Here is a 115,343-nt window from a genome sequence, read left to right as displayed (position 1 = left end):
TTAACGAGAGGAACGATCCTACTGATATCTCCTTACTGGTTATACATTGCATCAGCCTGCCTCCGAGTGAATTCGGCACGCCGTATATTGACCAACTCTTCTGCAACCAACTCGACCCGGAAAAACATCCCTATTTCAGGGATATTTATCAGATGACGGTGTCTTCGCATTTATTGATCAGGCGTACAGGCGAAATCGTGCAATATGTGCCTTTCGATAAACGTGCCTGGCATGCTGGAAAATCGGAATATGAAGGGCGGGAGCAATGCAATGACTTTTCCATCGGCATAGAACTTGAAGGCACTGAATTGATTGAATATACAGAAGCGCAGTATCTGCAACTCGCGGCAGTAATTCGCCTATTGCTTGCGACCTACCCTCAATTATCGGCTGATCGTATTACAGGGCATAGTGATATCGCGTCCGGACGGAAAACCGACCCGGGCGCATCGTTTAATTGGCAAAAGCTGTTCAGTTTATTGAATGCCTGAAGTTCCGGCGATGGCAAACATTCTATGCATAATCGGCATGTCTGGACTGCCCGAAGCCGAATGATTCGGCAAGCATCAGGATCACGCCCAGCGTAATGGCGGAATCGGCGATATTAAATGCCGGCCAATGCCAAGAGTTATAATATACATCGAGAAAATCGATAACATAACCATACAGCAATCGGTCAATCAGGTTACCGATTGCGCCACCCAAGACCAGCGCCAACGCTACAGCCAGCAAGGTCTCATGTTTTTTCAGCCTGGACAGCCAAACTGTGATGCCCACGCTGATCACCAAAGCCAGCCCAGCAAAAAACCAGCGCTGCCAGCCGCCTGCCTCGCTCAAGAAGCTGAAAGCGGCGCCGGGATTATGCACATAAGTCAGATTAAAATACGGCATGACCGGGATGGACTCGTAAAGCCGCATTGAATTATCTACGGCAAGCTTGCTGCCTTGATCCAAAATTATTGCCAATAATGACAACCATAACCATTTCAACATAGTATTCACGCAAACTGTCGGTTTTCGCCGGAGCCCGCCACATTTTCGACGCAGCGGCCACAAAGCTCAGGATGATCGGCATGCGCCCCCACATCCTGGCGTTGATGCCAGCAGCGCACGCATTTTTTATGCCCGGACACGGCAACCTTTAACTTGACGCCGTCAATCTCGGTTTGAATCGCATCGTCAGGGCAATCCTGATCGGTCATTACCGTGGCATTCGAGGTGATAAGGACAAAACGTAATTCATCGGCCAAGCTATTTAAAGCGTCTAAGTACACCGCATTGCAATACAGCTCGACCTCGGCATTCAGCGAAGCGCCTATCTCGCCTCGACTCCGGCTCTTCTCCAGCTCCTTGCTGACCGCAGTTCGGACACTCATGACTTTCTGCCAGAATTCACGATTCATAGCGGCCTCTTCATCCAGTTTAAACAAGCCTTGATACCAGGTTTCGAGGAATACCGACTCGCTGCGTTGACCGGGTATATAACTCCAGATTTCATCAGCTGTATAGCTGATGATCGGCGCCAGCCAACGAGTCAGAGCCTCCAACACGTGATACATGGCCGTCTGAGCCGAACGCCTGGCCAGACATTCTTCCTTAGCCGTATATTGGCGGTCTTTAATGATATCCAGATAAAAACCACTTAGATCGATCACGCAAAAATGATGTACTTTCTGGAAAATAGGCTGAAACTGATAGCTTTCGTAAGCGGCTTTAACCTCTTCCTGAAGCGCATAGGCTCTATCCACGATCCAACGGTCCAAAGCCAGCAAATCCTTTGCCTCGACCAAATGCTGAACTGGATCGAAGCCATCCAGATTTGACAGCAAATATCTGGCCGTGTTTCTCAAGCGCCGATAGCCGTCCGAGGTCCGGTTAAGAATTTCATCGGAAACGGACATTTCGCCACGATAATCGGTCGATGCTACCCATAAGCGCAAGACGTCGGCGCCCAGTTCTTTCATGACTGACTGCGGCGCGACCACATTACCCCTAGACTTGGACATTTTTTTGCCTTCCGCGTCCACAGTAAAACCATGGGTCAAGACGGCTTTATAAGGTGCAGCATCATTCATGGCTGTCGAGGCCAATAAGGACGACTGAAACCATCCGCGATGCTGATCGGAGCCTTCCAGATACAGATCAGCCGGAAAGGCCAGCTGCTGACGTTTATCGAGAACACAGGCATGCGTGACGCCGGAATCGAACCAGACATCCAGCGTATCGGTCATCTTATCGTATAAAGAGGCTTCCCCACCCAGCAGCTCTTCTTTCTCCAGTTCAAACCAGGCTTCTATGCCTTTTTGCTCGATGCGCTGGGCCACCTGCTCGATCAGTTCAGGCGTGCGCGGATGCAATTCACCGGTTTCCTTATGGACAAAAAAGGCGATCGGCACACCCCAGGTACGCTGACGCGAAATACACCAGTCAGGTCGATTTTCCATCATACTTTCAATACGCGCCTGCCCCCATTCCGGAATCCAGGCTACCCGCTTGACTTCATTCAGCGCCTGCTCGCGTAACCCGTTTTTATCCATCGAGATAAACCACTGCGGCGTGGCCCGAAAAATAATCGGTGTTTTATGGCGCCAGCAATGCGGATAACTATGCAGAATGGCTTCCTGATGCACCAGTTTGCCTCGTTCTTCGAGCACAGCCAGCACATGGTCATTGGCACTGAAGACATGCTCGCCGGCAAACAGTTCTGTATTGGGCAGGAAAATGCCGTCATTGCCGACCGGATTATCGACCGGCAAGCCGTATTTCAGACCGACGATATAGTCGTCCTGTCCATGTCCGGGCGCGGTGTGCACGGCGCCGGTACCTGCATCGGTCGTGACATGATCGCCGAGGATAATCGGTACCTGACGGTCATAAAAAGGATGCCGCAATAACTGGTTTTCCAGTGCCGCACCTTTGCAATAGGCAATGACATGGTAATTCTCGATGTCATAGCGCAGCATTGCATCCTTAAGCAGGACTTCCGCTATGACCAGGCGCTCTTTGTTGCCATCCTTCTCGCACTGAACCACGGCATATTCAAGGTCGGGATTCAAAGCGACGCCCTGATTGGCCGGCAGCGTCCAGGGAGTCGTGGTCCAGATGACAACTGACAAAGGCCCGGCGCCATCATGCTCGGGAACATGATGGCAACTCGCCATAAACGCATCTTCATCAATGACTTGAAAGCGCACATCGATGGCCGGTGAATGTTTGTCTTCGTACTCAACTTCCGCTTCGGCCAGCGCCGATCCGCAATCGGTGCACCAGTGCACAGGTTTGGCACCTTTACTCAAATGACCTTTCGCGCTGATTTTTCCTAATGAACGTACGATATCGGCTTCAAACGCATAATCCATTGTTAAATACGGATTATCCCAATCGCCCAGAACTCCGAGTCGGACAAAAGCTTCTTTCTGAATGTTGACCTGCTTGCCTGCGTACTCTCGGCAGGCCTTGCGAAAAACAGCGGGCGACACTTTGACACCGGCCTTTCCGACTTTCTTTTCCACCATCAATTCGATGGGTAAACCGTGACAATCCCAGCCCGGCACATATGGGGCATCAAAGCCGCTCAACATTTTCGATTTGATAATGATATCTTTCAGGACTTTATTGACTGCATGACCGATATGAATTTCACCATTGGCATAAGGAGGCCCATCATGCAGAACGAATTTTGGGCGCCCGGCAGACTGCTCCCTGATTTTGCGATACAGGCCGGCCTCATTCCATTTCTTTAACCGTTCCGGCTCACGTTGCGCCAGATTGGCCTTCATCGGGAAAGCAGTTTTAGGTAAATTCAGTGTTTTTTTGTAGTCCATCGTCATACGTTTCTTAAATCAGCAAAAATCTTTTTAGTATCAGCCACATCTTTTACGATCTGAGCCTTAAGTTCATCCAGTGACCGGAAACGCATCTCATCCCTGATCTTTCGCTTGAAATGCACTTCCACGTAACGCCCGTAAATTTCTTTATCAAAGTCAAACAAATGTGTTTCCAGTATCACTTTTGACCCGCCATCGACCGTGGGTCGCGTCCCGACATTCGCCACTCCCTCGAATTCCTGGCCATCTATGCCAGTCATGGTTACAGCATAGACGCCGACAACCGGAGTATTTTTTCTAAACATACGTATATTGGCGGTCGGATAACCGATCGTCCTGCCTCGCTTATCGCCGTGCGCGACCCGTCCGCATACGGAATAACAGCGGCCCAGCAGTTTCTCGGCTTCGGCCAGGTCGCCGGCACCCAGCGCGTCCCTGATCAGCGTGCTGCTGACACGCAGACCGTCCACATAATAAGACCCGGTATCTTCAACTTCAAAACCGAACGCCTGACCTTTGTCCTTAAGCATGGCAAAGTTACCGCGTCGGGCTTTGCCGAAATGAAAATCATCCCCGACAACCAGATGTTTAACATTCAGTTTTTTTATTAATATATCCAAAATGAACTGTTCGGCGTCCCAATTGGCAATGTGTTGATTAAAGCGCAATATCAGTAAATCATCAACGGGCAGCTTTAAAAACTGAATCACTTTCTCCCGCAAGCGCATCAATCGAGATGGTGCATTTTTTCCCAGAAAATATTCCAGCGGCTGCGGCTCGAAAATCATAACAATGACCGGCAAGCCGAGCGCCTTGCCACGCGCTGCCAGCTTATCAATCACGGCCCTGTGGCCTAAATGCAAGCCGTCAAAATTCCCGATAGTCAACACACAACCGTTTTCCAACGGTTCCAAATGAGACAGGCCTCTAATTAAACGCATGGATGTGACAAATCAAAATTCTTTATTCTATCACGTGTAATATCATGTGAACTCAAAACATAAATCAGGCAAAATAAATGAATCCGACAATAAAAGCCTACCGATTCAGCAAAGCACTATTGGATTGCGTTACGGTCATGCCGACTGACCAAATGCTTGAACCTTAAACCAGTCAGGACCAATGTCAACGCATAAATTGCACACCCTATCACGATCCATACCAGCAGATTAATGATTCTATCCATGGAGCCCCACTGCCCCCACTGACTGACATCGACAAAATAATCCAGGCCTGCCGCCATCACTGCGCTTGCCAACAATGTCCTGGCAAAAAATAATACCCAGCCCTCGGCCGGCTGATAGACCTTATCTTTCAACAGTTTGCCAAGCAACAGAAACGCATTTAAAAACGCGCTTAATGAGGTCGCCAAAGCGATTCCTGCATGCGCCATAGGAAACATCAGCGCAGCGTTTAAAAGCATATTGGCGCCAATGGCATATAATCCGTACCGAACCGGCGTTTTCATGTCTTGCCGGGAGGTAAAGCCGGGCGCAAGCACTTTAATCAGAATAAATCCCAACAATCCGGCCGAATAAGCCATGAGACTCTGCCCGGCCAAATGCACATCATCGGCGCCAAACTCCTTATACTGAAACAGTGTCGATAGGATCGGCTCGGCCAGCATCAGCAGCCCAACCATGGCCGGCATGCCGATCAATAAAACCAGGCGCAAGCCCCAATCCAGCGAATTTGAAAAGGCCGTTGTATCGTCAGCCGCATGATCTCTCGACAAGTTCGGCAAAATGACGGTAGCCACTGCGACTCCGAAAATACCCAGCGGAAACTCCACCAGACGGTCCGAATAATATAGCCAAGAGACGCTACCGGCACTCAAAAACGAGGCCATCAACGTATCCAGCAGCAAATTGATCTGCGTGGCTGAAACCCCGAGGATCGCCGGCAGCATGAACCCCATCATGCGTTTGACGCCGGCATCATTAAAATCAAACCTCAGCCGGGGAACCAGCCCTAAACGCATCAAGGCCGGCATCTGGAACAACAATTGCACCACGCCTGCTATAAAGACTCCCCAGGCCAACGCGATAACCGGCTCGGCCATCATGGGCGCCAGCCAGATTGCAGCGGCAATCATGCAAATATTCAGCAAAGCCGGCGTCAGGGCAGGGATGGCAAACTTGCCGTGCGCGTTCAAGACGCTGCCCGCAAATGCCACCGACGAGATAAAAAACAGATAGGGGAAAGTAATCCGCAGCATTTGTACGGCCAGTTCATACTGAGACCCTTTCCAGATAAAACCGGGGGCAAACAAGGTAATGAGCACAGGCGCGGCAATCATACCGAGAATCGTGACCAGCATTAAAACCAGCGCCAAGGTTCCGGCCGTTCTGTCGACAAACTGCTTTAGCGCTTCCTGACTGCCTTGCTCCCTGCTTTCTGACAACGCCGGAATAAAAGCCTGTGCAAAAGCCCCTTCAGTAAACAGACGCCGCAGAAAATTCGGAATTTTAAATGCGATAAAGAACGCATCAGTTGCCAGATCAACGCCGAAAAGCCGTGCTATCAACATGTCCCGGACAAATCCCAGCAAACGAGAAATCATGGTCATGCTGCCTACTATGGCGGTTGATTTGAAAAGCTGCCTGCTCAACGCTGCTCCTTCTAACTAATGCATTAATTTTTTTGACAATAATAACATTTAAAAAGATAATATGCGGTCTTATTAACTCACATAGCAAAAATCGAGAAATTATGGCTAATACAGCACAAGCTAAAAAGCGTGCGCGACAAGCGGAAAAAAGCCGTATTCGCAACGCAGGACAACGCAGCAACTTACGCACATTCGTAAAAAAAGTTATTGCCGCAGTTAACGCGGGCGACAAAGAAAAAGCGCAAGCCGCCTTCAAGACTGTTGTGCCCATTATCGATTCAGCAGTAAACAAAGGCCTTATCCACAAAAATAAAGCCTCTCGCAGCAAAAGCAGACTGAATTCAAAAGTAAAATCTATTGCTTAATCCGCTTTAGTCTTACTCATAAAAAAGGCCGAACCCGATAACGAGTTACGGCCTTTTTATTTGCCTCTTCTACATCAACACCATATTATCGCGGTGTATCATTTCCGAGTCATCCGCATAGCCCAGAATACTTTCAAATTCGGAACTGCTCTTGCCTGCGATCAGCTCCGCATCGGCCCTGCCATAATTAATAAGCCCTCGAGCGATTTCCTGGCCGCTTTCAGCCACGCATGAGACCAGCTCGCCGCGTTCAAACCGACCCGATACCGATTTAACGCCGACAGCCAACAGGCTTTTGCCGTCACTTTTCAAGACCCTGACCGCACCGTCATCAAGAACCAATTTCCCTTTGACCTGCAACTGCCCGGCAAGCCAGCGCTTTCTGGCCACCAAGGGCTCTATATCCGGCAATAAATGCGTCCCCAGATCAGCCCCGGCAATCACTGCCGTAATCACCTCCTCAACAGCACCTGCCGCAATCACGGTGGCAGCTCCCGACCTGGACGCCAGGCGCGCCGCCCGAACCTTAGTATACATGCCGCCTCGACCCAGTCCACTACGACTTTCACCAGCCACTATATCCAACCGATTGTCATTGACACTAATCTCGGAGATCAACTCGGCATCAGGATACAGACCCGGATCAGCCGTAAACAGCCCTCGCTGATCCGTCAGAATGATCAGCAGATCGGCCTCCACCAGATTCGCCACCAAGGCACCCAGCGTATCATTATCGCCAAAGCGAATCTCTTCAGTCGCGACCGTGTCATTTTCATTAATGACGGGCACCACACCCATCTTTATCAGCGTCAACAAAGTGCTTCTGGCATTCAAATAACGCTGCCGGTCCGATAAATCATCATGCGTCAACAATACCTGTGCCGCATGCAGCCCGTGCTGCTGAAAATTATCATCAAAAACGCGCACCAGCCCCATCTGGCCCACCGATGCCGCCGCCTGCAATTCATGCAATGTCTTGGGTCTTACTTTCCAGCCCAGCCGGCACATGCCTTCCGCCACCGAACCCGAGGAAACCAGCAACACTTCAATTGACTGCCGCCTTAATGCAGCCATTTGCCCGACCCAAGCTGCGATAGCCGGCTTATTAAGCCCTCGACCGCCATCCGTCAACAAGGAACTACCTATCTTTACGACAATTCGTTTGGCTTTTGCAAAATCAGTCCTGCTCACTCTCTTTCCGCCGCCGCTGTTCCAAAAATTCCATGATGGCAAACATTAACTCTCTAGTGCCATCCCCGTTAATTGCCGAGATCATGAAGACCGGCCCCGACCAGCCGAGCTCGCCAACAATAGCTTGGCAATGCTCATCCACTTCCTCATCAAGCAATCTATCTACTTTATTGAGCACCAGCCAACGCGGCTTATTAGCCAAATCATCGCTCCATTTCTCAACTTCTCGGATAATTTTGCGCGCCGCCTCAACCGGTGAGTCCGCGCTCTCATAAGGCTCAACATCAACCAGATGCAACAGCAAGCCGGTACGCGACAAATGCTTGAGAAACTGCAGCCCTAGCCCCGCGCCTTCCGCCGCACCCTCTATAACGCCCGGAATGTCGGCAATAACAAAACTGCGCAGGTCGTCAATCCTGACCACGCCCAGGTTAGGATGCAGCGTAGTGAATGGATAATCGGCGACCTTAGGTCTGGCTGACGAAACCGCACGTATCAGACTGGACTTGCCCGCATTAGGCATCCCAAGCAAACCGACATCGGCAATCAGCGTCAATTCCAAATGCAGCCTGCGATGCTCGCCTTCGGTGCCCTTACTGGCATACTGCGGCGCCCGGTTAATACTGCTTTTAAAACGGGTATTGCCCAGACCGTGAAAACCACCTTTGGCCACCAGCAACACCTGACCGACTTCAGTCAGATCCCCCATCTCCTCGCCTGTTTCCGCATCGGAGACGCGCGTGCCCAAAGGCACCTGCACAAAGCAATCCTCGCCTTTTTTACCGGTGCAATTGCGAGCCATGCCATTTTGCCCTCGCTCCGCCCTATGCACCGAGTGATAGCGAAAATCAACCAGGGTGTTTACATTTTCAGCTGCAACCAGATAGACACTACCACCATCACCGCCATCGCCACCGTCAGGACCACCCAACGGCACGTATTTCTCGCGACGAAAACCGACTTTACCGTTACCGCCGTCACCCGCCTCTACGCGAATTTCCGCCTCATCAACAAATTTCATAAATCACGCCGCCGCATTTAAAGCTTACCGATAAAAACAAAAAAAGCCCCACTATTAACGAGCGGAGCTTTCTTTAGACAACCACACTACCGCCATAAGCGGTTCGTAAGTTTTATGCAGCAACTATACTGACAAATTTACGGCCTTTAGGACCTTTAACCTGAAAAACCACTTTACCGTCAGCTGTTGCAAACAAAGTATGATCTTTTCCGCAACCGACATTGTCACCCGCGTGAAAATGTGTTCCACGTTGACGAACAATAATATTTCCCGCTGTCACAACTTGACCGCCGAAACGTTTAACACCCAATCTTTTCGCATTAGAGTCGCGTCCGTTACGCGTACTACCGCCCGCTTTTTTATGAGCCATCTGTAACCCCTATTATTAAGCAGAAATGCCAGTGATCTGGACTTCTGTATAGTACTGACGATGCCCCATGTGTTTCATATGGTGCTTACGTCTTCTGAATTTAATAATTTTGACCTTTTTATGCCGACCTTGAGACAGAACAGTCGCAGTCACCTTGCCGCCCTCAATGAAAGGCAGACCAACTTTAACATCACCGCCTGACTGAACCATCAGCACTTTATCGAATTCAATGCTGTCGCCTGTTCCAAGCTCAAGTTTTTCTATTTTTAAGGTCGTACCTTCTTCTACTCGGTACTGTTTACCACCTGTTTGAATTACCGCATACATCTGCGCAAGCTCCATCAAGCATTAATCTGTTTAAAGTGAACAGATAATTTTATTTTTAAAACTAAGTCAAGTCAAATTTAAATCAACCGACCCCTAATATCCTCGAATAAAATAACACAAGAAGGCTATTGACACCACTATAGTTTATTCAATAGCATGGGCGATTAACTTCTTATTAAGTTATAATAGCTTAACGGCTTTGTATTTCATAGCTATCATCATGAAAAATAACCTAATCCTAGACACGCAGCATTAATAATGGCATCACAATCCACATCGAACGCATCAGCGCCCATTGATTTTAATTCGATCAAGAATTTAACCATCTCTGAAGCCAAGGCGGTCGACCAGCTCATCATTAACGAGTTAAGTTCCGATGTTGTTCTGATCAATCAGGTGGGCCATTATATTATCGGCAACGGCGGCAAAAGACTGCGCCCTATGCTGCTGCTGCTTGCCGCCAAGGCTCTGGGCGGCGCTAATAACAATCACCTGGTGCTCGCTGCTGTCATTGAATTCATCCATACCGCGACATTGCTGCACGATGACGTGGTTGACGATTCGGACCGCAGACGCGGCAAAGAGTCGGCCAATGCGGTCTGGGGCAATGCCGCCAGCGTCCTGGTCGGCGATTACCTCTACTCCAGCGCATTTGAAATGATGGTGCGCACGGGTAACATGCGCGTTATGGAAATTTTGTCCAAAACGACAACAGCCATTGCCGAAGGCGAGGTTCTACAGCTTCTGAACTGTAACAATCCCGAAACCACCGAAGAAAAATATCTCGAAGTCATCTCCAGAAAAACAGCCATCCTGTTCAGCGCCGCAACCCGATTGGGCGCCGTTATCTCCAATGCTTCCGAAAAAGTGGAAGAAGGTCTGGCAAAATACGGCCAGCATCTCGGCATCGCTTTCCAGCTTATCGACGATGCGCTGGATTACAAGGCCAATCAGGAGGAGTTAGGCAAGAACCTCGGCGACGACCTGGCCGAAGGCAAACCGACCTTACCGTTGATTTACGCCATTCAGCACGGCAATGACAGTGAAGCCGGCATCGTGATCGATGCGGTCAAGAACGGCAATCGCGATGCCTTCAGTGAAGTCTATGCCGTCGTAAAGCGCACTAAAGCGATTGACTATACCGAACTGCGCGCCGATGAAGAAGCGCAGAAAGCGATCGATGCCTTAAGCGTTCTGCCCGATTCGGACTACAAAGACGCACTGATTCTGTTGGCGAAATTTTCAGTTCAGCGCAATTATTGATATTTGCAGAAAATCGCTGGGCTGTGCTTGGTTTTTAAGCGCAGCATTAAACGCTTGGGCATTCCCAGCTGTTGCTGGTGATATTTGAAAGGCAGCTTACCCATTAATTCAGCCGGGAATTCCAAGACAACAGAATCATCACTCGTTTTCGCAAACGGCAAGACATAATCCTCCAGGCTCGCTGGCCGCATCATCGTTATGACTCGGATTTGAATTTATCAGCCAATCCGGTGATACGCTCAACCCGCCGCCCGACCGCAGCGGCAAACACGGCTTCATCAGCTATCAGCCTGACGGCTTTCCTGGCCCGAGTTATGGCCGTATAAAGCAATTCCTTTGTCAGCACCGGATTAACCACATCAGGCAAAGCGATCAGCACTTCCTCGAATTCAGAACCCTGGCTTTTGTGTATCGTCATCGCATACACGGTCTCGCAATGCGGCACGCGCGCGGGCAGATATTTTTTAACACTGCCATCGGCACGCTGAAAGAACACCATCAGTTTTCCGCCCTGCTCCTTATCGGGCAGGCAAATGCCGATATCGCCGTTATAAAGCTGCAAGGCCGGGTTATTTTGCGTGACCATGACCGGCCGTCCGATATACCAGAGCCCGGATACACTGATCAGCTTTTGCGCGACGAGTTTTTGCTCGACCAGATGATTGATCTCGGCGACGCTGTTTTTGCCATGCCGGTTGGCACATAGCACCTGAAAGCGACTGAAAGCGCGATAAATCTCGTCAAAGGACGCGGAAGTCTTGATCAGCCGCAAATAATCGGCCTGCTGCCCGGCCACATAATCGATCGGGTCCTGGTCCAGCAGCGTTATGTTCTGATCTCCACCCTGCAGCACCTGCCAGGCGATATCAGCCTGTTGCTGGTTGACTGCAACCGCCAGCCTCTTAATGCTTTCGTCAAACCGGTGCGATTTCTTCAGTTCCAGCGTACAGTCCGGCAGAATTGCCGTTAAATCAGCCAGCACGGCGCCCGATTCGACCGAAGCCAGCTGATCCTTATCGCCGAGCAAAATCAGACCGGCGCCGGGTTTTAAGGCATCGACCAGCTTGCTCATCAGCGCCAGATCGACCATGGACGCCTCATCAACCACGACCAGATCATGAACCAGCGGCTTGTCGGCATGATGGCGAAAATACGGAGACGGCGGCCTGGCGCCCAGCAATCGATGCAGCGTTGTCACCGATTCAGGGATACGCTGCCTGACAGACTCGTCACACGGCAGCGACGCTTTGTTATTGCCTATTGATTCCTGCAGACGCATGGCCGCCTTGCCGGTCGGCGCCGCCAGGGCGATATGCAGTGATTCCTCAGACAACTCCTGCATCAAGGCCAGAATCCTGACTACGGTCGTCGTCTTGCCCGTGCCGGGCCCGCCGGTAATAATGCTGAACCTCCGGGTAAGCGCCATTTTGGCGGCGGCGCGTTGCCAGTCGACCTCATCGGACAGCGCCGGAAAATAACGATCCAGCGCAGCATCAAGGCCTTCTACAGCAGGCTTTGTCTGCGCCATCGCCTTGATCTGTTTTGCCAAGCGGCTTTCATAATCCCAGTAGCGGTGCAGATACAGGCGGTTCTGCTCAAGCACCAGAGGCAACGGCCCGACAGATTGACCTGGCACGGCAGCCAGTCCCGAAGCCAGCACCAACGCGCAGTCTTTTTCTGCCAATTGCATACAGCTGTGCCCTTGGCTTTGCTCATGCGACAATTGCATAACCAGGCTTTCAAACAGCAGTTTTTCCTCGGCATTGAGTTTGCAACGCTGTCCCAGGAAGCGGGCGAAAGCAACGTCCAGCCGGCTAAAGGTTATTTCCTGATCCTGCATCTTATCCTCCAAACAACGCGGCCAATGCTTCGACTCTGGCCAGTTCCGGCCGGTCCTGATAAATCCCGCTCATGGCCAGCTCTGGCTGCATACCGCGCACGAACAAATAGCGCACGCCGCCGAATTGGCGTTCGTAACGGTAATCCGGCAGGCGTTTTTGCAGATAGCGATGCAGCACCACGGTATAAATCCAGTATTGCAGACCGTAATTATGCTCGCGCATGGCCTGGCCCAGGGCTTCATTCGTATAATCGGCGAGACTGTTGGTCTTATAGTCCATGACGTAGTAGCGGCCGCCATATTCGCAGATCAGATCGATAAAGCCGGTCAGATAACCGCACATCTGCTTGCCGTTCAAAGGCTGAAAGGCCGGCGTATCCAGTAGAATCTTATTAATCTGGCTGACATCGATCAGCCGCATCGATAGATAAAACGGCATCTCTTTCAGGCAATGGCTTTCTTTCAGGTTCATCAGGCGGAAAGATGCGTCCGTATCGGACAGCGTCGTCGTGACAACGGCTTGCAACAGTTCGTCAATAAGCTCCGGCGTCTCCAGTCTGAGGCCATAACGCTGGCAGGCCTGATTGCGCAATTTCGAGATATCCTTGCGACGGGCCAGATCGTTAAACGCCACGTTTTCCAGTAATGCGTGCACGACATTTCCGGTATGCGCGCCGCGCGGCAACGCCAGCCTGTCTTTTTCGGGTTCCGGCTGCAGCGTTTCGCCGGCCTTGTCTTCGGGTAGCTCGGGCGCATCGTGCAGGCTTAAGCTGGATAAGGCCGTGTAACTGCTCATTTGCCAGTGCGTATATAACGACCTTTTCCGTTTTTTGGCCAGCAAATCGCACGGCGCAAACCGTTGCTGATAACTGCCGATCGTTGCGCACGGCAGCTCCAGCAGCCGATACTCGAACGCGCTTGATTGGCATAACGCCTCGAATGTTGCCTGCTGAGCGGCAAAATCGGCATCGGCCAGATTCAGCAGCCAGGCCATGGCCGAATCATTGGCGGCCTTCTCGGTCCTGACATCGGCCCAGGCGATATAACAGCGCGATCTGGCCCGCGTCACGGCCACATAAAACACGCGCAAATCCTCGGCCAGCTCTTCGGCCAGTGCCAGCGTCTTGCGGCGTTCGAAATCCTTCGATCCCAGATCGACAATCACCCGGCCGTTGTCATGACATTTGATCAGACGTTTTTCGCTGTTCAGCCGGCCGCTGCGCTGCCACAGGTACGGGCAGAAAATGACCGAATATTCCAGACCTTTAGAGCGATGCATCGTAATGATCTTGACCGCCTCCTCGTCGCTTTCGAGCCGCAACTGCTGGTCATCGGCGCTGCTTTTGTCCTGCTCGGCTTTGGTAATGACCGCTTGCAGCCAATCCAGGGTTTTATTGATGCCCAGATGCTCGTCAACGGCGGCCTGCTGCACCAGTTCGATCAAATGATGCAGATTGGTCAGGCGCCTTTCGGCCATGACCGTGATGGATAGATGCGTCCGGATGGCCTCCTGCGCCAGCAAGTGCTGCATCATGACCATCAACCCCTTTTGCTGCCAGTCCTGGTAATAGCCCAGAAACCGTGCCATGTGTGCATCCAGCTCCGTTTCGCTATTGACCAGTTCATAAAGCGTCCGGCCATCCAGGCCGAACCAGCTCAGGGCCAGTGCCTGCTTGAGCAGGCTCATTTCGCCCGGCTGCGCCACGGCCTGCAATAGCACATATAAATCCCGGGCTTCCTGCGAGGCGAAGACGGATTCGGTGCTGTTCAATACCGACGGCACGCCTGCACTGCGCAGTGCCGCCTGATAGTCGCGGGCCTGCGTATTGGTCCGCACCAGAATCGCGATATCCCTGGGTTCGAGCTTGCCTGCAACGACATCGTCATTGATCTTTCTAGCCAGCGTGTAATCGCTACTCAGCAATTGCAGAATTTCATTGACGACCGCGTTTCTGATCTCGTCAGCCGCCTTGCCGGCAGTCCAGTGGCCTGACTTGGCATCGCTTTGCGGCAATTGCCATAACACCATTGGCGCGAGCGCGCGGTCGGCCTGATACAACGTCCGTTCAGCCGCCGGCACGGCCGCCTCGACTGCCTTAAACGCCAGATCTTCGAGCAGAAATGCCTGCTCGCGCCTGAATAACGTATTCACGGCATCGACCAATTCGGGGTGCGAGCGCCAGTTTTTGCCCAGTGTAAATTGATGATGGGCCTGCTTTTGCGCCGCCAGATAGGAATAAATATCGGCGCCACGGAATTTGTAAATCGCCTGCTTGGGATCGCCGATCAGATACAGGTAATGATCGGGCGATGCGAACAGCGATGAGAAAATAAACCACTGGCTCTGGTCGGTATCCTGGAATTCATCGATCAACGCGACTTTAAAACGCTGCCGGAGTTCGGCAATCAGCAATTCGCCTTTATCACCGTGCAGGGCTTCCGACAGACGCGTGATCAGGTCGTCGAACGACATAACATTCATCTGGCGCAAGCGCTTGTCCAGCTCCAGGTGCAAGGTTTCCAGCAGGGTTCGGCGCAAGGTCAGGGTAATGACGCCTTGCGCCTCGATCAGCGCATCGAAAGGCGTCGTGTCGATCGCCAGATCGGCCAGATAACCGGCCTTTTTATCGCCTCTTAGCCTACGGCCGTCCAGCCCCTCCATGATTCCGTCGTTGGTCAGCACCGCCAGGGTCTCGGCACTGGGCAACTGCGCCGTCCTGCCGTGCAGCCAATCACCGAGCGCCTGAATATGTTGCCCAAAGCTATCGCAATAACTCGATTTGAACTTGCCGTCGGCAAAGCTGTTCGTCAGAGATTCAACACAAGCGCCCAGCGCGTCCCCGGCTGAAACCGCCAACCGCTTCAATTCGGCCAATTGGCTATCCAGACAAGTGCCTGACGGATAAACATCGACATGGGCCAGAATGAAATCGACGCTGGCCAGCAGATCATGCGGCGTTTTATAGTCCGCGGTCAGCACCGAAACTTCCCAGGCCGAACGGTTATAAATCTGCCGGCGCCAGAAGTCGTCCGCGCAGGCTTGCTTGATGTCGGCCAGGTCGCTGGTCAACTCGGCATCGAACAGCTGTCCGCTTTCCAGCGCATGCTCTCTTAAAATACGCTGACAAAAACCGTGAATCGTGAAGATACCGGACTGATCGATATTCAGCAGCGCCAGCTCCAGGCGCTGCCTGATCTGCTCGGGCTCTATATCAAGACTGCCCAGCCATGCGACCACATTGCTGTCCACGTCATCGAGACGTCCGTCCATAATCCGTTTGGCTTCGGCCAGCCTGGCCCGGACACGGGATTTGAGCTCCTCGGTCGCAGCCTTCGTAAAAGTCACGACCAGCAGTTCCTCAATCTTCAGGTCCTGTTCGACGACAAAGCGCAACACCAGCATGGCGATAGCATAGGTCTTGCCGGTCCCGGCGCTGGCTTCGATCAGATTGACGCCTTGGAGCAGTTCGGTTTGCACCGGATTGAAATCACGCATTTTCATTATCCTGAATAATCAATGGCCATGCGTTGCCGCCCATATATCCTGCAGCAGCGACTGACATTGCCGCTCGAACGCCTCGCCCAGCACCCGGGCCATGTCGTCGGCATTATGATAAAGCCGCCTGAGCTCCGGCTCATACGGCTGTTCGACGGCTCTGGCCAACTGCTCCATCGCCGTATCGAGCGCCGACTTGCTCGCGCGGCTGCTGGTATTCAGCTTATGTGCCTGCCTGACATAGGCCAGGGCCGGCTCGACAAAAAATGCATCGGGCTGCTGCTGGCCTAGCCGGTAGATTTCTATCAGCTCGGGCAGGTATTCGGGCTGGCAATGCCCGGGCAGAAACAGCAGGTCTTCATCGGTGCTGAGCAGGCAGGTCGCCTGCGGCTCCAGGCGGTTGATGATCAGATGATGCAGCCAGGCGTTGATGAAATCCTTGCCTTTCAGATCGGCATAGCGATAGAACAGGCTGCCGTTTTGATAGCGGTTGCCCAGCTTGCCGATCAGGCGATAGTGGCCGACTTTGATGTCGACGGGCAGATCGTCCAACGCCGGACCCAACTTTTTCTGCTCGATGCGCTCGACGAATTCCCTGATCACTTTCTGCTGTCGCTCAAACTCGAGCTCGCCCGGGCTGCCGGCCAGCCAGCGCCCCTGAGCCTGCAGTCTTTTCAGCGACGCGGAAGCGCCGCTTAACTGCTGCTGTATCCAGTCATGATGGATGGCATAGCCGTCCAGCTTGTCGATCTCAAAAGGCTCACGCTCTTCGGCCTTCGCTTCTATGCCGCCGAAACGCAGGTCCAATTGTCTTCGCAGGAAATAGCGTTGCGGATGCTGAAAGAAGGAAAACAGTTCGCTGAGTTCGATCACTTCATCAACTTCGGTCGTGATCGTGCCCTGCCACCATAATTGCGGCTCCTGTCTGGTCGCCGACAAGGCCTTGGCCGTCGCGCAGTCGGCTGCCGAAAAGCTGAACAGGTCCGATGCGCCGTCGAAATAGCGCGGGCTAAAAGGCTGCAAGGGATGTCTCGTCACCAGCCCGGACAGCCCGTAACTGTCCTCAAGCACGTCGAGCAACTCGCTGATGATGACGGACGGCGGAATAACATCGTTCTGGCTGATCGATTGGCCGATATAGGTCATGATCAGCCGCTGGCGCGCCGACAGCAGGATTTCCAGGAATTGGTAGCGGTCATCGGCCCGGCGCGAGCGATCGCCTTTGCGAAAATGTTGAGGTTGGCTGAGCAGATCGAAGGTCGGAGCGCGGTCGACTTTGGGAAATTCGCCGTCATTCATGCCCAGCAGCGCAATGACCTTGAAAGGAATCGAGCGCATCGGCAGCATCGAGCAGAACGTCAACTGGCCGCGCAAAAAGCCGTGCGAGGATTTGCGCTCGGAAATCGTGCCTTCCAGCCAGCTGATGATGACTTGCAGCTCGACATCGTCATTATGGACCGCCGCCACGTCGGCCGATAATTCGACCAGCAGCTCGTTAAGCTGTTGGCGCTCAACCGGATCGGCGCCCTCCAGCAACTGATCGGCGTAATAATAAAGCTGTGCGCTCCAGGCTTTCAGCGTTTTGGCCTGTTTCAGTTCCGTGCAGGCCTGAAACGCCAGCTGCATGAATTCACACAGGCCGCCCAATGCCTGTGCCGATGAACCTTCGATATCGCAGTAAGGCAATACGTCATCGATAAAATCGTCGTCGCTGCCGACCGCATAACCCATCAGCAACCGGTCCAGCGCCGCCTGCCAAGTATTCCCGCCCAGCTCGGGCAGCCCCAGCTCCTGTCTGTGTTTGGCCGACTTGCCCCAGCGCACTTCCGTGGCGCGCACCCAATGTTTGATCAGTTCCAGATCGGTTTCGGACAATCCAAAGCCTGGATAAACCACCGGCTGTTCCAGCAAGTCCAGTACGCTTTGCCAGCCGAAACGGCTCTGGCTCAAACTCAGGAAGCGAATAAAGGCCTCCAGCGCATTGTTGCTCACGCGCAGGCTGCGGTCGGCGATGGCATGCTGAATATCGTCGAACACGGCCGCGATAAACGGCTCATAGGCTTGAATATCGGGCGCCATGACCACGATATCGCGCAGTTCCAGCGCCGGGTCCTGTTCCAGCGCCTGCAGCAGCTCGTTTTTCAGGACTTCGACTTCGCGCATACGCGAATGGCAGGCATGGATGCTGATCGAATCATCTTTCTGAAGCGTTGCCCGTTTCTCCAGCGCATTATTCAGGATATCGTTTTGCAACTGCTGCAGATTATTATGCGCCTCGCTGAGCTCAAAACTTTCCGGTTCGAAATCAAACTGCATCTGTTCCAGAATCATTTCCTGGAACTCGCGGCCCTGCTGACCCAGCGTCGACAGTAACGGATGCCCGGTAAATGTTTCCAGCTCGACACGCTGGCGTCTGCTTTCGATATCGGCCCAGAACACTTGCGCCGGATTCAGCAGGAAAAAATGTACATCGCAATGCCTGGACAGCGCCTGCAAATAGCTCAGGAACAAAGGCGGCATGGTATTGACCCCGAACACGGACACGCGCTCGGGCACAGCATCGCCGAAAGCGCCTGCCTCGGCGTTGTTCAACCGCTCGATTACATCCAGCCATAACGAGCCACGGTGCCTGATGCCGGTCTGCTCGGTCACGAGCAGCCAGAGTGCCCGCTGCCAGCGCTCGGTTTCGGACTGATACAGCAGTTGCCCCTGGTGCCAGAGCGCCAGCATGTCGGGCCGCATCATCTGGTACTGGTCGAAAATCTGCGCCAGTTGCTGTGCCAGCTGATAGCGTTTGACGGCGATATTCTCTCCGGTCAGATACTGCCTTAATGCCTTGAATTCATGCCCGTAAGTCTCATCGTCCAATCGTCGCAGCAGGGCTTCAAACCGCCAGAGCATGACGTTCCGCTCGAAAACCGCATCGCTGAGTGACAGGTTGATCTTTTGCGCCAGCGTACTGAAAAAACGGTTCGGAAACAGAAACTCGTAATTGGCCCAGACCTTGAATTCAGTCGCTAGCTGCTGTGACAGCCAACGTTCCATGCCCTGGCTTTGAATCAGGAAAACTTCCTTGGTAAAAGGCGATGACAACGGCGCGTTTTCGATCACGGCGGTCAGATGCGCTACCAGATTCTCGGTTTTATTGGAGCTGTGCAGGATGAACATGAGGATTTTTGCAAGTCACGGACCCCAAGCATTATACACAGACTGAGCAATATCCTGACTGTAAAACCGCACTACCATCGACGTAATCGAACCGTGATCTTTTTGTAGCGCAAGGTTTGATGCTGCGTGCCCACATTGACATTCGCCTGTTTGACTTATCAGTCAGGCCGGAAGCCGGCACGAGCCTACGCGCCGCAATCCTGTGCCGGCTCATCATGCCGGTTTACGGAAATCGGCTGTGGCGACAACCGGCGAGGAGGAGTGAAGCTAATTTTATTTTTTGTTCTGTGGAGCGACTGAAACTCGCTCCACATTCCATTTTTGTCCTGGAGCCGGGCTAATCTTTCAAATTGACCAGGCCCTCGACCAGAAGAAGCACTTTCTGTTGAATGATGCGCGTATTTTCAGGCCCCATGCGCAGCATTTGCTTATGCACGGGACTTGCATTCTCCAGCTTGCTATCGGCGAATTTGTAGAGTACCCCAGGCTGTACCAGCGGAACGGGCGCGTCTATGACCGGCGCCGACAGGATTTCCGCCCCGGCTTTGGCCAGAATGTCTTCCAGCTTGTATTCATCAGGATAGCCGAACTCGGCAAAGACCTGTACGAACAACGGTCTGAATTTCCTGTAAACAGCCAGCGTCGCTTCGACATCCAGAGCGTTGATCGCCGCCGCCAGCTTGTCATAGCGCTGATAGCTTTGCCGGGCCATGAACAGATTCTCATCGGCCGCAAACCGCTGGCTCGGCTTAAGAAAGCGCATATGTTTCTCAAGCCGCTGCCCCTGAGAGAAATCGTTGGCGATCGTGACATATTTTCTGATCAGCTGGTCGGTCTTGAGCCATTCGGCAAGCCCCGGCGAAACCCTGATCATTTCCTCGCGTATTTGTCCGTCGCTATTGGCGAGATCCGGCAGGATAAAGCCTTTTTCCTGCTGGGACTCTTCGGTGATATCCGGCACGATGTCCGCATCGGGTGCCGCCATATCGGTATCCGCTGGAGCCGGCGCCTTTTGCGTTTGTGCCGCGTTGTCGGAAATCGGCGGCAGTTCCAACGGTTGCGTTTGCGTCTGCGGCTCAGTCAGATCGGAAGGTTGTTGCTGCTTGAAATAAAGCCAGCCCATGCCGGCCATCATGAGCAAAACAGGCACCAGCCAGACCAGGATGCCGCTGGATTTTTTACGCTTGGTTTCTTCGTATCGCCCCATGTTTAAGACCTTTTTTCAGTTGTGGGTTAGAATAACTTTAAATATTTTTTAAAGTGCCTAAGAAGTCAGAATCGTGTATCAGCAATACTTTCATTTCAATGAATTACCGTTTTCGATAGCGCCTGATCCGCATTTCATGTATATGAGCGCGCGCCATCAGGAAGGCTTGGCGCATCTGCTTTACGGCATCAATATGGGCGGCGGTTTTGTTGCCCTGACCGGCGAAGTCGGCACCGGCAAGACCACGTTGTGCCGCTGCCTGTTGCAGCAGTTGCCGGCCAATATCGATATCGCCTTGATCTTAAACCCAAAACTCAACGCCGTCGAATTATTGGCCACGATCTGTGACGAACTGAGCATTGGTTATGACAGAAACCAGCAAACGCTGAAAAACTTCATCGACAAGATAAATCAATACCTGCTTACGGCCTATGCCAACGGCAGGCGCACCGTGCTGCTGATCGATGAAGCCCAGAATCTGAGCCTGGAAGTGCTGGAACAAATCCGGCTGCTGACCAATCTGGAAACCAGCAAGACCAAACTGCTGCAAATCATTCTGGTCGGGCAGCCGGAACTGAAGCAAATACTGAACCGGAAGGGCTTGCGCCAGCTCAATCAACGCATTACGGCCCGTTATCATTTGCTGCCGCTGTCGCTTGATGAAACACGGGCCTATATTCATCATCGCCTGACCGTTTGCAACGGCAATCCGGGGCTTTTTAAGGAACGCGCCGTTCGCAAAATTTATCAATTTTCCTCGGGCATTCCCAGACTCATCAATATTCTCTGCGATCGCGCCCTGCTCGGTGCCTACGCGACCAATGCCCATACCATTTCACCTGACATTATCACGCGTGCGGCCCGGGAAACGCTGGCGCTGGACAGCCCCGGTCGCCGCGCCAGCGCAGCGATAGCACTGATGGTTTTCAGCAGTATCGCCATGGGCGTTTATTTTTTCAGCCAGCAGCAACCCGCAGGCCATCAAGTCAAGCTCATATTGTCGGGCCAGTTCCCGGCGCCGGATTCAAACCCGGCCATAAAAAGTCCGCAACCGGCGCCCAAACCTGAACCTGTAGCGCTAAAAGCCGAAGTGAAGACTTTTAAAGCCTGGCTTGACGATCCGTCGCTGTCGCTGAACGCCGCCATGATTCAGGCACTCAAAGCCTGGAAAAAAGCCGCGCCGGCCGATAACCGGGCCGACTGCAACTACATGAAAACGGTAGACCTTCACTGCCTGTTCGATAAGGCCAACTGGAAGGATGTACTGGAGCTGGACCGCCCTGCTATCCTGGAGTTTTCATTAGCCAACGAGAAAAAACGCTATGCGCTGCTGACCGGCATCCGCAAGGGGCAACCCGTCATCCGCTTCAATGAAGATTTAACGTTTCCGCTGGCCGATGTGCTGAGTTTGTGGGACGGCTATTATCTGATGCTTTGGCAGCCGCCGCGCCCGGATATGACGGAAATCGTCCCGCGGCAAACATCGACCAATGTGCTCTGGCTGCGCCAGCAGTTAAGTGCTATAACGGGCGCCGGCACCAGCGTCAACGAGCCGCTGTTCTTTGATGAGGCGCTTAAAGCGCAGGTGATTAATTTTCAGCGCCGGCATCATTTAATGGCTGACGGCATAGCGGGCGCCCGCACTTTGATTCACCTGGACAACAACACTGGCGCCGGAGACTCGCCACACTTGGAAATCACGGATTAATATGTCTTATATCTTGAATGCACTGCGTAAATCAGAGCGGGAACGGCAAGCCGTCGAGCCCGATACGGTAACGACCAGAATTCTTGTTTCTCAGCCGCCACAACATCAGCGCTCCAGCAAACTGATCGCCGCGCTGATCATCAGCAACCTGATTATTGTGGCCTATTTCCTCTGGTTTACGCAGAAAACTCAACCTGTCGCCCTACTACCCCCAGCTGACACGCAGCCTGCCGCGCCCATAGCTAAGCCAACGATAACACCGCCGGCTGAAGCAATGCCGCCCAAGTCCGAGATCCGGCCGCCAGAGCCGAAAGCGCCATCCATTGCCGAGATCATCGAAACCAGAACTGCGGCGGCCCCTCAGCCTCCGGTCAAACCGGCTGTCGTACAGAAACCGCTCACCGAACCCGTTAAACCGGCAATCGCGCCGCCGCGGCCGGCCCCGCAAAAAGCCGCACCGGTCAAAATCGCGGCCAATAAACCGGAGCCTAAAGCTGAACCGTTGCCTATAAAGCAAATCGAGCCCGCCATTGCTGCTATCACAGAGCCGGCCCCGGTTTCACCGCCCGCAAAACACGACCTGCCTTTTTTGAATGAGCTGCCTGCCGAATTTCGCCGTACGGTGCCCCAATTGCCGATCAATGTCTTTGTCTATTCGCCCGTGCCTGCCGAACGTTTTGTCATGATCGACATGGTCAAATACACCCCCGGCCAGCGCATCAAAGACCAACTGGACCTCAAGGAGATACGGCCCGACAGTCTCATCGTCAGTTACAACAATCGCCTGTTCAAAATCAAGCGTCCCTAAAGTTTCACGCCTATTTAGGCGCGCCTCCTGTTTGCCACCCGGCAATGCATGCTACAAGGTGCGAAGTCATTCGCACCTGAACTTCCCCATCTCAAGCTTTAGTAAAACTTTTCAGACGAAGCCCTGCTAAAGCATTGTCACAAAATCTTAAACAAACCTTCATTTCCTTGTCACAAAAGAGTTTTAGTCTTTGTCCTGAAGGCAGGAACTAATCCAAAAGGAAGATCCGCGATTTCGTAACTCTGCGCCAGATCGCGGCCGACTTTTGCAAACGCCGAGAGGACAAGAAAATGAAACTGCTCTATTCGATACATAAGTACGATGTGTTCATGCTCATCTGGCTGATTAATGTCAGGATGCACGGCTCATTGGCCAAGTTCAGCCGATACATGTCAAGGACCGGCGATGGCCCGCTGTATCTGTTGGTCGCTGTTTTACTGTATTGGCAACAAGGCATTGAAAGCCCTTTGCTCCAGGCTATTTTGCTGGGCTTTCTGATCGAAAGGCCGATCTATTTTATAGTAAAAAACAGCCTCAAACGGAACCGTCCGGCTGCGGCATTACAAAACTTCCATAGCGTCATCACGCCATCCGATCAATTCAGCTTTCCATCCGGCCATACCTCCGCCGCCTTCATGATGGCGACACTGATCAGCTATTTTTTTCCCGCTTTAATGATTCCGCTTTATTGCTGGGCAGCGCTGGTCGGTTTCTCGCGTGTCGTGCTGGGTGTTCATTTCCCGACCGACACCCTGGTCGGCGTCATATTGGGCATCAGTACGGCACTTTTTAGTCTGGGACAAATTATTCCATGAGGATTTTCTACGGCGTACAGGGCACCGGTAACGGCCATATCACTCGTGCGCGCGTCATGGCGAAAGAACTCTATGCCGCCGGCATGGACGTTACCTTTCAGTTTACCGGCCGTCCTGCCGAGAAATATTTCGACATGGCGATATTCAACGACTACCGGTTGCGTACTGGCCTGACCTTTAATACCGACAAAGGCCAGGTCAATTACCTGAAAACCGCCAGAGATGCCAAACCGCTGACTTTCATCAAAGATGTCAGCTCGCTGGATTTAAGCGCTTACGATCTGGTGATCAGCGATTTTGAACCGGTTACGGCCTGGGCGGCAAAAAAGCAGAACAAGACCGTTTTAGGCATCGGTCATCAATATGCGTTTAACCACAAAATCCCCAAGGCGGGTACCAATCCTGTCGCTAAAAAAGTTATGAAATACTTTGCGCCGGCGGATATCGGCATCGGCTTGCATTGGCACCATTTCGACCAGCCGATTCTGCCGCCTATCATCGATACGGCAAAAACACCCGCGAACAGCATCAAAAATAAAATCATTGTCTATCTGCCTTTTGAGGACCAAAACGAAGTCATCAGGCTTTTGTCGCCTTTCACCCGGTTTAATTTTCACGTCTATGCGCCGGAAACGGTGCCGTCTGAGTTCAGCCACATCATCTGCCAGCCGCTCTCCCGCGACGGTTTTCAGAAAAATTTACAGGATTGCGCCGGCATTATCAGCAATGCCGGCTTTGAGCTCGCCAGTGAATCGCTGCATTTGGGCAAAAAAATTCTGGCAAAACCGCTGCACGCGCAAATGGAGCAAATCTCCAATGCCGCCGCATTGCAGCAACTGGGTTACGGGTATGTCATGAACGATATGGACCCGGCGGTGATCGAACGCTGGCTGCATGATGACCATGCCGTCCAGGTCGCTTATCCCAATACCGCCAGGATACTGGTTCAATGGATTCAGGACGGCATGCCGGAAATGAATAAGGATTTTGTCGATGCGGTCTGGAACAACGTGAAAGTTCTACAGACCCGGTTGGGATAAATTCCGCCTGTTTTCAATCCCTCTGGCCTGGTTATTTAACGATCAGGCTGTTATTGACCATTCTGACGCCGCCTACGGCTCTCGCCCGCTCAACCGCCTTGTTGGCGGCATCAACGGAATCGACAAAACCGCTCAGCTGTACGACGCCCTTGAATGTCTTCACGTTAATATCCAGCACTTTCAGGCTCGAATCATTAAATATGGCCGTCTTTACTTTGGTCGTCAGCACGGCGTCATCAAGATATTCGCCGGTGCTTTCATGACGCTTGCTGCCCGCGCAGGCAGCAAGCGATACCGCCAACAATGCAACTGATAAAAAACGTATTATCAAACTGAATTTATTCATCATATATTTTATAGCGCCGATAAATAGACATAGGTTTAAAAAACAATTATAACCCGTGTTAAATTAAGATATTATTTTACATAACTGAAAAATATCGTTTGGCTGCGCCCCCGATATTAGCCCGCCGCTCCAGCGTTTCATTTCCATGCCGTATTTTTCAGGTTGAGCCGGAAATTTTAACCAGGCTTACTGTCTTTGTTAGAAGCAGTTTTAATCAAAGTAAGCTTTTTACAATCGCAATAAACTGTTTTTTAACCATGGAATCCCCGGACAAACGCCATTCCGAGCAATTTCTACAGGAGCGCCTGCAGAAAGTCATCACCTTGCTGGAAAAACAGCAACTGGAAGAGTCGCTGGTGCAAAGAGGCCCCACAGCCCGGCAGGCGCTGGTCGAAATCGTTCTGCACAAGCAGCAGCAGAGCCGTTTGCAGGAAGAATTCGCCCGGCTGCACCCTGCCGATATCGCCTATATTCTTGAATCACTGCCGCTGGATCAGCGCCGCATAGCCTGGAACGCCATCAGAACCGATATTGACGGACAGGTGCTGCTCGAAGTCTCCGATGCGGTGCGGCAAACGCTGATTGCAGGCATGGGCCCCGAAGAGCTGGCCACCGTCGCAGGCAAGCTGGACAGCGACGAGATCGCGGACCTGGCGGCCGACCTGCCTCAAAACGCCATGCAGCGAATTCTGAAATCCCTCAACCGCAAAAAACGCAGGGATCTGAATGCGGTTCTGGCCTGCCGGGAAGACCAGGTTGGCTCGCGCATGGATTTCGGTACGATCAAGATCCGGGACGATCTGACCTTAGAAGCCATAGCCGACTATATCCGCAAACGCGGCAAGCTGCCCGGCCATACCGACAAGCTGTTCGTCGTTGACTCCAGCAACAAAATAAAAGGCATTTTGCCGCTGCAGCAGCTATTGACCCATCCCCCCGACCAGCAAGTCGCGGAAGTCATGGTGACCGATTTTATCGCCTTTCCGGTTGCTCAGAATCTTACTGAAGCCGCTCGGGCTTTCGAGCGCTATGACCTTATTTCGGCGCCAGTCGTCGACGATAGCGGCAGGCTTCTGGGCCGGCTCTGCATCGACAGCATCGTCGATTTCATCCGCGAGGAAACGGACGAAGATCTGCTGATTCAGGCCGGCGTCGAGGAAGAGGAGGATTTGTTTTCCAGCGTCTGGAAGAGCGCCAAAAACCGCTGGGGCTGGCTATTGTTCAACATCACCACAGCCTTTGCCGCGACGCGCATTATCGGCATTTTCGAGGACACGATCCTGCATTTGGTGGCGCTGGCCTCGCTGATGCCGATTATCGCCTCGACGGGCGGCAATACCGGCAACCAGACCAGCATGCTGATCATCCGCTCGCTGGCGCTGGGGCAGATTACCCGGGCCAATGTCCGCCGCCTGATCACGAAGGAGCTTAGCCTTGCCGTCCTGAACGGCATCCTGTTAGGCAGCCTGGTCGGCGGGCTGGTCTGGCTGCTTTATCAGGACAGGGACCTTGCCCTGGTCATGGCCATCGCCATGTTCATCAACCTGCAAGTCGCGGTCTTCGTGGGCCTCGGCATCCCTTTGCTGCGCCACAAGTTCGATAAGGACCCCGCCGTCGGCACCAGCGTCATGCTCACCTTTATCACCGATGCCATGGGGTTTTTTATTTTTCTGGGATTGGCCAGCGTGTTTTTGCTACCGTCATAATAGATAGCTAAATACCCCGATATCCCGAAGTAATCGGATAGCGCCTGTCGCGGCCGAACGCTCTGGGCGTGATCCGGATGCAGGGCGGCGACTGCCGGCGTTTGTACTCGTTTCTGTCGACCGGGCGAGAGATCAAGAAAAATTTGATATCATTACAAAAACACTTGATTTTTTATCGCATCGGTATTGAATACTTGGATATCATTGGTATTTTCCATAGCCGCTTGGATACTGAAAAAAAGACTAAATTAAAAATAACAAAGAAGATGTAAAGAAAGGGGTAGGTCTAACATTCCAGCATATTTGAATGTTAAAGCCATCACCTTTCTCTTCGCTGCTATGATGACTTGAAAAATTGTATGTTTCGATAAAACAGTCAACTCACAATAGCTGAATGATAAATACCCTCAAGCCAATTAGTTAAAGCAGAATCAACTAGCTTGTGCTTGGCAATATACCCCGCTAACACGCCACGTTCAGACTCTAGTTTAACTTTACCTGAGAAAAGCAAATCATCTATTCGATACATTATTCTTTTGCCATCCAGCAGTCGACTTAATCTATGCCATCGCTTGATATGATCTTGTTCGTTTTCAACAAAATTTTTAATTTTTATCTGCTCTGACTCTATAACATCACTCTGTGCTTGCAATTTGTTTTTTACTGCTTGCTTTAGGTCATCACCCAATTTATCACGCAAAACTTGTTCACCAGCTTGTGCAATACAGTTTTTAGCGGGTATAGTTGATAAAAGGGTAACAGCCACCATCTCATCTTCGCGATCGAACAACAACTTAGCAATATCAGTTGCCGAAGTCGTAGCATCAAGCCGTTTGTCTGCAACCAATGATGCTAAAGCCTGAGGATGAAGTAAATAATTCTCTAATTCCCAGCGATGCAATACAAAAATGGTCTCACCGTATGGTTTTCGGGATGAAAAAACCTCATCATCAATTTCCCACCACAATGAATCCTGAAAATCAGGATCTTTCAAGAGAGTATCCCTATCTACTACCCCAAAAGCTGTTATTTTTGAGTTTTTAACTTTTTGTCGAACCAACTCGCAACCACCATTGGCGCGTGTATCTGAAACCGATTCAAAACTAAGTTTGTCATTAAATCGTGAGAACCACTTTTCTTTAAAAATAAATTGGTCATCCGTGGACTCCAGATAAATTTTAATTCCATCCGTATATTCCTCAACAATCGATTCTTTACCTATGGCTTTAAAACTGCCTTTATTCGTCATCGTCATTAAACATTCCCTCTTTAATCAAATGTCCGCCTTTTATTAAGCCTTCTTCATCAATATCCAAATTTTCAACAAATGTTTCTAGTATCTCGGTCGAGTGAGTGGTTGCTATCACGGTAAAGTTTGCATTCTCATTGGCTGCCAATGCTTTTAAGGCATTAAACAATCGGTACTGCCAGCGGATATGCAAATGCACATCGAATTCATCAATGAGCAAAATGGTATTTTTGGTCTGATGAGCACCGATACGCAAAAATAATTGCATCAGATTTTTTTCACCACTACTTAAACGGTCAAGACGGTGTTCATTCGGCTCGTTGTCACCCGTGCGCACAATTGCTTCCAACGTAGGGCGATGCACATCTTTTAAAAATTTGCTGGTTCCTTCAAAAACCTGTTTATTTATAAAATCACGGGCTTTTTCAAAACGTCCGTCATCCAACCATTTCAGCCAAACCAAAAGATTATCCAGAGAATAATTCCATGTTTCATTATGCGCTGAAAAACAATGCACGGGGTTATAACCCCAATATTGTGGCTGAGTAATTGAACGTGGCTGATCTAATTCCCCAGAAGAGCTAATCTGCGGTATGTCACGATAAGCGGAAAAATTAAGTGTAGTCGGGTAAGAAAAAGCGCTTTCCCCAAAACTATTGGGCGAACTACCCAAACTGGATTGCAAAGCAACCAATAAATCAGCAATAAAATCATCTGTTTTATGGGTAGATAAGGGTTTTAATGGCAGACCGCTTTGTCGTCCTGTAAAGCCCATGCGATACCAATTGCTTGTACCATGAACTTGCAATTGTTCATCACTCCATACTTTCAGTGACAAATCACTGCTTAAATGACCGCCCAGAATAGATAAAACAATATTATGATCTTGCCCTTGCCAATACACGCGGAGTTTTACATCAAGCTGGGCGCGCCCTTCACCCTTGTCTAAATCTTCCAAACCGTATTGTTTAGGCTCGGATTGCCCCAGCAAGCCAAGTAAGCAGGACATGGTATCTAAAACCGTTGTTTTGCCTGAACCATTCTTCGATACCATCAAGAAAAAATTGCAAGGCCGATGATCTTTATCGGTGAAATCAATTTCGTAGGGCTCATCCTGAAAAGGGCCGATACGATCCAAAATTAAATACAGCGGACAAAATTCATAGATTAACAAGTCGTTTGCCATTTGCGGCTCCTTTTATAAATTACGCAGGCATAACTTAATATCATCTTGCGAAATGTAAGCCCCATGTACACGAATAGCATTCGTTGATACCTGAGGAATTTTGACCAGCATATCACCGGAACCTAATAATTGTTCCGCACCCATTTCATCCAAAATAATCCGAGATTCAGTGTTTTTTTGTACGCGTAAGGCAATTCTGCTGGGTATATTGGTTCGTAACAAACCACTGAATGTCACCGAATCAGGCCGCTGTGTCGCTAGAATCAAATGAATACCTGTTGAACGCGCTTTTTGGGCAAGGCGAACCAGCGGTGTTTCCAATTCACGGGATTGCATCATTAAGTCAGCCAGCTCTTCAATGACCACAACAATACGCGGTAATTGCAATTTGCGCTGTTGCAATGCCTCGGTCAAATTGCTAACACCTGCTTCCCGTAACAATTGATTCCGGCGTTCCATTTCATCAACCAATTGATCCAAAAGCTCCATCACATCAGTAATCAGGTGAACTACACCTTTACTATATAAATGCGGAATTTTTTCATATTGCGCCAGTTCGACTTGTTTCGGATCAATCAGGGCTAACTGTAAGGAATCTTTTGATTGCGTCCATAACAAGGATAATAACAACGCATGTAAACAGACGCTCTTACCGCTGCCGGTCGTACCCGCAATTAATAAATGCGGCGCATCAACTAAATCAAAGGAAAAATCGTTGCCTAAGACATCTTCGCCCAACCAAACCGCCAACCGGCTATTGCCCTTTTCCTGTTCCGCCCATTGAGGCAATCGGCTTGCATCAATAGCCTTCCAGCGTTGCCGCTGACGAGGAATATCCATACCAACAACCTTAGGTTCACTCGTAGCATGAATAAAAACACCTTCCTGCTGCAAACCCAAACGAAACGCCAATTTTTCCAAGCCTCTCTTTAATTGATCCAAATGTTGAATATTGGGCAAATGCAGAAAATACCGGTCAATTCTCGGCCCTTGAATTTTTTCTTTGATTTCCGCAGCAACACCGATTTCCTGCAAAGCATCAACCAAGGTATTTTCTACTGCGTTTAGTTCGGGTTGCTCTGGATTGAGGTCTAAACCGGCAAATAACTCTTCTTGTAAATAAGTAATAAAATCATGACTGCGATTCCAACTGGTTCGGATTTCATACAAGCCTCTACGAATATGTCTTTGCAATCGGGTACGGTATAGCTTTATATCGGCAAATAAATCTTCATTGTGATAAACGCTGAGCAATGCGCAAATGGCGTCATCGAAATCGCGAATGCCGTTAAAATCCTCTGTCAAAGAGCGTTGAAAATTTTCCAGTAAAGAGCGTCGAAAAGTTTCCAGTCGTGTTGTAGGGTTATCGGCCTTCAGCCGCCTTTTTTCGCTGCTTGAACCGATAGGAATCATTACCTGTTTCCAGAATATCGCAGTGATGAGTAATTCGATCCAACAGGGCCGTGGTCATCTTGGCATCACCGAACACCTGCACCCATTCGGCGAAGTTCAGATTAGTGGTGATGATCAGCGAGGTTTTCTCGTACAGCTGACTGATCAGATGAAACAGCAAAGCGCCACCCGATGCCGGGAACGGCAGATAGCCCAGTTCATCGAGAATGACTGCATCACTATGCGTTAACCGCTTGGCCAGAGTGCCGGCCTTGCCCAACTGCTTTTCCTTGTCCAGTTGATTGACCAGATCGACAGCGTTGTAAAAACGCACGCGTTTGCCCTGGTGAATGGCTGCTACGCCCAGGGCGGTCGCCAGATGGGTTTTACCGGTGCCGGTTCCGCCCACCAGTATCAGGTTGGTGACCTGCTCCATGAAGCCGGCCGTTGCCAACTGCTCAATCCGCGCTTGCTCCAAAGGCGTTTCCTGCCAATCAAAGCTCATCAGATCACGGTGATGAGGAAAGCGCGCGGCTTTAAGCTGATAACTTAGGCTGCGGGCCTGTCGGTCAGCCTGTTCCGCTTCAATCAGGCGATCCAGCCAAACTTCCGGCATGACGGGCTTTTGCTGACCACTGTATTCGGCTTGCCACTCGCTCCAGGCCGCAGCCATGCCATAGAGATGAAGATCCTTTAGGCGCATTGCACGATCAATGGACATGGCGTGAACTCCGCAAGGTATCGTAGCGGCTGCAATCAGCTACCGGCTCCAGGGCCAATGTCGGCGTGGATGGCGATGTGTCAGTCAACGGTTTAGGCCTAGCTGCATCAGTTAACCGGCGCATTTCATTGAGCACAATCGCGGCGCTGATGATCCCGGTTTGCAAGGTCAGGTCGCACGCCACTTCCAGTGTCTCCAGGCCATCATCGCCTAATGACCTGGCCATCAGCAACAGATCGACAAACGCGCGATCACCTTGGTCTTGTTTGAGAATGCGGTCCCGGACCACTTTAACCGGTGCCGGCAGATCCCAGGCCTGAAACGGCGCACCATGCCGCAGTGCTCCCGGCTTTTTCTCTAATACCGGCAGGTAATGCCAGGGATCACAGACCAGCTGATCACGGCCAAAACGACGGATATGTTCGGCAATGACCTGACCTTCGGCCACCAGGCGCACACGATCGGCCGTTAAGCGCACTGACACCACCGCATTAGCCCATTGGGCCGGCACGCTGTAGCGATTACGGTCAATACGTATCAGGCACAACTGTGAGACCCGCCGTACCTCTTCCACGTAGCCATCAAAGCTGGCCTTGACTGGCATTAACAGCGGCTGTTCTTCGGCAAAGCAATCGGCGATAGTGCGTGAAGGTTGTTCGGGATGGGGCCGTCCCGCCAATTCCCGACAGCGTAGCGCCAGCCAGGCATTCAGGCTGGTAAAATCGGCGAATTTGGCCAAGGGCGTAAACAGCCACTCCCGGATATTACCCACCTGATTTTCCACTTGGCCTTTTTCCCAGCCCGATGCCGGCGTGCAGGCCACCGGCTCAAACAGATAGTGATTGGCCAAGGCCAGAAAACGGCGATTAAAGCGACGCTCCTTGCCGACAAAGATCGCGTCAACAACAGCCTTCAGATTATCGTAGATCATGCGTTTTGGTACGCCACCGAAGTAAGCGAACGCCTGGCGGTGTGCATCCAGCACCATCTCCTGGGTTTCTCGCGGATAGGCGACCACGAACATCTGCCGGCTGTAGGCCAGGCGAAAGTGAGCCACTTTAATGGTCTGCGTCACACCGCCGAGCTCGACGGTTTCCTGGCTCCAATCAAACTGGCAGGTCTCGCCCGCCGGAAAGGCTAACGGTACAAAGGCTTGTTTGACGGCGGGACTGCTGACTTGCTGTTTCTTCCAACGCCTTACATGGCGTTGTACGGCCGTATAAGAGCCGCGGTACCCCTCAACCTGGAGACACTCATACAGTCGGCGGGCAGTCCGTCTCTGTTTACGCGGCAAAACCGCTTCCTGCTCCAACCAGGTGTCCAGTTGGTCATGGAATGAGCCCAGCTTGGGATAAGGCTGATGTTGGCGCTGATAAACCGGCGCTTCAAGCGTCTTGAGATGCTTGCGGATGGTGGGGCGGGAGAGCTTAAAGGTCTTCGCCAGAGAACTGATGCTTTCTTTACCTACATGATGACGCCGTCTGAGTTCGGCAATAAGGTCCATTTCTAACACTCCAGGATGCTCCGGTCAAAAACCGGTCATTAAATAACCTGGGGTGGAAACTTTTCAACGCTCTTTTCCCCAGGGCCCTGGAAAGTTTTGCACGCTTTTTAACACGCAATACCGTATATTTGGGTGCTTTAGATACGCATAATCCGTATTGAAGTACCTGATCGATAATTAGCTCATCGGCTTTACTGGTAAAAATATCCGACATTAGATCGTCCTTTCAATAATCTCTGTTTGCGTTCCATGCGGATTCGACAAATGAAACTCTTTATAGATGTAGGGCTTCAACAGCGCACGTTTGCGTTCATCCAATTCCGAATCGGTGGGTAATAAAATGACTTGTCGGCCGATTTTTGGATAATATTTCAGTAATAAATTGTCTTGATGCTGCCGGTCGATACGGCCCATCGGCGTATCGATGATCAGCGGTAATTCTCTAGCCGATATTTCTTTTAATCCCCAGAACAAAGCAGTAATAGATAGCTGTTTCATTCCTGCTGAAACCGAACTCATGCCAATCTTGTTTTGTTGTGCATCCAGATAAGTGATTTCAAAATGCTCATTGATTTTTACCTGCGCTATCAAACTGTTCGAATCCAATAACTGCTTTAAATGCCGGTTATAGCTTTCCTCCAATTCCGCTCTCTTTTGCCGTTTTAATCGCTCTTTGACTTCATTTAATGCGCTACGCAAACGCTCGGCAAATTTCAATTGGCGTTCGCTATCGTCCGCCTGATTGACCGTGTTTTCCCGGCGACTAATTTCTTTCTCTATTTTGGTAAGCTCAATGCCAATAATGAGCTGCTGCTTTTCATGGTCACGAAGCTTATCTTTCAGCGTCAATAGATTATCTTTGTAGCGTTCTTCTTCATCCGACAAACGGGCATGCTCTGCTCTTTGTTTGTTCGACATATCGCCGGCATCTTTTAATTGATATTCCAATCGCGTTATTTCTTGAGCTAACTCATAAGCATTTTTCAGGCTTTTTTGCAGGTTTTGATGGGGCTTATGGACACCTTGATAACTGGATAACAAACTGGATAACGACCTAACGCGGTTACCGTCTATATTGAATAAAGCGTCATTATTCTCTGGAAGATCAAGATATTCCAATGCTCGGATAATACGTTGTTGATAGAACGCTACCTGTGGATTTTCTAGCCTTGGACTTGAATAAGGCGGCTTGGTAAAAATTTCTGATAGTTCCTGTTTCAGGCTGTTAAGAATTTCTGGTGGTATTCTTTGTTCCTGAGCACTTAGTATTTCAGTTGTTTTCAGCGCTTTTTCAACCAAGCCAGGCGTTAATTTTAAAAATGCGTCACGCTGGAAAGCCTCACTGATTTCCGCCATGTGTTGTTGGCGCAGTTCTTCCTTAAGCTTAATCTGCGCTTTAATATTGATTTCGCTCTCTTGATCCGGGGAGCCTCGCAATATCTTCAAGTGACGGGCAATTTTATTCAAATGATCTTCTGTTTCTTCAATCTCAGCTTGGTACAGGAGCTTTTGTTGAGCAATGATCGCTAAGTCGCTTTCCTTGCTTCGCCGTAAAGTCTCCTGACGGGTTAATTCCTTCCTTTGTTCAGAACTCATTGCGTTGCGGCGCCAATCTCTAACTAATTCCCTGAGCCTTTCTTGAATATTTTCCAAAGGCCGGATATTTAATAACTGCTCCATCTTGGCAATCACTTCGTTATCGTTTGCTTCCGCTAACGATTGAACTTCTTCACCATCAAAAAAGAAAAAAGGAATATAAGATCGGGGAAAACTCCGTTCCAAATAGTCTTCCGCGTCTTTTCCCAATAGAACACCTAGCGCGGGCGTTGAAACAATGACTTCTTCCTGATACTCATTCCTTCCATAATCGATTAACCATTTTCTCTCCGCACTGACTTCGCCGTCGTCGGATTCCCAAATAGCTTGTACGCCGCATGACAAAACACTTCCGCCGGTTAGCCTGGCTTGTTGATTCAGAATTCCCCACCATTCGTTTTCTATGCCGCAGACATACTGTCTACGCGTTGGAATACGGCTGCGTTGAACGGTCCGACGTATATCCTCATTCACACCCGAGAATAATATTTTTACGCTATTGAGGAAACTGGTTTTTCCATCGCCATTACGCCCTTGAATAATTACGATATTTCTCTCTGCGTCATCGGGTGGCCTTAAATCAAAGGAACAGGAACCGTGATACGAAAACAGATTGTTAATTGTCAATGACTTGAAATACATTTACTGCAACGCGTCCTGCTGTCGATGGTCTGTAATAATCTTGGCAAGCGATTCTTTTAATGCTGTTTTAGCACCCTGAACTTCGGGATTTGGATAGCTTTCAATTAAATGGGTTATCTGGGAAATAACATTAGCGGGTATTTCATATTCTTCTGATAGTTCATACAGGTTACGCTCTATAAATTGACTAATTGTTTCACTACTCATGCTGCTGCGCTTCCTTTCGGTTTACGATTATATTTATAGGCGATTCTTAATGCAGAGTACATAACATCAAATTCCTCAGTCCAAATATCCTGAATATGAAGCAACTCCTGATTGCTGATCAGCTGTCTGCCCACTTTCTTCTCAACGTTTAATAGCTCTTCAAGAATCATTTTTCTGGCCTCGGAATTAAAAGGCCCCAGTCCAGGCTGATCATTGCGTCTGTATTGGTTTCTTAATTCTTCTTTGCCATGCTGGTCTTTTAACCATATCCGAAAGTCATATAAGGGCTCCATCCATTCATCCCCGGTTTCAATAAACCCTTTCATCGATTTATCTTCTTTTACAACTGTACATGTCCAACAACCAAAGCGGCTTCCTCCGCAAGAAGGCGTATCTAAGTCGGTAATCACCGGACATTCGCCACTATTCGCCTGCCGATAGAGTTCCAACATCCTATCGTGATCGAAATTCCATGGCGCAGGATTATGAGTAAATAAATATTCCCAGACCTCGTCGGTTGTCCAATGCATAATCGGCTGCAATACCAAGGCGTTAGGGATCTCAGTATGCTGGTTAAGTCCTCTGCTGTTGTATTGACGGTTTTCAATCTGTCGGGAGCGGTTGCTGCTTTCAGCTTTACGTGTGCCGATCAGCAAAATAACGCTGCCATGCTCCGATGTAATCTCATCGATCACTTTTCTAACCGGCCTGATTTTTAACTTAGTCGTACACCAGCGAAACCAGCGGTTTGGCGGTGGATAGCCTTTGCCGATAATCAAAGACCAAAAACTGTCTTCGATTTCCGGTTTGACCAGATGCACTGTCAAGTCCAGGCTGGAGGTTCGAGCGTGCTGCTCAAGTTGCATCAGGCTATTCTGTAAATATTCCTCAATGTTCGGAGCTTCAACTCGAGTATCCGAAGAAATAATATGAACGGGTTTTTGCTGTTCCGGCGTTAATGACAGCAGCATTCCATAAACGAGCTGTAAAACCAGCGTTGAATCTTTTCCCCCTGAATAAGCGACTACCCAAGGACGGTTATCCGCAAGAAAATTCTCTCTTAGAATAGCTCTTGTATCGCTTAAATAAGCATCAGCGAGTATTTCTTGGTCCATTACTATTGTTTTATTCATATGGCTAAACGATTAAATTTAATTACTTTTTTAGAGCTTCATTTACTATATTCTATCAATATTAACTCAGAAAAACTCTAATCCTTTAGGTTAACCAAAGATTCAACCAGCCAGTGAAACCAAGATAAATTAATAATCAGAGACAAAGGGATACTTCGACGGAAAATGAGTAATAATGCCATATAACGCCAAGCGTTCGGATTTGACGTAACGATTCCCAACTAAACGGTCCAGGCGTTTGATTTTATGCTTAATAAACTCAGGCCCTGAAACCACCCGATCCACTGCTGCAATTGGCTAAAGGATGCACCGGTTAGGCAAGCTCTGACCACGTCCATGAGCACATTGAGCCGGGCGTTTGAAGATTAGGGAGATTATTATAAGAAGGAAGCGCAATTTTGATGATCGCCATAAGACTCTTCCGCTAAACTTTTCTGGAAGAAAATCTTATTCTAGCCCCACTTAGATTTTGATTGAATAAAAAATCACTAAATAGCATATTGTTTTATAAAGATATTTTATGGTAATACCTCAGTGCCTTCCCCTTATTTATGCAAACCGTCAGTAACAGCTAGAGAGTGTAAACGTGTTATCACAATCCAAACCTGACAAGGCGTTGTGTTAATAAGGTTTCCATATCCCGTCGCCCGTCCAGAATGGCGTGAACAATGGTGGTTTCCGGTAACTGTTCGTAGATAATACGATAAGGTTTGACGATGACTTGCCGATATTGCCGGATGCCCAACGTCAATAATTCCTTGGGAATACTGCCGCGCTCAGTAAAGTCCGCAAGGCTGTTTACGGCGACTTCCAGGCGATCTATGATTTTTGCCGCTGTCTTGTCATCCACTTCAACCAGGTAATAATCATTGATATCCAGTAAATCAAGCAATGCCGGCTCGGAAATGACGACCGGACGTTTCATTTCAAACCGCGTCGTTGTCTAAGTTGCGAGAAAGCCTCGGCGCTTGTTACCGTTTTACCATTGCTAACCGCTTGCTGGCTTTGCGCCAATATTTTCAGCAACGCCAACGTTTCCAAGGTTTGCTCATAATCGGCTACCGACTGAATCACCATGGCGGCTTCGCCGTTTTGGGTGATAACCATCGGCTGATGGGTAGTCTTTAAATTTTCAATGACGTCAGCCGCGTTAGCTTTAAGGTAGCTGATCGGTTTGATGTTTTCGGAAAGTTTCATGATGTTTTCCTGTGAGAAGACTTAATTCGGTCTAAATTAAGTCGATATTATAGACATTAAACCAACAGTAAACCAGTATTCAAGCCTCTCACAGCAGAAATAACACTTCATCAGATTGCGTTTTTTGTTAATCCTGGCTGATGCCATGTCCTTTTCCTATCCGGTAGAAAACTAATCCTTTTCAACCGAAAAAACACACGTTTTTATGCTCCTGTTTTCAAACTATGACGACAACCAGTCTTTCTGCGTATGGATAGTGACGATCGCTGACATACGACTGAGTCGGTTATGCGTTACCTTGAATTGCCGTGCCAAGCGATTTGACACACTTGGTTTGCATACCTGGAATTCGTGGTTTCTTTGTTATGCATTTGATTTTTAAACCCCACGATATCCCGAAGTGATCGGATAGCGCCTATCGCGGCCGAACGCTCTGGGCGTGATTCGGATGCAGGGCGGCGACTGTCGGCGTTTGTACTCGTTTCTGTCGACCAGGCGGATGGCTCTCTCGACATCCTCGCGCCGGAAACCGGCCGCGATAATCTCTTCAGCCGACTGATCCTGTTCCACATATCGCTCCAGTATCGGGTCCAGCACGTTATACGGCGGCAGGGAATCTTCATCGAGTTGATCGGGCGCCAGTTCGGCCGACGGCGGCCGGGTGAGCACGCGCTCGGGAATCACATTGGACAGCGAATTGCGATAGTGCGCCAGCTCATAGACCAGCAGTTTCGGCACATCCTTGATCGGCGCAAAGCCGCCGGCCATATCGCCGTATAAAGTCGCATAACCCACGCTCATTTCGCTTTTATTACCGGTCGTCAGCAGCAGTTTGCCCGACTTGTTGGACATCGCCATCAGAATCACGCCGCGGCAGCGCGCCTGGATATTCTCTTCGGTCGTGTCCTTGGCCGTGCCGGCGAACACACCGGCCAGCATGTCCGTGAAGGCGCTGACGGCCGGTTCTATCGGTATCGTATGGTATTTGACGCCCAGAGCCTGGGCTTCCAGAACCGCATCCTCGATACTCATGGGCTGCGTATAGCGCGACGGCATCAGCACGGCTTCCACTTTGTCAGCCCCCAGCGCATCGACGGCCAAAGCCAGCACCAGCGCCGAATCGATGCCGCCGGACAGCCCCAGAATGGCGCCCTGAAAGCCGTTCTTTGCGACATAATCCCTGATGCCCAGCACCAGAGCCCGGTATTCGCTGGAGACCTCGCTATACAGCGGCGCGCAGGTGCTTTTCAGCGGCCTGTTGCCTTCAAACTCGACGACGCTGACCTGCTCGCTGAATTCCTCGGCCCTGAACACGACTTCGCCATCACGGTCGACAACAAACGAGGCACCGTCGAAGATCAGCTCATCCTGTCCGCCGACCTGGTTGACATAAACCAACGGCAGCTGCAGCGCTTTGACCTGATTGACGACGATGTCTTCGCGCTCATGTATTTTGCCGGCATGGAACGGCGAGGCATTCAAGGTCAGGATCAGCTCGGCGCCGGCCTGCTTGTTCCTGGCTATGATGCCGGTCTGCCAGATGTCCTCGCAGATCGTGAGGCCGATTACAGTGCCTTTTAAAGTAAACAAAGAGGTCTCATCGCCCTCATAGAAATAGCGTTTTTCATCGAACACACCGTAGTTAGGCAGGGCATTCTTTCTGTAGCGAGCCAGCACGGCGCCATCGCGCAGCACGGCCGCACTGTTGTAAAGCTTGCCCTGATAGTTGTCGGGAAAGCCCAGCACGATATCGATGCCGGTCACCTGCGCGGCGATGTGTTCGACGGCCCGTGACGCATGCGCGATAAAATCCGGCCGCAGCAGCAGATCCTCGGGCGGATAGCCGGTCACGGACAGCTCGGGAAAGACGATCAGGTCGGCCTGCAACCGGTCCCGGGCATGAATGGCCGTATCGATAATTTTGGCGGCATTGGCATCAATACCGCCGACCAATAAGTTGACTTGAGCAAGCACTATTTTTAGAGACATGTATGGATTTAAGAATAATTGATGTTGAATGTTTGACTGCAAAGACGGCAAAGAAATCTGTGGTAAGGTACAGACCTACAGATTGATCATAGCAAATCCTTATTCGGAAACGGCACCGCTTTCTGGCTTAATCGCCTGATGCACCGGTACACGCTTTTGGAGTGCGACCAAAAACAGTGCCGCTCCACCGGCGGCCAGCAGATGCTTGAGGGAATGCCCGCTCAAAAAGCGCAGGTGTTCGTAGATGACGACATCGCCCGTTTCCGCCAGCTTGGCGGCAGCATAGATACCGATAATGCCCCATAGATAACCGTTGCCGGAAAGCCGGGGCTGGCAGAAAACCAGCATGACCGGAATCAGGAACATGGGCAGGAACTGAACCAGGGCATAAAACCGCAAGTCGCCGTGCCCTTGTTGCTCGCTCCAATGCCAATAGACAACCGATGCCATACCGATCAGGACCAGCGGATAAAGCAGCCGCCTGCCCCATGTTATTGACAGGTATTCACCGACTATGGCCGAGAACAGCGCCATAAAGGCTATCGTCATCGGTAGTCGATCCCAGATCAGCGTCCCGTTGTCAGGATCTAAATGATAATAGCCTGATCCCAAGCCGACCAGGAATACGCCGATAAAAAATATCAGATAGGCCGGGCGTAATTGCGGCATGCCGCCACCAAGCCGATTGGCCATGACCCGCCTTATGCCCATCAAACCGACGATCAAAAAAGGCAGATTGGTCATGACATTCCAGAAGTTGGAAACCCCCAGCATCTGCTTCTGATCGCCAAAATAATGATAATTAAGGTCCTGCGGTATCTTCGGCACTAGGAGTCTGTCGGACTTATCAGCATTTAAATCTCATCAGTTGTAAAATAGTGATGAGTTCAATCATTTTACCGCCATGATTTCTGATGAGTCGCTTTATTCAGTTTGATCGTAACCAACAGTATTTGCTTCCGCCGTCCGTGGACGAATGGTTGCCGGAAGACCACCTGGCACGCTTTATCGTCGAAGTGATCGATCAGCTCGATCTATCAAAACTGACAGGCCATTATTCTGGACGGGGTTCAGCGGCTTATCATCCGGCACTGCTGTTGGCCCTGCTGATCTATGGTTATGCGACCGGCACGTTCTCCAGTCGCAAGATCGAGCGGGCAACCTACGATTCAGTGGCGTTTCGGTTCATTGCTGCCAATCATCATCCCGATCATGACNCCCTGGCTCATTTCCGCAAGACCTTTCTGGTGGAGTTGGAGGACTTGTTCGTACAAGTGCTGACACTGGCGCAGACGATGAAACTCGTCAAGCTGGGACAGATTTCGCTGGATGGTACCAAAATCAAGGCCAATGCCTCGAAGCACAAGGCCTTGTCCCATGGCCACATCGAAAAGCTGGAAGCGCAATTGCGTGAGGAAGTGCAGGCCCTGCTGAAAAAGGCAGCGGACGTTGATCAGGAAGAATTGGCCGACGGTATCGATTTGCCGGCGGAAGTCGCGCGTCGGGAAGATCGCTTGAAAGCCTTGGCGGAAGCCAAGGCCAAGATTGCCGAACGGGTTAAAGAACGGGACGAACAAGCCCAAAAAGACCACCAGGAGAGACTGGCTGACCGGGAGCGCCAGCGCCAGGCGGGCAAAAAACCCCGAGGCCAGGAGCCCAAGGCGCCCGAAACCGGCCCCCAAGCTAAGGACCAGATCAACCTGACCGACGAAGCATCGCGGATCATGCCGAGCAAGGACGGCTTCGTGCAGGGCTACAATGCCCAGGCGGCCGTCGATGTTGACAGCCTGCTGGTGGTTGCCGCCACGCTCAGCCAGCATACCAACGACAAGCGGCAAGTCGAGCCGATGCTGAAAGCGCTGAACGCCTTGCCGGACAGCCTCGGCAAGCCGGAAATGCTGCTGGCCGACAACGGCTACTTCAGCAAAGACAACATCCAGGCCTGTGTGGAGCAAAAAATTACACCCCTCATCGCGCTGGGCCGGGAAGCCCATCATCTGCCATTGGCGGAACGCCTGACGCCGGATGCACCGGAACCTGAAAGCGATGACCCGCTGGTCAAAATGGCCTGGAAACTCAAAACCCAGAGTGGCCGCACGCTTTATGGTAAACGCAAAAGCACGGTCGAGCCGGTATTTGGGATCATCAAACAGGTACTGGGCTTCCGCCAATTCTCGCTGAGAGGTCTTGATGCGGTAGCTGGTGAGTGGAAACTGGTGACTATGGCCTTCAATTTAAAGCGAATGCATGTGCTGGCGGCCGGATAACGGAAAAATAACCCGAAATAGCTCTTGGTTGGGCAGAACCGAAGACTCAATGCCGCCAATAATCCATATCGGTCAAATAAGAATCATAATACTGAACCCTGTCCGACAGACTCCTAGCGTGAAAACCGCAATGGAAACCACAATCGTGAACAGCACGATAAAGTTTCGGACTGACTGATTCATAAGCTATCCTGACGATATCGCATACCGTTTTGTCAATCGACCATCCGGTGCTATTGGAAACAGCCCTGCATCGCCACGCCGATATCGGCCGGCGAATTGACGACTTCAATGCCGGCGGCTTTAAGCGCGGCGATCTTGCCTGCCGCCGTTCCTTTGCCGCCCGTGATGATCGCGCCGGCATGGCCCATGCGCTTGCCGGGCGGCGCCGTCTGCCCGGCGATATAAGACACGACCGGCTTGGTGACATGCGCCTTGATATAGTCGGCCGCATCTTCTTCCTCGCCGCCGCCGATTTCCCCGACCATGACGATGCCACGGGTCTGCTCGTCCTGCTGAAACCGGCTGAGCACGTCGATAAAGTTCATGCCGTGAATAGGATCGCCGCCGATGCCGACACAGGTGCTCTGTCCCAGCCCCTGTTTGGTCGTCTGGTTGACGGCCTCATAGGTCAGGGTGCCGGAGCGCGAGACGATGCCGATGGCGCCCGGCAGATGGATATGGCCCGGCATGATGCCGATCTTGCATTGTCCCGGCGTAATGACGCCGGGACAATTCGGCCCGATCAGCAAGGCATCGGTGCCGGCCATGGCGGCCTTGACGCGCAGCATATGCAAAACGGGAATGCCCTCCGTGATGCAGACGATGATTCTGATGCCGGCATCGACAGCTTCTAGAATGGCGTCGGCCGCGTAAAAAGGCGGCACATAGATCATGGTCGCGTCGGCGCCGGTTTGCCTGACCGCATCCTCGACGGTATCGAAAACCGGCAGTCCCAGATGGGTATCGCCGCCGCGACCCGGCGTCACGCCGCCGACCAGCTGCGTGCCGTACGCCAGCGTCTGTTCGGAATGAAACGTGCCTTGCTTGCCGGTAAAGCCCTGGCAAATCACTTTGGTGTGCTGGTCAATCAAAATGCTCATGCGACCTCCGCTAAGGCGACAACTTGCGCTGCGGCAGTCGCCAGATCTGTTTCTGCAATCAAATTCAGGCCGGAATCAGCCAATAGCTGGCGCCCCGCTTCGGCATTGGTCCCTTCCAGCCGGACCACGACCGGCACCGTCACGTGCACTTCCTTGACGGCCGCCAGAATGCCGCGCGCAATAATGTCGCACTGCACGATGCCGCCGAAGATGTTGATCAATACGGCTTTCACCTTGTCATCGGACAGTATCAGCTTGAACGCTTCGGCGACTTTTTCGGGTGTCGTGCCGCCGCCGACGTCGAGAAAATTGGCCGGTGCGCCGCCGTTCAGCTTCACGAGGTCCATGGTCGCCATGGCGAGGCCTGCGCCATTGACCATACAGCCGATATTGCCGTTCAGCGTAATGTAATTGAGCCCGTATTGCAGCGCCTTGTTTTCTTTCTGGTCTTCCTGACCCGGGTCGCGCATGTCCAGAATATCGGGGTGCGCGGCGACGGCGTTGTCATCGAAATTAATCTTGGCATCCAGCGCCAGCAGCTGGCCTTGCTCGGTCAGTATCAGGGGATTGATTTCAATCTGGCTGGCGTCTTTGGCCAGCAGCAGCTGATACATGCCGCGCATGATCGCTTCCAACGCCTTGACCTGTTCGCCGGCCAGATCAAGGGCAAAGGCGATTTTCCGGCACTGATAGCTTTGCAGGCCCGCTGCCGGATGGATTTGTAGCGAGATGATCCGTTCCGGCGTTTCTCTGGCGACGGCCTCGATATCCATGCCGCCGGCCGCCGAAGCGATAAACAGAATTCGGCTGCTGACGCGGTCGACCAGCACGCTCAGATAGAACTCGCTCTTGATCGGATAGATTTTCTCTATGAGCAGCTTCTCGACCGGCAAACCAGCGCTATCGGTCTGCGCGGTCACCAGGCGCTTGCCCAGCATATCGCGGCTGAAATCCAGGACTTCCTGGTGACTATGCGCCAGCCTGACGCCGCCCGCCTTGCCGCGGCCGCCCGCATGAACCTGCGCCTTGACGACCCAGCCGCTGCCGCCCAGTTCCCTGACAACCTGCCCGGCGTGCTCGGGCGTATCGGCCTGATGCCCCTCCGGGACGGCAATGCCATAATCCCTAAATAACCTTTTTGCCTGGTATTCATGAATATTCATCTATCGCTCCTGATCTGACCGGCAACGGCCGGAGAGTTTTTCTCAAGCCTTTGCGTCGATGCTATCGATTGTTCGTTTCAATCCGATCCCGCCAGTAAAACCGGGGAATTCTGCTATTCTAACCAAGTCCCTGCAAAACGCCATTGTTAAAGCCGCATATGTCAGAAAATACGCCTGAGACCATATTTCCTTGCCCGTTCTCCAAAGGCTACGGCATTCCCGCCGGACAAGCCTGGCTGCTGCTGAAGATTTTTCTGACTTACCGTTTTATTCTGGCCAGCTTATTTATCGTGTTATTTCAGGGTCAGATGGGGCCTTCTTCGCTCGGATCATACGACAGCCAACTCTACAATTACAGCAGCCAAAGCTATTTGATACTGTCCGTCATATCTGGCATCTGCATAGCCTGGCGGCTGACCGGCTACACGCTGCAAGCCCAATTGCTCATTTTCACCGACATCGTCATTCTCACGCTGCTGATGCATGCCTGCGGCGGCATTAACAGCGGCATAGGCATATTGCTCGCCGTCTCCATCGCCTATGGCGGGATGCTAATTGGCGGACGCTGCGCGATGTTTTTCGCCGCTATCGCCAGCTTGGCCGTTCTGTCCGAACAGATCTATGCCGACCAGGTCGAGCATTTTGAAAAAATATCCTACATGCATGCCGGCATGCTGGGTGCTTCATTCTTCACAATTGCCCTGCTGTCCTATGTGCTGGCTACACGCAGCGAACAAACAGTGCTGCTTGCTCATCAACAAAAACAGACCATCACGCAACTGGAAGAACTGAACCATTACATTATTCAACATCTGCAATCGGGCATCATCATCACCAACAAAAAACAGGCTATTCAGATGGTGAATGAAGCGGCCTTGCGGCTGGCCAACCTGCCGGCCATGCCGGCCACGCTGGCCGATATTTCGGAACAGTTATGGCTGGATTTTCAGATCTGGCTCAACGAGCCCGAACAGGCTGTTGCGCAACTGCAACTTGCGAACCTGTCCGAAATTCATATCCGTTTCATGCCGCTGCCGACTCAGCAGGAATGCCTGTACCTGATCACATTGGAAGACATTGCGCTTCATAATCAACGCCTGCAACAAAGCAAACTGGCGTCCCTGGGCCGGCTCACGGCCAGCATCGCCCATGAAATACGCAATCCATTAAGCGCCATCAGCCATGCCGGACAATTATTGTCGGAAAACCCTCAGTTATCGGCCCAGGATAAACGCCTGACTGAAATCATTCAGGCCCACTCCTGCCGCGTTAACCGCATCATTGAAGACATCCTGCAGCTTTCCAGAAGAAACGCGTCGAGACGGGAAAAAATCCAGCTGAACGCCTGGCTGACCGACTACCTGAATAATTTCATGCTTGATCAGGCTGTGGATGCCGGTACTTTCAGACTCTCTATAAGCACGGAGCCTTTATATGCCCTGATAGACCCCGGTCACTTAAAGCAGATTCTGGACAACCTGTGCCAGAATGCCCTCCGCTACGGCAAGCCGGAGCTGGGAATGATCACGCTGCGGGCCCGCGCCAGCGAGCAGATGCCATGCATAGAAGTCATCGACAACGGCTCCGGCCTGACTCCTGAACAGATCTGTCACCTTTTTGAACCCTTTTTCACGACTTCGCACAGCGGGACCGGCCTGGGCCTTTATATCTCGCGGGAATTAGCCGAACTCAATCAGGCAAAATTGAGCTATTATTTAACGGATAAAAACCGGAGTTGCTTCAAGCTCTGCCTGCCCGATGCGGAAAATAAATTAATTGAAATATGAGAAAACCACTGACATTGATCGTCGATGATGAACCCGATATCCGTGAATTACTGGAAATCACCCTTAATCGCATGGATATTCAAACGTACTGTGCCGAAAATATAGGAAAAGCAAAAGCTTTTCTTCAACAGCACTCATTCGATCTTTGCCTGACCGATATGAAACTGCCCGATGGCAATGGTCTGGATCTGGTGGATTACATACAGTCGAGTCCCGCCCCGATGCCGGTCGCCGTTATTACCGCGCACGGCAATATGGATACGGCGATTCTGGCCATGAAAAAAGGCGCTTTTGATTTTGTCTCGAAACCGGTTGATTTATCAGTCCTCAGACAAATAGTGAGCAGCGCCCTGAAGCCTTCCAACGCGATATTTCCCGCCAAAGACAGGCGAACCCGACATATACTGCTGGGCGAATCTCCCGTCATGCGCGGCATCCGAGGCAAAATAACCAAACTGGCTCTCAGCCAGGCTCCGGTTTATATCAGCGGTGAATCCGGATCGGGCAAGGAATTGGTCGCCCGGCTCATTCATCAGCAAAGCTCGCGCAGCGATAAACCTTTTGTTGCCATAAACTGCGGCGCCATTCCCCACGAATTGATGGAAAGCGAATTCTTCGGCCATAAAAAAGGCAGTTTTACCGGTGCGGTCACCGATAAAAAAGGCCTGTTCCAGGCCGCCGAAGGCGGCACTTTATTTCTTGATGAAATCGCGGAGCTGCCTCAATCCCTGCAGGTAAAGCTGCTGCGCGCCATTCAGGAAAAAAGAATCCGTCCTGTTGGCGAGCATCAGGAAATCCCCGTCGACGTCCGCCTGCTCAGTGCCACCTATCGCAACCTGGCCGATATGGTCCAGGCCGGCACGTTCAGGCAGGACTTGTATTACCGCATCAATGTGATCGACCTGTATGTGCCGCCTCTGCGGGAGCGCGCCACGGATATACCCGATCTCACCGACCATATATTGACGAAGCTGACGCAAGCCAGCGGCCTGAGCAAACCGACAGTGTCAGCCCCGGCACTATCGGCACTGCAACAATATCATTTCCCCGGCAATGTGCGTGAGCTTGAGAACATCCTGGAACGGGCCCTGGCCTTGTATGACGGCAAAAGCATTGAAATAGATGACCTGAACCTGCCGGTAGGCGCGCAGGTTATCGCCGACTCGCCGGCCTATGATCCGGGTCAGGGATCACTGGAAGATTATCTGGAGCAGATTGAAAGAAAGGCGATCATCATAGCCCTGGAAGAAAACAAATGGAACAAGACGGCCGCCGCCAAACAGCTGGGGCTGTCTTTTCGGTCCTTACGCTATCGCCTGAAGAAGCTGGATCTGGACAATTAACCGGCAACTGAATCACTGCCGGTTAGTCCCGGCAACGTTAAGCCCGATATTTATCCATGGCTTCAAGTTTTACCATAGCTTCTTTTATTTTCGCTTCGGCAGCAGCATCCAGTTCGTTATTCTTGTAGATCTTTTCCAGCAAGCCTTCCGCTACCAGTGCTTCTTTTACCCAGCGCTTGGTAAAGCGGTAATTGCTATGGGCCGAAACGACTTCTCCCGTAGCCGGATTGCGCAGTTCGCCTTTGCCCGCCGCTGACGTTGGCGCAGGTGTCGCTGGAGCTGTTTTTCTAGCGGCTGCCGCCGGTCTGGCTGCGGCCCTTCTCGTCGCTGGCGCTTCTTTCTGGGGCGCCGCCTCGATCTGTGGCTGTACTGCTGCCACTTCCTGCTTTTCAGGTTTTACCTGTGGTATTGTTGATTTGGTCGTAGCTCGCTGATCGTTTACAACCACATAAACAACATAAGCCACAAAAATAACAGTCAGTACAAACAATCCTTCAGCCATAACACCTCTCCACCTCTTAAATTAATTTTTATTATTATTGCCCTGAAATCAGCGCAGCCGGTAGGCGGGCAAACCAAACCGCCAGATCTGGAATATACCAGAAGCCGGCGAGCAGGGTAAATACTAAATACGCATAAATGAGGGCTTTGTGCCGTTTATCGCTAAGGCTGAACAACTTGCCAGCAGGCTTGTGCTTTTGCCAGCCTCGGCAAATCCTCACGCAAGCCCATGGCGTAATGGTTAAAGTGCGCTTTCACGATGGCTGTATGGTTAATCCAGTTCATGCCGGCCGAACGCAGGCTGATAAAGGACGGCGACGACACGCCATAGGTCTTGTTGAGCACATCCATGCTCGCCATCATCATCAGATTATCACCTTTACGCCAGCGCTCGTAGCGGCGCAAATACCCGGAACCGGACAAAGACCGCCGCTGCTGTTTGGCGTCAATCACCAACTCGGCAATCGCTGCCGCATCCAGCAGGCCGGCATTCGCACCTTGCCCAGCCAGCGGATGCATGGCATGGGCCGCATCGCCAATCAACGCGAGATGCCGATCGGTATAACGGTTGGCATATTGAAATCGTAAAGGAACCGCAGCTCTGGGGCCTACTGCCAGCATTTTACCCAGAATGCCGCCTGAGGCCTGCTCCAAAGCCTGGAGAAAATCGTTATCGTTCAGGGCCAGATAGCTTTTTGCCGTTTTTGTACTCAAGGTCCAGACAATTGAACTTTGACCGTTGTCCAGAGGCAGAAAAGCCAACGGCCCTTCTTCCAGAAACCGCTGCCATGCCGTCGCCTGATGGCTCTTTTCGGTCGTGACCGTAGCGACCAGACCATCCTGATCGTAGTCCCAACCGGTCACGTCTATGCCGGCCATTTTTCTCAAGGCCGATTCGCGCCCGTCGGCCGCAATCACCAGATCGGCTTCAAGGCGGCGGCCGCCTTCCAACCTGATCAGCCGGCCATTATCGGTCAGCTGCATGTCAGCGACTTTGGCCGGCGTTATGCAATGGGCCGAAGGCAGTGTATCAAGCACATCCCATAAGGCCGCGACCGTCACCCGGTTTTCGACCAGATGGCCCAGTTCGCTGAACTCGGTATCGGCGCAGTCAAAATGCAATTCACCGTCGCCACGCGCATCCCATACGCGCATGTCGCGGTAGGCGCATACCCCGCGCCGTACCATGCCCGGCCAGGCGCCGAGCATTTCCAGAATATTTTGCGAGGCTTTCGTCAACGCCGAAACGCGGTTATCGATCGGTTCCTTCGGCCATTGTCTTTCCGGGTTATGCCTGTCCAGCAGCGCCACATTAATACCGCCGTGCGCCAAGGCACAGGCCGCTGCCGCGCCCACCATGCCGCCGCCAACGACGATCACTTCATAGCGTTCAGTCATGATTATCTCCTGCGACCCAGCCGCGGCATGCGGCCGGCAAGCCCCATTGCCTGCCGCGCCAGCAGCGCCTTGGCGGCCGGGATATGATCGAGCAATGTCAAGCCGATGTTTCTGATCAGGGCCGGCGCCAGCCAATCATTGGAAAAAATCCGCACGACATTGTCGGTAAAGCCGACAACAAGGTCGTGGTCTTTCTGTCTGGCCTTGGCATAGCGATTTAAGAAATCGGCCGCCCCGATGTCCTGGATGTCCCCATGTTGCTGGATCAGCATTTCGGCCAGAACGACAACATCGCGCAATCCTAGGTTAAACCCTTGCCCCGCCACCGGATGCAGTTGATGTGCGGCATTGCCGATAATAACCGCCCGTCCTGAAACCATTTTTTCCGCACGTATCAGCGACAACGGGAAAGCCCGCCTGGGAGCAGCTAAGGCAAGCTCGCCCAATCTGTAGCCGAAACAGTCCTGAAGCTCGCTCAGAAAGTCTTTCTCGCTGCCCGCCATCAGCGCCTTCGCATCTTCATCAGTTCGCGTCCAGACCACAGCGCACTCATTATTGCCGACAGGCAACAGCGCGAGCGGCCCTGAAGCCGTAAAACGCTCATACGCGGTATTATTATGCGGAACAGATGTTTTGACCATAGTGACCAGTGCCGTCTGCCCATACTCGGTGACTTTCTGGCTGATGTCCAACAGCTTGCGCACCGATGACGAACCGCCATCGGCGCCTATCAGCAATTTAGCCGACAGGCTGAACGACTCATCCCCGTGCTTCAAGCTGACATGAATCGCATTATCGCCCGACATCAAACCGACAACGCGGGCCGGACAAATCAGCTCAATATTGGCCTCACTGGCAAGCCGGGCCACATGCGTTTCAATATCGCGCGCCGAAATAACATAGCCCAGCGCATCGACATTTTCCTTTTGCGCAGACAACCGCGCTTTGCCGAAATGGCCGCGATCCGAAATATGAATCGTTTTTATCGCGGTGGCCGCTTGGCGTATGCCCTGCCAGATACCCAACGCTTCCAGCATTTTTACCGTGCCGTCAGCCAAAGCCAGTGCTCTATCACCGGACGGGGAGGCATACAGTTGTTCGCGCGTATTCGCTTCGACTATGGCCATGCGCAGGCCGGTGTCTTTCAAGGCTAGTGCCAGGCAGCTGCCGGCCAGACCTCCGCCCGCAATGAGTAAATCGTAATCCTGCTGCATCAGACCGCCTGCATCAATGCTTCAATTTCTGCTATGGTTTTGGGCACGCCGGCCGTCAAAATCTCGTGTCCCTGCGCCGTAACCACTAGATCGTCCTCGATCCGGATGCCTATGCCGCGCCATTTCTCGTCGACGGTTTCGCAGTTTTCCGGTATGTACAAGCCCGGCTCTATAGTCAGCACCATGCCCGGCTCCAGCAGCCGCCATTCCTTGTCGACCTTGTAGTCACCCACATCATGCACGTCCATGCCCAGCCAATGGCCTATCCTGTGCATATAGAACTGCTTGTACTTTTCGTTCTTGATCAGCGTGGGCACACGGCCTTTCAGCAATCCAAGAGACACAAGTCCTTTCGTCAGCACCTCAACCGATGCCTCGTGCGCCAGATGCCACGGCACGCCCGGTTTGATCTGCTCGATGGCAGCCGCCTGCGCATCGAGAACCAGTTGGTAAAGCTGTTTCTGCGGCTCGCTGAAGCGTCCCGAGACCGGGAACGTGCGCGTAATGTCAGCCGCATAATGATCGCACTCGGCGCCGGCATCGATGAGCAGTAAATCGCCGCTTCTTAATTTGTCTGCATTTTCGGTATAGTGCAGCACGCAAGCATTTTTGCCGCCGGCAACGATGGAGGGATAGGCCACCGCGCGCAGGCCACCCTGTATGAAATGATAAATGAGTTCGGCTTCTATCTGATATTCATACAGACCCGGTTTGCATTTCTGCATGGCTTTGACATGAGCATGAGCGGATACTTCAGCCGCACGGCGCATCAGTTTAAGCTCTTCGGGACTTTTGAACAGGCGCATCTCATGCAGGATATGCTCCAGCGAAACCAATTCACCCGGCGCTGTAACTCCGGTTCTTGACTGGCTGCGGATATGGTTGATCCATTCCAGCAACCGATGATCCAGGTCCGAATCCCGGCCCATCGGATAGAAAACCTTGCCCTTGTCTTCAAGCATGCCCGGCAAGATCTCATCCAGATCATCGATAGGGAAAGAGTCATCGGCCTCATAATGTTGGGTAGCGCCTTCAAGCCCGGCATGGGCGCCTTCCCACAAGGCTTTGGTCTCGTCGAATTCGCGGCAGAACAGAATATATTCGCCTTGCTCGCGGCCGGGTATAAAGACAGCCAGCGACTCGGGTTCGTTAAAACCGGTCAAATAATAAAAATCGCTGTCCTGCCGGAACGGATAATCGACATCGCGGTTACGCGTTCGAACCGCTGCGCTGCCTATCAACGCGATATTACCCTTGCCGATTCGCTGCATTAATTGCTTACGTCTTTTTTTGAATTCGCTTTGTTTCATTTGATTGTTTCGCCGCCTAATGAACAGTGCCGTCGGTGTTGATGTCCAACTCATCCCGCAGTAATAAAACGGCGGATCTTAGATACTCGGTAACTTCCATAAAAGCACTTTCATCTTCCTCGCCTTCGGCCTCTTCATCCAGTTTGGTAAATTCCGTAATGTCTTTCAATATTTCAGCGGCATCGCCGGGCCAGCCTGATGCGGTATACACAGAACCAATGCCAAACAAAAACCCCTGGCACCAACTGCTTAATGCCTTAACCCGCTCATCCAGGGAGACGTCGTCGTCAGGCAGGAACAGGTCAAATTCAAATGCTTCACTGGCTAGCAATTTCCTGGTCTGCTCGAACAATTTCACCAGCGTCGCCTGGTCTTCATCGCTCAAATCGGCATCGTCTTTAAAAAGTTCCTTCAACCAGTGATCGCTCTCAGCCTGACCATTGACGCACAGCATACCTGCCGCCATGCCGTGAGCCTCGGCCGCGGAAACATCCGCATTGTTGCGCTCTAATATTGTATTGATTATCTGGTAAACCATGATTCCCACATAATAATTTCACTACCGCTAAAAAAAAAATACCGCTTATGCTACCATTGATCCCCGACTTGGATAATATTTGTTCATCTTGGCTCTCGGATAACTGACTATGAGCAATATTAGAACATATCGCCGATAATCCTTACTAAAAACACACGGCTGATTATTTGCAATAATGTAGTTAACTACCATGACGAATTCAGAAATAACTCAATCCTTAGAATTAAAAGAGCTCGAAGAGAAACTGGACAAACTTATCGAGCAATATAATTCGGTAAAAAACGAAAACAGCTCTCTTAAAACCAAGCAAGAATCCCTGGTCCGGGAAAAAGCCAAACTGCTTGAAAAAACCACCTTGGCCAGAACCCGGGTTGAAGCCATGATTACTCGTCTGAAAGCAATGGAGCAAGGTTCATGAAAAAAAATCCCCAACCGGTATCGCTTACCATCATGGGCAAAGACTATAAGATTGCCTGTGATCCTGACGAGAAGAACGACCTGATCGATTCCGCTCAGGAACTTGACAAGAAAATGCGTAAAATCAGGGATTCCGGACGAGTCAGCGGCGCAGACAGAATCGCTGTCATGGCAGCGCTTAACCTGGCCCATGAATTGCGTGTGATGAAAAACCAGAATGCCATGCTGACTCAGAGCCTCAATGAAAGCCTGGCTAATATGAGTCATAAAATAGAAAACGTTTTAGAAAATCCTGAAACACGGTAAAATATTGGCCTGCATCTCCTGCAGCGTTCGAGGGTGTACTGGGTGTTTCCTGAACCTATTTTTACCCCGGGGGCAGATTACGGTGATGGTGTGCATGCCCGTTCTATACGGGAAGCCTGATTTACCGATCACGTCCCCACTTGAACCGTTGGTTCAAGGACGAAAGTGCATTACGGCGCAGGCGGGAGATGCTCCTTTCTTATAAAAAATTCCCATGAACTACTGGCTAATGAAATCCGAACCGGATACGTTCGGCATTGATGACCTGTGCAACAAACCCGACCGGACCGAGCATTGGGACGGCGTGCGTAATTATCAGGCCAGAAATATGATGCGCGATGAGATGAAAGTCGGCGATCAAGTATTCTTCTATCATTCCAACTGCGATGTGCCGGGTATCGTCGGCATTATGGAAGTGGTTCGCGAAGGCTATCCGGACTTTACCGCTTTCGATCCCGATGACAAACATTTTGACCCTAAAAGCGATCCGGCCCAGCCTCGCTGGTTCATGGTTGACGTCAGGCATGTTAAAACACTGTCGCGCACCATTACCCTCCATGAATTAAAGCAAAAGGAAGAACTGGCCGATCTTGCGCTGGTAAGACGCGGCAATCGCTTATCGATTATGCCGGTCTCCAAACAGCAATGGGATTTTATACGCTCGCTGGAATAATCAGCACTGATGATAGGACGGCCAACCGGCCGCCCACAGTATGGCTATACCTCGGTAACGGCGTCAGTAGATTGCTTGTTCTTTACTTCGCTGCCACCCGAAAACAGGCAATAAGCCGGATTTTCAGTTTCCTCCTGATAGGCAAACCCCAGCGCATCCAGGCATTGCTGAAATTCCTTGCGCTCTGCATTCGGCATTTGCACGCCCATCAGCACTTTGCCGAACGCGGCGCCATGATTGCGATAATGGAACAGGCTGATATTCCAGCGGCCGCCCAGTGCCGTCAGAAAGTTTAATAGCGCGCCGGGCCTTTCCGGAAACTCCAGGCTGTAAACAACCTCATTCAGTTCACGCGGCGCATGACCTCCCACCATATAGCGCACATGCTCTTTAGCCAGATCATTAGTGGTCATGTCGGTGATTGAAAATCCCTGATCCTGTAATTGCAGGATTAAATCGGCCCGATCCGATTCAAGCCCGCTGCTGGAGATGCCGACAAAAACCTGCGCCAGCTTGGGATCGAAATAGCGGTAATTGAACTCGGTAATGCTGCGCCCGCCCAGCATGCTGCAAAACCGTAAAAAGCTGCCCGGCGTTTCAGGAATACTGACGGCCAGCAGGATTTCGCGGTGCTCGCCGACCTGTGCACGCTCGGCCACATAGCGCAGCCGGTCGAAATTCATATTGGCGCCGCTGTCGATGGCGACCAGCGTTTGCCCTGTTATCTGTTCGCGCTCGACATATTTCTTCAGGCCGGCAATGCCTAAAGCGCCGGCCGGTTCGGCAACCGAGCGCGTATCGTCAAAGATATCCTTGATCGCGGCGCAGATCTCATCGGTATTGACGGTAACGACTTCATCAACATAACTTTGCGCCAGACGGAAAGGCTCTTCACCGACCTGCTTGACCGCCACGCCGTCGGCAAACAGGCCGACCTGTTTAATGGTGATTCTTCGCTTCGCTTTCAGGGCCCGATTCAGGCAATCGGCGTCGTCTGGTTCCACGCCGATGATCTTTATCTCGGGGCGCACGAATTTGACATAAGCCGCGACACCGGCAATCAAGCCGCCGCCACCGACAGGCACAAAGATCGCATCCAGATCGCCGGCCTGTTGCCGGAGGATTTCCATAGCCACGGTGCCCTGCCCGGCGATGACATCGGGATCGTCATAGGGATGGATGAATACCATGTCTTTTTGTTCGGCCAACTCCCTGGCATGCGTATAAGCCTCGTCAAAAGAATCACCGAACAGCACAGTCTTGGCGCCTCTGGCTTTCACGGACTGGACTTTAATTTCAGGCGTGGTTTTCGGCATCACGATCAAAGCCTTGATGCCCAGTCTTTTTGCCGCCAGGGCAACGCCCTGGGCGTGATTGCCGGCTGAGGCGGCGATCACGCCGTGCGCCCTTTCCTGCTCACTCAACATGGACATTTTGTTGTAGGCGCCGCGCAACTTAAACGAAAACACCGGTTGCAAGTCTTCGCGCTTCAAATAGACGTTATTGCCCAGGCGCTCCGACAGAGAGGATGCAAAATCCAAAGGGGTTTCTATGGCGACATCGTAAACTTTGGCGCGTAATATTTTTTCTATGTATTTTATCGACATGTTTAAAAATGGGCTGAATGTCTTCGGTATTCCGGATATTATCCCACACTATCCGCTTAAGATGCTCTGGCTATAGCCTGATTGCAGGCTATAGCCATCAAGCCGCTACTCTACCACTGTAGCTTTTACCGATGTATCCTCGTAAATACCGGTTAATTTGCGCCTGAATTCATCAGTGATCAATCGGCCATCCTGCTTGCTTGCGACGACGCGGGGCGTAATCAGCACAACCAGTTCCGTCTTGATTTTTTCTTTCGTGGTACCGCCGAATAAAGGCCCTATTAAAGGCAGCTTGTGTAAAAAAGGAATCCCGTCTCTATTATAGGTATCGTTCTCATCGATCAGACCACCCAACACAACCGTTTCTCCGCTTTGCACCGCTACATTACTGGTAATTTCCCGGGTTTGTATCGTAGGTGAATCGATATTACTGTCCGTCGTCCTCTGCGGCCTTTCGACACTTTGCTCGATATCCATAATCACGAGACCGCTCGCGTTGACCCTGGGCTTAACCTTCAACTTAACACCGGTTTTGCGCTGTTGAATGGCGCTGGTTTGCACAAGACCGCTTTGGTCGAAAGATTGGCCTGAAGTGGGAAGCGTAGATGACTGAGACGTTCTTAACGGTATTTCATCACCGACCTGTATCGAGGCTTCCTGATTATTCAGCACCATCAATGACGGTGAAGAAATCACATTGAGCTGATTATCGTTGGCGGATGCATTTAGCACGGCGCGTATGTCGCCCGAATCACTGAGAAACGCATAGCCAAAGCCGCCTGTTACCGCACCTGCGGCAATATCCCTGAACGATGTTCCGTCCGACTGCTGTAACGGTCCATTTAATCGGCTCCCGCTCGTGTTGTTGCTGGTAGCGACATGCTCGCCGCCCACATTATGATGACTTAAAAACCATTGAATGCCGTACCTTAATCTGTCAGTCAGGTTGACCGAAACTATCGTCGCATCGATCAATACCTGCAATGGCAAGACATCAAGCTGATTGATAACAGTGCGAATCTTTTCATATTCCTGCGGCGTTGCGACAACAACGATCGAATTATTGATTTCGTCGGCGATAATTCTCACTTCACTGCTCACGTCGGCAACCCCACCGCCTTCCGATCCCGCAGGCCTGTTAAACGCCGGTTTTGGCGCTTCTTTATCCTGCTGCTTATTGGTGATTTCAGCGGCCTTACGTCCTGGCGCCACCTTCGCGCCTTTCTCTCTCTTTGTTGAAACACCGGTAAAAATTTCATTCAGCGTCGCGGCCAATTCCACGGCATCGACATTCTGGACCTTGTAGACATTTACACCGCCGCCGGTGGCCGTAGTCGACCGGTCCAGCCTCAGTATCCAGCTTTCAATATCTCTTAAATAGGAGGACTGGTGCGTAATGGCCAGAATGGCATTCAGTCGTTCAATTTCTATAAACCGGAAAAAGCTGCCCTCATCTTTTTCAGTTTTATTAAACACCGCATCCAGCTCTTCAATAACTTGTTCCGGCGTAGCATGCACTAATGGAAAAATACCGAATGAACGTCCTCTCAAGACATCGATATCGAAAGTAGCGACCATATCCATGATGCGCGCCAGCTCATCGGCCGTTCCGGAAACGACCAACAGATTGCGCATGGCATCGACTTGCAGGATGGTTTTTTCCTGCACCAGCGGCTTAATCACTTCGGCGATATCCTGGACAGCGACATTTCTGATCGGTATGACCTTCACCTGATAACCGGCGGCGCCCGCTCTTGAAAAGTCGGTACTGTATAACGCCTCTGCCGCGGGCTCGATATGATAAACACGGCCATCCTTGACCAGCGCCGCATTATTCATGCGCAACAACATTTCCAGAGTCGGTAGTAATTCTTCTTTTGTGAGAGCCTGTGTAGTCTGTAGCGTCACCTTGCCGGCAACTTTGGGGCTTAATACATAGTTCTCTCCGAGTATGTCGCTCAAGATCACTTTCGCCACTTCGCCCAAATCGGCCTCATCAAAGTTCAGGCTATACGCGCCTTCGCCCCGTGCCTTGCCTCTACTGGGTTGCATTGTCGAACCCGACACAAACCTGTCAGTTGCGGGATAGAGCTCCGCAGCCGGCCGTACTTTTTCGCTAGCGTGCGGCTTGTTTTGCAAGTTTTTAAAAACAGCCTCTTCCCGTTCATCCAGCTGCTCCGGAGGCACTGGCGGCAGAGGCCGCTTGACGGCCAGATCCGGCCCCATAAGTTCGCAGCTTGACAGCGAAAGCCCCAAAACAATAGCCCAGGAAGTTGTTTTTATTTTTTTTAGGTTATTCTTCATCTTCGCTATTTCCTGACGTGTCTGCTTGGGGCGTCTCTGCTTTAGGCGTAAATGCATTGGGTATGCTTTTTTTCTTGGTGGGTAATTCTTTTAATTTAGGTTTTCTTAGCATGAGTTCTTTCTGATGACTTCCTTGCTTGAGTATGACTTTGTCTTTATGAATCTCGGCCAGTGTCCAGCCACTGATATCATCCCCCTCAGTTATTTTAAGATATTTTTTTTCAGTGGCTGGCGCTCTTTCACGGCTGAACAAGGCTGATAACTGCTCGTCCTTCGTATAGACGCCCGTTAACTGCCATTCAAATGTGCCGGAACCTCCTACAGCAGCGGCTTCTTCAATATCGACCGTCTCGACAGGTCTTCGGCCTTTAATAAATAAAGGTCGGGTAACCAGATCGGTATATTTCTCTTCGGGTTGTTTCGTCAGCGCCAGGCTTGGCAAGCCGTCTACTTTATAGGGTTGGGTTTCAACGGATGTAATCGCTTTCTGCAATTGTTTTCTGGCATGCTTCGCATACAACCACTCGGCGGTAATAATCAACAGTAAGACGATGCAAACGGAGGCCAATAATTTAATTAATTTAACGTTCATCCTGGTGGTATTCTCATGAAACTGACGGCCTGGAAATTCACATTCAATTCATTACTCGATTCAATCTGACGAGTTTTTCTGTTTCTTATGCCCCGCACCGGCCTTATATCGATCTGATCGACGATGATCAGCGGTACCGACGTTTCCATTTTGTACAATACCGCGCGCAGCTCATCAATAGTACCGGTCATCCTGACTTTGACCATAATGCGACTGAAGCCGTCCTTATTGCTGACGGGAAGCGCCTGCGTACTGGTCAACTGCCCGCCCGCATCGACAATCGCCCTCTTGATGAACTCCTGTACATCCGCGGACGCCAAAGCACCGGTCCCTTGAGTATTAAAATAACCTTGCGACAAATGCTGGGCTTTTATTTTGTCCATACCTTCAGTGACAGCCTCTTTTCTGGCCAAAATCCGCTGATACTTCTGGAGTTTAAAAACCAGCGCATTCTTGGTTTCATGCAATTCCATGCCCTTGCTGACAATAGGCGTAATGACAACGACGCTAAAAATGACTATAACAGCCACCAGGAGGCCAACCGCAATCCAGCGTTGGGTTTTATTATACGTCGCCATTGATGCCTCCTGCTTTGGTCACGTCGACGGTGATCTGGAACCGTTCAAGCCCGCTGATCTTGTCTTGGGTAACCGGCGATACAAACCGGACATTATCAAACAATGGAGACGCCTCCAGAACGGCAATCAAAGCGGAAGCGGACGGCGATTCGCCTTGTATCTGCAGATGCCCATCCGAATACTGGGCATAGGTCAGCCAGGTGTCGTCCTTTATTAAAGTGCTTAACGCATTTAACATGACAACGACCGATGGTGCCGAACTTTTGACGTTAACCAGCCCGCGTGACTCCTCCACCAACGCATCGATTTCCGACTGCAGAGCATCGATTGTGCGCGCCTCTTTTTCAATGCCGTCGAGCTGTTTGCTTAGTGCATTGACTGCCCGATATTCAAACCAAACTGGCAGAGCTATAACAGCTATCAGCAATACAAATACCGAGCCGACCAAGGCCCAATGAACCAACGCGGCGTTTTTGCTGGTTTTCTCCCTGAATTGATCCGGCAGCAAGTTGTAATAGTCATAGTCTTGTTCAAGGTCGTTGGGGGCGCCCTCATAATCGGCAAATTTTGGCGACAGGCCCAGCGCTGTTATATCGTCATAGAGTGCGTCAAGAATTTCGCGTGGTGTCAACACCAGCATGACACTGATTTGTCCGGGCTCATGGGCATCCGCCAGCGGCTTAACGGCGAAATAGACCTGTTCCGGTTTGAATGGTGTGTAACGATCCAGCTCATAGGAAACAACCTGAGCCAGATTTTCCTTTGCCGCCAGCGGCAGGGCCAGCTCTTTTTGAACAGCATCCTGCCGGGTCAACCTGAGGACTACATCAGCCTTGGCAAATCTTTCATCTTTGGCTAGCAGAGCTTTAACGTCAGCTATGTCTGATTCATTTCGCTCCAGCGTTGCTATCGGCTCTACCTTTCCGTTGAGAATATAAACTATTTCCAGATGGTTGTTGTCTGGTCTAATCAGAATAACGCCCTGCTTCTCATTAACGAGTAGCTTGATTTTCTCCGGCACCAGGAAGCTAAGTTCTCGCGCCCACCAGCGAAAAAACTTCTTGAAATCCAGTTCAATTGTCGAATTGAGGTTCAGCATATTCTGTCACTAAAAATTCGCTCATTTCATCAGTAAATAATGAGTCATTGCCTGTATAGTTGCGTTGCCATTTCAAAATCTGAAACGGCGAGGATTGTTGACCCAGGGATTGTTGACCAAAAAGTTGTTGGCCAAAGGATTGCTGGTCACTTTCCGATCTTTTTATTATCGCATTTATTATAGCGGTTGAGCCGTCATCAAGCAGCGCTTCGGAAATAATTGTCACCGCCCCGCTATCTGCGGCTGGAGTTGAACTCTGACCCGTCTCGCCAAAAGGAGACGACTCATTAAAAGGCGATCCCGACTTTAAGGCATTGGCCGAACGCTCGCGTCTGGCTTGCATATATTCATCCTTTACCGCTTCGTCGAGGTCCGGCATTACCTGCAAAACCTCTGGAGATGCCAGTTGCAGATTGACCGTCGGCTCTCCCGAATAAACGGTGATTAAATCCTGTAACCACTCATAAATGCTCTCGTTCATGCCCAGCACCAACTGCAATTCCTCAATAGACTGAAAAGGCTTGTTTCGGGGCTGATAGCCTAAACCGGCGTCCTGATATTCTTTTTTTTCCGCTCCATCTATGCGCACCAGATCATCGTCATCGCGCCAGTCGAGAATGGCATTGACTAGCCCAGTCATCTGCTGTTCTCCATCACTGGGCGCCTGGCTTATCAGCGCCTGTAACAAAACCTCATCGGCCTTGTTCAGATCTATTTTGCCGGTTTCTGATAAAAGCCGTATGCGCACCCTGGCATTCGCATAGTCTATTTGATAAACACTGCTGTCTGCTCGCCAACGCTTGGCTGCATCGGGAATCAGCATCATCATTTCCGCCATCGCAATCCCTGATTCCGCGACAGCCATAGCCTGTGCATTGTTCTTTACGCCTTCAATAATGGAAGCTTCCCTGCGCATGGTCAGCGCAAAACTGCCAGCCATGATAGTCAACAGACTTAATATCCACAACACGAGAACCAGAGCAAATCCCTTTTGCCTCGCCTGCTTCCTGACGCGTATCACTCTGTTGCCTCTGAATCCTCTGTTACGATGTCCGAACCACCGCTAACCCTAAGTTCGATAACCATATCCGGCCAGAAGACTTCATCTTCCCGTTCAATCTGAATTTTTACCAAACGCGGCAGGACATCCTTATTGAGCCACTCATCCTGCCATCGGCTCTCGCCGGTATCCTGATCCGGACCAAAATAAGACAAGGCGAAATGACTCACATGTTTTATCAGAACAGCATCCTCTTTTTGCCATTCCTCGCCTTCGACAACCGGAAAAAACGGCGTCAACGTCACTTTAATTTCGGCGCCGTCGTTACTGCTCCCTCGTGGCCCTTCATCCTGCACTTCCAGGGAAAACAACTGCATGCCGGCCCGACCGGCGCTGGCAGGAAATACGGAAACAAATTGCAAGGACTGCGCATCGCCTTGAAAGGAAAGCTTGCTCTCTCCTTCCGTAAAGTCATCCTGTAAAGATTCATCTTCCGTAAAATCATTCTTTAAAGGCTTGGCGGCCGATAAATGCTGTTGGAAAAAATTATAAACGACGGCCATTTCATTGACTTCGGCGATTTTCTTTTCGCCCATTTCCCAGCTTTGAGCACAAATTTTAAGACTGCCAAACAGTAACACAACCATGACACTTAACAAAGTCATTGCAATAAGAACCTCGATCAGCGTAAACCCGCGCGCCGAGTTACGAGGCGAATGGCAAGAAAAAACGCTCTTTTGCCTCCGGCTTATCATAAGGTTTTATTAACAAGTCTCAGGGTGGTTAATTCAACCCGCCGATCGCTCGCCTGGTCATCTCCCCAGGTCACCATGACATAAACCTTGAAAAGCAGTACCGCTGACGTTGCCGGATCGAAATTTTCAATCGACGGCGTAAACGGGCTCACCGAAACCAGCCAATGGTATCTTTCGTTTTCGACCCCCGACGTTTCTCCTTGCTGCAACGGTGTTTCCACGCCTGTTTGAGCCATTAGCGATTCGGCGATTTGCACTGCTGTCGTGTATTCCTCGGCCACAGACGCCGTATTGACGCCGGCAGAAAATATCTTAAGCAAAATACCTAGCGAAAGCGCCAGTATTGAAAACGCAATCAGGATTTCCAGTAAGGAAAAGCCCCGTTGTTTATTCATTCGCACCTTCGCCGGCATCTTCAAGCTCGACCTGACCGGTTAGCCAATTGATATCGATGCGCCATGCGGAACTACCCCGTTCCAGCGTAACTCTTCCGCCTGTCGATGAACCGTCGGCAAAAAAACGTATGTTGCCCTGACCTTCGCCGCTTAGCTCGTCTTGTGCCGTAACCAATGTAATATCAATGGGCTCGGGAATCGTGTAAACCTTATCCCGGCTGCTTACCTGATAGCTGTTATCACTAAGGTCAAGGGTAACGGTAGTCTGTTGATGGGAAAGCAAAGCCTGTCCTCTTGCATAACGCAACGCCGAAACAATATCTCTTGCCGCAGCGCGTAGCTGTATCGACTCACGCCCTGATGACAAATTAAACGCGACAATTGAAAAGCCCAGAATGATGACAAAAAGCACAACCATCAGCTCCAGCAGCGTAAATCCTTGACTCCGGGATAAAGGACAAGGCGCAGGGCACAAGTTAGCTGCTCTTTTTAAACTGAACCCTGAGCCTTGAGCCTTGTGTATCATTCCCAGCTGGCGATATCCTGATCTTCGCCTTCACCGCCTTCTTTACCGTCTGCGCCCAGCGTAAACAGATCAAATTTTCCGTGTTCGCCCGGAGACACATAGTGATATTCCTGCTGCCATGGGTCCAGCGGCATTTTGGCTTTTTGCAGATAAGGGCCGTTCCAGCGTTTTGCGCTGTCAGGTGATTCGACGAGCGCTTTCAAGCCCTGCTCGGTTGTCGGATAAACGCCCAGATCCAGTTTATACATGTCCAGCGCTGCGGACAGATCTTCAACTTGAACACGGGCCGCTTTGGTTTTGGATTCGCCCATGTGTTTCATGACTTGAGGCCCGACTATTCCGGCCAACAAGGCGATAATGCCCAGTACGACCAATAATTCAAGCAAGGTAAAGCCAGTCTCTGTACGTTTTCTATATTGTTTCATCGTAAAAATTTTTCCATTAAAAAGCTAAATCATTAACACTCAAAATAGCCAGCAGAATCGACACGATAATACCCGCGATCATAACGCCCAAGGTGATTATCAAAGCTGGCTCAAGCAATGCCAGCATACGCTGTATCGCTATTCTAAGCTGTTTATCATAGATAGTTGCCACACGCAGGAGCATTTCTTCCAGACGCCCTGTTTCTTCGCCCATTTTTATCATCTGCATGGCCATTTTGGGCAATACGCCTTTTTCCATCAAAGCGTCGGACATATTCCTGCCCTGCTTTAACTGTTCCTCGGCATCGGCGCAAACCTCAGCCAAAGCCAGGTTATCGACGGTTTCACGCGCTATCGCCAAAGCAGTCAGTATTGAAACACCATTGCCTAATAAAGTTCCCAAAGTACGGCTGATGTTGGCAGTTTCCTTATTCAGGATAATACTGCCAAATAGAGGCATGGCCAGAAAGCGCCTGTCCCATGTTTTTTTGGTAACAGGATCGGCCAGTTGAAAATTCATATAGCCGTACACGACAACAACAATGAGCGCCAGCATCCACCAGTAGCTTTGCAGCCACTCCGCCAGACCGACCACGATCTGGGTCGGAACCGGCAAATCCTTGCCGGCGCTTTCAAACATCTCGGTAAATTGCGGCACGACGAACGTCAGCATCACGAACAACGACGCCAATGACATCACCAACAATATTACCGGATAGATCAACGCGGTGCTGATCGTATCCTTCAATTCGCGCGAGCGCTCCAGATAATCCGACAATCGCGTCAACACTTCACCCAGGCTGCCGCCCGCCTCGCCGGCGCGAATCATATTGATATAGAACTTGCTGAAGACCCCAGCCTGCTTCTCCAGCGCATCGGCCAGGGAAGAACCGCCTTTCACTCTTTCCAGGACCCGTCCTATCAGTTTGCTCAGGCGCTCGTTGTCAGCCGTCAAGTCCATCAATACCGACAGCGACCGGTCCAGCGGCAAACCGGATTCCAGCAAGGTCGCCAGTTCTCCGGTCAACAAGCCGATCTCTTTTTGAGACAGGCGCGACTGTTTGGCGCCCAGACTGAATCCGAGAAACGACCTGGCGGTGGCCGGCGCCACGCGGATCGGTATGTAACCTTCCGATTGCAGGGCCGCAATCAGGCCCTGTTCGTCAGCGGCATCGCGAACACCTTCCTCAGTCTCGCCAAGGCTGTTGATTGCTTTATAAGAAAATAAAGCCATATCAGCCTTCCGTTGTTACGCGCATCACTTCCGCCAGAGTCGTGATGCCTTGTACGGCCTTTTGCAATCCGTCATCGCTCATCGTGACCATGCCTTGTTCGATGGCCAGTTTCTGAATGGCACCGGCCTCTTCATGCGCCATGATCATTTTACGGATCGGATCGGTCATCAGCAGAAATTCGATAATGGCCAGACGCCCGCGATAACCAAGCCCGCCGCAGGCCGAACAGCCTACCGGTTTGTACAAAACGATATCGCCTTCAGGCACGAAACGCCGCAAATGCTTGTCCTCGACAACAAGAGGCGACGCGACATAAGGTTCCTTACATTCGGGGCACAGCTTTCTGACCAGCCGTTGCGCCAATATGCCGTTCACGGTGGAACTGAGCAAATATTCCTCCAGCCCCATATCCAGCAAGCGCGTTATACCGCCGGCGGCATCGTTAGTGTGCAAGGTCGACAACACCAAATGCCCGGTCAGCGCCGATTGCACGGCGATTTTCGCCGTCTCCAGGTCACGCATCTCGCCGATCATGATGACATCGGGGTCCTGCCGGACGATGGAACGCAACGCCGAGGCGAAAGTCAGGCCGATCTGCGGTTTGGCCTGAATCTGGTTGATGCCCTCCAACTGATATTCCACCGGGTCTTCGACTGTAATGATCTTGCGCTCGGACGTATTCAGCAACTTTAAAGCTGCATACAACGAGGTCGATTTACCGCTACCGGTCGGACCGGTAATCAGGATAATGCCGTGCGGCTGCGCCAGAACATCGATAAACTGTTGAGAATGGTGCCCGGAAAAGCCCAGTGACTCGAAATCGAACACAGTGCTTTCCTTGTCGAGCAAACGGATCACGACGCTTTCGCCGTACATAGTCGGTATCGTCGATACCCGCAGGTCCAGCTCCTTGCCGAGCATTTGCACTTTGATGCGCCCATCCTGAGGCAGTCGGCGTTCGGCAATGTTCAGCTTGGCCATGATCTTGATACGTGAAATGACGGCGGCTGTCGATTTTACGGGCGGCGCATTGATGTCCTGCAGCACACCGTCAATGCGCAGTCTGACTTTCAGAGTTTGCTCGAACGGTTCGATATGTATATCCGACGCGCGCATTTCGATGGCGCGCTGCATGATCAGGTTGACCATTTTGATGACCGGCGCTTCACTGGCCAGGTCTTTCAAATGCTCCAGATCCTCCTCGCCGGCCTCCTCGAACTGGAGGTTATCGACAATCCTGTCCATCTGCGACCGGCCTTCGCCGTATTGGATTTCAAGCGCTGCATCGATTTCCGACAGCAGGCCTACCTTGGGGATAACATCTTTGCCGGTCGCCAGCTTCAGTGCATCAATCACAAACCGGTCTTCAGGATCCATCATGGTAACGGTGATCGTGTCGTCGCTGTTAGCAATGCCGATCACGTGGTTCTGCTTTAAAAACCGCAAAGAGATGCTTTCGGGCAATTGCATCTCTAGCGGATATTGATCGGCCATAACCTTCTCGAACCGACCTGATTCGACAAAGGCATCAGCTACATCCAGTTCCGAACACAAGCCCAACTTAACCAGCAGTTGCGGGAGATTTTCCGAGATTGCCGTTTTTTTTATCCGCTCAACTTTGTTCAGCTCCGCGGCCGACAATTTTTCCCTGGCCTGTAATGTTTTCAATAAATCATGGTATGCGGTTGCTTGCTCTGTCATATAAAATCCATGTGCCGGCTATCCCGCCCGTTTCTGCGAGAATAAAGCCTTGCTATTAACTAAACCTAGCCCCTCTGATAGGTTTTCTTATAAACCAATTGTGACCCGGTTTTCAACCTTTAGTTCCACATTTAAACTAGTATTTCTGTGCCTGACTCACAGGCTCAATATAGCTCTGGCCTGACTGATAATCTCATGCTCGCTGATCTCCCTGATCGAATAATCCTGTTTGTTCAGTTTATAAGGATTAACTACTGATGCCGATTTGACCACCTTGTTAATATCGGTCTGATAAACCCGGCTGACCGGCGTCGGACCGAAAACCGTGATGGATGGCCTGTTCAAGGCCCAGGCCATATGCGTCGGGCCTGTATCATTGCCGATCAACAGGTCGGCCTTGGCTATCAATGCTTTGAGACTGTTCAAATCCAGCTTCGGCATGACGCTGATATAACGCGACTGCGCGGCCATCGAATCGGCGATATGTTTCTCCTGCTCACTGCCCCAGATCACAAGGCAGTTCTGCCGCATCGCCTCGGCTATCTTTACAAATTTGTCGGCCGGATAGTTTCGGCTTTCCCAGGTTGAGCCGATGACCAGCACGATATTGAGCCGGTCTTGCCGCAAGTAATTATAGATGCTTTGATCTTCGTGGCTGAAAAACAAAAACGGTTTTTTGGCAAGGATTTGTTCCCTGCCGATGCGGATGCCTAAGGGTTCCGACAGCACCGCTGCATTCCTGTCGATGGTATTGCCATCGTAGGCGCAGGCTACTTTAACATCATAAAGCCAAGAGGCGGCTTTTTCCCTGATCGAATCAGCATCGAAGCCGGCGATGCGTTTGCCCAGGAGCCTGGCCGTGACCGCCGATTTGATCAGCCCCTGCGCGTCAATGACCAGATCGTAATTATTTCCAGCATAACCACGAATTACTTCAAGCTGCTTAAAAACGGCCATCTTGTTGATTTTTAACGATTTCAGATTGACCGTCAGAACATTGTCGAGATCGGGATTATCCTTCAATATGCCGGCAAAGCGCTCTTCCACAATCCAGTCTATCCGGCTGTCAGGCAAGGCGGCCTTGATGAATTGCAGCGCTACCATGGCATGCACGATATCACCCAGCGCGGACAGTTTGACAATGGCAATTCTCACAGTCCGGCCTGCTCAGTCCGCTGCAATCAAATCAAGCACCTGATCGGGCCGGATTTCAGTCAGACAGCGCATATGCCCCAACGGACAATCGCGCTTGAAGCAGGGCGCGCAGTCGAGATTCAATGAGATGACCCGTGCTTTTTCATTAAGCGGCGGCGTAAAGCCGGGGTCCGAGGAGCCGTATAGTGCGATTATTTTCTTGTCGAGCGCGGCGGCCACATGCATCAGGCCAGAATCATTAGTCACGACAGTATTGGCCAGCGACAGCAAGTCGACCGCTTCCGCCAGCGACGTACGCCCGCTGAAATCACTGCATAATCGCCCGGTTTCGTGATTGATAGTTTCCGCAGCGTCTTTGTCCTTGTCGGAACCGAACAGCCAAACCTGCCAGCCTTGAGCGATTTTTTGCCGTGCTACTTCGGCATAATAACCGGCCGGCCAGCGCTTGGCAGGACCGTATTCGGCGCCGGGGCACAAAGCCAGGACTTTTCCCGACGGCACCAAGTTGAATTTTTCGATAACGCGCTGCTGCCTATCCGGTTCAATCGTGATGCGCGGCACCGGATACGCGGGCGGCAAGGGCGCCGTTTTCGGCAGACCCAGCGCCACAAACCGCTGAACAGTCATGGTCAGCAATTTTTTATCGAGTTTGCGGGTATCATTGAGCAATCCCCAGCGGCATTCTCCAATATAACCGGTGCGCACGGGGATGTCGGCAAAGAAAGGGATCAAAGCCGACTTCCAGGCATTGGGCAAAAGAATAGTTTGATCATAACCCGCTGAACGCAACTGTCTGCCCAACTGTATGCGCTTCATTAAGCCGAATTGCCCGCGTTTCAGCGGCATGGCAATGGCTGTTGTCACTTCAGGCATGCGGTCCAGCAGTGAAAATGTCCAGGCTGGCGCCAGCACATCGATTTGACAGTGCGGGTCAGCCTGTTTCAGTGTGATAAACAGGCTTTGCGCCATGACCATGTCGCCGACCCATGACGGGCCGACGACCAGGATTTTCAAAGCACTATTTTCAAGCAACGGGGGTCAACCACTCGGCATGATCATCCCGGCGACCGTGTACATAGTCAAAATACAGAGACTGGAGTTTCTCTGTAATCGGACCGCGGCTACCGCCACCGATAATCCGTCCGTCCAGTTCCCTGATCGGCGTGACTTCGGCGGCCGAACCGGTAAAGAAAGCTTCATCGGCCACATAGATTTCATCGCGGGTAATGCGTTTTTCGATCAGCTCCAGGCCTTGTTCCCTGGCGATCGTGATGATCGTATCGCGGGTAATGCCTTCCAGCGCCGAGGTGGTTTCCGGTGTATAGATCTTGCCGTTGCGCACGATGAACAGGTTTTCGGCGCTGCCTTCGGCCGCATAGCCTTCATGGTCCAGCAGCAAAGCTTCATCATAGCCGGTAGCCAGCGCTTCCTGCAGTGCCAGAATGGAATTGATGTAATTGCCGTTGGCTTTGGCTTTGCACATGGTGCTGTTGATATGGTTTTTGGCATAGGAAGACGTGCGGATGCGGATGCCTTTTTCTATACTCTCCGCGCCCAGATAGGCGCCCCACGACCAGGCCGCGACCATGACATGGACTTTCAGGTTATCGGCCCGAAGTCCCATGCCTTCCGAGCCGAAAAAGCACATGCTGCGGATATAAGCGCTGTCCAGATTGTTTTTGGCAACCGCATCGCGGTGCGCCTGATTAAGTTCATCCTTGCTATAAGGCATTTTCATGTTCATGACATGCGCCGAACGGAATAAACGATCCGTATGCTCCGCCATTCTGAATATCGCCGTGCCTTTTTCCGTCTGATAGGCTCTCAGCCCTTCAAATACGCCCAAGCCGTAATGCAAGGTATGCGTCAACACATGGACTTTAGCTTCCCGCCATTCAACCCATTGCCCATCCAGCCAAATAACGCCGTCTCTATCGTCCATCGTCATTGTTTATTCTCCACCATTTAGTGTTTGTAATTGCTTAAGTCTTATTCCATAAAATCGTGCCATATCTGTTCGACCTGAGCCTTCATTCCGGCAATTTCAGTTTCATCGATAACGGCACGATCGCCCTGTAAAACCAGTTTATGACCATAATCACGATATGCGCAGTAGATGGCTTTAAGCGTTTCCGCCTGGCCTTCAGATATAAAACCCTGTGCCTGCAAACCGTCCAGCAGCCTGACATTATCAGTATAGGTAGTCAATGCGACGTTTTTCGACGCCTGATCTAAAACGCCGAATTGTACTATAAACTCAATATCCGCAATACCGCCTTTGCTTTGTTTTAAGTCAAACTTGTCCGCTTCGGCCGAAACCAGTGCGGCGCGCATCTTTTCGCGCATTTCGCGAACTTCCTTTTTCAGCAGATCGGAATCGCGCGGCAGACTCAGGATTCGGCGCCTGATGGCTTCATAGTGCTCTTTCAGCCGCAGGTCGCCGGCTATGAAGCGCCCTCTGACCAACGCCTGATGCTCCCAGGTCCAGGCCTGGTTTCTTAAATAATCTTCATAAGCATTAATGTGACTGACCAGAAGCCCGGAATTACCGCTGGGCCGCAGGCGCATATCAACCTCGTAAAGCACACCCGACAACAGTTTGGTATCGAGTATGTGCCGGACTTTCAGCCCCAGGCGTCCGTAAAACTGCGTGCATGGAATCGGCTTCGGACCTTCGGTCAGAGCATTGCCGTCTTCGCAATCATACAAGAACACCATGTCCAGATCGGAGCCATAACCAAGCTCAATACCGCCCAGTTTCCCGAAACCGAGCACGGCAAAGCCGATCGCCTCGTTATTGCTGCAGGGAGGATAGCCATGTTTTTCGGTCAGCATCAGCCAGGCGCGCTCGACAACATGCTCGACGATGCTTTCGGCGATATAGGTCAGATAATCGCTGACCACCATCAGCGGAATAACGCCCATGATATCGGCCGCTGCGACTCTGAGCACATTCAGCTGCTTGAATTGCCGCAGCACGATCATCAACTGTTCCAGGTCCTGAATCTCGATTTGCGCCAGCAGAACCTTCAATTGTGCATCAAGATCGGCTTTTTTCAGCGGCTCAAATAACGAGTGTGTATCAAGCAACTCATCAAATAAAATCGGATAAAGCGCCAGATAATCGCAGATCCAGGGGCTGGCTGATGACAGACGAACCAATTGAGACAACGCACCCGGATTTTCAGCCAGTAGCGACAAATAAACAGTTCTACCGGCAACAGCTTCAAATAACTTAAGAATGCGCTTTAAGGTTTCATCGGGGTTATCGACCCGCAGCATGGCTTCTATCAATTGCGGCATCAAGCGATCAAGGACGCTGGCGCCCTTGGCGGTCAGTTTTCTGACGGCCAGCGAATTTTTAAATGCCTTGATGGCAACCAGTATCTCTTCGGTCCGTTCAAAACCGTACGCTTTCAAACTGGCCGCCAATTCAGCATCATCGGAGGTACAGTTCCAGATTTTCTGACTGTGACTGTTGACATCAGACTGTTTCGACAGCGAGAAGACCAGCTCAAACACGCAATGCACCTGAGTTCTGACTTGATCCAGCTCGGCCTTAAAAGTGGGCCAGTCGGGATAATCCAGCGAATAGGCCAATATTTCCCGCACAACCGGATAGACAGGCAAATCATGCGTTTGCCGGTCCTGGTACTCTTGGATATGGTTTTCCACCCGGCGCAGAAAGCGGTAGGATTCCGTTAATTGCTCGGCATCCTTTTTTGTCAGCAGTTCCAGTTCGCCGAGCCGCTGCAGAACGTCCAGAATGCCGCGCTTTTGCAGCGACCGCTCATTGCCGCCGCGAATCAACTGAAAAGCCTGGCCAATGAATTCTATTTCGCGTATGCCGCCCGGACCCAGCTTGATATTTTCCATGCGATCCTTGCGTTTTAGCTCCTGCATAATCTGCAGCTTTAACGAGCGCAATTCCCCGAAAGCGCCGTAATCGAGATAACGCCGGTATACGAACGGCTTCAGCATGGCGATCAGTTGCGCGCCGGTTTTAAAGTCGCCAGCGACCTGACGGACTTTGATCATGGCGTAGCGCTCCCATTCCCGGGCCTGGGTCTGATAATAGTTCTCCATGCCATCGAAATTCATAATGACGGGACCGCTGTCGCCATAGGGCCTTAACCGGATATCCGTCCTGAATACAAAGCCGTTCACAGTCATTTCATCGAGCACCTTGATCAAACTCCGGCACAGACGGGCAAAGAACTCGCCGTAGGTGGTCTCTTTTCGGTCCGCCAGGACGCCGTCTTCGGCATAGGCGAAAATCAGGTCGATATCGGAGGAATAATTCAGTTCGTAAGCGCCCAGCTTGCCCATGCCCAGCACGATCAATTGCTGCGGACTGCCATCAGCCAGCACAGGCGTGCCGCGCAAATCGCAGGCTTTCTGATAAAGAAAATCCAGCGCATATTGAATACAGGAATCGGCCAGGAACGACAATTCAAGCAGCGTTTCATTCAGATCGGCCCATCCAGCCAAATCGCGCCAAGCAATTCTGACCATTTCCCGCTGCCGGAAACGGCGCAATTCAGACATCAACGAGGCTTCGGAATCAACCGCCAGCGCTGCCATTCGGCTATGGTAGCCCTTCTCGTCATAGGCGATGAACAAGTCTCCGGAATTCACCAGGTCGATGATGATTTCCGGGCAGCGCGTACAGCTTTCCGCGATAAAACAACTCGAGTTCCAGACCTTGACCAACGACCCCATGAATTCCGGCGTTGCCTTAAAGCTTAAATCCAGCTCGGAAAGCCGTTCGCACCATGCCTTCAGGGATGACTTTACGTTAGCTTTTAGCGCTTCGGGTAATGCTTCAAGTTCAGATTCAAGATTATTGATAAACGACATGCTCGACCCACAGACCTGGAAAAACCACATGATAACCAATCCGTGGACGGATGCAGAAGATGTATTTGACTGAAATGTCCTGAAAAATATTCAAAACACATGCAAAGCATGACTATGATTGCCAGTGAATTAAGGAAGTTGCCTGGCTTGAAAGAAACGTTATCGGCATCTTCAACCAATGCGCCTGTCATGCGGCGCACCGGAGAATAACCTCTCTTAGTCTCTTGCTTTTAAGATGACGCTAAGCCTGCTTGATTTCGCGTCAGAAATAACGGGACTATGAGCCTGATGAAAGAAAATCAAAAGTCATCGGCACTCTGACATTGAGCTTAACATCCTGCGCGTCGTCTGTCGTGCCTATCCCGAGTGACAGGTTAAGAGTCGTTTTGGGTGAGTACTTGAAAGAATAACCAACCAATAATTGACCTATATCCAGTTCGCTGTCATCCATCTCAAAACCATCAAGTTCAGATTTGAAAACATGTTTATGCGAGTAACCCAAGCTGAAAGATGATCGCTCATTCAAGCCAAACCCCATGCCGAAGCTCAAACCGATCGCATCGCCTGGGTCAAAGTCCCCAACATTCTCATTCGTTTCGGCATTATAATTGTAACTAAGATTGCCGAAAAAGACGGCCGGATCGGTTGGATATAATGCCGTAATACTAGGTTGGAAGCTGAAATAACCTGTGCCTGTCGGCAATTCGGTTGGAAATTGTGCTCCCGGCACGCCTTGAGCCAACGCATATTCCACATCAAACGGACTTTTTCCAGTCGGTACCGTTGCCACCACATTGCCGACAAGAATCGGCCAGCCGCCAGAGCCTCCGCTAAGCTGATAGCGGGCAGCAAATTCCAGATCGCCTATGTCATTACCGGAAGCATTAAAAGTTTCATCAACGCCCGCGCCAATACTGACTGCACGTGAACGCTGAGTATCTTCGCGGTAGACATAAGGTGCTTTGAACTCCAGCTCAAGGCGATCCGTGACTCCATATCGAGCGCCCAAACTACCGATAAAATTATGGCGTTTAATTTGTCGAATATCGATAAGTCCAACAGCAATGGCGGGAATGAAGGTGAATGCATCGAGAAAAACCCGGTTGTTATCGATATAAGAATAATCCAATGAAGGCTCGAAAACGAAATTCCCTTTTCTAGTTAATACGCCACCGACAGTCTCACTCAAACGGGGTATCTCCGGCGGCCTTGCCTTTTCTTTTGTTTGCGGAGGCGCCTCACCAACGGGCTTCGCGGGGAGCGGATTGGGCATTCCATTATTTCTTTGCGCGACGGCTGTCACTATAGGCGGCCTGGATGCCTTATTGACTGGCGCTGGCTTAATTTCAGCTGTCGGACCTGATCTTGACAAAGAATCAATACGCGCCTTTAGTATCTGGAGTTCTTTACCCTGCTCAGCAATGATGCGCCGCTGTTTCTCGAATTCTTTTTGTTGTTCTAAAAAGAGTTTCCGGTATTGCTCAATGGAGCTTTCCTGTTGCTCTATGGTTTTGGCAAAAGCCTCGCTGCTGGACAGCACGCATGAGCTGATAATAAATCCGTTAAGAACCCCCACGAGAGAAAGCCCGACACCCCCAACTTTATCTAGCTTCATTTATTTTATTTCCATTTTTTTACTGATAAGAATAAATAACAGCTCTTCCATGATTTAATGCACTTCTAACCACTTCAAGCACAATGAAGCTGCAATGGGTAGTTAATATAGAAGAACTGCTTGACTTAACTACGGCTGGAATGAGTTCCTTTGGAGATCTGCCTTAACGTTTATATATAAAACATTATGCGAATTCTGAAATCCGGCAATTAGTAGTTATTGTTATAAAAAACTTTATTTTCCACTTTTATATTTCATTACCGTTTTCCGAACAATAAGTGGCATTACCTAAGTAAAACTACTTATTAGCTCGTGATAACTAGAGTTAATTCGCTCTCATAAGGAAAATTTTCCGACTGGGCAAGGATTAATATGAAAATTTCAATTCCTTAGGAATAACCACAAAATAACTTCGATATATTGCCCCCTTCTTCCGTCGGGATGCCCACAAGGAAGCAGGCAGTAGAGCGCCAAAAGCAGGCGCTTTAGGCGATGCAGGGAGCCATTGCTGAGGAATTGGGTTAAGGAGATATAATGCTGAAGTTATTTCGTGCGCGATCTTTAATATACATACTCAGTAAATTAAACTCAGCGCCGTGCAATTACTGAAAAGTAGGCTGCACAAAATTACGAAAAGTATTTGCGGCGATAGCCTGGCTGAGATTTCTCAAATTCCCTAAATCGATGTTAATTGTAGTAAGAGTCTTGATGGCCTGATTGTCCAGATTATTCTGAATCACAGAACTCAACCCTGAACCAGCCCACTCTGATGCTATGTTTTGTGAACCGTTCTGAAAAAATGTCGCATTATTCGGTAATTTAAAAGTAGAGGAAACAGTTTCCACGCCATTCAAATAAATTGTTTTTTCCATACTAAAATCAATGGTCATGCCATTTGGCAAAGCGAAGCCGCCGCGCAGTTGCGCCAGATCAGCATTCGATGCAACCTCCCAATTACCAGGAGAGTTGTCCGCCTCCGTTGATAAATCATCCGCTAGAGCTTGATAAGTGAAGCCAACCAATAGCCAAACTGCAACATACGGGAGTTTTCGGCAAAGATTTAATAGATAGCCTTTCATCAAATACTCCTAAACAAGTCGTTAAAAGTCCCAACGTCCCGGCTGCAACAGATTGAACTCCCCTAAACTGGATCGATCGACAGCCGTACCCAATGGCACCTTACTTCGAAGCGCCCATTCTTCCTGATCCTGAAAATGCGCATCCTCACTCTGTTTATTACGGATTAAAAAGAGAATACGCTTACCCCACATTTCCTCAAACTCATCCCGAGGGATCGTTTTCAAGCCTACGGCAGGATCTCCAACCAGAACATCCTGCTCATTGAGCCCTTTTATGATCACAAAATGCAGGTAGCCCTTATTGTTGATGATGGTAATTGCCGGGGCTTTGGCTGCAATCAACTGGTCCAAATTGATTTTGTACCCATCAGCCTGATAGCCCCGTCTCTCCAGATAAAATTTCATATCCAACAACGAAAATCCCTTCTTCTGTATCAACTGCTGATTGCCGTTTTTATACATGTCATTAAATACGCTTTGCTCATCAACAATATCGTCATAATGGTAGGTCAATAAACTCGCTAAAGTTGCCGAGCCGCAGCTAAAATCATACTGCTGTTTGTAGATAGTCTTGAATCGGCGTTCTACAAAACTTTTCACCGGAATATTGTAATTTCCGGCTCCAGCAATACCGTTAAAATCTATAGAACCGGCATAACTACTCAGCGCGGGCAACATAAAAAAAACACATATAATGATCAACCGTTTCATACCGCTTCCTACGCAACAAAAAGTCTTAAGGCATGATCGTGACATTCACGATAGTCGCATCCTGAATAAGAACATTGTTGCCTGTATTTTGAATAACCGAAACCATGCCGGCGGCGTCAGTAAATGCACCATGGTCAATAATATTAAAACCAGTGACGTTATTATTGGCATCGCCGCTTAATGTAGCTCGCACATTCATGTTGTTGAGCGTCATATAATCCACGCCTTCCTTTCCACGCTCATCATCCAGCTCATCCAACAGTGCGATTTCGGTCTGTGAAAAAACTAGCCCATTCTTGTCTTCAGCAGAATCAGCTATCGCTGCCTGGCTTGAGGCCATTACGACAAGGAGAGTCAACAAACCAGCCTTTAAAATCGTGTCCATCATATTCTCCTGATTCCGTTATTTTCACTGTGTCAGAAAAAGCCGGTGAGCAATCATTCACTCACCGGCAAACTCCATCAGCTGAAGTTAAGCTACAGCTTGTATAACTTGCTTTATTATTTAGTGTCGACGTTTACGTTGCCTTGGAAGGACACTTGCTGTTGAAGCAGCGCACCGGCAGCATAGTTTTGTTGGTTCTGCATAATACCGGCTGAACCATTGAATGAGTCTGCTACAAAGTTGCCGCCTGTAAGAGTGCCAAGCAGGGCTAATGCAGTTGAATCGCCTGCACCTATGCCTGAAACTTCACCGTCCAACTGTGATTGATTAACCTTAACGTCTTTGCCGGCATAAACTGCTACTGCACCGTCGTCTGCGTTAACATCGATACGGGTAACGTTAGCGTATGTGCCAGTATTTACCGCAAGACCATCGTCTTTTGCTTCAACTTCGGTTTTGGTATTGTAAGCATCCTTGCCAGCAACAGCCGCTTGAGCGCCGTCATCTGCGTCAGCAAAAGTTTTGCTCTTATCGGTCTTTTCGATGTATACAGATTTATCGGTGTAGCTGTTATCGGATTTATCGGTGTAACTCTTATCGGTCTTCTCGATGTATACAGATTTATCGGTGTAACTATTATCGGATTTATCGGTGTAACTATTATCGGATTTATCGGTGTAGCTGTTATCGGATTTATCGACGAAACTGTTATCAGATTTATCAACGTATGCAGTGTTATAGCTATCTTTAGTTTTGGTTGAATAATCGCTGTTGTTGCTGGCATCAACAGCTAATAGACCGCCTTCTGCGTCTGCCCATGCGCTTGAAACAGAGCCCAAAACCAGCAGAATGCCTGCAGTTAAGATTTTTTTATTGAATTGTTTCATGTCATTACTCCGTATGAGATAGAAGATCATCAGATTTTTCTGATGTAGTGGATAAGCTAGAAAGACCTGATACCGCATCGGCAAAGACACTAGCTCAATCTCGACTGTAGTTTCAGTCAAACTAACCTTAAATTTCCATAGAACCAATATGAAAAAACACTTAAATCTAAAGAAATACTTAAAAATATAGAGTCAAAAATCAGCAAGATGCTAGCAATTAGAGACTTTTCTTGCAGTTAAGATTTTTTTATTGGGTAGGTTCACAAACAACTCCATGTGAGATAAAAGATCATCAGATTTTCTCTGATGCACTTGGATCAGCCAGAAAAACCGGATACCGCATTGGCGAAGTCACCAGCTCAATCTCGACTGTAGTTTCAGTCAAGCTAACCTTAAATTTCCATAGAAGCATTCTCAAAAAATGCTTAAAATCTGAAGAAATACTTAAGAACCCATAAAAGATATGATTGTTGTTTTTGATACTGGAAACAGGGACTTTTGCGCAAACCGAATGTCTTGGATTCACCCGATAGTTTTAAAAATCGAGCAAAATCAACTAGCCTTAAAAATGAGCGGCTAACGAAATTTGTTATTCATCTTACGGCTAATTTATTTTTATTCGTTACCTAAAAGACATGCGCGCAAACAACGCCATGCTTATGTGCAAATTAGAATAAGCGCTTTTATCGTTATTATGATTATGTGTTGAGGGCGATATAACCCAGGGGAGCTTTTGTGACCTCAAATTGCCAACCATCTTCAATTTGCGGACAGACTGCTAAGCATTAAATTGATTATTTCGTGAAGATAGGAACATATAAGAAGTCGAACAAACTCTTAGAGCGGATAATTTTATATCGATGACTTCTGGTTGGAGCCCGGCCTATTGATCGTTTGCCGGATTGAACGCATTTGCCAGCGCTAATGAATCTATTTCGTTGCCGAGCCTGTCTCTCGAGCAATTATAATGCTCGATCACAGGCTAATGTTTATCCCGAACTCAGGCTGCCAATGGATAATCTTACCGGTAGCACACGCTATGCTCGTATAATTTTACTTTTCAACAGGTTTTTCCTATTGGGTCGCAGGAGCAACGACTGGCCATGCGACCAAATTGTCATATTTCTCTTCCGGGGCTTTTAGTTCAGTAGACACATCCAGCCTGTACCCGAAGCCCTTGACAGTCAGAATCCACTGCGGGTTATCAGGGTCTTTTTCAATCTTCTTGCGCAACAGGTGCATGTATTGATAAAGATCTGACTTTGTTGCACGGTTATTTCCGGGCCAGAGATGCTGAATAATTTCTTCGGCCATAAGCACACGATCAACATCCCTGGACAACAGTTCGAACAATTCAAATTCCTTGCGGGTAAGGTCGATATTTTTCCCATACAAAGAAACGGTTTTAAAACGTCGATCAATTTGAAAAGGACCGACTATGCCATGTTCGCCACTTCCATTTTTCGGCGTCGACTCGTATTGCATCGGATCTAACGGATGTCCTGAGGTATCATTTTTATCCCGACGAGAAGCCCTTCGATCCATCGTGGAACGCCTTTCCTGCCCCCTTCTTTCGGTATGCACATGAGCATGCTGAAGGAATTTCTTCAGCAGATATCCATCCAGTTGCTCAACAATAAGTGACTCATCAAAAAAAGCCTCTATCCATGAGTCTGGTTTGCCGTCAAATGCATCACTATAGTCTTTATTGCCTAATGCGCATACCGGTATCTGGCGAGTAATGCTCATTCCTTGCAATACTTGCCAGTCGTCTTTTTTCAACGAATCGACTGCCCAATTCATATCCAGAATAATCAAATCCAGAGAAGTATTAAATACATCCCTATTGATTGTTATAGGATCAGCCAGTTCAAGAAAAGTAAACTGCTGCGCATGGCAATAGCCTTTTAATAAGCCACGATAATAATGATCCGTACTGATAAACAAAATTTGAAGATTTGCATTCATATTTAATCTCACGTTTCGTTAAAGCCACTTCACTATCTTTAGTTCAGACGCTTATGGAAAAGACAAATAAGTCTTTCATTCTTCACTACTAAGTTTCAAATAACAACGCAAAAAAAGAGATGCTTATACATGAACCCGGCACTTGCAAGACTCTAAATTCGCTATAGTCTAATTAATTTAGTTGCCAGGGAATCATTAACAAATTTATACGAAAATAAAATCGACATGCCAATTCAGATAATATTCTGATTTCAGTCATAACTATCTATACCTAATACTAACTATATCTATGCTAAATTTGCACTTAACCGAATTCAGTTGGGAATTCTTGTCTGTAACTATCATAGCTGAATCTTATCAATAAAATAATCAGTAGTATTGCTTAGTTATGCCCAACATTTTTAACATTAGAAAACCGCCATAAGCACACATAATTATTAATATTTCTAGGCCAATAAAGATTTCTAATTGTAAATGTTGGGGCAGTGCTTGAGCTATGAAACCTAATTTTAAACTTACAAAGATACAGAATTTTTACGGACAGAAAATAGGCTTTGACCTCAAGTAAAAAATGAGATTTCGATTATTTATTTTGATGCTGTCAGCATTAATTTTAATTAATGCCGCAGGCAAAAAATTCTATAAATTTCAAGATGAGTAAGGTACGTGGCATCTTGCCGATGAGCCGCCAAAAACCAGGCAACAGGTAACTGTCAGGCAGATGGAGGTGGCAAGCAGCGGGTCTGGCTGTTGAAGGCCGAACGGCAGCCCTTTAGCACGATACATGGCCATGGAAAGCTATTTGCCACCGATTGCGCCTGATGCCTCGTTTCAAATTTCCCGGGCTTTTGGCGGCAGTTTCAGACATACCAATGAGCAGGACAAATATGCTGTAGATATCACCATGCCGATAGGCACGCCTGTTTATGCGGCCAGAGCCGGATTGGCCATGGAAGTCGACAATGATTTTTAAAGGTGGGATTGGCGAAACCTATGGCTCAAAAACCAATAGCATCAAGATTTTGCACGATGATGGCTCCATGGCGATTTATGCCCATCTGGAAAAAGATAGAGCTCAGGTCTATCCGGGCTTGAAAGTAGCTGCCGGGCAATTGATCGGTTATTCCGGCAACACCGGTTTGACTTCCGGTCCCCATTTGCATTTCGCCATACAGATTAATAAAGGCATAACGCTGGTTTCCGTGACTTTTGCCTTTTTGAACAGCATGGGGCAAGCCGAAGAACCCTCCGCTGAAATCAGGCTTAAAGGCGTTGCGGCATCCATGGCGGACAAGTAACCTGATGACGAAGAGCGGCCCGCTAAGCCGTCCTTGCGCTTTTTACGCCTTAACGCGTACCAAACACAACAATCGTTTTGCCGTGCGCGCTAATCAGCCCTTTATCCTCCAGTTCTTTTAACACGCGTCCGGCCATCTCTCTTGAACAACCAACGATACGGCTAATCTCCTGGCGGGTAATGTGTAACTGCATGCCATCGGGATGCGTAATCGCATCGGGCTCCTTGCAAAGATCCAGCAGAGTTCGGGCTATCCGCCCTTCCACATCCATGAAGGCTAAATCGCAAAATTTACGATTGGCGACTAGCAACCGGCCTGATAATTGCTCGCCTAACATGAAAAGTAAATCAGGCGCATGCTCGAGTAATTCTTTTTTTAAAGCCTGGCGAAAGCGATCATAGCCTATTTCGGCCAGGCGGCACTCGCTACGCGTTTTAATAGTGACCTTCCTCGTTTCTACACCCTTAAAAACCCCAATCTCTCCTATAAATTCATTTTTGTTGAGATATGCCAGAATCAGTTCATGTCCATCGTCATCTTCCACGCAGACACTGACCGATCCTTCCACTATATAATAAAGCCTGTCCCCCGCATCTCCTGGTCTGATAATGGTAGCTTTAGCCTGATACTTTTTTTTGTGGCAAAGATTTAAAAACTGCTCCAATGCCTTTTTATTGGAGTTTTCTTGGGAAATTAGTGTCATATTATAAACTCATTCAGTATCCATGTTATATGTACGCCCTTAATAACAGTGCAGGATTTTAACAAAAAAATCAACATTGAAGCTCTGTCAATTGCATATTATATGCTACCCTATGCCACATTTTTTAACCGGGGAAAAAAATGCAAGCGACAGTCAAATGGGTTGACGGAGTCATGTTCGTCGGCGAAAGCGGCAGTGGCCATGCTGTAGTAATGGATGGTCCGCCCGATCACGGCGGGCGCAATATGGGCATACGGCCCATGGAAATGATCCTGCTGGGGGTGGGCGGTTGCTCATCATTTGATGTGGTGCAGATTTTGCAAAAAGGCAAAAATGACATTATTGATTGCGTGGCGGAAATTTCTGCCGAACGGGTCGATGCCATACCTAGCGTGTTCAGCAAAATTCATATGCATTTCATTATAAAAGGCCGTGGTTTAAAGGCATCCGCAGTCGAGCGGGCAGTCAAGCTGTCTGCAGAGAAATATTGTTCCGCATCAATCATGCTGAGCAAGGCAGAGGTGGAAATCACCCATGATTTTGAAGTTATCGAGGTTTAACGATTTTGAAAAAGTTGCAATTACAAGGCTTTAACAATCTAACGAAGTCCCTAAGTTTCAATATATACGATGTATGTTATGCACCCGCTGGACAGCAGCAGGCTTATATTGAGTATATTGATGAAGCCTATAATGCCGATAGACTGACGCAAATCCTTAAAGACGTCGCTGAAATCATTGGTGCTCAAATCCTCAATATTGCCCATCAGGACTATGAGCCGCAAGGTGCCAGTGTAACGATGCTGATCTCGGAAGGCGATGCCCCGCCACCACCCAGCATGAACAGCCAGTCACCCGGTCCGTTGCCGGACACGGTATTGGCTCATCTGGACAAAAGCCATATCACGGTGCACACGTATCCCGAAAGCCACCCGGACAACGGCATCAGTACGTTCCGCGCCGATATTGATGTGGCAACCTGCGGCCAGATCTCGCCGTTGAAAGCGCTCAATTACCTGATCCACAGCTTCGAGTCGGATATTGTGATCATGGACTATAAAGTACGTGGCTTTACCCGCGATATTTCCGGCAAAAAACACTATATCGACCACAATATCACGTCGATCCAGAACTATATCGCGAAAGACACACTGGAAAGCTATCAGATGATAGATGTGAACGTCTATCAGGAAAATATTTTCCACACCAAGATGATGCTGAAGGAAACCGAGCTGGAAAATTACTTATTTGAAAAAGAAAGCAATTTATCGGACGATCAAAAAGAAGAGATCCAGGAAAAACTGCAAAAAGAGATGTTCGAAATCTTTTACGGCCATAATTTCCAGCGCAACTACGAAGAAATCAAGCCATAAGCTTGTCTGTTGACAAAGGCGATCGCCCGGTCGGTCGCCTTTGTCCCGTCATAGCCCCACCCTACAGCCTATCATCATGTTTCATGCGTTTAATTAACCGCCATTGGAACTAATCCCTGCCAGCCCCGCTCATAAGTAAGAAATAACGGACAGTGATCGATATGTTCGATCATTATTACCAAAGTTAAAGTATAGTTTTTTCCTAAGCAACAGGTTAATGCGCTGTGACAGATATAGACCGCGTTTAACGCAGAATCCGTATCGCCTGATGAATTATTCATGTTTTCGCGCGTTTCTCGCCTCAATAATGTCATAGTATTCGTCCGGTTTCGGCCGATACAAGAACATGCCCAACGCCGACAGACCGGTAAATATATACAGTGTATTGAAATCATCGCCCAATATAAACATGATGAAACCGAAAATTCCCACACTTTCAATCAACACCATTGACACCGTAACGGTCAGCAGATAACGGCTTTTGCTCGGCGTATCGCCGGGCATGGTTTGATTCAGCCGCAGTTGAATGTGCCGTATCAGATTTGTCAACGGAAAAGCGACAATGGCGATGGCATATAAAATCGTTCTGATCAGTTCCCGTTGGTTTTGCGGCAAAGGCTGTTGTAACTGCTCCCCGAAGAGATGACACACAACAACATAAGCCACCAGCATGACAAGCATCATGACGACTACCATCCAAGGCAGGATAAGATCGGATTTTGATTGTTCGCGTTCAACTCGGCCCAGCATTTTGTTTCCCGATTAGGTCAATAAATAGCAACTATGATAGCAAACCCTATTACATAGGCTTACATTTGTATCTTACATAAGCTTACGTTTCTAAAAAAATGCTATAGTCCATATATGTAATTTTTCCCGGGTAAGCCCGCTGTAATGAAAACATTATTAAACTATAAAATCCTCGATAAACTGGGCGAAAGCATGCATGCCGACGTGTTTAAAGTGCATGCCCTGGATGATCAGGACAAACTGCTGGCCTTAAAAAAAATCAAGCCGCAGTTTTGCAGCGAGGATGCGGCCTCCTACATACGCCAGCAGATCAGCCAGCTCAGCGAACTTGAACTGCCTCGCAGCATTATTCCCGACCTCTACCATCCCTCTATCGATACCCTATGCCTGATACAGCCGTATATCGAGGCCCAGCCACTGAGCCGCTGGCTGGAAACCCAGACGGCTCCCGATTTGACGACAACGCTTAACATCATCATTGCCATCGCCGAGCAACTGGATGTCATCCACAAGGCGGGGCATATCCACAAGAGCCTGAAGCCCACGAACATATTGATCGAACCGGAAACGCTGGCCGTCCAGATTATCGATGATATCAGGGTGCTGGATATTAACCAGCTCAGCCATTTTATCTATGAAGATCATTTTCGCGCACAGACGCTGCCTTATTTATCGCCGGAACAAACCGGCAGAATCAAGCATTCGGTCAATTATACGACCGATCTGTACTCGCTGGGCATGATGTTCTTTGAATGCCTGACCGGCAAACCGCCTTTTTTATTCGACGACCCGATTGTCATCATTCATTCGCATCTTGCCGAAATACCGGCACTTGTAAACGAGATAAATCCGGCCATGCCCGAAATCATCGGCAGAATCGTTGCCCTGCTATTGGAAAAAGCGCCCGAAAAACGTTATCAGACCGCGGCCGGCTTGATCGTGGATCTGAAATACTGTTTACAAGGGCTGCAACAAGACCGAAACATCAACAGTTTCATCCTGAAGCAGAAGGATTACAGCAATCGCATTACGATTCCGTCGTTAATGGTCGGCCGTGAGAAGCAAAAAAAGCAATTGCTGGACGAGTACAACAAAGTCTGCGCCGGCGTGTTTCGTTCATCGCTGATTTCAGGCTTATCCGGAATCGGCAAAACACGACTGATTCAGGAACTACAATTGCCGATTGTCGCCCATGCCGGCTATTTCACGTCGGGCAAGTTCGACCAGTTCAAAAAGCACATCCCTTACAGCACGCTGATCCAGGCTTTCAGTCATCTGATAAAAACTTTCCTGACCGAGGACAGGGACCGTATCGCTTACTGGCGTCAGCGCATCAGTGAGCAACTGGGGGATAACGGCCGACTGATCACCGATCTGATTCCGGAACTGCATCTGATTATCGGCCCCCAGCCGGAAGTGCCGGACCTGCCGCCGATTGAAGCGCGCAACCGGTTCAATGACACGGCCGAAAAATTCCTGGCCAGCCTGATCTCGAAAGAACATCCTTTAACGCTGTTTATCGATGACTTGCAGTGGTGTGACGGCGCCACGTTCGATTTGCTGGAGCGTATTTTCGACAATGCCCCGGATTATCCGTATTTGTTCTGGATAGGCGCCTATCGGCACAATGAAGTCGACAGCAGTCATCGGCTGATGCGCCTGATAAACAAAATCAAGCAGGCGCGCCGACCGCTGCAGGAAATCCGACTGGAAGCGCTAGGACTTAACGAGGTCAACCAGATGACCGCGTATATTCTGAATACCTATCCGTCCAGAACCAAGGACTTATCAAAAATCATTTATCAGACCTCGGCCGGCAATCCCTTGTTCGTCAATGAAAGCCTGCGTTGGCTGCATACGTACAAGCATTTGCACCTGACTGAAAACGGCATCTGGACATGGGATGACGAGCAACTGCGTCATACCGCCATCCCCGAATCGGCACTGGACCTATTCAAGGACAAAATTGCCAAGCTGCCGGAACGCGTTCGTGAATTACTGAGCATTGCCGCCAGCCTCGGCGCGCGGTTTGATGCATCCGATCTGGCGCTGACGACGGCCGTGACACTGCCAGTCCTTTATCATGCACTGACGCCGGCATTCAACAGCAATATTTTGCTCCGGGAAAAAGATCAGCTGCTGTTTTTTCACGATCAGGTTCAGGCGGCGGCCGCCAGCTTTCTCGATGCCGACAAGAAACAGCGCATACACCGGCAGATAGCCAAAGCGCTCATCAGCGCCATTCCCGAAGACGCCGACCTTGAGGCCCTGCCCAATCTGTTCGCCATCGTCGAACACCTGGCTAACGGACGAGAGCCCGATCAAAGCACCGACAGCCGCATTGAAGAGGCGAAGTTCAATTACTACGCCGGCATCGCAGCCATGAGGGCGCTGGCGATGGACAATGCCAACTATTTTTTCCATCAAAGCAAAAATCTGTTCCTTGAAGAAAGTTGGGATACCGATTATGCGTGTTTGTTTTCGCTGCACAAATACCTGGCCAGGACGGAAATGGCTTTGGGCAACCAGCCGGAATCGGAGCAGATCCTTAACACATTGATCAGTCGGGCCAAAAGCGATATCGACCGCATCGACTGCTTATACGAACAGACGACCGGCCTGTCCTCGATGGGCAAATTCGAACAGGCCATCGCCCTGGGCAATCGCGGTCTGGCCTATTTCAACCGCGCTATTCCCGAAAATGATGACTTGGCCCTGGAGCGTGCGACTGCAATTATGAAGCAGATCCATCAGCGCGATACGGATATCTGGCAGAAAATCCTCGATATTGAACCCAGCAGCGATAGAGCTACTCAAATTGAAACCGGCATCTACAGCGAACTGATTCCCGATTACTATCTGGCTGACATGGTGCCGCAGCTTTATTTATCGGCTATTCAATCGACGCAGAACTGTCTGGCCGGCGGCGTCGATGAATCGGTCATTTACGGTTTCTCGATGGTGGGTTTGTATCTGCAGCGTCAAAGCCAGTATGAGCTGTCCTTCCGCTATGAAGATCTGGGGCTGGCCCTGGCGCACCGCTATCCTGACACATTTGGCGCAACAAAAGGTATTAACGGCATTTTATGGACCAACATGCATAATCGCAGCGATTCGGCTTATATTATCGAGCAGTGCCAGAAAAACATTCACCGCGGTAAAAACTGCGGCGATTTATACAACGCCGGCTTGTCCTACGGCCCGTATATATGGCATTTAATCCACCAGGGCGCCCACTTGCGGCAGGTCATCGAAGTGGCCGAGGAATGCATCCATTTTTCCAACCGGTTCAATTTATCCCTGTCCCTGGGACTGGCCGAAAGCGCGCTGGCCGGCTGGGCGGATATGATGAATACGGGGCGAACGCCATACAGTGAACAGGTTATAACCGCCAAACTCAATAAATGGGAGGCCGATAAACACGTTGTCTCGATAGGCGGCTACTACTCACTGAAAGGCATCAGCAGCCATTACCTGGGCAATTACGAACAAGCGGCTGACTACCTGCATCAGGCGGAACCTTACTTGCGCGGCTTGAGCGACAACATCCTCAATCGCCTGTGGTATGTATTTCGGTATGTGAACGGGCTCAGACTTCATAAGGACATCCCGGGCGACGAACAAGAGACGCTAGACTTCTGCCTGGAACAGGTGCAAACCTGGGCCTCGCTCGGGCCGATTTTAAAGCCCTACCTAACCTTTATGCTGATGGAACAGGCCAATCATGCCGACGATTTCAGCGAAACACGCCGCCACTGCCTCGATGCAATCGACCTGAGCAAATCGCAGCATTTCACCTTGCTGGAAGGCTTCCTGAATGAGCGACTGGGTCAGATATTGGTGGAATCCCAGCATAGTTATGCCAATTACTATCTAACCCGGGCGGCTGGCCACTATCATGACTGCGGCGCGGAAATTAAAGTTAAGCAACTGATCGATAACTATGCCATCACCTTGCAGCGTGATGACACTATGTCCGCCGATACGTCGCTGGCGCAGATGCTCGATGTCAATTACCTGCTGCTGGCGACGCGTACTATTACGCAGCAGCAGGATCTGAACGGCTTGCTAAGCGCCTTATTGCAATCGATCATGGAGCGGCTCGGCGCCAAAACCGGCTATCTGCTCATCGCCGAACCGCAAGAAGACCTGACCGTATTGGCTAAAGGCATTAAGCATGGCTTCGTCGACGTGCAACTTCGGGGCGACCCGAACCTGAGCACCGATACCTTAAGCATGGCCATCGTCAATTATGTCTTTCGTACCGCTGAAATGCTGGTTTTCGACAATGCCGGCAGTGAAGGTGATTTCATAGCCGACAACACGGTTCAACACCAGCACCTTAAATCGATACTGTGCGCGCCGTTATTGAAGCAACAGCAGGTCCTGGGCGTCCTGTTCCTGGAAAACAACCTGATTACCTCCGCCTTCACGCCCGAGCAAATCGAGCTGACTCGTTTATTGACCGCGCAAGCAGCGATAGCGCTGGAAAATACCTTATTAATTGAGGAAATGAAGCGCAGCCAGGCGCAGATACAATCCCTGAACGCGGAACTGGAACAGCGCGTTGAAGAACGCACGGCCTCCCTGAACAGTGTCAACGAAGAGTTAAAGCATTTTGCCTACGTTGTATCCCATGACCTGAAAGCGCCGTTGCGAGCCATCAATCAGCTATCGGGCTGGATTTGCGAGGATTATGCCGACGCCTTTGACGAGGAAGGCCGCGAGCAAATGGCCTTGCTGCGCGACCGGGCCAGACGCATGCACGACATGATCGACGGCATCCTGCAATATTCCAGGGTCGGCCGGATTGCGGAACCCGAGGAGCGAATCGATTGTTCGCAATTGCTGGCGGATGTGATCAGCCTGATCGCTCCGCCCGAGCACATAGAAGTGCATATTCAGGCCGATTTGCCGGTCATCATTGGTGAAAGACTGAGACTTTTTCAGGTTTTTCAAAACCTGCTGGATAATGCCATCAAATATAACGATAAGGATAAAGGCATTATCTCAGTCACCTGCATGGAACAAGGCCATTATTGGCAATTTTCGGTGTCCGACAATGGTCCCGGCATCGATAAAAAGTACCAGGAAAAAATATTCCAATTATTTCAAACTTTAAAGCCCAAAGACCAGTCAGAAAGCACAGGCATCGGTTTAAGCCTGATAGAGAAAATCGTAACAACGTGGGGCGGCAGAATCTGGCTGGAGTCGGAAGTAGGGAAAGGAAGCTCGTTTATTTTCACCATACCTAAAAGATAAAGAATATGAATAGCATTCAACCCATCTTGCTAGTCGAGGATGATCAGGTCGACATCATGACTGTGAAACGCGGCTTAAAAAAACTCGGCGTAGTCAATAAACTGATTACGGTCAATAATGGTGAAGAAGCCCTGCATTACCTGGAAAACTCGGAAGATGTACTGCCCTGCATGATCCTGCTAGACATCAATATGCCCAAGATGAACGGCCATGAATGCTTGAAGCAACTGAAAAATCATCCCGCCTTCAAAAACATTCCCGTGGTCATGTTGACTTCCTCGCTGGAACAACAGGATGTCAACCAGAGCTTTGAACTTGGTATTTCAGGTTATATATTGAAACCTGTTGAGTACGATCAGTTCATTGATGCCATCCAGGTGTTACGCTCATACTGGACAATAAAGAAATAACTGTCATGACGGACATAAAACTGTTATTAGTCGAAGATGACCTGACCGACCAGATGAGTTTCGAGCGCTTTGTCAAACGTGAGCATCTGCCTTACATTTATGACATTGCCGGCTCCGTGGAAGAAGCCATTGAGGCCCTGCAAAAAAACGACTATGAAATCATCCTGGCCGATCATGGCCTGGGAGACGGCACGGCCTTCGACCTGTTTGCCTTTATCCCCGACACGGCCTCGGTCATTTTCGTGACCGGCAGCGGCGGTGAGGATATTGCCGTCAGGGCGCTCAAGATGGGAGCGGCCGATTATCTGACCAAGGATCTTGGCGGCCAGTACCTGAAGTTAATACCGGTTACCATCAATCATGTTTTAAAAGCCAAGGCGGCTGAAAGAGAACTGGATGATTACCGCAACCGGCTTGAAAACCTGATTTCGGAACGCACGACCAAATTACGCCAGGAAATCGGCGAGCGCCAGCAGGCTGAAGAACAATTAAGACGGGAAAAAGAACGCGCGCTGATTACGTTAAAATCCATAGGCGACGCCGTTATCACCACCTCCAAAAACGGCATTATCGAATTCCTGAACCCGGTTGCCGAAAAGCTGACCGGCTGGCGCATGGCTGAAGCCAGAGGGCGGGTCATCGACGAAGTCTTCAATATCTATAATGACATCACCCGAAAACCGCTTCCCAATCCGGTCTTTCGCGTTCTGGCCACCCATGAAACCGAACACGTCAGCCATGACACGCTGTTGATCAACCGCTACGGCATTGAATATTCGATCCAGGATTCCGCCGCCCCGATTCATGACAAGGACCGCCAGCTACAAGGCGTGGTCCTCGTGTTCAGCGATGTGACGGCATCACGCCGCCTGTCGAAAGAACTCGCCTACCAGGCCGCGCACGATCCTTTGACAGGCCTCGTGAACCGCCGCGAATTTGAAGTCAGGCTCAACCGTGTTCTAAAGGCGAGAAATCACGGCGAAGGCGATTTTGCCTTCTGTTATCTGGATCTGGATCAGTTCAAAATCATCAATGATACCTGCGGCCATACCGCCGGTGATGAACTGTTAAAGCAGGTCACGACCCTGCTGCAACACGAGGTCAGAATACGCGATACACTGGCAAGACTGGGTGGCGATGAGTTCGGCATCCTGATGGAGCATTGCACGATTGAACAGGGCGAGCGCCTGGCCAACTCACTGCGCGAAATTATCGCCAATTATCGATTCAGCTGGGAACGCCAAAGCTTTCGCATCGGCGTCAGCATCGGTTTAATCGCCATCGACAACGAATTCCACTCGCTCAACGACCTGCTCATGATCGCCGATGCCTGCTGCTATGCCGCCAAGGATGCAGGTCGCAACCGCGTTTACGTATACCAGAAAAACGCCGAGGAAATCCTGCAACGCTCCGGGCAAATGCATTGGATCGCCAAACTCAATGAAGCCCTCGATAAGGACCATTTCCGGATTTACAAACACCACATCAAAAGCATCCACGAACAGGAAGGCGAGCATTACGAAATCCTGGTCAGAATAGAAGACAATAACACCTTGATCCCGCCCGGGGCGTTTATCCCGGCCGCCGAACGCTATGGCCTGATGCCGAAAATCGATCAGTATATTATCGCGAAGACGTTTGCCTGGCTTGCCGACAATCCCGGCCAACTGGCTCAACTGTCGCTGTGCACGATCAACCTGTCCGGGCATACCCTGGGCAGTGAAGGTATTTTGGCTTCCATCACGCGGCAGCTGGACTATTACGCCTTGCCGCCCCATAAGTTCTGCTTTGAGATCACCGAAACAGCAGCGATTTCCAATCTGAATATGGCAACCACCTTTATTACCACGTTAAAGGAAAGCGGCTGTCAGTTTGCGCTGGATGATTTCGGCAGCGGCCTGTCTTCATTTGCCTACTTGAAAAACCTGCCGGTCGATTATTTGAAGATTGACGGCATATTCGTCCAGGATATCTGCAACGACGAAATCGACCTGGCCATGGTTAAGTCCATCAATGAGATCGGCCATCTGATGGGCAAGAAAACAATCGCCGAGTTTGTCGAAAACAAGGGCGTTTATGACAAAATCGTGGCCTTGGGCATTGATTTCGCCCAAGGGTACTGGATCAGCCAGCCCGTCCCGCTGGAGACGCCGTATACTGCCGAGCCTTATATTGACAACTCTATTGACGCGTCCTATACGCGCGAATCAGCGCCATAAATGCCAGGAAATCGTAGAGTCCGTGAATGATGATCGGCGTCAACAGGTTTCTGTCGCCACCGTAATCGAGGGTCCAGCCCAGATAAAGCCCCACCAGTGCCGCCATCAGCGCATAAAGCGGCGTCACGGCATGCACCAACCCGAAAATAATGTTGCTGCCGATCAGTCCTATTGTCATGCCCCACGATGACTCTATCCAGGGCTGAATGACGCCGCGGAACAGAATCTCCTCGGATACACCGGCAATCGCCGCCAACATAAACACATCGGACCAGTGGTAGCGATTCAAACCGGGGCCCAGCGTATCAATCAGCAGCCTTCTGATATGCGCCAAGGAGTCTATCTGCAACTGTTCCAACGCCCCAAACACAATAAACAACGGCGCGGTTCCCAACACGCCGTAAGCGATTGCGGCTTCGGAAAAGCGCAGATTTTCGAAAGGATTGATACCGGCAATCCAGCCCAGAACGACCGCGACCACGATCAGCGACGCTTCAAAATAACAGGCCTGTTTGAAAAAAGTATCGGGATTGAAAGAGGTTTTAGCCATCGGTGCGATTAAAAATTAAGGTTAAGGCATTCTAAACAAAAATGGTTAAAATAGCTGCCCTGATTCATTATCGTTTAATGCCATGCACTGTTTCATCTATAAAAGCCTCAAAAAAGAAGACCTTTATTTATATATCGATAAAAAAGACGATTTTTCAAAAGTGCCGGAAATGCTGTTCAACAGCTTCGGCAAAATAGCCTTTGTCATGGATCTCGAATTAACGCCGGAACGCAAACTGGCCAGAGAAGATGCCGGCAAAATTATCGCCAGACTAAAGGAAAAAGGTTTCTTTGTGCAAATGCCGCCGACCAAGATACCGGCGCCATTGAAAGTTCAGTAAGCGTATAGAACCACGAAAAACACAGAGAACACGAAGCCTGTAGGGTACTCATCGCGTACCTTTTTGAGGCTTGATTTGCTGCTGAAGTTCTGTAGGGTATGCATCGCATACCTTTTAAAATTTGTCGACTTGCAACAACCCTGAAAAGGTACGCAATGCGTACCCTACTTCGTGTCCTTCGTGGTCAATAATTAAGCTGATGGGTATGGGATTATGCCCAAAACCAACAGCAATCTTAAGTTTTCGGCAACGTAACGCCAGTCTGTCCCTGATACTTGCCGCCTCTGTCTTTGTAAGAGGTTTCACACACTTCATCGCTGCCGATGAACAGCATTTGCGCGACGCCTTCATTAGCGTAAATTTTGGCGGGCAGCGGCGTGGTGTTGGAAAACTCCAGCGTCACATGCCCTTCCCACTCCGGCTCCAGCGGCGTGACGTTGACGATAATGCCACAGCGCGCATAGGTCGACTTGCCCAGACAAATCGTCAAAACATCGCGAGGAATACGGAAATATTCGACCGTGCGCGCTAACGCAAACGAATTCGGCGGGATGATGCAGACATCGGACTTCACATCGACGAAGCTGTTCGAATCGAAGTCTTTCGGATCGACGATAGCCGAATTAATATTTGTGAAAATCTTGAATTCATCAGAACACCGGACATCATAGCCGTAACTGGATGTGCCGTAGGAAATGACGCGCCCCTGCCCCGCATTTCTGACCTGACCGCTTTCAAACGGCTCGATCATGCCGTGCTCTTCCGCCATGCGGCGTATCCACTTGTCCGACTTAATACTCATGAACTACTAAATACCTGGTTGATTTAAAAAGACTAATTTTCACACAGACAGATAGCCGGGCGCAAGGCGGGAACAACCGGCCAGCGGCCAACGCCAAGCCAGTTCAATTGTAGGGTACGCATTGCGTACCTTTCCAGAGCCGCGATGAGCCGAGGAAATTTGAAAGGTATGCGATGCCCTATAGGGCATAAATGCATAGCCTACAGAACTGGAAAGACTCTTTCATCAGGAAGAACACGAAGTTCACTAAGAAACAATATAAATCTTCGTAACCTTCGTGGTTAACCTGTCGAATTTAGGCTCAAGTATTCTGCACGACAATGTTAGGAAACTTACCGCTGAAATCCTTGGCTTTCAGCGCCAGCTTGGCCGCGGCCTTGCGGGCGATTTCCCTGTAGATCTGCGCCGGACGCCCGTCGGGATCGGCCGCGACCGTTGGCCGACCGCAGTCGGCGAACTGGCGGATAGTGATATCCAGCGGCAGCGAGCCCAGAAAATCAACCCGGTTTCTCTCGGCCATGGCCGCGCCGCCGCCCTCGCCGAAAATAGCTTCTTCATGGCCGCAGTTGCTGCAAATATGCAGGCTCATGTTTTCAACGATCCCCAGCACCGGCACATTGACTTTTTCGAACATGCCGAGGCCGCGCTGAGCGTCGATCAAAGCGATATCCTGCGGCGTCGTGACGATGATTGCGCCGCTGACCGGAATCTGCTGCGCCAGGGTCAACTGGATATCGCCGGTGCCGGGCGGCAGATCGATAATCAGATAATCGAGGTTAGACCAATTAGTATCCTTCAGCAATTGTTGCAGGGCATTGGTCACCATCGGACCGCGCCAGATCATCGGCTGGTCGGCGTCAACCAGATAGCCGATGGAATTGGTCTGCACGCCGTAAGAAACCTTTGGCATCATGGTCTTGCCGTCCTCGCTGGCCGGAGAGCCGGACAGCCCCAGCATGGTCGGAATGCTAGGACCGTAAATGTCGGCATCGAGAATGCCGACCTGCGCGCCTTCAGCCGCCAGCGCCAATGCCAGATTGACCGCGGTCGTGGATTTGCCGACCCCGCCTTTGCCCGAAGCCACGGCAATGATATTTTTGACATTGGGCAACGGCTTCAATGCCTGCTGCACGGCATGCGAGATGATTTTTACCGAGACATCGACTGTTACATTGCCTATGCCGTCCAGCGCTTTCAGGTGCTGCTCGACGCCAGTCTTCAGCTCGTCGATATAACTTTTGGCAGGATACCCCAGTTCGAGTTTAACGCTGACGTTGGCCCCCTCTATCGTGATCGCCTTAACTGTTTTTGCAGAAACCAGATCAGCGCCATTATTCGGATCGATAAACGTGCTCAGCAGTTTTTCTACATCAGCCTTTTCGATGCTTGACATACTATGCTCCATGTTAGGTAAGGTAAGAATTCGAGCAAATAACCAAGTAATTTACTCTGGAATAGAAGGCATTTTACCGCTTTTCTCCTATAATGCACATTTTAGCGTCTCGTTATTCGGTAGCGGCGCTATTTTATGCCATAATACACGGTTCGTTTTGTCTTCGTACTGCTTGATATTTATATTATGTCGGATAGAAAAATTCTCGTCACCAGCGCTTTACCCTACGCCAACGGCCCTATTCATCTTGGACATCTGGTTGAATACATTCAAACGGATATCTGGGTACGTTTTCAGAAACAACGCGGCAATCAATGCTATTACGTTTGCGCGGACGATACGCATGGCACGCCGATCATGCTGAAAGCCGATCGTGAAGGCATCACGCCGGAAGCGCTGATCGCCCAGGTCGGCAAGGAACATCTGGCTGACTTTACCGAATTCGGCGTCGCTTTCGATAATTACCACAGCACCCATTCCGACGAGAACAAAACCTTTTCATCGCTGATCTACACGCGCCTTCGCGACGGCGGCCACATCAGCTCGCGCACGATCACGCAGGCGTACGACCCGGTCAAGAACATGTTCCTGCCCGACCGCTTCATCAAAGGCGAATGCCCTAAATGCGGCGCGCCCGATCAATACGGCGATAGTTGCGAGGCCTGCGGCGCAACCTATTCGCCGACCGAATTGAAAAACGCCGTTTCCGCCGTTTCGGGCGAAAAACCGATTGAAAAGGATTCCGTTCATTACTTTTTCAACCTCGGTGATTTCGCCGGAATGCTTCGGCACTGGACCAAATCAGGGCATTTGCAGCCGGAAGTCGCCAACAAGCTCGACGAGTGGCTGGAAGCCGGCCTGCAGCAATGGGATATTTCGCGCGATGCGCCGTATTTCGGCTTCGAGATTCCGGACGCGCCGGGCAAGTATTTTTACGTCTGGCTCGATGCGCCTATCGGCTACATGGCCAGCTTCAAAAACCTGTGCGAGAAGCAGGATATCGATTTCGATGCCTTCTGGAGCAAGGACAGCGATGCCGAGCTGTACCATTTCATCGGCAAGGACATCATTTACTTCCATGCCCTGTTCTGGCCGGCCATGCTGAGCGGCGCCGGCTTCAGAACGCCCAGCGCCATTTTCGCGCACGGCTTCCTGACCGTGAACGGCGAAAAAATGTCCAAGTCGCGCGGCACGTTCATCAAGGCCAGAACCTATCTGGATCATCTGAATCCCGAATACCTGCGCTATTATTTCGCTGCCAAGCTGAGCGCCGGCGTTGACGATATCGACCTGAACTTCGACGATTTCAGCCAGCGCGTGAATTCCGACCTGGTCGGCAAGGTCGTCAACATCGCCAGCCGCTGCAGCGGTTTCATCAAGAAACGCTTCGACAACAGACTGTCCGCGCACTGCTCGGAACCGGCCTTGTTCGCCGAATTCGTCAAAGCCCATGCGCCAATAGCCGAGTTTTACGAAACGCGTGAATTCGCCAAGGCCATGCGCGAAATCATGGCATTAGCCGACAAAGCCAACCAGTACATCGACGAGAAAAAGCCCTGGCTGATCGCCAAGGAAGAAGGCAAGGACGCCGAACTGCACGACGTCTGCTCGATGGGCCTCAACCTGTTCCGCCTGCTGGCGGCCTATCTGAAACCGGTCATTCCGGCGCTGGCAACCGAAGCCGAGCAGTTCCTGAACATCGCCTCGCAAGCCTGGCCGGTGACCGGTGTACAGCCGTTGACAGACCATGTCATTAACGACTTCAAACCGCTCATGACGCGTGTTGAGGCCGATAAAATCGCCGCCATCATAGAGGACTCCAAAGAGAATCTGGAAAAAACTGCCGAGGCGCCCAAAGCTAAAGCACATACTTGCGAACCGATCGCCGACACCATCGAGTTCGACGATTTCGCCAAACTGGACCTTCGCATTGCACGCATTGTCAAAGCCGACCATGTCGAAGGGGCCGAGAAACTGCTGCAATTGACCGTCGATATCGGCGATGAAACGCGCAATATCTTTGCCGGCATCAAGTCGGCTTATGCGCCGGAAGACCTGGAAGGCAAATTGACGGTCGTGGTCGCCAATCTGGCTCCGCGCAAAATGCGTTTCGGCGTCTCGGAAGGCATGGTGCTGGCGGCAGGCCCCGGCGGCAAAGACATATGGGTACTGCACCCTGACGCAGGCGCAAAGCCGGGCATGCGCGTTAAGTAATTTAGTAGTAGAGAGTTAGATATGTTTTGTTACCACTGTCAGGAAGCCAAAAAAAACGTTGCCTGTGATTCGGCCGGCATCTGCGGCAAGAAAGAGGATGTGGCCAGTCTCCAGGACTTACTGGTGTATGCGCTGAAGGGCTTGTCGTTTTATGCGCACAAGGCGGGGCAGCTGGGCATACGCGATGCCAAAACCGATCGGTTCACGGCTCGGGCACTGTATGCCACTGTAACCAACGTCAACTTCGATCCGGCCGTTTTCGTGTCCCTGATACAGGAAACCATTCAGCGCAGAAACCATCTGCGCCATCAGTTTATTGCCGCGTTTGAAGAAAAGAACGACGCCCCTTTTAGCGAGTCTGTGCCCGAAGAAGCGATCTGGCAGTATACGGACGTTTCGGAAGCGGCTTTCGTGGCACAAGGTGAAGCTGTCGGCGTCATGCAGATCTCCGCACTGGATACTGACTGTCATGCCCTGCGTGAATTGCTGGTGTATGGCCTGAAAGGCCTGGCGTCATTGATCGAACATGCCGAAGTGCTGGATTTTGCCAATGAAGAACTGTATGCCTTCATGCACGAAGCACTGGCTTTCAGCCTGAAAGCCGACAGTTCCCTCGATGAAATCATGGCCATGAACTTGAAATGCGGCGAACTCGGCATGACCGCTTTCGCACTGCTCGATCAGGCCAATACCGCGCGCTTCGGCGATCCGGTCCCGACCAAGGTCTATCTCGACAGCTGGGAAAAACCGGGCATCCTCGTTTCGGGCCACGATCTGCGCGATATCGAAGACCTGCTGGAACAGACCGCCGGCACCGGCGTCGACGTTTACACGCACGGCGAGGCCATTGCCGCGCACGCCTATCCGGCCCTGAAAAAATACTTCAATCTGGCCGGCAATTTCGGCGATGCCTGGCAGGAACAACGGACCGATTTCCAGAAATTCAACGGTCCGATACTGATCACCACCAACAGCATTCAGCAGCAGAAAGACAAGTACAAAGACAAGATTTACACGACCGGCATGGTAGGCTGGCCCGATGTGCCGCATATCGCCGACCGCAAGCCCGGCCAGCGCAAGGATTTCAGCGCGCTGATCGAACAGGCCAAACAATGCGAGCCGCCCAGCCAGCTCAGCGACAACACGACTACGCTCGGCTATGCGCACCAATCGCTGCAAAGCTATCTGGAACAGATTGCGGCAGGCATCAAAGACGGCTCTATTCGCCGCCTGGTCGTTATGGCTGGCGCCGACGGCCGCCACAAGGAGCGCCGGTACTATACGCAGGTCGCCGAGGCCCTGCCTCCAGACACGCTGATCCTGACGGCGGGCGATACCAAATACCGCTTCAACACACTGGCTCTCGGCGACATCAACGGCATTCCGCGCTTGCTGGACGCCGGCCAAAGCAATGACTTCTACTCACTGATCGCGTTCCTGAAAGAGCTGCAGCAGGCCCTGGGCCTTGCCGGTCTCAACGAACTGCCGGTGTCTTTCAATATCGCCTGGTATGAACAGAAAACCATCCTCATGACGCTGGCGCTGCTGGCGCTGAACGTTAAAAACGTGCGCCTGGGCCCTACCCTGCCGCCGTTTTTCACAGCCAAGATCAAGGACAGGCTGGCCGGGCAATTTGCGCTGAAAGGCATAGACAAGGCCGAAAACGATGTCGCGGCGATGGTGGCAGGCAACTGAACAAAACTGTGATTGAGCAAATAAACGCTTTACTGCCGCAAACCCAATGCGGCCAATGCGGCTTCAAAGGCTGTAAGCCTTACGCCGAGACCATCGCTAATGGCATGGCCGACATCAATCAATGCCCGCCCGGCGGCGACGAAGGCATCATCGAGATCGCGCGTCTGCTGGGCGTACCGGCCAAGCCGCTCAATACGCAGTTCGGCCAGCACAAGCCCAAACAGGTCGCGTTCATTATCGAAGACGACTGTATCGGCTGCACAAAATGCATCGCGGCTTGCCCTGTCGATGCGATTTTGGGCGCGGCAAAATTCATGCATACGGTCATCGCCTCGGAATGCACGGGCTGTGAGCTTTGCATCGCACCCTGCCCGGTCGACTGCATCGTCATGAACGTTGTAGAGCCTCAACCTACGCCGGCACAAAAATCCGCGCAGGCGCAACGGGCCATGCACCGCTATGAGGCGCGCAGCCTGCGCCAGCAACAGGAAGAAGCGGAAAAAGCCGAACGCGCACGCAAGAAAAAAGAAGCCTTGCTCAAACTGAAATCGATCAAGCCATGAACGCTGAAAAACGCCGCGCCATCTTTGACCGTCTGGCAGCGGCCATTCCCGAGCCCAAGACCGAGCTTCAATACACGACGACTTTTGAGCTGTTGATCGCGGTTGTGCTGTCGGCCCAGGCGACCGATAAAGGCGTCAACAAAGCCACCACCAAGCTGTTCCCCGTCGCCAGTACGCCTGAGGCGATCCTGGCGCTGGGCCTGGAAGGTCTGACGGACTATATCAAGACCATCAACTTTTACAGGGGCAAAGCGGCCAATATCATGACCCTTTGCCGGCAATTGCTCGAGCGGCATGCAGGCCAGGTGCCGCAAACGCGAGAAGAACTCGAGGCCCTGGCCGGTGTCGGCAGGAAAACAGCCAATGTCATGCTGAACACAGCATTCGGCCAGCACGTGATTGCTGTCGACACCCACATCTTCCGCGTCGCCAACCGCACCGGCATCGCGCCCGGCGAGAACGTGCGGGAAGTGGAGCAAAAGCTCGAAAAATGGGTGCCCAGGCAGCACAAAAAAGATGCCCATCATTTACTGATACTGCATGGCCGTTACACCTGCATTGCCAGAAAACCGCTCTGCCCGAACTGTGTCATTAAAGATCTGTGCGAATATCCAAATAAAACAACCGAGTTAGCTAAAAACTCAGTGGCAGGAACTTGATTAAGCCTGTATAGTCTTTAGATGCTCAATATTTGGACAAGCAGATATTCATCATTTGTTCAGTTGTGTTTGATATCATAAGTCGTACTCAATACTTATGAGTCACTGTTTTTAATACTCGGGAGTCAATATGAAAAAAATTAACAAAACACCTTTCGCGGCGGCTATGGGGACCGCATTCCTGTCTACTTTGGCGGTAACAGCGGCCCATGCGGAAGCCAACCCTTTCGCCATGACCGACATGAACAGCGGTTACATGCAAGTGGCTGCAGCTGACACTGCCAAATCAGGCATGAAAGAAGGCTCATGCGGCGAAGGCAAATGCGGCGGCGCCATGAAAGCGGCGCCCAAAACCGTGGAAGGCGCTTGCGCCGGCAACAAACCTGCCGCGAAATCAGTCGATAAAGCGGCAGAAGGCAAATGCGGCGAAGGCATGTGCGGCGCCATGATGGAAGGCGGCAAAATGAAAAAAGGCATGGAAGGCATGTGCGGCGCCATGATGAAGGGTAAAGAAGGCGCTTGCGGCGCCATGCAAAAAGGCACGGACACTAAAGGTGCAGGCCAGGAAAAAGTCAGCCCTAAAAACGCAGCCGGCGAATAAGCCTTAAGGCAGGTACAGCCTGTCCTGACTGCAAAAAGAGGGCATGACCGTCATGCCCTCCCGCTTTAATCCAAAATACAGGTGTTCTTATGGACACAACCCTAAATCTCGTGCACGGTGCCGGTCTGGGCCTGCGTCGGTCTTTTTTAACTGAAATCGTCGAAAATCCACCCAAAGAAGTCGATTTTTACGAAGTCGCACCGGAAAACTGGATCACGATAGGCGGCAAACTGGGCAAGCAGTTTCGGGCCATGACCGAACGCTTTGACTTTGTTTGCCACGGCTTGTCCTTATCGATAGGCAGCACCGATCCGCTCGACGAAAAATTCGTGCGTGACGTCAAAAACTTCATGGCCGAACACCAGATCAAATTCTACAGCGAGCACTTGAGCTACTGCAGCAACGAAGGCCATCTGTATGACCTGATGCCCATGCCGTTCACATCGGAGGCCGTCTCGCATGTCGCGGCGCGCATCAGGCGCGTCCAGGACATTCTGGAGCAAAAAATCGCTATCGAGAACATCTCCTATTACGCCGCGCCGGGCCAGGAAATGGCCGAAATAGACTTCTTCAACGCCGTCATTGCAGAAGCTGACTGCGACGTCTTGATCGATATCAACAACATTTACGTGAACAGCGTCAACCACGGTTATGACGCCGAGGCGTTCCTGAAAGCCATTCCGGCCGATCGGATCGCCTACGCGCATATTGCCGGGCACTATGTGGAAGCCGAGGATTTCCTGGTCGACACGCACGGCGCCGATATCATCGACCCGGTCTGGAAACTGCTGGGCAAGGCCTATGAGCTTTACGGCGTATTCCCGACTCTGCTGGAACGGGATTTCAATATCCCTTCCTTGGCGGAACTGGTGCAGGAAGTCCGCACCATTCGGACGATACAAAACGCTTGGGAAAATCAGCATGAAAAACAGTCAGCCTGAAATCGCCAACCGCGTCGATTTTAAAGCCAGGCAGTTGGAGTTTGCGTCCTATATCAGAGACCCTGAAAACAATCCCGCGCCGGCCGACGTCAAGGCCCAGCGTATGGCCATGTATCGCGAGTTGTTCTTCAACAATGTGGAAAGCTTTCTGTCCAGCAGTTTTCCGGTCCTGCGCAGTATTCTCGATGACAAGCAGTGGTTCGGGCTGGCTCAGGATTTCTTTGCCAGCCACCGCTGTCAATCCCCCTATTTTTCAGAAATTCCGGAAGAATTCCTCGATTACCTGCAGAACGAACGCGACAATCCCGACGATTTGCCTTTTCTGCTCGAACTGGCTCATTACGAATGGGTGGAAACGGCGCTGGCGATCGCCAAAATGGACGTGATCGCCAATAGCCGCGACGACATCGACAATCTGCCGAACGAGCGCATCGCCCTGTCGCCGCTGGCCTGGCCGCTGGCTTATCAATATCCGGTCCAGCAGCTATCGCCCGACTTCCTGCCGGCTGTGGCGCCGGAACAGCCGACTTTCCTGATCGTCTACCGCAATATCGATGATGAGGTTCATTTTTCCCAGATCACGGGGATCACTTACCGGCTGCTGCAACTGATTCAGGAAAATGAGGGGCTGACGGCTGAGGATTACTTAAGACAAGTGGCGCAGGAAGCCAATCATCCCGATCCGGCTCTGATCATGGAAGGCGGTCTGGCAATATTGAAGGAATGGGCCGAAAAAACGATTATTACGATAATCGCTTAAATTTAAAGTAGTAAGGCTGATTGATTAACCACGAAGGTCGTTCGTGACCTTCGCGGTAAAAATTCTTTATCTTTAACTGTTACATAGCATTAGCTAATCAACTTATGGGAGCGAAGAAACCCGCCCCCACAATCCCGGTTTTTACGGTTTCTTGCCAAACAACTGTGGGCCTTTAGGCTGGGCTTTCTCCTGCAGGCAGTGATAAGCCGCACTTTCATACTTGATCACTAAAGACTGCGTGTTTTTATGCTCGGTAATAAATTTCTCGGCTTCATCGGCCGTCAGGTCTTTCATCAGGAAAGTCGCGATACACATACAGGCATCTTCGAGCCGTTTCTTGTCGTATTCTTTATTGACAGAGCTTTTCAGTTCCCTGGCCACGCATTGATCCGCAAACTGATGTTCGAACGTATGTTTTTGAACATCGGTCACAACCGCGTCATGCGAATGATCGAAAGGATTATGCACAGCGGTGCTGGCCGGCTTCTGCTCCTCCTTGTCATCCGAACAACCTGTCACTGACACCGCCAGAACAGTGCCTATCATGGCCGCCAAAAAAAGATTTTTTGTAAAGGTAAACGTTTTCATAAATTTGGGTCGTAATAGTTGAAATTTTAATCGGCTATACAGGCAATCCGAGAACCTAAAGGCTGGTGGCTATAAACCCTAAACTTTATCATTTTATGCCGCCTGGTTCTACTGATCATCCGTTAAATCGGTGCGCTTTAGCTAATGCCCAGGCAGATGCCGCCAAATGTTATCGCGCCTCCGGCCAAACGCGTCACTTTCTCCATGCTCAGTTTCGGCAAGGCGATACCCACGACCAGGCCGGCCGCGTGCAGCAACGCTGTCGCCAGCACAAAGCCCAGACTGTAGGAAACCGCATCGGTAACCGACGGCATCTCGGCGCCATGCGCATAGCCGTGGCATAATGCAAAGACACCGACCATGCCCGCGCTGAGCGCCAGAGGCATCTCGAAAGCGCCGGCAATCAACGCCCCCAAAACCAGCACCGACATCAGGATGCCCTGCTCAATATAAGGCATGGCCATGCCTGAAAAGCCGAGCATGCCGCCAGCCACCATCATGACCACAAACGCGCCGGGCATGGCCCATAGCGCCCGCCCGCCGCGTTGCGCGGCCCACAGGCCAACGGCAACCATGGCAAGCACATGGTCGGCGCCGCCCACGGGATGACTGAAACCGGAAACAACCCCCATCATTTCATGATTACCCGTATGCGCCCAGGCGGAAACCGGCATAAGAAGGCACGGTGTCACGACAAATAACGATATGACTGATTTTTTCATGACTTTTTCCTCTCTCGTAAGCGGCAGTTTTTATATTTAAAGTCCATCCCGAAACATTCTATCAGCCGCCCAGTCGCATGCCAGATAAAAAATATTTGTTTAAGCTCGCTAGCGAACATACTGTGAATAGTCGGTGCGTAAGATAGCCAGGAAGAAAAACGATCAGGAGAACGACATGATCACGACCAAGAAAGACGACCAGCCCAATAAAGACACCCCCCCAAAATGCGCCCACCCCGGCTGCCACTGTCCGGCGCGGCCGGGCGAGAAATACTGCAGCGACTTTTGCGAAAACATCGTCGGCGAGGATATCTGCACCTGCGGGCATGCCGAATGCAAAACCCATACAGAGGCCAGGACATGAAAGAAAACGTCAGCGATTTTTTATTGCGCCGTTTGTCCGAATGGGGCGTCAAACGCATCTTCGGCTATCCCGGCGACGGCATTAACGGCGTGTTCGGGGCGCTGAACCGGGCTTCGGACTGGATGGATTTTATCCAGGTGCGGCACGAAGAGACCGCCGCCTTCATGGCCTGCGCGCACGCCAAATTCACTGGCGAAGTCGGCATCTGCGTCGCTACCTCGGGTCCCGGCGCGATTCATCTGCTGAACGGGTTGTATGACGCCAAGCTCGATCATCAGCCCGTGGTCGCGATCGTCGGCCAGCAGAAGCGCACCGCCCTGGGCGCCAATTACCAGCAGGAAGTCGACCTCGTGTCGTTGTTCAAGGATGTCGCGCATGAATATGTGCATATGGTGTCGACGCCGGCGCAGATACGCCACATGGTCGACCGCGCCATGCGCATCGCCCAGTCGGAACGCAGCGTCTGCTGCCTCATCATTCCTAACGACATCCAGGAAATGGACGCCGAAAAGCCGCCGCGCGAGCATGGCACCGTCTATTCGGGCATCGGCTATCAGGCCCCGCGCACCGTGCCGCAAGCCGAGGAATTGCAGCATGCCGCCGACATCCTGAACGCCGGCGAAAAAGTCGCGATGCTGGTCGGCGCCGGCGCGCTGCACGCCACGGCCGAGATCATCGAGGTGGCCGACCTGCTCGGGGCCGGCATTGCCAAGGCGCTGCTGGGCAAGGCCGCCGTGCCCGATGACATCCCTTATGTGACCGGCTCCATCGGCCTGTTGGGCACCCGGCCCAGCTACGAGATGATGACCGACTGCGACACGCTGCTGATGGTCGGGTCGAGTTTCCCCTATTCCGAATTCCTGCCCGAGGAAGGCCAGGCGCGCGGCGTGCAGATCGACATCAACGGCCGCATGCTCAGCATCCGCTACCCGATGGAAGTGAATCTGGTCGGCGACAGTGCCGAAACGCTCAGATTGCTGATTCCGCTGCTGCACAGGAAAGAAGACCGAAGCTGGCGCAACCGCATCGAAAAAAATGTTGAGGAATGGTGGGAAACGCTGGAGGATCGGGCCATGGAATCGGCTAATCCGATCAATCCGCAACGCGTCTTTTCAGAACTGTCGCCGCGCCTGCCCGATCATTGCATACTGACCTGCGACTCGGGTTCCGTCACGAACTGGTACGCGCGCAACCTGAAAATCCGGCGCGGCATGATGGCCTCGCTGTCGGGAGGACTTGCGACCATGGGCGGCGGCGTGCCTTATGCGATGGCGGCCAAATTCGCTCATCCCGATCGCGTGACCGTCGCGCTGGTCGGCGACGGCGCCATGCAAATGCTGGGCATGAACGAACTGATCACGATCGGCAAATACTGGCAGCGCTGGAGCGACCCGCGCCTGATCGTGATGGTCCTGAACAACCGCGACCTGAACCAGGTGACATGGGAACAGCGCGCCATGGTCGGCGATCCCAAGTTCGAAGCCTCCCAGGACCTGCCCGATTTCCCCTACGCGCGCCTGGCCGAGTTGATTGGCCTGATGGGCATACGCGTCGACCAGCCGGAACAACTGGCCGATGCCTGGGAGCGCGCGCTCAGCGCCGATCGCCCGGTCGTGCTGGAAGCCTATGCCGATCCCGACGTGCCGCCCCTGCCGCCGCATATCACCTTCAAGCAGGCTAAAGCTTATGCCTCGGCAATTCTGCAGGGCGATCCGGATTCGGCCGGTATCCTGAGCGCCTCCGTGAAGCAGATTCTGAATTAAATGAGCGGCCGTTGAGTGGAGGGAATGAATCATGTAGGGCACGTATCGCATACCCTCTTCTGAAACGCTCATAATCGGTGCATGTTTATCACCCAGCCGGAACGCGAGGACCGAGTTATGGTCTTAAAACACAGATTGATGGCTTTAACAACGGAGTGATAAACATGAACAATCTTCCAGGTCAGCCGCGCCGTTTTGCACAAAGACGACTGAAGCACCGAACCTGAGCCGCGCGCCCAGCCATGAGCATCGCCCTGCCAGAAGAGGAAATCGCGCCGCTCAACTATTTCCTGCACAGCTATGGCCCGGCCTCAACGCCGACGCTGCATCTGGGCTGGGTGTTTGCATCGATTGTGGCCATGGTTTTTCTTATCGTTGCAGCACTCCTGATCGCGGCGCTTGTGCATAAACGCCAGCCGGACACCGGCAAGATTGATAATGACGATAACGGGCTGCGGTGGATTTATATCGGCACCGGCATCTCGACCTTCCTATTGTTCGGCATGGCCGTCTACGCCCTGCTCACGTTAAACGCAATAACCAAGCCGCCGCAGCCTCCGGCGCTGACTCTGACCATTACCGGTTACGACTGGTGGTGGAAGGTCGAGTATGAACATGATGACCCGAGGCTCAATTTTGTAACGGCCAATGAAATACACATCCCGGTCGGCGTGCCCGTCCTGGTCAAGCTGAAAAGCGCCGATGTCATACACGCCTTCTGGGTCCCCGTGCTGGCCGGCAAAACGCAGATGATTCCGGGCCTGATCAACCGGCAATGGCTACAGGCCGACATCCCAGGCATCTACCGCGGCGAATGCACGCAGTACTGCGGGCTTCAGCATGCGCACATGGCATTGGAAGTGGTTGCGCAAAGTCCCGCCGAATTCCGGCAGTGGCAAGCCGCTCAACGCAAACCAGCTGTTCTGTCATCTGCAAGCGATATCGATGCCGGCAGGAAAACATTTATGGATCATTGTTCGGGTTGCCATTCGATACGCGGCACCGAGGCCGTGGGCGCTCATGCGCCCGATCTGACGCACCTGAAATCGCGCCGCCTGATTGCGGGCGGAACGTTCGTCAATACGCCAGAGCAACAGAAACAATGGATCGCCCATGCCCAGGAACTCAAGCCGGGAGCACGCATGCCCAGCATGGTCTTGTCGCCGGCCGAGATGGCCTCGCTGTCGGCCTTTTTATCGACACTTGATTAAGGATGCACGCCATGACAGATAGCGCCGACAGCTCCCTCATCCGCGTACCCGAGGTGGGCTGCGCCCCGCGCGGATCGGACGCCGAAATACGCCTGGCCAGTTTATGGGAAACGCCGCCCGGCTGGCGCGGCTGGCTGTCGACGGTGGATCATAAAACCATCGGCCTGCGTTATCTGGTCACGGCCTTCCTGTTTTTGCTGCTGGGCGGCATCGAGGCGCTAATCATGCGCCTGCAACTGGCGCGCCCGGACCAGACACTGCTGACGCCGGAGCAGTACAGTCAGCTGTTCACGATGCACGGCGTGACGATGATTTTTCTGTACGCGCTGCCGGTATTGTCGGGCTTTTCCAATTATTTATGGCCGCTGATGCTCGGCTCGCGGGACATGGCGTTCCCGCGCCTCAACGCGTTATCGTACTGGCTGTTCCTGTTCGCGGGCCTCTTCCTGTACGCCAGCTTTCCGCTGGGTCAGGCACCGAACGACGGCTGGTTCAATTACGTGCCGCTGACGGATCGCCTGTACAACACCGGCCCCAACATCGATGTCTACGCGCTGGGCATGGTGCTGCTGGGCATCTCGACGACGGTCGGCTCGATCAATTTCATCGTCACGCTGTTCCGCATGCGCACGCCCGGCATGTCGATCGACCGCGTGCCGATCCTGGTCTGGGGCACGCTGACGGCGTCGGTCGCCAATGTGTTCGCCATTCCCGTCGTCAGTCTGGCCTTTTTTATGCTCTGGCTGGACCGGCAATTCGGCACGCACTTCTTCGATGTCGTGAACGGCGGCAAGCCGCTGCTGTGGCAGCACCTGTTCTGGATGTTCGGGCATCCGTGGGTTTACGCGGTCGTGCTGCCGGCCATGGGCATCGTGTCGGACGCGCTGCCCACGTTCTGCCGCCGACCGCTGGTCGGTTACGCCCCTGTCGCCCTATCCACGATGGCGACCATGCTGCTCGGTTTCGGGGTCTGGATTCATCACATGTTCGCCACGGGCCTGCCGTCGCTGGCGCTGTCGTTCTTCGGCGCGACCAGCATGGTCATCTCGATCCCCAGCGCCGTCGCCGTGTTCGCATGGATCGCGACGATTTGGCTGGGCCGCCCGGTTTTCAATACGCCATTCCTGTTTTTCGCCGGTTTCGTGCTGCTGTTCGTGATAGGCGGACTCTCAGGCGTTATGGTTGCGGCCGTGCCGCTGGATTTTCAGCTCAACGAGACCTATTTCGTGGTCGCGCACTTGCATTACGTCCTGCTCGGCATCAATGTGTTCCCGGTCGTGGGCGGCATCTATTACTGGTTTCCCAAATTCTTCGGCCGCATGATGAGCGAAACGCTGGGGAAATGGAGTTTCTGGGTCATGTTCATCGGCTTTAATGCAGGCTTCTTCCCGATGCACATCGCCGGCCTGCTGGGCATGCCCCGGCGCATCTATACCTATGCGCCCAACATGGGCTGGAATACGGTCAATCTGATCACATCGGTAGGCGCGTTCGTGTTCGCCGCCGGCCTGCTGCTGTTTCTGGTCAACGTCGTCGTCAGTCTGAGGCGCGGCGCCCTGGCGGCGGAAAATCCCTGGGCCGCGCCGACGCTGGAGTGGGCCACGCCTTCGCCGCCGCCGGCTTACAATTTCGCGGTCATTCCCATCATTGCCAGCCGCCATCCTTTATGGGAAGACTGGGTGGACGAAGGCTACGGCCGCTCCAGTCTCGAAACCGGCTATCTGCTCATGGAAGGGCGCGAAACGCTGGGCACGACGCCGCTCGACGCCAGGCCGGACGTCATTCTGAAAATGCCTGACGATTCCTATGCGCCGTTCTTTCTCGGGCTGTTCAGCAGTCTGGTTTTTGCCGGCATGCTGCTGCATGCCTGGGATTTTACCGGCCTGATGGTGATGGCATCCAGCCTGTCGCTGATTGCCTGGTTGTGGCCGAGCAAGGCGCTGGCGCAGCGCGTGCCCGCCATTAAAACCGACAAAGGAGTCGCCCATGTCTGAGGTGATGCAACTGGACCGGCCGCTGCCGGTCGGCAGTGAAGGCAAACGCGCCGGCGGCTGGTGGGGACTGCTGGCCCTGATCGTGACCGAGGGCGCGCTGTTCGGGTATCTGCTGTTTTCCTACTTCTATCTGGCCTCGCAGACACAGCAGCACTGGCCGCCGGAAGGCCTGCCGCCTTTGGGCATAGCCAGCCTGAACACGGTAATCCTGCTGGCCAGCAGCGGTTTTGTCTGGGCCAGCGAGCGCTGCATCCGGCGCAGGCAATTGCAGTGGAGCCTGGCATCGATGGCCGTAGCTATCCTGCTGGGTGCCGGCTTTGTGCTGATTCAGTTCAGGGAATGGAGTCATAAGTCCTACGACATGACCACAAACCTGTATGATTCGCTGTACTTCACGATCACGGGCTTTCACCTGCTGCATGTCGCCGTCGGGCTGGTGATCCTGCTGCTGTTGCTGCTCTGGACCGCGCTCGGCTATTTTGATGACCGGCGTTATGCCGCTGTCACGATTGGCGGCGTTTACTGGCATTTCGTCGACGTGGTCTGGCTGTTCGTCTTTACCACGCTGTACCTGACGCCCTACCTTTTTTAGGAGATGCCATGTTCGCCGACGCTAATCCCTCAGCCTCATTCAAACGACCTGACCGGGTAAGCGCTCCGCGTCTGCTAGTGGCGCTGTTCGGCGCACCGGCCGCCTGGATAGCGCAGCTGTCGTTGAGCGAGCCGCTGGCCGCCCATGCCTGCTTTCCCCAGCAAGCGCCGCTGCCCGAGCCGCTCTGGCAGGGATTGCCAATCATGCTGGTCGTGATCAGCGGCGTTTGCCTGGCAGTAGCCCTGCTCTCGGGATTCATGGCCTGGACCTTGTGCCGACAAACACATGCGCCATTATTGGAAGAGCGTGACGATCGAACCCAATTTTTGGCAAAATTGAGCGCCATGTCGAGCTTCATCTTCACCATGGCGGTACTGTTCACGGCTTGCGCAGTCTTGCTGGTGTCGCCATGCAGCCCTTGGCTTTGAACCCCATGGCATGGCGCATCGTAAGAATCACGACCGGTATCTGTGCTGCACTGTTATCGGCCCTTGCCATGGCACAAACCGACATGGCCATCAGCCGGGGCGCTTACCTGGCCCGGGCAGGGGATTGCGTGGCCTGCCATACGGCAGGAACGGAAGGCGCGCCTTTTGCCGGCGGCCTGCCGATCAACTCGCCTTTCGGGATCATCTATTCGACGAACATCACGCCGGACCCTGAAACCGGTATCGGCCGCTACACGCTGGAGGATTTCAGCCGCGCGCTCAGGGACGGCATCGCCATGGGTGGCAAGCGCCTGTATCCGGCCATGCCCTATGCTTCGTTCACAGCCATATCGGACGATGATATCCGCGCCCTGTACGACTATTTCATGAAAGAGGTGAAGCCGGTCAAACATCGACCGCCCGAAACCCGGCTTCCTTTTCCGTTCAATCAGCGCTGGACGCTGTTGCTCTGGGATGCGCTCTTCGTCAACCACGAGCGCTATCAACCGAGCCCGGACCGCGATGCAGAATGGAACCGGGGCGCGTATCTGGTACAGTCCCTGGGGCATTGCGGCGCCTGCCACACGCCGCGCGGCCTGGCCTTTCAGGAAAAAGGTTACACGGAAGCTTCTCCGGACTATTTGACCGGCGCGGTCGTCGATAACTGGTTTGCCGCCAATCTGACCGGCGCGCCGGCTTCAGGGCTGGGCCGGTTCCCGGAAAAAGCCATTGCTGACTTTCTGGGAACCGGCCACAGCGATGTGGGCGTGGTTTTCGGCAACATGGTGGAGGTGATTGAGAACAGCACGAAGTATTTGCGCAAGCAGGATCTCAAGGCTATCGCCCACTATCTGAAGTCTTTGCCGCCCCGGAGCGAAAAAGCTTCCTACGAGCCCGATGCGCCGGCCGTGGGCATAGAACTGTCGGCGATCGTAACCGGCGAAATCGAGCGGCCGGGCGTCGGCATTTATCAGTCGTTCTGCGCCAAATGCCATAAGGCGACCGGTGAAGGTGAAGCGCGCAAATTTCCGAGGCTGGCCGGCAATCCGTCCGTGCTTGCTCGAAACCCTACGTCGCTGATCCACCTGACGCTGGAAGGCGGCGAGATCACGCAGACTCAAAAAAGGTCGAAATCCGAAAAAATGCCCAGCTTTGCCCAAAAACTATCCGACCTTGAAATCGCCGAAGTCCTGAGCTTTATCCGCAATAGCTGGGGTAATGTCGCGTCGACCGTCACGGCGCGCGAGGTTTCGTCGTTGCGCGAGGCGTTGAGGCTTAAGCCTGCGCATGTTTCCGAAACCAGCGCAGACCGCACCAGCCGCCGGCGAGCAGATAAGGCAGGCCGCCCGGCACCCACATGATCAGGCCGGCCAGTTGCTGGTCCTGAAGATCGAGCATGTCGCCGTATAAAGGCGTCTGCGCGAAAGTCAGCAGCGCGCCGAGCATGCCCGTGTGCATGAATGTGATCAGCAGGGCCGGCAAGGCCGCTGCGCTATGTCGAGCCAATACCGACCACCAGAATATGGCGGCACCCAGGGCGAAGCCGGCATGTTCGACGAAATGCCATCCGGGATTGGCCAACGCCAGGTTATAAAACTTTGGCGCATGCCAGAACCAGATCACGGCGCCCTGCAAGCCACCTGCCCAGATCGGGTAACGGCTTAAATGCAAAAGCGGCCTGTCCGCCCCATTGCCGCCAGCCATTGCGGCAATGGCCGCGCCAGCGCATAGAACGGAGCGATCACGGCCATAATCAACAGATGCTGGATCATGTGCGCGGCCGAGCCGCTTCCGAGCCAGGGCGCCAACGGCCCGAACGTGATCAAGGCCGCCACCAGACCGGCTCCGTGAAATGCCAGCCATCGTCCTGCCGTGGGTCGCACGCGCCGGGCTCCGATGCAATAGATTAACCAGAGAGCAACCAGCAACAGCCCGCTGAATATTACCGGTAATCGTGCTCTACTTGTTTCTTCAATCAGCCCGTGCGCCTGAGCCGGTCCAATCTGCATAAACATGCCGATTATCGGCAGCCAACCCCGCCGGCAGATCATTTTTAGAATACGTGACAGCGAAAACCAGCGCATGATTCTCCCTTTTCAATTACTGAAGCCAATTCATCAGTTTTAAAACCGAACATGTTTATATCAGCGGCCGCTATCAACATAATACAGGCAAAAAAGCGGGTCTGTGCGGCAGCATACGCATCTTGATCACGCTCCCCCTTCCAATCCCAGCCAAGTTCCCCTATCCTTTACGTCACTGAAAATTAACCTTGAAACTAAAGAAATTATGACTGAAGCAGCTGTTTTATTTTCCGATGCCAAACGTGTCATTCCGGGCGGCGTGAATTCACCGGTCCGCTCTTTCAGCGGCGTAGGCGGCACGCCCGTTTTCATCGACCATGCCAGTGGCGCTTATATTTACGACAGCCAGGGCAACCGTTATATCGATTACGTCGGCTCATGGGGCCCCATGATTCTGGGCCATGCCCATCCTGAAGTGATTGCGGCAGTCAAGGCTGCCGCCGAAAAGGGCCTGAGCTTCGGCGCACCGACCGAAATCGAAACAATTATGGCCCAGCGCGTGACCGAGCTGGTGCCATCCATCGATCTGGTCAGAATGGTCAGCTCCGGCACCGAAGCGACCATGAGTGCGATCCGGCTGGCGCGCGGCTATACCGGCCGTGACAAGATCGTCAAATTCGAAGGCTGCTATCACGGCCATTCCGACTCCCTGCTGGTCAAGGCCGGCTCCGGCGCATTGACGCTGGGCGTGCCGAGCTCGCCGGGCGTGCCGGCCGCCTTCGCCGAAAACACTGTTACTCTAGCTTATAACGACAGCGAGGCGGTCAAAGCGCTGTTTGCCGACATCGGCGAGCAGATCGCCTGCATTATCGTCGAGCCGGTCGCCGGCAACATGAACTGTATTCCGCCAGTGCCGGGCTTTCTGGAAACCTTGCGTCAGGTCTGCGATCAGTACGGCAGCGTGCTGATTTTCGATGAAGTCATGACCGGCTTTAGGGTCGGCCTGCATGGCGCGCAAGGCCTGTATAACATTACCCCCGATCTGACGACGCTGGGCAAGGTCATAGGCGGCGGCATGCCGGTCGGCGCTTTCGGCGGCAAGCGGAAAATCATGGAATGCCTGGCCCCGCTGGGCCCTGTCTACCAGGCCGGCACGCTGTCCGGCAATCCGGTCGCGATGGCCGCCGGTTTGAAGACGCTGGAATTGATTGCGCGCCCCGGCTTCTTTGAAGATCTGACGGCAAAAACCGAAAAACTGACGGCAGGCATGAAGCAGCGCGCCCAAGAGGCCGGCATTGCGCTGACCACCAATGCCGTCGGCGGCATGTTCGGGCTGTTTTTCACCGAAGCCGAACAGGTAACGAGCTTTGCCCAGGCCATGCAATGCGACCAGAACCTGTTCAAACGCTTCTTCCATGCCATGCTGGAACAAGGCGTTTATCTGGCCCCGTCTGCCTTTGAAGCGGGTTTCGTTTCCGCCGCGCACACCGATGAAGACCTGAACCAGACGCTCGATACCGCCGAGGCCATCTTCAAGCGTTTATAAACAAAAATATAATGAATGGTATAAGCTCGCGATTCGTGTTCATAATAATATTCGCTGAAGACGAACGCGGCGCTATCATCCCATTCTTGAAATCCGAGATGTAATATGGATTTGCTCAATAGCATGCCCGCCTGGGCATCTGCCTTAATCGGCGCCTTGACGGGTGCATTACTGATGCACCTGTTCAATGGCCGCAATAAAGCGCTTATTAGGCGGCTGTCGACCGATCTGGCTGTCGCTGAAGAAAAATTAAAGCAGTTGCCAGCCCGCGAAGCCGAATTAAAACAGTATCAGCAGTTCCTGATTCAAGCCCAAACCCAAAATGCCCAATTGCAAGCACGCATGGACGAACAGGCCAAGCATGCGGCCGAGAAACTGACGCTACTACAGGATGCCGAAATCCGGCTGAAAACCCAGTTTGAGAACCTGGCCGGCAAGATCTTCGACGAACGCAGCCGGCAGTTTACCGAACACAACAAAGCCAGCCTAGATCACATCGTGACGCCGCTGCGCGAGCAGCTGGGCGAGTTCAAGCAGCGCATCGAAACGGTTTACGATAATGAAAACAAGGACCGCATTTCCCTGCGCGAAGAAATCGTCTCGTTGCGGCGCGACACGGCGCAGATGAATCAGGAGGCCCTGAACCTGACGCGCGCCCTGAAAGGCGACAAGAAAGCCCAGGGCAACTGGGGCGAGATGATACTGGAAAAGGTGCTGGAGCAATCGGGGCTGCGCAAGGGCATCGAGTACGAGACCCAAGGCGCGTTCAGAGACGAGGACAACCGGCTGTTCAAGCCCGATGTCATCATCCGCCTGCCTGAGGGCAAGGACATCATCATCGACTCCAAGGTGTCGCTGCTGGCCTATGAACGCTACTGTTCCAGCGAAGACGACCAGGACAGGACGCAGGCTTTGAAGCAGCACACGGAAGCCGTGCGCGAGCATATCAAGAGCTTGAGCCAGAAAGACTACGCCAGCCTGAAAGGGCTTCGGTCGCTGGATTTCGTCTTGCTGTTCATGCCGATCGAGCCGGCCTTCATCGCCGCCGTCCAGACCGACGAGCGCTTGTTCACCGATGCCCTTGAGCACAAAATTGTGATCATCACACCGACCACGTTACTGGCAACCCTGCGCACGATCGAGAATATCTGGCGCTACGAGCGCCAGAACGAGAATGCCCGGGCCATCGCCGACAAAGCGGGCATCCTTTATGACAAGATCCGCGGTTTCGTCGACGATCTCGATAGACTGGGCAGGCAGCTGAGCACCGTCAACGCGACCTATGACAGCGTCATGAATAAATTGACGCGCGGCAACGGCAACCTGATTCGCCAGGCCAGCAGTTTTGTCGACCTGGGCGTTAAAGTCAAAAAACCGTTTCCTAAGAGCATTACCGAGCAAGCCGGGCTGGAGAGCGACGAGATCGAGTATTAGCTGAACGCTTCAGCCTCACGTCTTGATTCCCTGATTGACCGCGCACGTTGCCTGTTTTTCCATTCCCGGTGCTCGACCATGACCTGCAGCACTTCCTGCGGGTCATCAGTGACTTTGATTAAATCCAGATCTTTTGGAGAGATAGTTTCATACTTGATCAGCGTCGTTTCAACCCAGTCGATCAGGCCGGCCCAGAACTCGCTGCCGAACAATACCAGAGGCATCGGATATATTTTACGCGTCTGCATCAGCGTCAGCGCCTCAAAAAACTCATCAAGCGTGCCGAAGCCGCCGGGCATGCAGATATAACCCATCGAATAGCGCACGAACATGACTTTACGCACGAAAAAATAACGAAAATCCAGCGTGACATTCTGATAAAGATTGGACCTCTGCTCCATCGGCAGATTGATGTTCAGGCCGATGGAGTGGCGCTTTTGCAGGTAAGCGCCCTTGTTGGCCGCCTCCATGATGCCGGGACCGCCGCCGCTGATGATCGCAAAACCGTTTTGCGCCAGCAGTTCGGCGACTTCGACCGTTTTTTGATAATACGCATGGTCCTGGCCCAGCCGCGCCGAGCCGAAAATCGACACGGCATCGCACAGGCCGGACAGTTTGTCGAAGCCCTCGGTAAATTCGCTGATGATTCTGAAGATGCGCCAGGACTGGTCGCCTTTCATATCCTCGATAATGTCCCTGGCGTCGTAATGATTCTTCCAGCAATCCATCGCTTCAATCTTTCAGGCTGTGGTCCAGGACATATCCGCTGAGCGCACGCATTTCCCTACCTTCAATATGGGGGAATTTCGGCATTATCAGCGAACCGGTATGGACTTTATTGGCGATATAAGCCGGCGTCGCCTTGTCGCTATCCAGCGTGAACAGCATGCCCGGCACGTCTTTTACAGCCGTGCTGTGACATTCGGCGCAAGCAGACGCGAAGATCTGCTCGCCGCTGGCGCCGGATTCAGGCATATAGTCTCTTGTGCAGCCCGCTATCAGCAGGGCCGCGCCGATAACGGTCAGCTTATTGCTCATGACCGGCTCCCTGCGCCAGTTCGTGAATGATTCGACCGCCCTGCAGGGTATGCGTCACGCGACCTTTCAGCGTCTGGCCCCAGAACGGCGTGTTGACGCCCTGGCTTTTCCAGTTGTCCTGATTGACCTGCCATGCCAGTTCCGGATCAAACACGCAGATATCGGCGGAAAATCCCGGCGTCAGCGCGCCGCTTCTCAGGCGCAGAATCTGCGCCGGTTTCTCGCTCAGGGCCGCGATGCCCTGCGTCAGCGTGATGGCCCGCTGCGCGACGAGGCTCAGCATCA

Annotated in this window: 103 protein-coding genes, 1 other RNA gene and 1 pseudogene (2 of these 105 cut by a window edge); 39 read left to right on the top strand and 66 right to left on the bottom strand. The window is 51.5% G+C overall.

The window, feature by feature from the left end:
• A protein-coding gene (gene ampD, locus METLU_RS0115785) for a 1,6-anhydro-N-acetylmuramyl-L-alanine amidase AmpD (protein ID WP_027159066.1) crosses the window boundary here: on the top strand, positions 1-491 show its 3' portion. It extends 55 nt beyond the left edge of the window; only the last 491 of its 546 coding nucleotides appear in the window; its start codon lies off the left edge, out of view; it ends in the stop codon at positions 489-491.
• Positions 492-513: 22 nt separating this feature from the next.
• Here the strand turns inward: ampD and lspA are convergent, their stop codons facing one another.
• From lspA to murJ, 4 genes are all read right to left on the bottom strand, one after another.
• Positions 514-993: a signal peptidase II gene (lspA, locus tag METLU_RS0115780; protein WP_027159065.1), complete on the bottom strand. Its 480-nt coding sequence runs from the start codon at positions 991-993 to the stop codon at positions 514-516.
• A gap of 5 nt (positions 994-998) precedes the next feature.
• On the bottom strand, positions 999-3,830 hold the full coding sequence (gene ileS / locus METLU_RS0115775; RefSeq protein ID WP_027159064.1) for an isoleucine--tRNA ligase: 2,832 nt from the start codon (positions 3,828-3,830) through the stop codon (positions 999-1,001).
• Complete coding sequence (ribF, locus tag METLU_RS0115770; protein WP_027159063.1) at positions 3,827-4,768, bottom strand: bifunctional riboflavin kinase/FAD synthetase; 942 nt, start codon at positions 4,766-4,768, stop codon at positions 3,827-3,829. The genes ileS and ribF overlap by 4 nt, the downstream gene beginning before the upstream one ends.
• 116 nt (positions 4,769-4,884) lie before the next feature.
• Complete coding sequence (murJ, locus tag METLU_RS0115765; RefSeq protein ID WP_027159062.1) at positions 4,885-6,438, bottom strand: murein biosynthesis integral membrane protein MurJ; 1,554 nt, start codon at positions 6,436-6,438, stop codon at positions 4,885-4,887.
• Between the two features lie 101 nt (positions 6,439-6,539).
• Here murJ and rpsT point away from each other — a divergent pair, with 101 nt between their 5' ends.
• Positions 6,540-6,803 carry a 30S ribosomal protein S20 gene (gene rpsT / locus METLU_RS0115760; protein ID WP_027159061.1) on the top strand — a complete coding sequence of 88 codons (264 nt, stop codon included), beginning with the start codon at positions 6,540-6,542 and terminating at the stop codon, positions 6,801-6,803.
• Positions 6,804-6,872: 69 nt separating this feature from the next.
• On the opposite strand, the gene proB is transcribed toward rpsT, so the two are convergent.
• The 4 genes from proB to rplU all read right to left on the bottom strand — a co-directional run bounded on the left by proB (position 6,873) and on the right by rplU (position 9,712).
• Positions 6,873-7,994 (bottom strand): glutamate 5-kinase, encoded by a 1,122-nt coding sequence (gene proB, locus METLU_RS0115755; RefSeq protein WP_027159060.1) that lies wholly within the window; start codon positions 7,992-7,994, stop codon positions 6,873-6,875.
• On the bottom strand, positions 7,981-9,015 hold the full coding sequence (gene cgtA, locus METLU_RS0115750) for an Obg family GTPase CgtA (RefSeq protein ID WP_027159059.1): 1,035 nt from the start codon (positions 9,013-9,015) through the stop codon (positions 7,981-7,983). Before cgtA ends, proB begins: the two co-directional genes overlap by 14 nt.
• A 112-nt stretch (positions 9,016-9,127) precedes the next feature.
• Positions 9,128-9,385, bottom strand: coding sequence for a 50S ribosomal protein L27 (rpmA, locus tag METLU_RS0115745; protein WP_027159058.1), 258 nt, complete (start codon positions 9,383-9,385; stop codon positions 9,128-9,130).
• A 15-nt stretch (positions 9,386-9,400) separates the two neighbouring features.
• On the bottom strand, positions 9,401-9,712 hold the full coding sequence (rplU, locus tag METLU_RS0115740; protein WP_027159057.1) for a 50S ribosomal protein L21: 312 nt from the start codon (positions 9,710-9,712) through the stop codon (positions 9,401-9,403).
• Positions 9,713-9,970: 258 nt separating this feature from the next.
• Between rplU and ispB the strand changes: the two genes are divergently transcribed.
• On the top strand, positions 9,971-10,975 hold the full coding sequence (gene ispB / locus METLU_RS0115735; RefSeq protein ID WP_027159056.1) for an octaprenyl diphosphate synthase: 1,005 nt from the start codon (positions 9,971-9,973) through the stop codon (positions 10,973-10,975).
• On the opposite strand, the gene METLU_RS0115730 is transcribed toward ispB, so the two are convergent.
• The 5 genes from METLU_RS0115730 to METLU_RS0115710 all read right to left on the bottom strand — a co-directional run bounded on the left by METLU_RS0115730 (position 10,969) and on the right by METLU_RS0115710 (position 20,686).
• On the bottom strand, positions 10,969-11,136 hold the full coding sequence (locus METLU_RS0115730; protein WP_155920586.1) for a hypothetical protein: 168 nt from the start codon (positions 11,134-11,136) through the stop codon (positions 10,969-10,971). The genes ispB and METLU_RS0115730 overlap by 7 nt on opposite strands.
• Before the next feature lie 35 nt (positions 11,137-11,171).
• Complete coding sequence (gene recD, locus METLU_RS0115725; protein WP_027159054.1) at positions 11,172-12,815, bottom strand: exodeoxyribonuclease V subunit alpha; 1,644 nt, start codon at positions 12,813-12,815, stop codon at positions 11,172-11,174.
• Between the two features lies 1 nt (position 12,816).
• Complete coding sequence (recB, locus tag METLU_RS0115720) at positions 12,817-16,311, bottom strand: exodeoxyribonuclease V subunit beta (RefSeq protein ID WP_081679118.1); 3,495 nt, start codon at positions 16,309-16,311, stop codon at positions 12,817-12,819.
• An 18-nt stretch (positions 16,312-16,329) separates the two neighbouring features.
• The gene (gene recC, locus METLU_RS0115715; RefSeq protein ID WP_027159052.1) at positions 16,330-19,479 is read right to left on the bottom strand and encodes an exodeoxyribonuclease V subunit gamma; all 3,150 of its coding nucleotides are present in this window, start codon (positions 19,477-19,479) and stop codon (positions 16,330-16,332) included.
• Positions 19,480-19,816: 337 nt separating this feature from the next.
• Positions 19,817-20,686, bottom strand: coding sequence for a DUF3014 domain-containing protein (locus METLU_RS0115710; protein WP_051299942.1), 870 nt, complete (start codon positions 20,684-20,686; stop codon positions 19,817-19,819).
• Positions 20,687-20,759: 73 nt separating this feature from the next.
• On the opposite strand from METLU_RS0115710, the gene METLU_RS0115705 reads away from it, so the two are divergent.
• From METLU_RS0115705 to METLU_RS0115690, 4 genes are all read left to right on the top strand, one after another.
• Positions 20,760-22,394 carry an ExeA family protein gene (locus tag METLU_RS0115705; RefSeq protein WP_027159050.1) on the top strand — a complete coding sequence of 545 codons (1,635 nt, stop codon included), beginning with the start codon at positions 20,760-20,762 and terminating at the stop codon, positions 22,392-22,394.
• 1 nt (position 22,395) lies between these two features.
• Positions 22,396-23,202, top strand: coding sequence for a general secretion pathway protein GspB (locus METLU_RS0115700; protein ID WP_027159049.1), 807 nt, complete (start codon positions 22,396-22,398; stop codon positions 23,200-23,202).
• A gap of 290 nt (positions 23,203-23,492) precedes the next feature.
• Positions 23,493-24,017 (top strand): phosphatase PAP2 family protein, encoded by a 525-nt coding sequence (locus METLU_RS0115695; protein ID WP_027159048.1) that lies wholly within the window; start codon positions 23,493-23,495, stop codon positions 24,015-24,017.
• The gene (locus tag METLU_RS0115690; protein WP_027159047.1) at positions 24,014-25,057 is read left to right on the top strand and encodes an MJ1255/VC2487 family glycosyltransferase; all 1,044 of its coding nucleotides are present in this window, start codon (positions 24,014-24,016) and stop codon (positions 25,055-25,057) included. The genes METLU_RS0115695 and METLU_RS0115690 overlap by 4 nt, the downstream gene beginning before the upstream one ends.
• A gap of 31 nt (positions 25,058-25,088) precedes the next feature.
• On the opposite strand, the gene METLU_RS0115685 is transcribed toward METLU_RS0115690, so the two are convergent.
• Complete coding sequence (locus METLU_RS0115685; RefSeq protein WP_155920585.1) at positions 25,089-25,406, bottom strand: BON domain-containing protein; 318 nt, start codon at positions 25,404-25,406, stop codon at positions 25,089-25,091.
• A gap of 254 nt (positions 25,407-25,660) precedes the next feature.
• On the opposite strand from METLU_RS0115685, the gene mgtE reads away from it, so the two are divergent.
• Positions 25,661-27,109: a magnesium transporter gene (gene mgtE, locus METLU_RS0115680; RefSeq protein ID WP_027159045.1), complete on the top strand. Its 1,449-nt coding sequence runs from the start codon at positions 25,661-25,663 to the stop codon at positions 27,107-27,109.
• Positions 27,110-27,485: 376 nt separating this feature from the next.
• Here mgtE and METLU_RS0115670 read toward each other — a convergent pair whose 3' ends face one another.
• The 12 genes from METLU_RS0115670 to METLU_RS25565 all read right to left on the bottom strand — a co-directional run bounded on the left by METLU_RS0115670 (position 27,486) and on the right by METLU_RS25565 (position 40,753).
• Entirely contained in the window at positions 27,486-28,364 is an 879-nt protein-coding gene (locus METLU_RS0115670) for a hypothetical protein (protein ID WP_155920583.1), read from the bottom strand.
• Positions 28,348-29,544: an AAA family ATPase gene (locus tag METLU_RS0115665; RefSeq protein WP_027159042.1), complete on the bottom strand. Its 1,197-nt coding sequence runs from the start codon at positions 29,542-29,544 to the stop codon at positions 28,348-28,350. Before METLU_RS0115665 ends, METLU_RS0115670 begins: the two co-directional genes overlap by 17 nt.
• A gap of 12 nt (positions 29,545-29,556) precedes the next feature.
• On the bottom strand, positions 29,557-30,957 hold the full coding sequence (locus METLU_RS25570) for an FtsK/SpoIIIE domain-containing protein (protein WP_051299941.1): 1,401 nt from the start codon (positions 30,955-30,957) through the stop codon (positions 29,557-29,559).
• Positions 30,908-31,657 (bottom strand): IS21-like element helper ATPase IstB, encoded by a 750-nt coding sequence (gene istB, locus METLU_RS0115655; RefSeq protein ID WP_027157895.1) that lies wholly within the window; start codon positions 31,655-31,657, stop codon positions 30,908-30,910. Before istB ends, METLU_RS25570 begins: the two co-directional genes overlap by 50 nt.
• Positions 31,647-33,161 carry an IS21 family transposase gene (gene istA / locus METLU_RS0115650; RefSeq protein WP_027158284.1) on the bottom strand — a complete coding sequence of 505 codons (1,515 nt, stop codon included), beginning with the start codon at positions 33,159-33,161 and terminating at the stop codon, positions 31,647-31,649. The genes istB and istA overlap by 11 nt, the downstream gene beginning before the upstream one ends.
• Before the next feature lie 213 nt (positions 33,162-33,374).
• The gene (gene dndD, locus METLU_RS0115645) at positions 33,375-35,399 is read right to left on the bottom strand and encodes a DNA sulfur modification protein DndD (protein ID WP_027159041.1); all 2,025 of its coding nucleotides are present in this window, start codon (positions 35,397-35,399) and stop codon (positions 33,375-33,377) included.
• Positions 35,400-35,606 carry a hypothetical protein gene (locus METLU_RS0115640; protein WP_027159040.1) on the bottom strand — a complete coding sequence of 69 codons (207 nt, stop codon included), beginning with the start codon at positions 35,604-35,606 and terminating at the stop codon, positions 35,400-35,402.
• Entirely contained in the window at positions 35,603-36,721 is a 1,119-nt protein-coding gene (gene dndC / locus METLU_RS0115635; protein WP_027159039.1) for a DNA phosphorothioation system sulfurtransferase DndC, read from the bottom strand. The genes METLU_RS0115640 and dndC overlap by 4 nt, the downstream gene beginning before the upstream one ends.
• Positions 36,722-37,331: 610 nt before the next feature.
• On the bottom strand, positions 37,332-37,664 hold the full coding sequence (locus METLU_RS0115630) for a type II toxin-antitoxin system RelE/ParE family toxin (RefSeq protein ID WP_027159038.1): 333 nt from the start codon (positions 37,662-37,664) through the stop codon (positions 37,332-37,334).
• Positions 37,661-37,936: a type II toxin-antitoxin system Phd/YefM family antitoxin gene (locus tag METLU_RS0115625; RefSeq protein WP_027159037.1), complete on the bottom strand. Its 276-nt coding sequence runs from the start codon at positions 37,934-37,936 to the stop codon at positions 37,661-37,663. The genes METLU_RS0115630 and METLU_RS0115625 overlap by 4 nt, the downstream gene beginning before the upstream one ends.
• Before the next feature lie 378 nt (positions 37,937-38,314).
• Positions 38,315-39,925 carry an NAD+ synthase gene (locus METLU_RS0115620; RefSeq protein ID WP_027159036.1) on the bottom strand — a complete coding sequence of 537 codons (1,611 nt, stop codon included), beginning with the start codon at positions 39,923-39,925 and terminating at the stop codon, positions 38,315-38,317.
• A 99-nt stretch (positions 39,926-40,024) separates the two neighbouring features.
• On the bottom strand, positions 40,025-40,753 hold the full coding sequence (locus METLU_RS25565; protein ID WP_231383627.1) for a ceramidase domain-containing protein: 729 nt from the start codon (positions 40,751-40,753) through the stop codon (positions 40,025-40,027).
• An 86-nt stretch (positions 40,754-40,839) separates the two neighbouring features.
• Between METLU_RS25565 and METLU_RS0115610 the strand changes: the two genes are divergently transcribed.
• Entirely contained in the window at positions 40,840-42,192 is a 1,353-nt protein-coding gene (locus tag METLU_RS0115610; RefSeq protein WP_027158409.1) for an IS1182 family transposase, read from the top strand.
• 233 nt (positions 42,193-42,425) lie between these two features.
• Here the strand turns inward: METLU_RS0115610 and sucD are convergent, their stop codons facing one another.
• Positions 42,426-43,295 (bottom strand): succinate--CoA ligase subunit alpha, encoded by an 870-nt coding sequence (gene sucD, locus METLU_RS0115605; RefSeq protein WP_027159035.1) that lies wholly within the window; start codon positions 43,293-43,295, stop codon positions 42,426-42,428.
• Complete coding sequence (gene sucC / locus METLU_RS0115600) at positions 43,292-44,458, bottom strand: ADP-forming succinate--CoA ligase subunit beta (protein ID WP_027159034.1); 1,167 nt, start codon at positions 44,456-44,458, stop codon at positions 43,292-43,294. The genes sucD and sucC overlap by 4 nt, the downstream gene beginning before the upstream one ends.
• Positions 44,459-44,616: 158 nt before the next feature.
• Between sucC and METLU_RS0115595 the strand changes: the two genes are divergently transcribed.
• On the top strand, positions 44,617-46,245 hold the full coding sequence (locus METLU_RS0115595) for a sensor histidine kinase (RefSeq protein WP_027159033.1): 1,629 nt from the start codon (positions 44,617-44,619) through the stop codon (positions 46,243-46,245).
• Positions 46,242-47,588, top strand: coding sequence for a sigma-54-dependent transcriptional regulator (locus METLU_RS0115590; protein WP_027159032.1), 1,347 nt, complete (start codon positions 46,242-46,244; stop codon positions 47,586-47,588). Before METLU_RS0115595 ends, METLU_RS0115590 begins: the two co-directional genes overlap by 4 nt.
• Positions 47,589-47,625: 37 nt before the next feature.
• Here the strand turns inward: METLU_RS0115590 and METLU_RS0115585 are convergent, their stop codons facing one another.
• From METLU_RS0115585 to METLU_RS0115565, 5 genes are all read right to left on the bottom strand, one after another.
• The gene (locus METLU_RS0115585; RefSeq protein WP_027159031.1) at positions 47,626-48,090 is read right to left on the bottom strand and encodes a hypothetical protein; all 465 of its coding nucleotides are present in this window, start codon (positions 48,088-48,090) and stop codon (positions 47,626-47,628) included.
• Positions 48,091-48,251: 161 nt separating this feature from the next.
• Positions 48,252-49,487, bottom strand: coding sequence for a UbiH/UbiF/VisC/COQ6 family ubiquinone biosynthesis hydroxylase (locus tag METLU_RS0115580; protein ID WP_027159030.1), 1,236 nt, complete (start codon positions 49,485-49,487; stop codon positions 48,252-48,254).
• Positions 49,488-49,489: 2 nt separating this feature from the next.
• Entirely contained in the window at positions 49,490-50,701 is a 1,212-nt protein-coding gene (gene ubiH / locus METLU_RS0115575) for a 2-octaprenyl-6-methoxyphenyl hydroxylase (protein WP_027159029.1), read from the bottom strand.
• Complete coding sequence (gene pepP / locus METLU_RS0115570; RefSeq protein WP_027159028.1) at positions 50,701-52,011, bottom strand: Xaa-Pro aminopeptidase; 1,311 nt, start codon at positions 52,009-52,011, stop codon at positions 50,701-50,703. The genes ubiH and pepP overlap by 1 nt, the downstream gene beginning before the upstream one ends.
• 16 nt (positions 52,012-52,027) lie before the next feature.
• The gene (locus METLU_RS0115565; RefSeq protein ID WP_027159027.1) at positions 52,028-52,549 is read right to left on the bottom strand and encodes a UPF0149 family protein; all 522 of its coding nucleotides are present in this window, start codon (positions 52,547-52,549) and stop codon (positions 52,028-52,030) included.
• A 190-nt stretch (positions 52,550-52,739) separates the two neighbouring features.
• Here METLU_RS0115565 and METLU_RS0115560 point away from each other — a divergent pair, with 190 nt between their 5' ends.
• The 4 genes from METLU_RS0115560 (at position 52,740) to METLU_RS0115550 (ending at position 53,945) form a co-directional block, all read left to right on the top strand.
• Positions 52,740-52,967: a TIGR02449 family protein gene (locus tag METLU_RS0115560; RefSeq protein WP_027159026.1), complete on the top strand. Its 228-nt coding sequence runs from the start codon at positions 52,740-52,742 to the stop codon at positions 52,965-52,967.
• Complete coding sequence (locus tag METLU_RS0115555; RefSeq protein ID WP_027159025.1) at positions 52,964-53,272, top strand: cell division protein ZapA; 309 nt, start codon at positions 52,964-52,966, stop codon at positions 53,270-53,272. The genes METLU_RS0115560 and METLU_RS0115555 overlap by 4 nt, the downstream gene beginning before the upstream one ends.
• A 12-nt stretch (positions 53,273-53,284) precedes the next feature.
• Positions 53,285-53,464, top strand: a non-coding RNA gene (gene ssrS, locus METLU_RS27420) — 6S RNA.
• Positions 53,465-53,486: 22 nt separating this feature from the next.
• A complete protein-coding gene (locus METLU_RS0115550; RefSeq protein WP_027159024.1) occupies positions 53,487-53,945 on the top strand; it encodes an EVE domain-containing protein in 459 nt (152 codons plus the stop codon).
• A gap of 44 nt (positions 53,946-53,989) precedes the next feature.
• On the opposite strand, the gene ilvA is transcribed toward METLU_RS0115550, so the two are convergent.
• The 22 genes from ilvA to METLU_RS25550 all read right to left on the bottom strand — a co-directional run bounded on the left by ilvA (position 53,990) and on the right by METLU_RS25550 (position 78,822).
• Positions 53,990-55,552, bottom strand: a complete 1,563-nt coding sequence (gene ilvA, locus METLU_RS0115545) for a threonine ammonia-lyase, biosynthetic (protein WP_027159023.1) — start codon at positions 55,550-55,552, stop codon at positions 53,990-53,992.
• Positions 55,553-55,657: 105 nt separating this feature from the next.
• Complete coding sequence (gene gspD, locus METLU_RS0115540) at positions 55,658-57,856, bottom strand: type II secretion system secretin GspD (protein WP_036243188.1); 2,199 nt, start codon at positions 57,854-57,856, stop codon at positions 55,658-55,660.
• Positions 57,846-58,448 carry a hypothetical protein gene (locus METLU_RS0115535; protein ID WP_027159021.1) on the bottom strand — a complete coding sequence of 201 codons (603 nt, stop codon included), beginning with the start codon at positions 58,446-58,448 and terminating at the stop codon, positions 57,846-57,848. Before METLU_RS0115535 ends, gspD begins: the two co-directional genes overlap by 11 nt.
• Complete coding sequence (gene gspM, locus METLU_RS0115530; RefSeq protein ID WP_027159020.1) at positions 58,445-59,026, bottom strand: type II secretion system protein GspM; 582 nt, start codon at positions 59,024-59,026, stop codon at positions 58,445-58,447. The genes METLU_RS0115535 and gspM overlap by 4 nt, the downstream gene beginning before the upstream one ends.
• Positions 59,013-60,125 (bottom strand): PilN domain-containing protein, encoded by a 1,113-nt coding sequence (locus METLU_RS0115525; protein WP_027159019.1) that lies wholly within the window; start codon positions 60,123-60,125, stop codon positions 59,013-59,015. Before METLU_RS0115525 ends, gspM begins: the two co-directional genes overlap by 14 nt.
• Positions 60,100-61,146 carry a type II secretion system minor pseudopilin gene (locus tag METLU_RS0115520; RefSeq protein ID WP_027159018.1) on the bottom strand — a complete coding sequence of 349 codons (1,047 nt, stop codon included), beginning with the start codon at positions 61,144-61,146 and terminating at the stop codon, positions 60,100-60,102. The genes METLU_RS0115525 and METLU_RS0115520 overlap by 26 nt, the downstream gene beginning before the upstream one ends.
• Positions 61,143-61,880 carry a prepilin-type N-terminal cleavage/methylation domain-containing protein gene (locus METLU_RS25560; RefSeq protein WP_051299940.1) on the bottom strand — a complete coding sequence of 246 codons (738 nt, stop codon included), beginning with the start codon at positions 61,878-61,880 and terminating at the stop codon, positions 61,143-61,145. Before METLU_RS25560 ends, METLU_RS0115520 begins: the two co-directional genes overlap by 4 nt.
• Entirely contained in the window at positions 61,877-62,275 is a 399-nt protein-coding gene (locus tag METLU_RS0115510) for a type IV pilus modification PilV family protein (protein WP_027159017.1), read from the bottom strand. The genes METLU_RS25560 and METLU_RS0115510 overlap by 4 nt, the downstream gene beginning before the upstream one ends.
• Entirely contained in the window at positions 62,268-62,801 is a 534-nt protein-coding gene (locus METLU_RS0115505; protein WP_036243187.1) for a GspH/FimT family pseudopilin, read from the bottom strand. Before METLU_RS0115505 ends, METLU_RS0115510 begins: the two co-directional genes overlap by 8 nt.
• A complete protein-coding gene (gspG, locus tag METLU_RS0115500; protein ID WP_027159015.1) occupies positions 62,798-63,226 on the bottom strand; it encodes a type II secretion system major pseudopilin GspG in 429 nt (142 codons plus the stop codon). Before gspG ends, METLU_RS0115505 begins: the two co-directional genes overlap by 4 nt.
• 16 nt (positions 63,227-63,242) lie before the next feature.
• On the bottom strand, positions 63,243-64,460 hold the full coding sequence (locus tag METLU_RS0115495) for a type II secretion system F family protein (RefSeq protein ID WP_027159014.1): 1,218 nt from the start codon (positions 64,458-64,460) through the stop codon (positions 63,243-63,245).
• Position 64,461: 1 nt separating this feature from the next.
• Positions 64,462-66,162 (bottom strand): type II secretion system ATPase GspE, encoded by a 1,701-nt coding sequence (gspE, locus tag METLU_RS0115490; protein WP_027159013.1) that lies wholly within the window; start codon positions 66,160-66,162, stop codon positions 64,462-64,464.
• A gap of 156 nt (positions 66,163-66,318) precedes the next feature.
• Positions 66,319-67,317, bottom strand: a complete 999-nt coding sequence (waaC, locus tag METLU_RS0115485) for a lipopolysaccharide heptosyltransferase I (protein WP_027159012.1) — start codon at positions 67,315-67,317, stop codon at positions 66,319-66,321.
• A 12-nt stretch (positions 67,318-67,329) separates the two neighbouring features.
• The gene (waaF, locus tag METLU_RS0115480) at positions 67,330-68,349 is read right to left on the bottom strand and encodes a lipopolysaccharide heptosyltransferase II (protein ID WP_081679117.1); all 1,020 of its coding nucleotides are present in this window, start codon (positions 68,347-68,349) and stop codon (positions 67,330-67,332) included.
• Positions 68,342-69,265, bottom strand: a complete 924-nt coding sequence (locus METLU_RS0115475; RefSeq protein ID WP_027159010.1) for a branched-chain amino acid transaminase — start codon at positions 69,263-69,265, stop codon at positions 68,342-68,344. Before METLU_RS0115475 ends, waaF begins: the two co-directional genes overlap by 8 nt.
• A 41-nt stretch (positions 69,266-69,306) precedes the next feature.
• The gene (gene glnE, locus METLU_RS0115470; RefSeq protein ID WP_027159009.1) at positions 69,307-72,177 is read right to left on the bottom strand and encodes a bifunctional [glutamate--ammonia ligase]-adenylyl-L-tyrosine phosphorylase/[glutamate--ammonia-ligase] adenylyltransferase; all 2,871 of its coding nucleotides are present in this window, start codon (positions 72,175-72,177) and stop codon (positions 69,307-69,309) included.
• 277 nt (positions 72,178-72,454) lie between these two features.
• On the bottom strand, positions 72,455-73,792 hold the full coding sequence (locus tag METLU_RS0115465; RefSeq protein WP_027159008.1) for a hypothetical protein: 1,338 nt from the start codon (positions 73,790-73,792) through the stop codon (positions 72,455-72,457).
• Between the two features lie 602 nt (positions 73,793-74,394).
• Positions 74,395-74,871 (bottom strand): hypothetical protein, encoded by a 477-nt coding sequence (locus tag METLU_RS25555; RefSeq protein ID WP_051299939.1) that lies wholly within the window; start codon positions 74,869-74,871, stop codon positions 74,395-74,397.
• 21 nt (positions 74,872-74,892) lie between these two features.
• Positions 74,893-75,582: a C39 family peptidase gene (locus METLU_RS0115455; RefSeq protein ID WP_027159007.1), complete on the bottom strand. Its 690-nt coding sequence runs from the start codon at positions 75,580-75,582 to the stop codon at positions 74,893-74,895.
• 25 nt (positions 75,583-75,607) lie between these two features.
• Positions 75,608-75,970, bottom strand: a complete 363-nt coding sequence (locus tag METLU_RS0115450) for a hypothetical protein (RefSeq protein ID WP_231383626.1) — start codon at positions 75,968-75,970, stop codon at positions 75,608-75,610.
• 113 nt (positions 75,971-76,083) lie between these two features.
• Entirely contained in the window at positions 76,084-76,854 is a 771-nt protein-coding gene (locus METLU_RS0115445; RefSeq protein WP_027159005.1) for a hypothetical protein, read from the bottom strand.
• 1,074 nt (positions 76,855-77,928) lie between these two features.
• Positions 77,929-78,822: a winged helix-turn-helix domain-containing protein gene (locus METLU_RS25550; RefSeq protein WP_051299938.1), complete on the bottom strand. Its 894-nt coding sequence runs from the start codon at positions 78,820-78,822 to the stop codon at positions 77,929-77,931.
• 790 nt (positions 78,823-79,612) lie between these two features.
• Between METLU_RS25550 and METLU_RS28725 the strand changes: the two genes are divergently transcribed.
• Together METLU_RS28725 and METLU_RS28720 are read left to right on the top strand one after the other, a co-directional pair.
• Positions 79,613-79,795, top strand: coding sequence for a M23 family metallopeptidase (locus tag METLU_RS28725; protein WP_231383625.1), 183 nt, complete (start codon positions 79,613-79,615; stop codon positions 79,793-79,795).
• Positions 79,785-80,120 (top strand): M23 family metallopeptidase, encoded by a 336-nt coding sequence (locus METLU_RS28720; RefSeq protein WP_027159003.1) that lies wholly within the window; start codon positions 79,785-79,787, stop codon positions 80,118-80,120. Before METLU_RS28725 ends, METLU_RS28720 begins: the two co-directional genes overlap by 11 nt.
• 49 nt (positions 80,121-80,169) lie before the next feature.
• Here METLU_RS28720 and crp read toward each other — a convergent pair whose 3' ends face one another.
• Positions 80,170-80,823, bottom strand: coding sequence for a cAMP-activated global transcriptional regulator CRP (gene crp, locus METLU_RS0115425; protein WP_027159002.1), 654 nt, complete (start codon positions 80,821-80,823; stop codon positions 80,170-80,172).
• Between the two features lie 140 nt (positions 80,824-80,963).
• Here crp and METLU_RS0115420 point away from each other — a divergent pair, with 140 nt between their 5' ends.
• Positions 80,964-81,383, top strand: a complete 420-nt coding sequence (locus METLU_RS0115420) for an OsmC family protein (protein WP_027159001.1) — start codon at positions 80,964-80,966, stop codon at positions 81,381-81,383.
• A gap of 5 nt (positions 81,384-81,388) precedes the next feature.
• Positions 81,389-82,195 carry an adenosylmethionine decarboxylase gene (speD, locus tag METLU_RS0115415; protein ID WP_027159000.1) on the top strand — a complete coding sequence of 269 codons (807 nt, stop codon included), beginning with the start codon at positions 81,389-81,391 and terminating at the stop codon, positions 82,193-82,195.
• Positions 82,196-82,468: 273 nt separating this feature from the next.
• Here the strand turns inward: speD and METLU_RS0115410 are convergent, their stop codons facing one another.
• The gene (locus tag METLU_RS0115410) at positions 82,469-82,945 is read right to left on the bottom strand and encodes a hypothetical protein (RefSeq protein WP_027158999.1); all 477 of its coding nucleotides are present in this window, start codon (positions 82,943-82,945) and stop codon (positions 82,469-82,471) included.
• A 144-nt stretch (positions 82,946-83,089) separates the two neighbouring features.
• On the opposite strand from METLU_RS0115410, the gene METLU_RS0115405 reads away from it, so the two are divergent.
• From METLU_RS0115405 to METLU_RS25540, 3 genes are read left to right on the top strand one after another with little or no spacing between them, the layout of a single operon-like run.
• Positions 83,090-88,207, top strand: a complete 5,118-nt coding sequence (locus tag METLU_RS0115405; protein WP_027158998.1) for an AAA family ATPase — start codon at positions 83,090-83,092, stop codon at positions 88,205-88,207.
• Positions 88,208-88,212: 5 nt separating this feature from the next.
• Positions 88,213-88,617, top strand: coding sequence for a response regulator (locus tag METLU_RS0115400; RefSeq protein WP_036243186.1), 405 nt, complete (start codon positions 88,213-88,215; stop codon positions 88,615-88,617).
• A gap of 5 nt (positions 88,618-88,622) precedes the next feature.
• The gene (locus METLU_RS25540) at positions 88,623-90,836 is read left to right on the top strand and encodes a GGDEF domain-containing response regulator (protein ID WP_027158996.1); all 2,214 of its coding nucleotides are present in this window, start codon (positions 88,623-88,625) and stop codon (positions 90,834-90,836) included.
• Here METLU_RS25540 and METLU_RS0115390 read toward each other — a convergent pair.
• Entirely contained in the window at positions 90,799-91,386 is a 588-nt protein-coding gene (locus tag METLU_RS0115390; RefSeq protein WP_027158995.1) for a CPBP family intramembrane glutamic endopeptidase, read from the bottom strand. The two genes, METLU_RS25540 and METLU_RS0115390, sit on opposite strands and share 38 nt — an antisense overlap.
• An 82-nt stretch (positions 91,387-91,468) precedes the next feature.
• Between METLU_RS0115390 and METLU_RS0115385 the strand changes: the two genes are divergently transcribed.
• Complete coding sequence (locus METLU_RS0115385) at positions 91,469-91,726, top strand: YcgL domain-containing protein (RefSeq protein WP_027158994.1); 258 nt, start codon at positions 91,469-91,471, stop codon at positions 91,724-91,726.
• 235 nt (positions 91,727-91,961) lie between these two features.
• On the opposite strand, the gene dcd is transcribed toward METLU_RS0115385, so the two are convergent.
• Positions 91,962-92,528 (bottom strand): dCTP deaminase, encoded by a 567-nt coding sequence (dcd, locus tag METLU_RS0115380; RefSeq protein WP_027158993.1) that lies wholly within the window; start codon positions 92,526-92,528, stop codon positions 91,962-91,964.
• Between the two features lie 301 nt (positions 92,529-92,829).
• The gene (gene apbC, locus METLU_RS0115375; protein WP_027158992.1) at positions 92,830-93,921 is read right to left on the bottom strand and encodes an iron-sulfur cluster carrier protein ApbC; all 1,092 of its coding nucleotides are present in this window, start codon (positions 93,919-93,921) and stop codon (positions 92,830-92,832) included.
• A 186-nt stretch (positions 93,922-94,107) separates the two neighbouring features.
• Here apbC and metG point away from each other — a divergent pair, with 186 nt between their 5' ends.
• The 7 genes from metG (at position 94,108) to METLU_RS0115340 (ending at position 101,354) form a co-directional block, all read left to right on the top strand.
• Positions 94,108-96,135: a methionine--tRNA ligase gene (gene metG / locus METLU_RS0115370; protein WP_027158991.1), complete on the top strand. Its 2,028-nt coding sequence runs from the start codon at positions 94,108-94,110 to the stop codon at positions 96,133-96,135.
• Positions 96,136-96,156: 21 nt separating this feature from the next.
• Positions 96,157-97,830: a hydroxylamine reductase gene (gene hcp, locus METLU_RS0115365; protein WP_027158990.1), complete on the top strand. Its 1,674-nt coding sequence runs from the start codon at positions 96,157-96,159 to the stop codon at positions 97,828-97,830.
• Positions 97,831-97,838: 8 nt separating this feature from the next.
• Positions 97,839-98,393: an electron transport complex subunit RsxB gene (rsxB, locus tag METLU_RS0115360; protein WP_027158989.1), complete on the top strand. Its 555-nt coding sequence runs from the start codon at positions 97,839-97,841 to the stop codon at positions 98,391-98,393.
• On the top strand, positions 98,390-99,052 hold the full coding sequence (gene nth / locus METLU_RS0115355) for an endonuclease III (protein WP_027158988.1): 663 nt from the start codon (positions 98,390-98,392) through the stop codon (positions 99,050-99,052). Before rsxB ends, nth begins: the two co-directional genes overlap by 4 nt.
• Before the next feature lie 130 nt (positions 99,053-99,182).
• Positions 99,183-99,653, top strand: a complete 471-nt coding sequence (locus tag METLU_RS0115350) for an HvfA family oxazolone/thioamide-modified RiPP metallophore (RefSeq protein ID WP_027158987.1) — start codon at positions 99,183-99,185, stop codon at positions 99,651-99,653.
• Between the two features lie 89 nt (positions 99,654-99,742).
• Positions 99,743-100,594, top strand: a complete 852-nt coding sequence (locus METLU_RS0115345; RefSeq protein ID WP_027158986.1) for an HvfB family MNIO-type RiPP peptide maturase — start codon at positions 99,743-99,745, stop codon at positions 100,592-100,594.
• Positions 100,575-101,354: an HvfC family RiPP maturation protein gene (locus METLU_RS0115340; protein ID WP_027158985.1), complete on the top strand. Its 780-nt coding sequence runs from the start codon at positions 100,575-100,577 to the stop codon at positions 101,352-101,354. The genes METLU_RS0115345 and METLU_RS0115340 overlap by 20 nt, the downstream gene beginning before the upstream one ends.
• Positions 101,355-101,495: 141 nt before the next feature.
• Here METLU_RS0115340 and METLU_RS0115335 read toward each other — a convergent pair whose 3' ends face one another.
• The gene (locus METLU_RS0115335) at positions 101,496-101,942 is read right to left on the bottom strand and encodes a hypothetical protein (protein WP_027158984.1); all 447 of its coding nucleotides are present in this window, start codon (positions 101,940-101,942) and stop codon (positions 101,496-101,498) included.
• Between the two features lie 137 nt (positions 101,943-102,079).
• Entirely contained in the window at positions 102,080-102,664 is a 585-nt protein-coding gene (locus tag METLU_RS0115330) for a HupE/UreJ family protein (RefSeq protein WP_027158983.1), read from the bottom strand.
• A 175-nt stretch (positions 102,665-102,839) separates the two neighbouring features.
• Between METLU_RS0115330 and METLU_RS0115325 the strand changes: the two genes are divergently transcribed.
• From METLU_RS0115325 to METLU_RS25535, 7 genes are all read left to right on the top strand, one after another.
• Entirely contained in the window at positions 102,840-103,028 is a 189-nt protein-coding gene (locus METLU_RS0115325) for a hypothetical protein (protein ID WP_036243185.1), read from the top strand.
• A complete protein-coding gene (locus tag METLU_RS0115320; protein WP_231383624.1) occupies positions 102,998-104,791 on the top strand; it encodes a thiamine pyrophosphate-requiring protein in 1,794 nt (597 codons plus the stop codon). The genes METLU_RS0115325 and METLU_RS0115320 overlap by 31 nt, the downstream gene beginning before the upstream one ends.
• A 242-nt stretch (positions 104,792-105,033) precedes the next feature.
• Complete coding sequence (locus tag METLU_RS0115315) at positions 105,034-106,002, top strand: cytochrome c oxidase subunit II (RefSeq protein ID WP_027158980.1); 969 nt, start codon at positions 105,034-105,036, stop codon at positions 106,000-106,002.
• 11 nt (positions 106,003-106,013) lie between these two features.
• Positions 106,014-107,996 (top strand): cytochrome c oxidase subunit I, encoded by a 1,983-nt coding sequence (gene ctaD, locus METLU_RS0115310; RefSeq protein WP_027158979.1) that lies wholly within the window; start codon positions 106,014-106,016, stop codon positions 107,994-107,996.
• A complete protein-coding gene (locus METLU_RS0115305) occupies positions 107,989-108,588 on the top strand; it encodes a cytochrome c oxidase subunit 3 (RefSeq protein WP_027158978.1) in 600 nt (199 codons plus the stop codon). Before ctaD ends, METLU_RS0115305 begins: the two co-directional genes overlap by 8 nt.
• Before the next feature lie 8 nt (positions 108,589-108,596).
• Positions 108,597-109,016: a hypothetical protein gene (locus METLU_RS0115300; protein ID WP_027158977.1), complete on the top strand. Its 420-nt coding sequence runs from the start codon at positions 108,597-108,599 to the stop codon at positions 109,014-109,016.
• Positions 108,998-110,377, top strand: coding sequence for a c-type cytochrome (locus METLU_RS25535; RefSeq protein ID WP_081679116.1), 1,380 nt, complete (start codon positions 108,998-109,000; stop codon positions 110,375-110,377). The genes METLU_RS0115300 and METLU_RS25535 overlap by 19 nt, the downstream gene beginning before the upstream one ends.
• On the opposite strand, the pseudogene METLU_RS29190 reads toward METLU_RS25535, so the two are convergent.
• A pseudogene (locus METLU_RS29190) lies at positions 110,292-111,025 on the bottom strand (cytochrome c oxidase assembly protein). The gene METLU_RS25535 and the pseudogene METLU_RS29190 overlap by 86 nt on opposite strands.
• A 280-nt stretch (positions 111,026-111,305) precedes the next feature.
• Here METLU_RS29190 and hemL point away from each other — a divergent pair.
• The gene (gene hemL / locus METLU_RS0115285; protein WP_027158976.1) at positions 111,306-112,586 is read left to right on the top strand and encodes a glutamate-1-semialdehyde 2,1-aminomutase; all 1,281 of its coding nucleotides are present in this window, start codon (positions 111,306-111,308) and stop codon (positions 112,584-112,586) included.
• A gap of 105 nt (positions 112,587-112,691) precedes the next feature.
• Positions 112,692-114,020 (top strand): DNA recombination protein RmuC, encoded by a 1,329-nt coding sequence (locus METLU_RS0115280; protein WP_027158975.1) that lies wholly within the window; start codon positions 112,692-112,694, stop codon positions 114,018-114,020.
• Here METLU_RS0115280 and METLU_RS0115275 read toward each other — a convergent pair.
• The 3 genes in view from METLU_RS0115275 to METLU_RS0115265 are tightly spaced (at most 4 nt apart) and all read right to left on the bottom strand, a layout consistent with a single transcriptional unit that may run on beyond the window.
• Complete coding sequence (locus METLU_RS0115275) at positions 114,017-114,748, bottom strand: LOG family protein (RefSeq protein ID WP_027158974.1); 732 nt, start codon at positions 114,746-114,748, stop codon at positions 114,017-114,019. The two genes, METLU_RS0115280 and METLU_RS0115275, sit on opposite strands and share 4 nt — an antisense overlap.
• Before the next feature lie 4 nt (positions 114,749-114,752).
• Positions 114,753-115,058: a c-type cytochrome gene (locus tag METLU_RS0115270; RefSeq protein ID WP_027158973.1), complete on the bottom strand. Its 306-nt coding sequence runs from the start codon at positions 115,056-115,058 to the stop codon at positions 114,753-114,755.
• A protein-coding gene (locus METLU_RS0115265) for a dihydroorotase (protein ID WP_027158972.1) crosses the window boundary here: on the bottom strand, positions 115,048-115,343 show its 3' end. It continues 1,006 nt past the right edge of the window; only the last 296 of its 1,302 coding nucleotides appear in the window; its start codon lies off the right edge, out of view — the gene reads right to left on this strand; the stop codon is at positions 115,048-115,050. The genes METLU_RS0115270 and METLU_RS0115265 overlap by 11 nt, the downstream gene beginning before the upstream one ends.

Source organism: Methylobacter luteus IMV-B-3098 (assembly GCF_000427625.1).
GTDB lineage: Bacteria > Pseudomonadota > Gammaproteobacteria > Methylococcales > Methylomonadaceae > Methylobacter > Methylobacter luteus.
Note: the sequence above shows the minus strand (reverse complement) of the source record. Positions and strands in the feature narration are given on the sequence as shown.

What these genes read in the sequence shown, in the direction of transcription:
- lspA (WP_027159065.1), bottom strand. Translation starts at nt 993, where the DNA reads ATGTTGAAATGGTTATGGTTGTCATTATTGGCAATAATTTTGGATCAA.
- ileS (WP_027159064.1), bottom strand. Translation starts at nt 3,830, where the DNA reads ATGACGATGGACTACAAAAAAACACTGAATTTACCTAAAACTGCTTTC.
- ribF (WP_027159063.1), bottom strand. Translation starts at nt 4,768, where the DNA reads ATGCGTTTAATTAGAGGCCTGTCTCATTTGGAACCGTTGGAAAACGGT.
- rpsT (WP_027159061.1), top strand. Translation starts at nt 6,540, where the DNA reads ATGGCTAATACAGCACAAGCTAAAAAGCGTGCGCGACAAGCGGAAAAA.
- cgtA (WP_027159059.1), bottom strand. Translation starts at nt 9,015, where the DNA reads ATGAAATTTGTTGATGAGGCGGAAATTCGCGTAGAGGCGGGTGACGGC.
- rpmA (WP_027159058.1), bottom strand. Translation starts at nt 9,385, where the DNA reads ATGGCTCATAAAAAAGCGGGCGGTAGTACGCGTAACGGACGCGACTCT.
- rplU (WP_027159057.1), bottom strand. Translation starts at nt 9,712, where the DNA reads ATGTATGCGGTAATTCAAACAGGTGGTAAACAGTACCGAGTAGAAGAA.
- ispB (WP_027159056.1), top strand. Translation starts at nt 9,971, where the DNA reads ATGGCATCACAATCCACATCGAACGCATCAGCGCCCATTGATTTTAAT.
- recD (WP_027159054.1), bottom strand. Translation starts at nt 12,815, where the DNA reads ATGCAGGATCAGGAAATAACCTTTAGCCGGCTGGACGTTGCTTTCGCC.
- recB (WP_081679118.1), bottom strand. Translation starts at nt 16,311, where the DNA reads ATGCGTGATTTCAATCCGGTGCAAACCGAACTGCTCCAAGGCGTCAAT.
- recC (WP_027159052.1), bottom strand. Translation starts at nt 19,479, where the DNA reads ATGTTCATCCTGCACAGCTCCAATAAAACCGAGAATCTGGTAGCGCAT.
- METLU_RS0115710 (WP_051299942.1), bottom strand. Translation starts at nt 20,686, where the DNA reads ATGGGGCGATACGAAGAAACCAAGCGTAAAAAATCCAGCGGCATCCTG.
- METLU_RS0115700 (WP_027159049.1), top strand. Translation starts at nt 22,396, where the DNA reads ATGTCTTATATCTTGAATGCACTGCGTAAATCAGAGCGGGAACGGCAA.
- METLU_RS0115695 (WP_027159048.1), top strand. Translation starts at nt 23,493, where the DNA reads ATGAAACTGCTCTATTCGATACATAAGTACGATGTGTTCATGCTCATC.
- METLU_RS0115690 (WP_027159047.1), top strand. Translation starts at nt 24,014, where the DNA reads ATGAGGATTTTCTACGGCGTACAGGGCACCGGTAACGGCCATATCACT.
- METLU_RS0115685 (WP_155920585.1), bottom strand. Translation starts at nt 25,406, where the DNA reads ATGATGAATAAATTCAGTTTGATAATACGTTTTTTATCAGTTGCATTG.
- mgtE (WP_027159045.1), top strand. Translation starts at nt 25,661, where the DNA reads ATGGAATCCCCGGACAAACGCCATTCCGAGCAATTTCTACAGGAGCGC.
- METLU_RS0115670 (WP_155920583.1), bottom strand. Translation starts at nt 28,364, where the DNA reads ATGACGATGACGAATAAAGGCAGTTTTAAAGCCATAGGTAAAGAATCG.
- METLU_RS0115665 (WP_027159042.1), bottom strand. Translation starts at nt 29,544, where the DNA reads ATGGCAAACGACTTGTTAATCTATGAATTTTGTCCGCTGTATTTAATT.
- METLU_RS25570 (WP_051299941.1), bottom strand. Translation starts at nt 30,957, where the DNA reads ATGATTCCTATCGGTTCAAGCAGCGAAAAAAGGCGGCTGAAGGCCGAT.
- istB (WP_027157895.1), bottom strand. Translation starts at nt 31,657, where the DNA reads ATGTCCATTGATCGTGCAATGCGCCTAAAGGATCTTCATCTCTATGGC.
- istA (WP_027158284.1), bottom strand. Translation starts at nt 33,161, where the DNA reads ATGGACCTTATTGCCGAACTCAGACGGCGTCATCATGTAGGTAAAGAA.
- dndD (WP_027159041.1), bottom strand. Translation starts at nt 35,399, where the DNA reads ATGTATTTCAAGTCATTGACAATTAACAATCTGTTTTCGTATCACGGT.
- METLU_RS0115640 (WP_027159040.1), bottom strand. Translation starts at nt 35,606, where the DNA reads ATGAGTAGTGAAACAATTAGTCAATTTATAGAGCGTAACCTGTATGAA.
- dndC (WP_027159039.1), bottom strand. Translation starts at nt 36,721, where the DNA reads ATGGACCAAGAAATACTCGCTGATGCTTATTTAAGCGATACAAGAGCT.
- METLU_RS0115630 (WP_027159038.1), bottom strand. Translation starts at nt 37,664, where the DNA reads ATGAAACGTCCGGTCGTCATTTCCGAGCCGGCATTGCTTGATTTACTG.
- METLU_RS0115625 (WP_027159037.1), bottom strand. Translation starts at nt 37,936, where the DNA reads ATGAAACTTTCCGAAAACATCAAACCGATCAGCTACCTTAAAGCTAAC.
- METLU_RS0115620 (WP_027159036.1), bottom strand. Translation starts at nt 39,925, where the DNA reads ATGTCTCTAAAAATAGTGCTTGCTCAAGTCAACTTATTGGTCGGCGGT.
- sucD (WP_027159035.1), bottom strand. Translation starts at nt 43,295, where the DNA reads ATGAGCATTTTGATTGACCAGCACACCAAAGTGATTTGCCAGGGCTTT.
- sucC (WP_027159034.1), bottom strand. Translation starts at nt 44,458, where the DNA reads ATGAATATTCATGAATACCAGGCAAAAAGGTTATTTAGGGATTATGGC.
- METLU_RS0115595 (WP_027159033.1), top strand. Translation starts at nt 44,617, where the DNA reads ATGTCAGAAAATACGCCTGAGACCATATTTCCTTGCCCGTTCTCCAAA.
- METLU_RS0115590 (WP_027159032.1), top strand. Translation starts at nt 46,242, where the DNA reads ATGAGAAAACCACTGACATTGATCGTCGATGATGAACCCGATATCCGT.
- METLU_RS0115585 (WP_027159031.1), bottom strand. Translation starts at nt 48,090, where the DNA reads ATGGCTGAAGGATTGTTTGTACTGACTGTTATTTTTGTGGCTTATGTT.
- METLU_RS0115580 (WP_027159030.1), bottom strand. Translation starts at nt 49,487, where the DNA reads ATGACTGAACGCTATGAAGTGATCGTCGTTGGCGGCGGCATGGTGGGC.
- ubiH (WP_027159029.1), bottom strand. Translation starts at nt 50,701, where the DNA reads ATGCAGCAGGATTACGATTTACTCATTGCGGGCGGAGGTCTGGCCGGC.
- pepP (WP_027159028.1), bottom strand. Translation starts at nt 52,011, where the DNA reads ATGAAACAAAGCGAATTCAAAAAAAGACGTAAGCAATTAATGCAGCGA.
- METLU_RS0115565 (WP_027159027.1), bottom strand. Translation starts at nt 52,549, where the DNA reads ATGGTTTACCAGATAATCAATACAATATTAGAGCGCAACAATGCGGAT.
- METLU_RS0115560 (WP_027159026.1), top strand. Translation starts at nt 52,740, where the DNA reads ATGACGAATTCAGAAATAACTCAATCCTTAGAATTAAAAGAGCTCGAA.
- METLU_RS0115555 (WP_027159025.1), top strand. Translation starts at nt 52,964, where the DNA reads ATGAAAAAAAATCCCCAACCGGTATCGCTTACCATCATGGGCAAAGAC.
- METLU_RS0115550 (WP_027159024.1), top strand. Translation starts at nt 53,487, where the DNA reads ATGAACTACTGGCTAATGAAATCCGAACCGGATACGTTCGGCATTGAT.
- ilvA (WP_027159023.1), bottom strand. Translation starts at nt 55,552, where the DNA reads ATGTCGATAAAATACATAGAAAAAATATTACGCGCCAAAGTTTACGAT.
- gspD (WP_036243188.1), bottom strand. Translation starts at nt 57,856, where the DNA reads ATGAAGAATAACCTAAAAAAAATAAAAACAACTTCCTGGGCTATTGTT.
- METLU_RS0115535 (WP_027159021.1), bottom strand. Translation starts at nt 58,448, where the DNA reads ATGAACGTTAAATTAATTAAATTATTGGCCTCCGTTTGCATCGTCTTA.
- gspM (WP_027159020.1), bottom strand. Translation starts at nt 59,026, where the DNA reads ATGGCGACGTATAATAAAACCCAACGCTGGATTGCGGTTGGCCTCCTG.
- METLU_RS0115525 (WP_027159019.1), bottom strand. Translation starts at nt 60,125, where the DNA reads ATGCTGAACCTCAATTCGACAATTGAACTGGATTTCAAGAAGTTTTTT.
- METLU_RS25560 (WP_051299940.1), bottom strand. Translation starts at nt 61,880, where the DNA reads ATGATAAGCCGGAGGCAAAAGAGCGTTTTTTCTTGCCATTCGCCTCGT.
- METLU_RS0115510 (WP_027159017.1), bottom strand. Translation starts at nt 62,275, where the DNA reads ATGAATAAACAACGGGGCTTTTCCTTACTGGAAATCCTGATTGCGTTT.
- METLU_RS0115505 (WP_036243187.1), bottom strand. Translation starts at nt 62,801, where the DNA reads ATGATACACAAGGCTCAAGGCTCAGGGTTCAGTTTAAAAAGAGCAGCT.
- gspG (WP_027159015.1), bottom strand. Translation starts at nt 63,226, where the DNA reads ATGAAACAATATAGAAAACGTACAGAGACTGGCTTTACCTTGCTTGAA.
- METLU_RS0115495 (WP_027159014.1), bottom strand. Translation starts at nt 64,460, where the DNA reads ATGGCTTTATTTTCTTATAAAGCAATCAACAGCCTTGGCGAGACTGAG.
- gspE (WP_027159013.1), bottom strand. Translation starts at nt 66,162, where the DNA reads ATGACAGAGCAAGCAACCGCATACCATGATTTATTGAAAACATTACAG.
- METLU_RS0115475 (WP_027159010.1), bottom strand. Translation starts at nt 69,265, where the DNA reads ATGACGATGGACGATAGAGACGGCGTTATTTGGCTGGATGGGCAATGG.
- glnE (WP_027159009.1), bottom strand. Translation starts at nt 72,177, where the DNA reads ATGTCGTTTATCAATAATCTTGAATCTGAACTTGAAGCATTACCCGAA.
- METLU_RS0115465 (WP_027159008.1), bottom strand. Translation starts at nt 73,792, where the DNA reads ATGAAGCTAGATAAAGTTGGGGGTGTCGGGCTTTCTCTCGTGGGGGTT.
- METLU_RS25555 (WP_051299939.1), bottom strand. Translation starts at nt 74,871, where the DNA reads ATGAAAGGCTATCTATTAAATCTTTGCCGAAAACTCCCGTATGTTGCA.
- METLU_RS0115455 (WP_027159007.1), bottom strand. Translation starts at nt 75,582, where the DNA reads ATGAAACGGTTGATCATTATATGTGTTTTTTTTATGTTGCCCGCGCTG.
- METLU_RS0115450 (WP_231383626.1), bottom strand. Translation starts at nt 75,970, where the DNA reads ATGATGGACACGATTTTAAAGGCTGGTTTGTTGACTCTCCTTGTCGTA.
- METLU_RS0115445 (WP_027159005.1), bottom strand. Translation starts at nt 76,854, where the DNA reads ATGAAACAATTCAATAAAAAAATCTTAACTGCAGGCATTCTGCTGGTT.
- METLU_RS25550 (WP_051299938.1), bottom strand. Translation starts at nt 78,822, where the DNA reads ATGAATGCAAATCTTCAAATTTTGTTTATCAGTACGGATCATTATTAT.
- METLU_RS28725 (WP_231383625.1), top strand. Translation starts at nt 79,613, where the DNA reads ATGGAAAGCTATTTGCCACCGATTGCGCCTGATGCCTCGTTTCAAATT.
- METLU_RS28720 (WP_027159003.1), top strand. Translation starts at nt 79,785, where the DNA reads ATGATTTTTAAAGGTGGGATTGGCGAAACCTATGGCTCAAAAACCAAT.
- crp (WP_027159002.1), bottom strand. Translation starts at nt 80,823, where the DNA reads ATGACACTAATTTCCCAAGAAAACTCCAATAAAAAGGCATTGGAGCAG.
- METLU_RS0115420 (WP_027159001.1), top strand. Translation starts at nt 80,964, where the DNA reads ATGCAAGCGACAGTCAAATGGGTTGACGGAGTCATGTTCGTCGGCGAA.
- METLU_RS0115410 (WP_027158999.1), bottom strand. Translation starts at nt 82,945, where the DNA reads ATGCTGGGCCGAGTTGAACGCGAACAATCAAAATCCGATCTTATCCTG.
- METLU_RS0115405 (WP_027158998.1), top strand. Translation starts at nt 83,090, where the DNA reads ATGAAAACATTATTAAACTATAAAATCCTCGATAAACTGGGCGAAAGC.
- METLU_RS0115400 (WP_036243186.1), top strand. Translation starts at nt 88,213, where the DNA reads ATGAATAGCATTCAACCCATCTTGCTAGTCGAGGATGATCAGGTCGAC.
- METLU_RS25540 (WP_027158996.1), top strand. Translation starts at nt 88,623, where the DNA reads ATGACGGACATAAAACTGTTATTAGTCGAAGATGACCTGACCGACCAG.
- METLU_RS0115390 (WP_027158995.1), bottom strand. Translation starts at nt 91,386, where the DNA reads ATGGCTAAAACCTCTTTCAATCCCGATACTTTTTTCAAACAGGCCTGT.
- METLU_RS0115385 (WP_027158994.1), top strand. Translation starts at nt 91,469, where the DNA reads ATGCACTGTTTCATCTATAAAAGCCTCAAAAAAGAAGACCTTTATTTA.
- dcd (WP_027158993.1), bottom strand. Translation starts at nt 92,528, where the DNA reads ATGAGTATTAAGTCGGACAAGTGGATACGCCGCATGGCGGAAGAGCAC.
- apbC (WP_027158992.1), bottom strand. Translation starts at nt 93,921, where the DNA reads ATGTCAAGCATCGAAAAGGCTGATGTAGAAAAACTGCTGAGCACGTTT.
- metG (WP_027158991.1), top strand. Translation starts at nt 94,108, where the DNA reads ATGTCGGATAGAAAAATTCTCGTCACCAGCGCTTTACCCTACGCCAAC.
- hcp (WP_027158990.1), top strand. Translation starts at nt 96,157, where the DNA reads ATGTTTTGTTACCACTGTCAGGAAGCCAAAAAAAACGTTGCCTGTGAT.
- nth (WP_027158988.1), top strand. Translation starts at nt 98,390, where the DNA reads ATGAACGCTGAAAAACGCCGCGCCATCTTTGACCGTCTGGCAGCGGCC.
- METLU_RS0115350 (WP_027158987.1), top strand. Translation starts at nt 99,183, where the DNA reads ATGAAAAAAATTAACAAAACACCTTTCGCGGCGGCTATGGGGACCGCA.
- METLU_RS0115345 (WP_027158986.1), top strand. Translation starts at nt 99,743, where the DNA reads ATGGACACAACCCTAAATCTCGTGCACGGTGCCGGTCTGGGCCTGCGT.
- METLU_RS0115340 (WP_027158985.1), top strand. Translation starts at nt 100,575, where the DNA reads ATGAAAAACAGTCAGCCTGAAATCGCCAACCGCGTCGATTTTAAAGCC.
- METLU_RS0115335 (WP_027158984.1), bottom strand. Translation starts at nt 101,942, where the DNA reads ATGAAAACGTTTACCTTTACAAAAAATCTTTTTTTGGCGGCCATGATA.
- METLU_RS0115330 (WP_027158983.1), bottom strand. Translation starts at nt 102,664, where the DNA reads ATGAAAAAATCAGTCATATCGTTATTTGTCGTGACACCGTGCCTTCTT.
- METLU_RS0115325 (WP_036243185.1), top strand. Translation starts at nt 102,840, where the DNA reads ATGATCACGACCAAGAAAGACGACCAGCCCAATAAAGACACCCCCCCA.
- METLU_RS0115320 (WP_231383624.1), top strand. Translation starts at nt 102,998, where the DNA reads ATGCAAAACCCATACAGAGGCCAGGACATGAAAGAAAACGTCAGCGAT.
- METLU_RS0115315 (WP_027158980.1), top strand. Translation starts at nt 105,034, where the DNA reads ATGAGCATCGCCCTGCCAGAAGAGGAAATCGCGCCGCTCAACTATTTC.
- ctaD (WP_027158979.1), top strand. Translation starts at nt 106,014, where the DNA reads ATGACAGATAGCGCCGACAGCTCCCTCATCCGCGTACCCGAGGTGGGC.
- METLU_RS0115305 (WP_027158978.1), top strand. Translation starts at nt 107,989, where the DNA reads ATGTCTGAGGTGATGCAACTGGACCGGCCGCTGCCGGTCGGCAGTGAA.
- METLU_RS0115300 (WP_027158977.1), top strand. Translation starts at nt 108,597, where the DNA reads ATGTTCGCCGACGCTAATCCCTCAGCCTCATTCAAACGACCTGACCGG.
- METLU_RS25535 (WP_081679116.1), top strand. Translation starts at nt 108,998, where the DNA reads ATGCAGCCCTTGGCTTTGAACCCCATGGCATGGCGCATCGTAAGAATC.
- hemL (WP_027158976.1), top strand. Translation starts at nt 111,306, where the DNA reads ATGACTGAAGCAGCTGTTTTATTTTCCGATGCCAAACGTGTCATTCCG.
- METLU_RS0115280 (WP_027158975.1), top strand. Translation starts at nt 112,692, where the DNA reads ATGGATTTGCTCAATAGCATGCCCGCCTGGGCATCTGCCTTAATCGGC.
- METLU_RS0115275 (WP_027158974.1), bottom strand. Translation starts at nt 114,748, where the DNA reads ATGGATTGCTGGAAGAATCATTACGACGCCAGGGACATTATCGAGGAT.
- METLU_RS0115270 (WP_027158973.1), bottom strand. Translation starts at nt 115,058, where the DNA reads ATGAGCAATAAGCTGACCGTTATCGGCGCGGCCCTGCTGATAGCGGGC.